The sequence below is a fragment of the Geodermatophilus amargosae genome (assembly GCF_041028265.1).
In the GTDB taxonomy this organism is placed as follows: domain Bacteria; phylum Actinomycetota; class Actinomycetes; order Mycobacteriales; family Geodermatophilaceae; genus Geodermatophilus; species Geodermatophilus amargosae_A.
This window is the reverse complement of sequence record NZ_JABGCW010000010.1, coordinates 1-112,218: the sequence shown is the minus strand read 5'-3', so window position 1 is coordinate 112,218 and position 112,218 is coordinate 1. Positions and strand designations below refer to the sequence as shown.

Annotated in this window: 111 protein-coding genes, 4 tRNA genes and 1 pseudogene (1 of these 116 only partly in view); 63 read left to right on the top strand and 53 right to left on the bottom strand. The window is 74.8% G+C overall.

Features of this window, described 5'->3' with window-relative positions:
- The 4 genes from HLV61_RS13590 to HLV61_RS13575 all read left to right on the top strand — a co-directional run.
- Positions 1-102 carry the end of a heat shock protein transcriptional repressor HspR gene (locus HLV61_RS13590; RefSeq protein WP_369256252.1) on the top strand. The gene continues 375 nt to the left of window position 1, outside the view, so only the last 102 of its 477 coding nucleotides appear in the window; its start codon lies off the left edge, out of view; its stop codon occupies positions 100-102.
- A gap of 38 nt (positions 103-140) precedes the next feature.
- On the top strand, positions 141-638 hold the full coding sequence (locus HLV61_RS13585) for a MarR family winged helix-turn-helix transcriptional regulator (RefSeq protein WP_369256250.1): 498 nt from the start codon (positions 141-143) through the stop codon (positions 636-638).
- A 146-nt stretch (positions 639-784) separates the two neighbouring features.
- Positions 785-1,267, top strand: a complete 483-nt coding sequence (locus HLV61_RS13580; RefSeq protein WP_369256248.1) for a MarR family winged helix-turn-helix transcriptional regulator — start codon at positions 785-787, stop codon at positions 1,265-1,267.
- Between the two features lie 59 nt (positions 1,268-1,326).
- On the top strand, positions 1,327-2,955 hold the full coding sequence (locus tag HLV61_RS13575; RefSeq protein WP_369256246.1) for a DHA2 family efflux MFS transporter permease subunit: 1,629 nt from the start codon (positions 1,327-1,329) through the stop codon (positions 2,953-2,955).
- 64 nt (positions 2,956-3,019) lie between these two features.
- Here HLV61_RS13575 and HLV61_RS13570 read toward each other — a convergent pair whose 3' ends face one another.
- Both HLV61_RS13570 and HLV61_RS13565 read right to left on the bottom strand, forming a co-directional pair.
- A complete protein-coding gene (locus tag HLV61_RS13570) occupies positions 3,020-3,463 on the bottom strand; it encodes an OsmC family protein (protein ID WP_369256244.1) in 444 nt (147 codons plus the stop codon).
- 100 nt (positions 3,464-3,563) lie between these two features.
- Entirely contained in the window at positions 3,564-4,034 is a 471-nt protein-coding gene (locus HLV61_RS13565) for a MarR family winged helix-turn-helix transcriptional regulator (protein WP_369256242.1), read from the bottom strand.
- Between the two features lie 201 nt (positions 4,035-4,235).
- On the opposite strand from HLV61_RS13565, the gene clpB reads away from it, so the two are divergent.
- The 8 genes from clpB (at position 4,236) to HLV61_RS13525 (ending at position 14,033) form a co-directional block, all read left to right on the top strand.
- Positions 4,236-6,830 carry an ATP-dependent chaperone ClpB gene (gene clpB, locus HLV61_RS13560; protein WP_369256240.1) on the top strand — a complete coding sequence of 865 codons (2,595 nt, stop codon included), beginning with the start codon at positions 4,236-4,238 and terminating at the stop codon, positions 6,828-6,830.
- Positions 6,831-6,952: 122 nt separating this feature from the next.
- Positions 6,953-7,666, top strand: coding sequence for a hypothetical protein (locus HLV61_RS13555; RefSeq protein ID WP_369256238.1), 714 nt, complete (start codon positions 6,953-6,955; stop codon positions 7,664-7,666).
- 118 nt (positions 7,667-7,784) lie between these two features.
- Complete coding sequence (locus HLV61_RS13550; RefSeq protein WP_369256236.1) at positions 7,785-9,476, top strand: molybdopterin-dependent oxidoreductase; 1,692 nt, start codon at positions 7,785-7,787, stop codon at positions 9,474-9,476.
- Positions 9,477-9,653: 177 nt separating this feature from the next.
- On the top strand, positions 9,654-10,334 hold the full coding sequence (locus tag HLV61_RS13545) for a fasciclin domain-containing protein (protein WP_369256234.1): 681 nt from the start codon (positions 9,654-9,656) through the stop codon (positions 10,332-10,334).
- Between the two features lie 65 nt (positions 10,335-10,399).
- Entirely contained in the window at positions 10,400-11,002 is a 603-nt protein-coding gene (pyrE, locus tag HLV61_RS13540) for an orotate phosphoribosyltransferase (RefSeq protein WP_369256232.1), read from the top strand.
- A gap of 113 nt (positions 11,003-11,115) precedes the next feature.
- Positions 11,116-12,510 (top strand): FAD-binding oxidoreductase, encoded by a 1,395-nt coding sequence (locus tag HLV61_RS13535; protein ID WP_369256230.1) that lies wholly within the window; start codon positions 11,116-11,118, stop codon positions 12,508-12,510.
- Positions 12,511-12,590: 80 nt separating this feature from the next.
- The gene (gene fbaA, locus HLV61_RS13530; RefSeq protein ID WP_369256228.1) at positions 12,591-13,625 is read left to right on the top strand and encodes a class II fructose-bisphosphate aldolase; all 1,035 of its coding nucleotides are present in this window, start codon (positions 12,591-12,593) and stop codon (positions 13,623-13,625) included.
- A gap of 3 nt (positions 13,626-13,628) precedes the next feature.
- A complete protein-coding gene (locus tag HLV61_RS13525) occupies positions 13,629-14,033 on the top strand; it encodes a DUF3151 domain-containing protein (protein WP_369256226.1) in 405 nt (134 codons plus the stop codon).
- A 101-nt stretch (positions 14,034-14,134) separates the two neighbouring features.
- Here HLV61_RS13525 and HLV61_RS13520 read toward each other — a convergent pair whose 3' ends face one another.
- From HLV61_RS13520 to HLV61_RS13510, 3 genes are all read right to left on the bottom strand, one after another.
- A complete protein-coding gene (locus HLV61_RS13520; protein WP_369256224.1) occupies positions 14,135-14,920 on the bottom strand; it encodes an ATP-binding cassette domain-containing protein in 786 nt (261 codons plus the stop codon).
- Between the two features lie 17 nt (positions 14,921-14,937).
- Positions 14,938-15,981: an ABC transporter permease gene (locus HLV61_RS13515; protein ID WP_369256222.1), complete on the bottom strand. Its 1,044-nt coding sequence runs from the start codon at positions 15,979-15,981 to the stop codon at positions 14,938-14,940.
- 77 nt (positions 15,982-16,058) lie between these two features.
- A complete protein-coding gene (locus HLV61_RS13510) occupies positions 16,059-16,673 on the bottom strand; it encodes a hypothetical protein (protein ID WP_369256220.1) in 615 nt (204 codons plus the stop codon).
- A gap of 66 nt (positions 16,674-16,739) precedes the next feature.
- On the opposite strand from HLV61_RS13510, the gene HLV61_RS13505 reads away from it, so the two are divergent.
- Complete coding sequence (locus HLV61_RS13505) at positions 16,740-18,029, top strand: adenylosuccinate synthase (RefSeq protein WP_369256218.1); 1,290 nt, start codon at positions 16,740-16,742, stop codon at positions 18,027-18,029.
- A 109-nt stretch (positions 18,030-18,138) separates the two neighbouring features.
- Here the strand turns inward: HLV61_RS13505 and HLV61_RS13500 are convergent, their stop codons facing one another.
- Positions 18,139-19,179, bottom strand: coding sequence for a glycerophosphodiester phosphodiesterase family protein (locus tag HLV61_RS13500; protein ID WP_369256216.1), 1,041 nt, complete (start codon positions 19,177-19,179; stop codon positions 18,139-18,141).
- Between the two features lie 105 nt (positions 19,180-19,284).
- Here HLV61_RS13500 and rsgA point away from each other — a divergent pair, with 105 nt between their 5' ends.
- Both rsgA and purD read left to right on the top strand, forming a co-directional pair.
- Positions 19,285-20,316: a ribosome small subunit-dependent GTPase A gene (rsgA, locus tag HLV61_RS13495; protein ID WP_369256214.1), complete on the top strand. Its 1,032-nt coding sequence runs from the start codon at positions 19,285-19,287 to the stop codon at positions 20,314-20,316.
- A 26-nt stretch (positions 20,317-20,342) separates the two neighbouring features.
- Positions 20,343-21,599: a phosphoribosylamine--glycine ligase gene (purD, locus tag HLV61_RS13490; RefSeq protein WP_369256212.1), complete on the top strand. Its 1,257-nt coding sequence runs from the start codon at positions 20,343-20,345 to the stop codon at positions 21,597-21,599.
- Here the strand turns inward: purD and HLV61_RS13485 are convergent.
- Entirely contained in the window at positions 21,596-23,011 is a 1,416-nt protein-coding gene (locus HLV61_RS13485) for an AI-2E family transporter (RefSeq protein WP_369256210.1), read from the bottom strand. The two genes, purD and HLV61_RS13485, sit on opposite strands and share 4 nt — an antisense overlap.
- Positions 23,012-23,129: 118 nt before the next feature.
- Here HLV61_RS13485 and purB point away from each other — a divergent pair, with 118 nt between their 5' ends.
- From purB to HLV61_RS13450, 7 genes are all read left to right on the top strand, one after another.
- Positions 23,130-24,437: an adenylosuccinate lyase gene (gene purB, locus HLV61_RS13480; protein WP_369256208.1), complete on the top strand. Its 1,308-nt coding sequence runs from the start codon at positions 23,130-23,132 to the stop codon at positions 24,435-24,437.
- Entirely contained in the window at positions 24,434-25,297 is an 864-nt protein-coding gene (locus tag HLV61_RS13475) for a phosphoribosylaminoimidazolesuccinocarboxamide synthase (protein ID WP_369256206.1), read from the top strand. The genes purB and HLV61_RS13475 overlap by 4 nt, the downstream gene beginning before the upstream one ends.
- A gap of 134 nt (positions 25,298-25,431) precedes the next feature.
- On the top strand, positions 25,432-26,304 hold the full coding sequence (locus tag HLV61_RS13470) for a DUF559 domain-containing protein (protein ID WP_369256204.1): 873 nt from the start codon (positions 25,432-25,434) through the stop codon (positions 26,302-26,304).
- A 116-nt stretch (positions 26,305-26,420) separates the two neighbouring features.
- Positions 26,421-26,660, top strand: a complete 240-nt coding sequence (purS, locus tag HLV61_RS13465; RefSeq protein ID WP_369256202.1) for a phosphoribosylformylglycinamidine synthase subunit PurS — start codon at positions 26,421-26,423, stop codon at positions 26,658-26,660.
- Between the two features lie 3 nt (positions 26,661-26,663).
- The gene (purQ, locus tag HLV61_RS13460; protein ID WP_369256200.1) at positions 26,664-27,335 is read left to right on the top strand and encodes a phosphoribosylformylglycinamidine synthase subunit PurQ; all 672 of its coding nucleotides are present in this window, start codon (positions 26,664-26,666) and stop codon (positions 27,333-27,335) included.
- Entirely contained in the window at positions 27,332-29,617 is a 2,286-nt protein-coding gene (gene purL, locus HLV61_RS13455; RefSeq protein ID WP_369256198.1) for a phosphoribosylformylglycinamidine synthase subunit PurL, read from the top strand. Before purQ ends, purL begins: the two co-directional genes overlap by 4 nt.
- Entirely contained in the window at positions 29,617-30,006 is a 390-nt protein-coding gene (locus tag HLV61_RS13450) for a sterol carrier family protein (protein WP_369256196.1), read from the top strand. Before purL ends, HLV61_RS13450 begins: the two co-directional genes overlap by 1 nt.
- A gap of 58 nt (positions 30,007-30,064) precedes the next feature.
- On the opposite strand, the gene HLV61_RS13445 is transcribed toward HLV61_RS13450, so the two are convergent.
- Entirely contained in the window at positions 30,065-30,223 is a 159-nt protein-coding gene (locus tag HLV61_RS13445; RefSeq protein ID WP_369256194.1) for an MFS transporter small subunit, read from the bottom strand.
- Entirely contained in the window at positions 30,220-31,638 is a 1,419-nt protein-coding gene (locus HLV61_RS13440) for an L-lactate MFS transporter (RefSeq protein WP_369256192.1), read from the bottom strand. Before HLV61_RS13440 ends, HLV61_RS13445 begins: the two co-directional genes overlap by 4 nt.
- 201 nt (positions 31,639-31,839) lie before the next feature.
- Here HLV61_RS13440 and HLV61_RS13435 point away from each other — a divergent pair, with 201 nt between their 5' ends.
- Positions 31,840-32,925: an S-(hydroxymethyl)mycothiol dehydrogenase gene (locus HLV61_RS13435; RefSeq protein ID WP_369256190.1), complete on the top strand. Its 1,086-nt coding sequence runs from the start codon at positions 31,840-31,842 to the stop codon at positions 32,923-32,925.
- Entirely contained in the window at positions 32,925-33,533 is a 609-nt protein-coding gene (locus HLV61_RS13430; protein ID WP_369256188.1) for an MBL fold metallo-hydrolase, read from the top strand. The genes HLV61_RS13435 and HLV61_RS13430 overlap by 1 nt, the downstream gene beginning before the upstream one ends.
- Positions 33,534-33,551: 18 nt before the next feature.
- Here HLV61_RS13430 and HLV61_RS13425 read toward each other — a convergent pair whose 3' ends face one another.
- Complete coding sequence (locus HLV61_RS13425) at positions 33,552-33,902, bottom strand: hypothetical protein (RefSeq protein WP_369256186.1); 351 nt, start codon at positions 33,900-33,902, stop codon at positions 33,552-33,554.
- 144 nt (positions 33,903-34,046) lie between these two features.
- Here HLV61_RS13425 and purF point away from each other — a divergent pair, with 144 nt between their 5' ends.
- Together purF and purM are read left to right on the top strand one after the other, a co-directional pair.
- Positions 34,047-35,630, top strand: a complete 1,584-nt coding sequence (purF, locus tag HLV61_RS13420) for an amidophosphoribosyltransferase (RefSeq protein WP_369256184.1) — start codon at positions 34,047-34,049, stop codon at positions 35,628-35,630.
- Positions 35,627-36,694: a phosphoribosylformylglycinamidine cyclo-ligase gene (gene purM / locus HLV61_RS13415; RefSeq protein WP_369256182.1), complete on the top strand. Its 1,068-nt coding sequence runs from the start codon at positions 35,627-35,629 to the stop codon at positions 36,692-36,694. The genes purF and purM overlap by 4 nt, the downstream gene beginning before the upstream one ends.
- Before the next feature lie 80 nt (positions 36,695-36,774).
- Here the strand turns inward: purM and HLV61_RS13410 are convergent, their stop codons facing one another.
- On the bottom strand, positions 36,775-36,993 hold the full coding sequence (locus HLV61_RS13410; RefSeq protein WP_093579136.1) for a DUF3073 domain-containing protein: 219 nt from the start codon (positions 36,991-36,993) through the stop codon (positions 36,775-36,777).
- A 186-nt stretch (positions 36,994-37,179) separates the two neighbouring features.
- Positions 37,180-38,244, bottom strand: a complete 1,065-nt coding sequence (locus HLV61_RS13405; protein ID WP_369256180.1) for a Glu/Leu/Phe/Val family dehydrogenase — start codon at positions 38,242-38,244, stop codon at positions 37,180-37,182.
- 226 nt (positions 38,245-38,470) lie between these two features.
- On the opposite strand from HLV61_RS13405, the gene HLV61_RS13400 reads away from it, so the two are divergent.
- Positions 38,471-39,790, top strand: a complete 1,320-nt coding sequence (locus tag HLV61_RS13400) for a M23 family metallopeptidase (protein WP_369256178.1) — start codon at positions 38,471-38,473, stop codon at positions 39,788-39,790.
- 115 nt (positions 39,791-39,905) lie between these two features.
- Here the strand turns inward: HLV61_RS13400 and HLV61_RS13395 are convergent, their stop codons facing one another.
- Positions 39,906-40,445, bottom strand: coding sequence for a hypothetical protein (locus HLV61_RS13395; RefSeq protein WP_369256176.1), 540 nt, complete (start codon positions 40,443-40,445; stop codon positions 39,906-39,908).
- A gap of 58 nt (positions 40,446-40,503) precedes the next feature.
- On the opposite strand from HLV61_RS13395, the gene HLV61_RS13390 reads away from it, so the two are divergent.
- From HLV61_RS13390 to HLV61_RS13370, 5 genes are all read left to right on the top strand, one after another.
- Entirely contained in the window at positions 40,504-41,370 is an 867-nt protein-coding gene (locus tag HLV61_RS13390) for an MBL fold metallo-hydrolase (protein WP_369256174.1), read from the top strand.
- Positions 41,367-42,677, top strand: coding sequence for a class I adenylate-forming enzyme family protein (locus tag HLV61_RS13385; RefSeq protein WP_369256172.1), 1,311 nt, complete (start codon positions 41,367-41,369; stop codon positions 42,675-42,677). Before HLV61_RS13390 ends, HLV61_RS13385 begins: the two co-directional genes overlap by 4 nt.
- Complete coding sequence (gene mftG, locus HLV61_RS13380) at positions 42,674-44,203, top strand: mycofactocin dehydrogenase MftG (protein ID WP_369256170.1); 1,530 nt, start codon at positions 42,674-42,676, stop codon at positions 44,201-44,203. Before HLV61_RS13385 ends, mftG begins: the two co-directional genes overlap by 4 nt.
- A 98-nt stretch (positions 44,204-44,301) precedes the next feature.
- Complete coding sequence (locus tag HLV61_RS13375) at positions 44,302-45,282, top strand: phosphotriesterase family protein (protein WP_369256168.1); 981 nt, start codon at positions 44,302-44,304, stop codon at positions 45,280-45,282.
- Positions 45,282-46,793, top strand: coding sequence for a class I adenylate-forming enzyme family protein (locus HLV61_RS13370; RefSeq protein WP_369256166.1), 1,512 nt, complete (start codon positions 45,282-45,284; stop codon positions 46,791-46,793). The genes HLV61_RS13375 and HLV61_RS13370 overlap by 1 nt, the downstream gene beginning before the upstream one ends.
- A 63-nt stretch (positions 46,794-46,856) precedes the next feature.
- Here HLV61_RS13370 and HLV61_RS13365 read toward each other — a convergent pair whose 3' ends face one another.
- A complete protein-coding gene (locus HLV61_RS13365) occupies positions 46,857-47,072 on the bottom strand; it encodes a hypothetical protein (protein ID WP_369256164.1) in 216 nt (71 codons plus the stop codon).
- Between the two features lie 131 nt (positions 47,073-47,203).
- Here HLV61_RS13365 and HLV61_RS13360 point away from each other — a divergent pair, with 131 nt between their 5' ends.
- Together HLV61_RS13360 and HLV61_RS13355 are read left to right on the top strand one after the other, a co-directional pair.
- Positions 47,204-47,884, top strand: a complete 681-nt coding sequence (locus HLV61_RS13360) for a phosphodiesterase (protein ID WP_369256162.1) — start codon at positions 47,204-47,206, stop codon at positions 47,882-47,884.
- 145 nt (positions 47,885-48,029) lie between these two features.
- On the top strand, positions 48,030-49,043 hold the full coding sequence (locus tag HLV61_RS13355) for a hypothetical protein (RefSeq protein ID WP_369256582.1): 1,014 nt from the start codon (positions 48,030-48,032) through the stop codon (positions 49,041-49,043).
- Between the two features lie 65 nt (positions 49,044-49,108).
- Here the strand turns inward: HLV61_RS13355 and HLV61_RS13350 are convergent.
- The 7 genes from HLV61_RS13350 to HLV61_RS13320 form a co-directional block, all read right to left on the bottom strand.
- Positions 49,109-49,182, bottom strand: a tRNA-Phe gene (locus HLV61_RS13350).
- A 24-nt stretch (positions 49,183-49,206) separates the two neighbouring features.
- A tRNA-Asp gene (locus tag HLV61_RS13345) sits at positions 49,207-49,280 on the bottom strand.
- 35 nt (positions 49,281-49,315) lie between these two features.
- Positions 49,316-49,388, bottom strand: a tRNA-Glu gene (locus HLV61_RS13340).
- 91 nt (positions 49,389-49,479) lie between these two features.
- Positions 49,480-49,803 (bottom strand): hypothetical protein, encoded by a 324-nt coding sequence (locus tag HLV61_RS13335; protein WP_369256160.1) that lies wholly within the window; start codon positions 49,801-49,803, stop codon positions 49,480-49,482.
- A gap of 23 nt (positions 49,804-49,826) precedes the next feature.
- Entirely contained in the window at positions 49,827-51,341 is a 1,515-nt protein-coding gene (locus HLV61_RS13330) for a metallophosphoesterase (RefSeq protein ID WP_369256158.1), read from the bottom strand.
- Positions 51,342-51,451: 110 nt separating this feature from the next.
- Entirely contained in the window at positions 51,452-52,054 is a 603-nt protein-coding gene (wrbA, locus tag HLV61_RS13325; RefSeq protein ID WP_369256156.1) for an NAD(P)H:quinone oxidoreductase, read from the bottom strand.
- Between the two features lie 118 nt (positions 52,055-52,172).
- Positions 52,173-52,643, bottom strand: coding sequence for a GtrA family protein (locus HLV61_RS13320; protein ID WP_369256154.1), 471 nt, complete (start codon positions 52,641-52,643; stop codon positions 52,173-52,175).
- A 180-nt stretch (positions 52,644-52,823) separates the two neighbouring features.
- Here HLV61_RS13320 and HLV61_RS13315 point away from each other — a divergent pair, with 180 nt between their 5' ends.
- The 4 genes from HLV61_RS13315 (at position 52,824) to HLV61_RS13300 (ending at position 55,465) form a co-directional block, all read left to right on the top strand.
- Entirely contained in the window at positions 52,824-53,261 is a 438-nt protein-coding gene (locus HLV61_RS13315) for a VanZ family protein (RefSeq protein ID WP_369256152.1), read from the top strand.
- A 10-nt stretch (positions 53,262-53,271) separates the two neighbouring features.
- The gene (locus HLV61_RS13310) at positions 53,272-54,153 is read left to right on the top strand and encodes a Rieske 2Fe-2S domain-containing protein (RefSeq protein WP_369256150.1); all 882 of its coding nucleotides are present in this window, start codon (positions 53,272-53,274) and stop codon (positions 54,151-54,153) included.
- A gap of 15 nt (positions 54,154-54,168) precedes the next feature.
- Positions 54,169-55,026: a hypothetical protein gene (locus tag HLV61_RS13305; protein WP_369256148.1), complete on the top strand. Its 858-nt coding sequence runs from the start codon at positions 54,169-54,171 to the stop codon at positions 55,024-55,026.
- A 366-nt stretch (positions 55,027-55,392) separates the two neighbouring features.
- Positions 55,393-55,465: transfer RNA gene (locus HLV61_RS13300), tRNA-Lys, on the top strand.
- Between the two features lie 35 nt (positions 55,466-55,500).
- Here the strand turns inward: HLV61_RS13300 and HLV61_RS13295 are convergent.
- The 5 genes from HLV61_RS13295 to HLV61_RS13275 all read right to left on the bottom strand — a co-directional run bounded on the left by HLV61_RS13295 (position 55,501) and on the right by HLV61_RS13275 (position 60,118).
- On the bottom strand, positions 55,501-55,728 hold the full coding sequence (locus tag HLV61_RS13295) for a hypothetical protein (protein WP_369256146.1): 228 nt from the start codon (positions 55,726-55,728) through the stop codon (positions 55,501-55,503).
- A 60-nt stretch (positions 55,729-55,788) separates the two neighbouring features.
- Complete coding sequence (locus tag HLV61_RS13290; RefSeq protein WP_369256144.1) at positions 55,789-56,253, bottom strand: hypothetical protein; 465 nt, start codon at positions 56,251-56,253, stop codon at positions 55,789-55,791.
- 1,166 nt (positions 56,254-57,419) lie between these two features.
- Positions 57,420-58,808 (bottom strand): outer membrane protein assembly factor BamB family protein, encoded by a 1,389-nt coding sequence (locus HLV61_RS13285; protein WP_369256142.1) that lies wholly within the window; start codon positions 58,806-58,808, stop codon positions 57,420-57,422.
- Between the two features lie 457 nt (positions 58,809-59,265).
- Positions 59,266-59,601, bottom strand: a complete 336-nt coding sequence (locus HLV61_RS13280; protein ID WP_369256140.1) for a YnfA family protein — start codon at positions 59,599-59,601, stop codon at positions 59,266-59,268.
- 61 nt (positions 59,602-59,662) lie between these two features.
- Positions 59,663-60,118 (bottom strand): M15 family metallopeptidase, encoded by a 456-nt coding sequence (locus HLV61_RS13275; RefSeq protein WP_369256138.1) that lies wholly within the window; start codon positions 60,116-60,118, stop codon positions 59,663-59,665.
- A gap of 304 nt (positions 60,119-60,422) precedes the next feature.
- On the opposite strand from HLV61_RS13275, the gene HLV61_RS13270 reads away from it, so the two are divergent.
- Both HLV61_RS13270 and HLV61_RS13265 read left to right on the top strand, forming a co-directional pair.
- Positions 60,423-61,118, top strand: a complete 696-nt coding sequence (locus HLV61_RS13270) for a response regulator transcription factor (protein WP_369256136.1) — start codon at positions 60,423-60,425, stop codon at positions 61,116-61,118.
- Positions 61,111-62,217, top strand: coding sequence for a sensor histidine kinase (locus HLV61_RS13265; protein ID WP_369256134.1), 1,107 nt, complete (start codon positions 61,111-61,113; stop codon positions 62,215-62,217). The genes HLV61_RS13270 and HLV61_RS13265 overlap by 8 nt, the downstream gene beginning before the upstream one ends.
- 535 nt (positions 62,218-62,752) lie before the next feature.
- On the opposite strand, the gene HLV61_RS13260 is transcribed toward HLV61_RS13265, so the two are convergent.
- Positions 62,753-63,154: a hypothetical protein gene (locus HLV61_RS13260; RefSeq protein ID WP_369256132.1), complete on the bottom strand. Its 402-nt coding sequence runs from the start codon at positions 63,152-63,154 to the stop codon at positions 62,753-62,755.
- 251 nt (positions 63,155-63,405) lie between these two features.
- Between HLV61_RS13260 and HLV61_RS13255 the strand changes: the two genes are divergently transcribed.
- Positions 63,406-63,609 carry a hypothetical protein gene (locus HLV61_RS13255; RefSeq protein ID WP_369256130.1) on the top strand — a complete coding sequence of 68 codons (204 nt, stop codon included), beginning with the start codon at positions 63,406-63,408 and terminating at the stop codon, positions 63,607-63,609.
- On the opposite strand, the gene HLV61_RS13250 is transcribed toward HLV61_RS13255, so the two are convergent.
- Both HLV61_RS13250 and HLV61_RS13245 read right to left on the bottom strand, forming a co-directional pair.
- A complete protein-coding gene (locus tag HLV61_RS13250) occupies positions 63,587-64,150 on the bottom strand; it encodes an ATP-binding cassette domain-containing protein (protein WP_369256128.1) in 564 nt (187 codons plus the stop codon). The genes HLV61_RS13255 and HLV61_RS13250 overlap by 23 nt on opposite strands.
- Positions 64,151-64,483: 333 nt before the next feature.
- Positions 64,484-64,909 (bottom strand): ATP-binding protein, encoded by a 426-nt coding sequence (locus tag HLV61_RS13245; protein ID WP_369256126.1) that lies wholly within the window; start codon positions 64,907-64,909, stop codon positions 64,484-64,486.
- 177 nt (positions 64,910-65,086) lie between these two features.
- On the opposite strand from HLV61_RS13245, the gene HLV61_RS13240 reads away from it, so the two are divergent.
- From HLV61_RS13240 to HLV61_RS13225, 4 genes are all read left to right on the top strand, one after another.
- Positions 65,087-65,581 (top strand): DUF2975 domain-containing protein, encoded by a 495-nt coding sequence (locus HLV61_RS13240; protein ID WP_369256124.1) that lies wholly within the window; start codon positions 65,087-65,089, stop codon positions 65,579-65,581.
- Positions 65,581-65,817: a helix-turn-helix domain-containing protein gene (locus tag HLV61_RS13235; protein ID WP_369256122.1), complete on the top strand. Its 237-nt coding sequence runs from the start codon at positions 65,581-65,583 to the stop codon at positions 65,815-65,817. Before HLV61_RS13240 ends, HLV61_RS13235 begins: the two co-directional genes overlap by 1 nt.
- Positions 65,814-66,950 (top strand): FAD-dependent oxidoreductase, encoded by a 1,137-nt coding sequence (locus HLV61_RS13230; protein ID WP_369256120.1) that lies wholly within the window; start codon positions 65,814-65,816, stop codon positions 66,948-66,950. Before HLV61_RS13235 ends, HLV61_RS13230 begins: the two co-directional genes overlap by 4 nt.
- Before the next feature lie 101 nt (positions 66,951-67,051).
- Complete coding sequence (locus tag HLV61_RS13225; protein ID WP_369256118.1) at positions 67,052-68,572, top strand: serine/threonine protein kinase; 1,521 nt, start codon at positions 67,052-67,054, stop codon at positions 68,570-68,572.
- A gap of 12 nt (positions 68,573-68,584) precedes the next feature.
- Here the strand turns inward: HLV61_RS13225 and HLV61_RS13220 are convergent, their stop codons facing one another.
- On the bottom strand, positions 68,585-69,094 hold the full coding sequence (locus HLV61_RS13220) for a VOC family protein (RefSeq protein WP_369256116.1): 510 nt from the start codon (positions 69,092-69,094) through the stop codon (positions 68,585-68,587).
- Complete coding sequence (locus tag HLV61_RS13215) at positions 69,091-69,453, bottom strand: GNAT family N-acetyltransferase (protein WP_369256115.1); 363 nt, start codon at positions 69,451-69,453, stop codon at positions 69,091-69,093. The genes HLV61_RS13220 and HLV61_RS13215 overlap by 4 nt, the downstream gene beginning before the upstream one ends.
- Positions 69,454-69,847: 394 nt before the next feature.
- On the opposite strand from HLV61_RS13215, the gene HLV61_RS13210 reads away from it, so the two are divergent.
- From HLV61_RS13210 to HLV61_RS13185, 6 genes are all read left to right on the top strand, one after another.
- Positions 69,848-70,462, top strand: coding sequence for a hypothetical protein (locus HLV61_RS13210; RefSeq protein WP_369256113.1), 615 nt, complete (start codon positions 69,848-69,850; stop codon positions 70,460-70,462).
- A 147-nt stretch (positions 70,463-70,609) separates the two neighbouring features.
- Positions 70,610-70,840 (top strand): hypothetical protein, encoded by a 231-nt coding sequence (locus HLV61_RS13205; RefSeq protein WP_369256111.1) that lies wholly within the window; start codon positions 70,610-70,612, stop codon positions 70,838-70,840.
- A 293-nt stretch (positions 70,841-71,133) separates the two neighbouring features.
- Positions 71,134-71,415 (top strand): hypothetical protein, encoded by a 282-nt coding sequence (locus tag HLV61_RS13200; RefSeq protein ID WP_369256109.1) that lies wholly within the window; start codon positions 71,134-71,136, stop codon positions 71,413-71,415.
- On the top strand, positions 71,376-72,335 hold the full coding sequence (locus tag HLV61_RS13195) for a hypothetical protein (protein WP_369256108.1): 960 nt from the start codon (positions 71,376-71,378) through the stop codon (positions 72,333-72,335). Before HLV61_RS13200 ends, HLV61_RS13195 begins: the two co-directional genes overlap by 40 nt.
- A 50-nt stretch (positions 72,336-72,385) precedes the next feature.
- The gene (locus HLV61_RS13190; RefSeq protein WP_369256106.1) at positions 72,386-75,085 is read left to right on the top strand and encodes a putative bifunctional diguanylate cyclase/phosphodiesterase; all 2,700 of its coding nucleotides are present in this window, start codon (positions 72,386-72,388) and stop codon (positions 75,083-75,085) included.
- Between the two features lie 55 nt (positions 75,086-75,140).
- Positions 75,141-76,526, top strand: a complete 1,386-nt coding sequence (locus HLV61_RS13185) for a hypothetical protein (RefSeq protein ID WP_369256104.1) — start codon at positions 75,141-75,143, stop codon at positions 76,524-76,526.
- A gap of 5 nt (positions 76,527-76,531) precedes the next feature.
- Here HLV61_RS13185 and phaZ read toward each other — a convergent pair whose 3' ends face one another.
- The 7 genes from phaZ to HLV61_RS13150 all read right to left on the bottom strand — a co-directional run bounded on the left by phaZ (position 76,532) and on the right by HLV61_RS13150 (position 83,987).
- Positions 76,532-77,383, bottom strand: coding sequence for a poly(3-hydroxyalkanoate) depolymerase (gene phaZ, locus HLV61_RS13180; protein ID WP_369256102.1), 852 nt, complete (start codon positions 77,381-77,383; stop codon positions 76,532-76,534).
- A complete protein-coding gene (locus HLV61_RS13175) occupies positions 77,367-79,127 on the bottom strand; it encodes a PHA/PHB synthase family protein (protein ID WP_369256100.1) in 1,761 nt (586 codons plus the stop codon). Before HLV61_RS13175 ends, phaZ begins: the two co-directional genes overlap by 17 nt.
- A gap of 85 nt (positions 79,128-79,212) precedes the next feature.
- The gene (locus HLV61_RS13170) at positions 79,213-79,908 is read right to left on the bottom strand and encodes a phosphatase PAP2 family protein (protein ID WP_369256098.1); all 696 of its coding nucleotides are present in this window, start codon (positions 79,906-79,908) and stop codon (positions 79,213-79,215) included.
- Entirely contained in the window at positions 79,908-80,531 is a 624-nt protein-coding gene (locus tag HLV61_RS13165; protein WP_369256096.1) for a phosphatase PAP2 family protein, read from the bottom strand. The genes HLV61_RS13170 and HLV61_RS13165 overlap by 1 nt, the downstream gene beginning before the upstream one ends.
- The gene (locus tag HLV61_RS13160; RefSeq protein ID WP_369256094.1) at positions 80,528-81,631 is read right to left on the bottom strand and encodes a lysylphosphatidylglycerol synthase transmembrane domain-containing protein; all 1,104 of its coding nucleotides are present in this window, start codon (positions 81,629-81,631) and stop codon (positions 80,528-80,530) included. Before HLV61_RS13160 ends, HLV61_RS13165 begins: the two co-directional genes overlap by 4 nt.
- Complete coding sequence (locus HLV61_RS13155) at positions 81,628-82,155, bottom strand: hypothetical protein (protein ID WP_369256093.1); 528 nt, start codon at positions 82,153-82,155, stop codon at positions 81,628-81,630. The genes HLV61_RS13160 and HLV61_RS13155 overlap by 4 nt, the downstream gene beginning before the upstream one ends.
- 95 nt (positions 82,156-82,250) lie before the next feature.
- The gene (locus tag HLV61_RS13150) at positions 82,251-83,987 is read right to left on the bottom strand and encodes a phosphatase PAP2 family protein (RefSeq protein ID WP_369256091.1); all 1,737 of its coding nucleotides are present in this window, start codon (positions 83,985-83,987) and stop codon (positions 82,251-82,253) included.
- Between the two features lie 123 nt (positions 83,988-84,110).
- Between HLV61_RS13150 and HLV61_RS13145 the strand changes: the two genes are divergently transcribed.
- Positions 84,111-85,010 carry an ABC transporter substrate-binding protein gene (locus tag HLV61_RS13145; RefSeq protein ID WP_369256089.1) on the top strand — a complete coding sequence of 300 codons (900 nt, stop codon included), beginning with the start codon at positions 84,111-84,113 and terminating at the stop codon, positions 85,008-85,010.
- Positions 85,011-85,050: 40 nt separating this feature from the next.
- Here the strand turns inward: HLV61_RS13145 and HLV61_RS13140 are convergent, their stop codons facing one another.
- Positions 85,051-86,232 (bottom strand): acyl-CoA dehydrogenase family protein, encoded by a 1,182-nt coding sequence (locus tag HLV61_RS13140; RefSeq protein ID WP_369256087.1) that lies wholly within the window; start codon positions 86,230-86,232, stop codon positions 85,051-85,053.
- Between the two features lie 148 nt (positions 86,233-86,380).
- On the opposite strand from HLV61_RS13140, the gene HLV61_RS13135 reads away from it, so the two are divergent.
- Positions 86,381-87,088 (top strand): hemerythrin domain-containing protein, encoded by a 708-nt coding sequence (locus HLV61_RS13135; protein ID WP_369256085.1) that lies wholly within the window; start codon positions 86,381-86,383, stop codon positions 87,086-87,088.
- Between the two features lie 64 nt (positions 87,089-87,152).
- On the opposite strand, the gene HLV61_RS13130 is transcribed toward HLV61_RS13135, so the two are convergent.
- Positions 87,153-88,193, bottom strand: coding sequence for a YihY/virulence factor BrkB family protein (locus tag HLV61_RS13130; RefSeq protein WP_369256083.1), 1,041 nt, complete (start codon positions 88,191-88,193; stop codon positions 87,153-87,155).
- A 99-nt stretch (positions 88,194-88,292) separates the two neighbouring features.
- Positions 88,293-89,807: an MFS transporter gene (locus tag HLV61_RS13125; RefSeq protein ID WP_369256081.1), complete on the bottom strand. Its 1,515-nt coding sequence runs from the start codon at positions 89,805-89,807 to the stop codon at positions 88,293-88,295.
- A 199-nt stretch (positions 89,808-90,006) separates the two neighbouring features.
- Between HLV61_RS13125 and HLV61_RS13120 the strand changes: the two genes are divergently transcribed.
- Positions 90,007-90,192: a hypothetical protein gene (locus HLV61_RS13120; RefSeq protein WP_369256079.1), complete on the top strand. Its 186-nt coding sequence runs from the start codon at positions 90,007-90,009 to the stop codon at positions 90,190-90,192.
- Between the two features lie 93 nt (positions 90,193-90,285).
- Here the strand turns inward: HLV61_RS13120 and HLV61_RS13115 are convergent, their stop codons facing one another.
- Complete coding sequence (locus tag HLV61_RS13115) at positions 90,286-92,079, bottom strand: acyl-CoA dehydrogenase (protein ID WP_369256077.1); 1,794 nt, start codon at positions 92,077-92,079, stop codon at positions 90,286-90,288.
- A gap of 92 nt (positions 92,080-92,171) precedes the next feature.
- Here HLV61_RS13115 and HLV61_RS13110 point away from each other — a divergent pair, with 92 nt between their 5' ends.
- Positions 92,172-92,645 carry a hypothetical protein gene (locus HLV61_RS13110; RefSeq protein ID WP_369256075.1) on the top strand — a complete coding sequence of 158 codons (474 nt, stop codon included), beginning with the start codon at positions 92,172-92,174 and terminating at the stop codon, positions 92,643-92,645.
- On the top strand, positions 92,642-93,817 hold the full coding sequence (locus HLV61_RS13105) for a zinc-dependent alcohol dehydrogenase (RefSeq protein WP_369256073.1): 1,176 nt from the start codon (positions 92,642-92,644) through the stop codon (positions 93,815-93,817). The genes HLV61_RS13110 and HLV61_RS13105 overlap by 4 nt, the downstream gene beginning before the upstream one ends.
- A 163-nt stretch (positions 93,818-93,980) precedes the next feature.
- Here HLV61_RS13105 and HLV61_RS13100 read toward each other — a convergent pair whose 3' ends face one another.
- Both HLV61_RS13100 and HLV61_RS13095 read right to left on the bottom strand, forming a co-directional pair.
- Positions 93,981-95,864, bottom strand: a complete 1,884-nt coding sequence (locus tag HLV61_RS13100; protein ID WP_369256071.1) for an MDR family MFS transporter — start codon at positions 95,862-95,864, stop codon at positions 93,981-93,983.
- Positions 95,861-96,382, bottom strand: coding sequence for a MarR family winged helix-turn-helix transcriptional regulator (locus HLV61_RS13095; protein WP_369256069.1), 522 nt, complete (start codon positions 96,380-96,382; stop codon positions 95,861-95,863). The genes HLV61_RS13100 and HLV61_RS13095 overlap by 4 nt, the downstream gene beginning before the upstream one ends.
- Positions 96,383-96,614: 232 nt before the next feature.
- On the opposite strand from HLV61_RS13095, the gene hrpA reads away from it, so the two are divergent.
- Positions 96,615-100,607 carry an ATP-dependent RNA helicase HrpA gene (gene hrpA / locus HLV61_RS13090; RefSeq protein WP_369256067.1) on the top strand — a complete coding sequence of 1,331 codons (3,993 nt, stop codon included), beginning with the start codon at positions 96,615-96,617 and terminating at the stop codon, positions 100,605-100,607.
- 30 nt (positions 100,608-100,637) lie between these two features.
- On the opposite strand, the gene HLV61_RS13085 is transcribed toward hrpA, so the two are convergent.
- On the bottom strand, positions 100,638-101,042 hold the full coding sequence (locus HLV61_RS13085) for a hypothetical protein (protein ID WP_369256065.1): 405 nt from the start codon (positions 101,040-101,042) through the stop codon (positions 100,638-100,640).
- Between the two features lie 211 nt (positions 101,043-101,253).
- Between HLV61_RS13085 and HLV61_RS13080 the strand changes: the two genes are divergently transcribed.
- The 3 genes from HLV61_RS13080 to HLV61_RS13070 all read left to right on the top strand — a co-directional run bounded on the left by HLV61_RS13080 (position 101,254) and on the right by HLV61_RS13070 (position 103,348).
- On the top strand, positions 101,254-101,652 hold the full coding sequence (locus HLV61_RS13080) for an ATP-binding protein (protein WP_369256063.1): 399 nt from the start codon (positions 101,254-101,256) through the stop codon (positions 101,650-101,652).
- A 59-nt stretch (positions 101,653-101,711) separates the two neighbouring features.
- The gene (locus HLV61_RS13075) at positions 101,712-101,885 is read left to right on the top strand and encodes a hypothetical protein (protein WP_369256061.1); all 174 of its coding nucleotides are present in this window, start codon (positions 101,712-101,714) and stop codon (positions 101,883-101,885) included.
- A gap of 101 nt (positions 101,886-101,986) precedes the next feature.
- Entirely contained in the window at positions 101,987-103,348 is a 1,362-nt protein-coding gene (locus HLV61_RS13070; RefSeq protein ID WP_369256059.1) for a cytochrome P450, read from the top strand.
- 13 nt (positions 103,349-103,361) lie between these two features.
- Here the strand turns inward: HLV61_RS13070 and HLV61_RS13065 are convergent, their stop codons facing one another.
- Entirely contained in the window at positions 103,362-104,675 is a 1,314-nt protein-coding gene (locus tag HLV61_RS13065) for a sulfate adenylyltransferase subunit 1 (RefSeq protein WP_369256057.1), read from the bottom strand.
- A gap of 100 nt (positions 104,676-104,775) precedes the next feature.
- Between HLV61_RS13065 and HLV61_RS13060 the strand changes: the two genes are divergently transcribed.
- Positions 104,776-105,018 carry a hypothetical protein gene (locus tag HLV61_RS13060; RefSeq protein ID WP_369256055.1) on the top strand — a complete coding sequence of 81 codons (243 nt, stop codon included), beginning with the start codon at positions 104,776-104,778 and terminating at the stop codon, positions 105,016-105,018.
- Here the strand turns inward: HLV61_RS13060 and cysD are convergent.
- The 6 genes from cysD to HLV61_RS13030 all read right to left on the bottom strand — a co-directional run bounded on the left by cysD (position 104,972) and on the right by HLV61_RS13030 (position 110,674).
- The gene (gene cysD, locus HLV61_RS13055) at positions 104,972-105,880 is read right to left on the bottom strand and encodes a sulfate adenylyltransferase subunit CysD (protein ID WP_369256053.1); all 909 of its coding nucleotides are present in this window, start codon (positions 105,878-105,880) and stop codon (positions 104,972-104,974) included. The two genes, HLV61_RS13060 and cysD, sit on opposite strands and share 47 nt — an antisense overlap.
- Before the next feature lie 23 nt (positions 105,881-105,903).
- Positions 105,904-106,629 (bottom strand): inositol monophosphatase family protein, encoded by a 726-nt coding sequence (locus HLV61_RS13050; protein WP_369256051.1) that lies wholly within the window; start codon positions 106,627-106,629, stop codon positions 105,904-105,906.
- On the bottom strand, positions 106,626-107,339 hold the full coding sequence (locus HLV61_RS13045; RefSeq protein WP_369256049.1) for a PaaI family thioesterase: 714 nt from the start codon (positions 107,337-107,339) through the stop codon (positions 106,626-106,628). The genes HLV61_RS13050 and HLV61_RS13045 overlap by 4 nt, the downstream gene beginning before the upstream one ends.
- On the bottom strand, positions 107,329-108,972 hold the full coding sequence (locus HLV61_RS13040) for a sensor histidine kinase (protein ID WP_369256047.1): 1,644 nt from the start codon (positions 108,970-108,972) through the stop codon (positions 107,329-107,331). Before HLV61_RS13040 ends, HLV61_RS13045 begins: the two co-directional genes overlap by 11 nt.
- A 29-nt stretch (positions 108,973-109,001) precedes the next feature.
- Complete coding sequence (locus tag HLV61_RS13035; RefSeq protein WP_369256045.1) at positions 109,002-109,730, bottom strand: response regulator transcription factor; 729 nt, start codon at positions 109,728-109,730, stop codon at positions 109,002-109,004.
- Between the two features lie 116 nt (positions 109,731-109,846).
- Positions 109,847-110,674 carry a siderophore-interacting protein gene (locus tag HLV61_RS13030; protein ID WP_369256043.1) on the bottom strand — a complete coding sequence of 276 codons (828 nt, stop codon included), beginning with the start codon at positions 110,672-110,674 and terminating at the stop codon, positions 109,847-109,849.
- A gap of 370 nt (positions 110,675-111,044) precedes the next feature.
- On the opposite strand from HLV61_RS13030, the gene HLV61_RS13025 reads away from it, so the two are divergent.
- Positions 111,045-111,254: a DUF2945 domain-containing protein gene (locus HLV61_RS13025; RefSeq protein ID WP_369256041.1), complete on the top strand. Its 210-nt coding sequence runs from the start codon at positions 111,045-111,047 to the stop codon at positions 111,252-111,254.
- Positions 111,255-111,262: 8 nt separating this feature from the next.
- Positions 111,263-111,694: a DUF2795 domain-containing protein gene (locus HLV61_RS13020; RefSeq protein ID WP_369256039.1), complete on the top strand. Its 432-nt coding sequence runs from the start codon at positions 111,263-111,265 to the stop codon at positions 111,692-111,694.
- A 21-nt stretch (positions 111,695-111,715) separates the two neighbouring features.
- Here HLV61_RS13020 and HLV61_RS13015 read toward each other — a convergent pair.
- Positions 111,716-112,218: pseudogene (locus HLV61_RS13015) on the bottom strand (hypothetical protein); the annotation flags it as partial.

Genomic DNA, 112,218 nt, shown 5'->3' with positions numbered 1-112,218 from the left:
GCCAGCGGCTACGGCCGCGACCTGGTGGGGACCGACCTCGTGCCGTTGCGGCAGGCCAGCGCCGCGCTGGTCGTCTGGCGTCCGCGGGAGTCGCAGCGGTGAGCGGGAACCCCGGCGGGGCCGCCGTCGTGGAGGGGGACGTGACCACCACGCCCGCGGACGCGCACGAGTCCTTCGTGCGGCTCGAGCGCGAGATCGGGCTGCTGCTGCGCCGGTCGCGGGCCATCTCCGCCCGGCTGGCCCGCGAGCTGCACCCCGATCTCGACGGCGCGGCCTACGGGCTGCTGGCGCTGCTGGCCGCCACCGGACCGCTGCGCGCCAGTGACCTGGTCGCTCGCCTGGGGCTGGACAAGAGCACGGTGAGCCGCCAGGTGTCCTCGTTGGTCGCTCTCGGCCTGGTCGACCGCGAGGCCGACCCCGCCGACGGCCGGGCCCAGGTGCTCACCCCGACGGCCGAGGGCGCGGCCCGGCTGGCCCGCATCCAGGACGCGCGCCGGGAACGCTGGGAGGCCGACCTGTCCGGATGGCCGGCCGAGGACGTGGCGGTGCTCGGTGAGCTGCTGGCCCGGCTCAACCGGCTGGGCGAGGCGCGCGAGGCGGGGACGACCCCACCACCCGAACCCCCCGACCCCGCCTGACCACCGCACACGACGACGGCGCCCGGACCTCCTCGGTCCGGGCGCCGTCGTCGTCCACGGGAACACGCCGGTGGGGTAGTCGGTTGTAGACGGCAACCAACCAAATGTATGGTTGTGGCCTGCAATCACCTCACCGCGAGGACCCCGTGCCCCTCACCTCCCAGACGCGCGAGCGGCTGACCGCCGGCATCGCCCGTCTCGTCCGGGCCGGCCGGCACGTGTCCAGCCGCGCCGCGGACTCCCTCTACGGCGAGCTGCCCTCCTTCGGCTGGGCGCTGCTCGTCCCGCTCGAGCGCGACGGCGAGCAGCGCTGCAGCGCGCTCGCGCTGCGGTCCGGCATCGACGTCTCCGTCGCCAGCCGCCAGGTGACCGCCCTCGAGCGCTCCGGTCTGGTCGAGCGCCGGCCCGACCCGCACGACGGGCGCGCCAGCCTCATCCGGCTCTCCGCCGCCGGCGCCGCCGCCCTGGCCCAGACCCGCGCCCTGCGCGCGGAGTGGGCCGGCGAGGCCCTCGCCGGCTGGGACGAGGACGACGCCCGCCTGCTCAGCGAGCTGATCGAGCGCCTGACCGACGACCTCGGCCGGGCCGCACCCCCCGCCGTCCGCAGCGCCCCCGTGACGGCGCCGTGACCACCACCCGGCCCTCCGGGCCACCGTCCCCTCCCCGTACCGAACCGTCCAGGAGCACCGTGACCACCACCCGCGAGCCGAGCGCGGCCGCACCGGCGACGCAGGCGCCCGCCGAGCAGCAGGGGCGCATGACGCACCGGCAGATCCTCGAGGCGCTCTCGGGGATGTTGCTGGCGATGTTCGTGGCGTTCCTGTCCTCGACCGTCGTCTCCAACGCCCTGCCGACGATCATCACCGACCTGCGCGGCAGCCAGAGCCAGTACACCTGGGTGGTCACGGCGACCCTGCTGGCCTCGACGGCCTCGACACCGATCTGGGGCAAGCTGTCGGACCTGTTCAGCAAGAAGCTGCTGATCCAGCTCGCGATCGTCATCTTCATCGTCGGCTCGATGCTGGCCGGCCTGTCCCAGTCGGTGGGCACGCTCATCGGCTGGCGCGTGCTCCAGGGCCTGGGCCTCGGCGGCCTGCAGGCGCTGGTCCAGATCGCGATGGCCGCGATGATCAGCCCCCGCGAGCGCGGCCGGTACTCCGGCCTGCTCGGCGGCGTGATGGCCGTGGCCACCGTCGGTGGCCCGCTGCTCGGCGGCCTGCTGGTCGACACCAGCTGGCTGGGCTGGCGCTGGTGCTTCTACGTCGGCGTCCCCTTCGCCGTCGTGGCGCTGGTGCTGCTGCAGCGCACGCTGAACCTCCCGGTCACGAAACGCCGGGTGCGCATCGACTACCTGGGTGCCGCGTTCCTCACCGCCGGCGTCTCGGCGCTGCTCATCTGGGTCACCCTGGCCGGCGACCAGTTCGAGTGGGCCTCGGTGGAGACGGCGCTGTTCCTCGCCGGCGGCGCGGTGGCCGTCGTGGCGTTCGTCGTCACCGAGCTCCGGGCGGCCGAGCCGATCGTCCCGCTGCGGCTGTTCCGCGACCGGACGACGACCCTCGCCATCGTGGCCAGCGTCGCCATCGGTGTCGCGATGTTCGGCTCGACGGTGTTCCTCGGCCAGTACCTGCAGATCTCCCGCGGCTACTCGCCGACGGCGGCCGGCCTGCTGACGATCCCGATGGTCGGCGGCCTGCTCGTGTCCTCCACCGTCTCGGGCATCCTCATCACCCGGCACGGCCGCTGGAAGCGGTTCCTCGTGGCCGGCTCGGTGCTGGTCACCGCCGGCTTCGCCCTGCTGGCGACGATCGACCACGAGACCGACATGGTGCTGCTCGGCGTCTTCCTGTTCGTCCTGGGCGTCGGCATCGGCATGACGATGCAGAACCTCGTGCTGGCGGTGCAGAACACCGTGGCCGCCGGCGACCTCGGTGCGGCGTCCTCCGCCGTGGCGTTCTTCCGCAGCCTGGGCGGCACCATCGGCGTCTCGGTGCTCGGCGCGGTGCTCAGCAACCGGGTCGGCACCCTGATCGCCGCCGGTCTCCCGCCGGAGCCGGCCGCGGCCGGCACCGGCTCGGGCGGTGTCGGGCTGGCCGACCTCGAGGACGCGCCGCCGGCCATCCAGGAGCTCATCCGGGTCTCCTACGGCGACGCGACCGGCCGGATCTTCCTCGTCTCGGCGATCGTGGCCGTGGTCGCCGTGGCGGCGATCCTGCTCATCCGCGAGGTGGCCCTGCGCACCGAGAGCGGCGAGGAGCGGCTGCAGCGCGAGTCGGGTCCGGCCCTCGCCGACGACGAGGCGGTCGGCACCGCCCGCTGACCGGCCCCGCACGCCACGACGGCCCGCTCCCCGGACGGGGAGCGGGCCGTCGTGGCGTGCGGGGTCAGGACTCGAGTGCGGCGTCCAGGGTGATGTCGACGCCGGCCAGGGCCTTGCTGACCGGGCAGCCGGCCTTGGCCTCCTGGGCGGCCTTCTCGAAACCGGCGGCGTCGAGGCCGTCGACCTCGGCGCGCACGGTGAGCGTGATGCCGGTGAGCTTGAAGCCGCCGTTCGCCTGGTCCGGGCCGAGGGAGACGTCGGCCTGCACGTCGAGGGACTGCGGCGTCCCGCCGGCCTGGGCGATGTTGGCCGACAGCTGCATCGCGAAGCACGCGGAGTGGGCCGCGGCGACGAGCTCCTCGGGGCTCGTCGTGCCGCCGGCCTCGTCGGCCGCGCGCTTGGGGAAGTTCACCTCGTACGTGCCGACCTTCGAGCTGGTCAGCTCGACCTGGCCGGAGCCCTGCTCGAGCGTGCCGTTCCAGGCGGTGCGTGCGGTGCGGGTGGGCATCTGGGCTGCCTTCCGATCGGGGGCGCGCCGCCGTGGTCTCGCCGGCGCGCAGGACCCCGTGGCCCTACCCCGATCGGTTGCGGGCAACCCGCCCGCCGGGTCAGGAGCGGGGTGCCTCGGTGACCCGCTGCGTCAGCACGTTGAGCGTCTGCTTGAGGTCGGCGAAGGACTCCACGTCCAGCTCCAGCGCGCAGATCATGTCCTGCGAGATGGCGAAGGCCTTGTCCCGGAGCGCCCGGCCGCTGTCGGTCAGCGCGATGGCCACCGACCGCTCGTCCTCGACGCGGCGGTGCCGCGTGACCAGGCCGGCGGCGGTGAGGCGCTTGAGGAGGGGGGAGAGCGTGCCGCTGTCGAGGGCCAGGCGGGCGCCGAGCTGGCCCACGGTCTGGTGGTCCTCTTCCCAGAGCAGCATCATGACCAGGTACTGGGGATAGGTCAGTCCCAGTTCCTCGAGCATCGGCCGGTACCGGGCGGTCATCGCGCGCGATGCCGCGTACAGCGCAAAGCAGAGCTGGTCGTCGAGGGCCACGCTCGGGGCGGGGAGGTGCGAGTCCCCGCTCGTCATCGTCATGCCCCGAGTGTAGGGACAACCAGGTGGCGCGGCATGCAGTTGTGTCGTTCGTCAACCCCTGGGGGTGGAGGGTCCTCTGGCGGGTCGGGCGTGTGCCGCAGGTTGAGTGGAACAGACTCAACCTGCCGGTCGTTGTACAGCCCGACACGAGCCCGCCGGGCTCCCCCGGCACCACGGACGAGAGGACCGAGCGCACCGACCATGGAGAGCAAGCTGACCACCCGATCGCAGGAGGCGTTCGCGGCCGCCCAGCGGCTGGCGGTCGACCGGGGGCAGGCCGCCCTCGAGCCCCTGCACCTGCTCGTCGCACTGCTGCAGCAGACCGACGGCATCGCCGGACCCCTGCTGACCGCCGTCGGCGCCGACCCCGCCGACGTCCGGGCCAAGGCCGAGGCCGCACTGCGCCGTCTGCCCAGCGTCAGCGGCGCCACCGTGCCCGCGCCGTCGGCCTCGCGCGAACTGCTGCGGGTGGTGAACGCCGCCGGCGAGCAGGCGAGCGCGCTGGGCGACGAGTACGTCTCCACCGAGCACCTGCTGGTCGGCCTGGCCGGCTCCGAGGGCGAGGCCGGTGCGGTGCTCACCAGCGCCGGCGCCACCCGCGACGCGCTGCTGGCCGCCTTCCGCACCGTGCGCGGCAACCGGAAGGTCACCACGGCCGACCCCGAGAACACCTTCCAGGCGCTGCAGAAGTACGCCGTCGACCTCACCGAGCGCGCCCGCGAGGGGAAGATCGACCCGGTCATCGGCCGGGACACCGAGATCCGCCGCGTCGTGCAGGTGCTCTCCCGCCGCACCAAGAACAACCCGGTGCTGATCGGCGAGCCCGGCGTCGGCAAGACCGCGATCGTCGAGGGCCTGGCCCAGCGGATCGTGGCCGGCGACGTCCCCGAGAGCCTCAAGGGCAAGCGGCTGATGGCGCTCGACCTCGGCGCGATGGTGGCCGGCGCCAAGTACCGAGGCGAGTTCGAGGAGCGGCTCAAGGCCGTGTTGCAGGAGATCACCGAGGCCGAGGGCCAGGTGGTCACCTTCATCGACGAGCTGCACACCATCGTCGGCGCCGGTGCCACCGGCGACTCGGCCATGGACGCCGGCAACATGATCAAGCCGATGCTCGCCCGCGGTGAGCTGCGCATGGTCGGCGCGACGACGCTCGACGAGTACCGCGAGCACATCGAGAAGGACGCCGCGCTCGAGCGCCGCTTCCAGCAGGTCCTCGTCGGCGAGCCCTCGGTCGAGGACACCATCGGGATCCTGCGCGGCCTCAAGGAGCGCTACGAGGTCCACCACGGCGTCCGGATCACCGACGCCGCGATCGTCGCCGCCGCCACGCTGTCGGACCGGTACGTCACGGCCCGCTTCCTCCCCGACAAGGCGATCGACCTGGTCGACGAGGCCGCCAGCCGGCTGCGGATGGAGATCGACAGCCGCCCGGTGGAGGTCGACGAGGTCGAGCGCGCCGTGCGCCGCATGGAGATCGAGGAGATGGCGCTGGCCAAGGAGGACGACCCCTCCTCCCTCGACCGGCTCGCCGCGCTGCGCAGCGACCTGGCCGACCGGCGGCAGGAGCTCGCCGAGCTGACCGCACGCTGGCAGCAGGACAAGAGCGCGATCACCCGCATCCAGCAGACCAAGGAGGAGCTGGAGCGCAAGCGCCTGGAGGCCGAGCGCGCCGAGCGCGAGGGGGACCTCGCCAGGGTCGCCGAGATCCGCTACGGCACGCTCCCGCAGCTGGAGAAGGAGCTGGCCGGCTTCGAGGAGGCCGCCGAGCACTCCTCGATGCTGAAGGAGGAGGTCGGCCCCGACGACATCGCCGACGTCGTCCAGGCCTGGACCGGCATCCCGGCCGGCCGGCTGCTCGAGGGCGAGACGCAGAAGCTGCTGCGGATGGAGGACGGGCTCGTCCGGCGGGTCGTCGGTCAGCCCGACGCCGTCCGCGCCGTCTCCGACGCCGTCCGCCGCGCGCGGTCGGGCATCGCCGACCCCGACCGGCCCACCGGCTCGTTCCTGTTCCTCGGCCCCACCGGCGTCGGCAAGACCGAGCTGGCCAAGGCGCTGGCGGAGTTCCTGTTCGACGACGAGCGGGCCATGGTCCGCATCGACATGAGCGAGTACTCCGAGAAGCACTCGGTGGCCCGGCTGGTCGGTGCCCCTCCGGGCTACGTCGGCTACGAGGCCGGCGGCCAGCTCACCGAGGCGGTCCGGCGGCGGCCCTACACCGTCGTGCTGCTGGACGAGGTGGAGAAGGCCCACCCCGACGTCTTCGACGTGCTGCTGCAGGTCCTCGACGACGGTCGGCTCACCGACGGGCAGGGCCGCACGGTCGACTTCCGCAACACGATCCTGATCCTGACGTCGAACCTGGGCTCGCAGCTCATCGCCGACCAGTCGGTCCCCGAGCAGCGGCGGCGCGACGCGGTCATGGACGTGGTCCGGTCGCACTTCAAGCCGGAGTTCCTCAACCGACTCGACGACGTCGTGGTGTTCCGGGCGCTGGGCAGCGAGGAGCTGGCCGGGATCGTCGACATCCAGGTGGGCGTGCTGGCCCGCCGGCTGGCCGCCCGCCGGCTGACGCTCACGGTCACCGACGCCGCCCGCGAGTGGTTGGCGCTCAACGGGTTCGACCCCGTGTACGGCGCCCGCCCGCTGCGCCGGCTGGTGCAGTCGGCCATCGGCGACCCGCTGGCCCGCGCGCTGCTGGGTGGTGAGATCCGCGACGGCGACGAGGTCGTCGTCGACTGGCCGGCCGACGTGGCCGGCAGCGACGCCGACGCCGGGCTGACCGTGCGCCGCGCGTAGCGGAGCTCTCCCACGGGCCCGTCGTCCCTCCGGGGGACGGCGGGCCCGTCCGCGCGTCGGAGGGTGGTCCGGGAGCCGGGTGGTCGACCATCATGCGGGCGATCGCACGGGAGAGGACGGACATGACCGCAGGACAGGGACCGCAGGGCGGGGACCAGCCCGGGCAGCAGCCCCACGGGCAGTCACCGCAGGGCCAGGGCCCGTACGGGCAGCCGCCGTACGGACAGGCCCCGTACGGACAGGCCCCGTACGGGCAGGCGCCGTACGGACAGGGCCCCTCCGGCCAGGCCCCGTACGGGCAGGACCCGTACGGCGGCTATGCGTCCGCGCCGGCGGCGCCTGACGCGTTCGGCGCCCCGCGGCCGGTCGAGCGGCCCTCGGCGGTGAAGCTGGGCATCGGCGCCTTCCTCGCGAGCACCGTGCTGGGGATCCTCGGGTCGATCGTCACGTTCGCCCAGTTCGACGAGATCGTCGACCGGGCCCTGGTCGACGCCGGCCTCGACCCGGCGGACTACAGCGACGTGTCCGACGCGGCGACCGCCGGCGTGGTCACCACCACCGTCGTCGTGGCGCTGCTGTTCGTCGGCCTGCAACTGCTGTTCATCTGGTTCGCCTGGCAGGGGCGCAACTGGGCGCGGATCGTGCTGTGGGTGCTCGGCGGCCTCGCCGTCGTCTCGGGGCTGTTCTCCCTCGCCGGGCCGTCGCTGTCGGGCCTGCTGACCACGCTGTCGCTGGTCCAGACGCTGCTCATCGTCGTCGGCATCGTCGCGCTGGCCCAGAAGCCGGCCACCGAGTGGTACCGCTACCGCGGCTGGCAGCGCGCCCGCGGCCTCTGACCGGCCCGCGGGCGCTCCCGCCGGCTCCCTCGCGGGGGAGCCGGCGGGACCGGTGGCCCGTTATCCCATCGTGACCAACCGGGATGAACCGCTGAGCGGGTCGTCCCGAACACAGGGTGTGACCACCACCGAGGAGGCCCCCGCGCCGGCCACCGGACCGGACGGGCCCCCGGCTGCCGTCCGCCGCGGGCCGCGGCGGCTGCTCGGCGCGCTCGCCGGCCTGGTCGCCGCGGCCGTCGCGCTCGGCGTGGCCGAGCCGGTCGCCGCGTTCGTCGGGCCGGCGTCCTCGCCCGTCGTCGCCGTCGGGGACACCGTCATCACGCTCGTCCCCGAGCCGGTCAAGCAGTTCGCCATCTCCACCTTCGGTGAGAACGACAAGATCGCCCTGGTCGCCGGCACGCTGGTCGTCGTCGCCCTGTACGCGCTGCTCATCGGGCTGCTGTCGCTGCGCTCGCGCCGCCTGGGGGTGGCCGGCATCGCGCTCTTCGGCGTCCTCGGGGCCCTGGCCGCGGCCACGCGGCCGGCCGGCGGGTTGCTCGACGCGCTGCCGTCGGTGGTGGGCGCCCTGGTCGGGATCCTCGCCCTCCTGCTGCTCGTCGACCCGCTGACGCTGCCGGCCCGCGCCACCGCACCCCCCACCGCCGCACCCCGCACCGCCGCACCCCGCACCGCCGACGAGGCGGTCATGGACCGGCTGCGGGACGCGCTGTCGATGGCCGACCGCACGGGCACCGGCATGGACCGCCGCCGCTTCTTCCTCACCGGCGGCGTCGCCCTCGGTGCGGCCGCGGTCACCGGCGGCGGCGGGCGCTTCCTGCAGCGCCGGTTCGACGTCAGCAACGCCCGCGGCGACCTGACCCTCCCGACGCCCTCGTCCCCGGCCGCGGCCCTGCCCCCGGGCGCCGACCTCGCCGAGCAGGTCGAGGGCCTGACGCCGCTGTTCACCCCCACCCGCGACTTCTACCGGGTCGACACCGCGATCACCGTCCCCCAGGTCCGCCCCGCCGACTACCGGCTCGAGCTGACCGGGATGTTCGACTCGCCGCGCAGCTACACGCTGGCGGAGCTGTTCGGCCGTGACGACGTCATCGAGCGCGACGTCACGCTCACCTGCGTCTCCAACGAGGTGGGCGGCCAGCTGGCCGGCACCGCCCGCTGGATCGGCGTCCCGCTGGGCGACCTCCTCCGCGAGAACGGTGTCTCCGGCCGCTCCGACCAGCTGGTCTGCCGCTCCGTCGACGGCATGACCATCGGCGCCCCGACCCGCTCCGCGCTCGAGGTCGAGGACGCCATGATCGTCTTCGGGATGAACGGCGAGCCGCTGCCGGTCGAGCACGGCTTCCCCGTCCGGATGCTCATCCCCGGCCTCTACGGCTACGTCTCCGCCTGCAAGTGGATGACCTCGATCGAGGCCACCACCTACGACGCCTTCGACGCCTACTGGGTCGAGCGCGACTGGGCGGCCGACGGCCCGATCAAGGTGGCCTCGCGGATCGACACCCCCGCCCCGCTGCGGCAGTTCCCCGCCGGGCGCCGCGCCATCGCCGGCGTCGCCTGGGCCCAGACCCGCGGCATCAGCCGCGTCGAGGTGCGGGTCGACGACGGCCGGTGGCAGGAGGCCCGGCTGGCCCCCGCCGTCGACGCCGACCTGTGGCGGCAGTGGCAGCTGCCCTTCGACTTCGCCCCCGGCTCCTACCAGCTCACCGTCCGGGCCACCGCGGCCGACGGTGAGGTGCAGACCGAGGAGCGCGCCCGGCCGTTCCCGAACGGAGCGAGCGGCCTGCACTCGATCCGGGTGATCGCGACCTAGCGGTCCCGCCCGGCCGACACCCAGCCGGCGGGGCAGCAGCACACCACCCCAGAGCCCGTCTCGGCCGCGCCGGCCGCAGACGCCTCTCCCGACCCCTCGAACGGGCCGGGAGGGACCACCGCGGGGACCACCCGGTCCCCGGATGCACCGCAACGACGACCGAGGAGCACATCGAACGTGAAGAACACCCTGACCCGCGGCCTCCTGCTGGCCTCCGCCTCCACCCTGGCCGTCACCCTGAGCGCCTGCGGCTCCGAGGACACCAGCGCCGCGAGCGACAGCTCGGCCCCCGACAGCAGCTCGTCGTCGGCCTCGGAGAGCTCGGGCTCGATGGACAGCAGCAGCCCGATGGCCGAGGCGGCGGGCGACGAGCCCTTCGGCTCCGGCTGCACCGCCGTCCCCGGCGACGGCGAAGGCAGCTTCTCCGGCATGACCGACGACCCGGTGGCCACCGCGGCGAGCAACAACCCGGTCCTGTCCACGCTGGTGCAGGCGGTCACCGCGGCCAACCTGGTCGACACGCTGAACACCACCGACGACATCACCGTCATCGCCCCGGCCAACCCGGCGTTCGAGGCCATCCCGGCCGACCAGCTGCAGGCCGTCCTCGCCGACCAGGCGACGCTGACCCAGATCCTGACCCACCACGTCATCCCGGGCCGGCTCTCGCCCGACCAGCTCGCCGGCACGCACACCACGGTCGCCGGCGACGAGGTCACCATCGAGGGGTCCGGGGAGGCCTTCACCGTCGCCCAGACCGTGACCGGCACCCCGGCGAGCGTGATCTGCGGCAACGTGCAGACCGCCAACGCCACCGTCTACATCGTGGACCAGGTGCTGGCTCCCGCCGCTGCCTGATCCCACCCCGCACCGGCCCGGCTCCCTCGCGGAGCCGGGCCGGTGCCGTGCGTAGGGTCGCTGCCATGGAGAAGGACCCCGTTCCCCCCCACCCCTCGTCCCTCGGGGCGGGTCCCTGGAACGGGGCCGCCCATCCCGACCGCGACCGCCTGCTGGAGCTGGTCGTCGACCTCGCCGTCGTGCACGGGCGGGTCACGCTGTCCTCCGGGCGCGAGGCCGACTGGTACGTCGACATGCGCCGGCTGACCCTCCACCACGAGGCCGCCCCGCTCGTCGGCCGCGTGATGCGCCAGCTGACCGGCGACCTGCGCTACGACGTCGTCGGCGGGCTCACCCTCGGCGCCGACCCGGTGGCCGCGGCCATGCTGCACGCGGCGGCCGCCGGCGAGGGCTTCCTCGACGCCTGCGTGGTCCGCAAGGCCGGCAAGGCGCACGGGCTGCAACGGCGCATCGAGGGCCCCGACGTCGCCGGGCGGGCGGTGCTCGTCGTCGACGACGTCTCCACCACCGGCAGCAGCCCGCTGGCCGCCGTGGAGGCGCTGCAGGAGGCCGGCGCCGAGGTGATCGGCGTGGCGGTGATCGTGGACCGCGGCGGGCGCGCCGCCGTCGAGGCCGCCGGGCTCGAGTACCGCGCCGCCTACGAGCTGTCCGACCTCGGCCTCGCGTAGCACGCACGATCAGGTGAGCTGATCGTGCGGTGTCCCGGCTCACCGTCGACGCTGAGCCAGGACACTCCACGGTGAGCTCACCTGATCATCCGGGGTCGCCGTACGGTGTGGCGGTGACCACACTCGCCACCACGTGGGTCGACGAGCTCGCCGCCGCGCTCGGTCCGGACGGCGTCCGCACCGATCCCGACGTCACCGCCTCCTACGCCCGCGACCAGGCGATGCTCGCCGAGGCCGGCACGCCCGCCGCGGTCGTCTTCCCCCGGGACACCGCCGAGGTCGTCGCGGTGATGCGGGTGGCCTCGCGGCACGGCGTCCCCGTGGTCCCGCGCGGCGCCGGCTCGGGGCTGGCCGGCGCCAGCAACGCCGTCGACGGCGCGATCACGATGGTCATGACCCGCATGGACGCCGTCCTGGAGGTCTCCCCGGCCGACCGGCTCGCCGTCGTCCAGCCCGGCGTGGTGAACAAGGCGCTGCGCGACGCCGTCGCCGGGTCGGGGCTGTTCTATCCGCCGGACCCCTCCAGCTACGACTGGTGCACGATCGGCGGTAACCTCTCGCAGAACTCCGGCGGGCTGTGCTGCGTGAAGTACGGCGTCACCACCGACTACGTGCTCGGCCTGGAGGTCGTGCTCGCCGACGGGCAGGTGCTGCGCACCGGTCGGCGCACGGTCAAGGGCGTGGCCGGTTACGACCTGGCCCGGCTGTTCGTGGGCTCGGAGGGCACCCTCGGCGTCATCACCGAGGCCACGCTGGCGCTGCGCCCGGCGCCGCAGCAGCCGGTGACCCTCGTGGCCACCTTCGCCACCACCGCGCAGACCGGGCAGGTGGTCGAGCGGGTCGTCACCACGGGGCTGGTGCCCAGCCTGCTGGAGGTCATGGACAACACCTGCATCCGCGCCGTCGACGACCTGCTGCACGCCGACCTCGACCGCGACGCCCGTGCACTGCTGGTCGCGCAGTCCGACGCCGGCGGAGAGGCCGCCCGCGCCGACGTCGAGGCCCTGGCCCAGCTGTGCCGGGAGGCCGGCGCGCAGCTCGTGCACACCACCGAGGACCCCGCCGAGGGCGACCTGCTGCTCGCCGCCCGCCGGATGGCGCTGCCCGCGCTCGAGCAGCTCGGCACCACGCTCATCGACGACGTCGCCGTGCCGCGCTCGCGGATCGCGGCCTTCCTCGACGGCTGCGACGGGATCGCCGTCCGCCGGGAGCTGACGATCGGCGTCGTCGGGCACGCCGGCGACGGCAACATGCACCCGACCATCTGCTTCGACCCCACCGACACCGACGAGCGGGCGCGCGCCTTCGCCGCCTTCGACGACATCCTCGAGCTCGGGCTGGCGCTGGGCGGCACGGTCACCGGCGAGCACGGCATCGGCTCGCTGAAGGTCGAGTGGCTCGAGCGCGAGATCGGCGCGGTGTCGCTGGAGGTGCACCGCCGGATCAAGGACGCCCTCGACCCGACCGGCCTGCTCAACCCCGGCAAGGTGCTGCGCCGCCGCGCCTGACCCACCCCGCCCGGTGTCGGCGCGCCCGGCCCAGGCGGGATACTGACCGCCGACCCGCGTCGATCGACAGGAGTGCCCCGATGCCCATCGCGACCCCCGAGGTCTACGCCGACATGATCAGCCGGGCGAAGGAGGGCGGCTTCGCCTACCCGGCCATCAACTGCACCTCGTCGGAGACGATCAACGCGGCCCTGCGCGGTTTCGCCGACGCCGGCAGCGACGGGATCATCCAGTTCTCCACCGGCGGCGCCGAGTTCGGCTCGGGCACCCGGGTCAAGGACATGGTCACCGGCGCGGTGGCGCTGGCGGAGTTCGCCCACGTCGTCTCCGAGCGCTACCCGGTCAACGTCGCGCTGCACACCGACCACTGCCCCGAGGACAAGCTGGACTCCTACGTCCGCCCGCTGATCGCCCTGTCGAAGGACCGTGTCGACGCCGGCCAGGCGCCGCTGTTCCAGTCGCACATGTGGGACGGCTCGGCGATCGATCTGGAGGAGAACCTCCAGATCGCCGAGGAGCTCATCGACAAGTGCGCGGCGGCCAAGATCGTGCTCGAGCTCGAGATCGGCGTCGTCGGCGGCGAGGAGGACGGCGTCGCGCACGACATCAACGAGAAGCTCTACACCGCCCCGGGCGACTTCGTGGCCACGGCCAAGCACCTCGGCCTCGGCGAGCGCGGCGTCTACCTGCTCGCGGCCACCTTCGGCAACGTCCACGGCGTCTACAAGCCGGGCAACGTGAAGCTGCGGCCGGAGATCCTCAAGGAGGGCCAGGAGGTCGTCACCGCCGAGCTGGACCTGCCCGAGGGCAGCAAGCCGTTCAACTTCGTCTTCCACGGTGGCTCGGGCTCGCTGCAGTCGGAGATCCGCGAGGCGCTGTCCTACGGCGTGGTGAAGATGAACGTCGACACCGACACCCAGTACGCCTTCACCCGGCCGATCGCCGGGCACATGTTCAGCAACTACGACGGCGTCCTGAAGGTCGACGGCGAGGTCGGCAACAAGAAGGCCTACGACCCGCGGCCGTACATGAAGCTGGCCGAGACCGGCATGGCCGCCCGCGTCCAGCAGGCCTGCGAGGACCTGCTGTCGGCCGGCCAGTCCCCGGGCGCCTGAGCCATGACGCACTCCCACAACCTGCTGGGCGAGCCGCCGGCCACCCTGCTGCCGGGCGACCCCGAGGCCGAGGCGGCGCTCGCCGCCGGCACCGACCCCGCCGAGGTCGCCGCCGGGCACCCGCGCGCCAGCGCGGCCTGGGCGGCCCTCGCCGAGGCGGCGCTCGAGGGCGGCCGCACGATCGAGGCCTACGCCTACGCCCGCACCGGCTACCACCGCGGCCTGGACGCGCTGCGCAAGAACGGCTGGAAGGGCTACGGCCCGGTGCCGTGGTCGCACGAGCCCAACCGGGGCTTCCTGCGCTGCGTGACCGTGCTGGCCCGCGCCGCCGAGGTGATCGGCGAGGTCGACGAGCAGGAGCGCTGCACCCAGCTGCTGCGCGACTGCGACCCGACCCTCGTGCCATGACTCCGTCGGACCACCGGCCGACCCTGCGGCCAGGTGCCGTCCCCGACCTGCGCTGAGCCCTCCCCGGTCCTCGTCGCGGAGGGCGGCTCGCCGCCCCGGACTCAGCGGTCCCCGAGCTCGGGGTGCAGCTCCTGCAGGCGCGTGGTCAGGGCGGTCAGCTCCTCCCCGCCGGCCATGAGCCGGGTGAGGTCGTCGGAGTCGACGTCGGCCCGGGTGAGGTCGCCGGCCACCTGGCCGCGCGCCAGCAGCAGGAAGCGGTCGCCGACCAGGTGCGCGTAGCGCGGGTTGTGGGTCACCAGGACGACGGCCAGCCCCTGCGCCCGCGCGCCCAGCACGGCCTGGCCGATCAGCGTGTGCTGGGCGATGGTCATCGGCTCGGTCGGCTCGTCGAGTACCAGCGCCCGCGCGCCGTAGTGCACCGCCCGGGCGATGGCCAGGCTCTGCCGCGCCCCCGGGCGGAGCGTGTTCACCGGCTGGTCGGGGTCGACGCCGGAGACGCCGATGCGCTCCAGCGCGCGGACGGTGGTCTCCCGCGCGGCGTCGACGTCGAGCCGGCGCAGCGGCCACGGACCGCGGGTCGGCTCGGCGCCCAGGCACAGGTTGCGCCACACCGACAGCAGCGGGGCGACGGCGAGGTCCTGCCAGACGGTGGCGATCCCGGCGGCCCGCGCGGCCCGCGGGCTGCCGAAGCGCACCGGGAGGCCGTCGAGGAGGAGCTCGCCCTCCTCGTGCCGGCGCAGCCCGGACAGCACCGACACCAGCGTGGACTTGCCCGAGCCGTTCTCCCCGAGCACGCAGGTGATCCGGCCGCCCTCGAGCGTGACGCCCACCCGGTCGAGCGCCGGCACGCCGCCGTGGCGGACGGTCAGGCCGCGCGTCTCGAGCACCGGCGGCACGGGACCGCTCACGACCGCGGCGCGGCCCGCAGCCGGCCGCGCACCACCCCTCCCACCAGCAGAGCGACCAGCAGCAGGACGCCGAGCGCCGCCTGCGACCAGCGCTGGTCCCACCCGGCGAGCTCCACGCCCTCGCGCGCGACGGCGTAGAGCAGCGCGCCGACCGCGGCGCCGGCCATCGAGCCGAAGCCGCCGGTGAGCAGGCAGCCGCCGATCACGGCGACCACCACGTAGTCGATGGCGGTGACCAGGGACGGGGTCGAGCCGACGCTCGCCGCCGGCACCAGCGCCAGCGTGCCGAGCAGCCAGCCCGCCGTGGCGGTGAGCGCGTAGAGCACCAGCGTGGTGCGGGGGACCGGCACGCCCAGCTCCCGGGCGGCGCGGCGGGAGCCGCCCATGGCCAGCACCTCGTTGCCGAACCGGGTGCGCCACAGCAGCCAGCCGGCGCCGGCGGTCACCGCCAGCCACCACAGCAGCGAGACGGAGAAGACGCCGCCGCCGACCTCGGCGGTCGCGCCGAACACCGCCGACGCCGACGACCAGCCCGGTGCGGCGTCCAGCCCGCTGATCCGCGGCGCCCCGGCGATCAGGGGCAGCGCCGAGAGCGTCGTGCCCTGCAGCACCAGTGCGGTCGCCAGGGTGACGAGGAAGCTCGGCAGCCCGGTGCGGACCACCAGCCAGCCGTTGGCCAGCCCCACGGCCAGCGACGCGGCCAGCGAGACGAGCAGGGCGGGCCAGATGCCCCACTCGCCGGAGTCGACGAGGACCGCGGTGAGCACGGCGCTGGCGAGGGTGACCGTGCCGATCGAGAGGTCGAAGTGGCCGCCGACGAGCAGCAGGCCCACCGCGACGCCGCCGATGCCCAGCAGTGCTGCGGAGTCGAGGACCAGGCCGAGGGCGGCCGGCGTGAGCAGGTCGGGGACCCTCAGCCCGAAGAGCAGGACGACGACGGCCAGTCCGAGCACCGCGGCCAGGCTGGGCCGGGCGAGCACCCGGTCGAGCAGCCGCCGGCGCGGCGGCGCGACCCGGGACGGCAGGCGGTCGACGGACACCGGGGCGGACGGGCGCAGGAGGACCTCCTCGGGCTGGAACGGCTCCAGTGTCCACGACCCGCCCGTCGCGGGCGCTCTCAGGGACGCAGGCGCCAGCGCACCCGGTCGTCGGCGTACCAGGTCCAGCGCGACACCGGCCGCGGGAAGACGACGCCGTCGCGGGTCACCTGCGCGGGGTCGCTGGCCAGCTGCAGGGCGCGGCCGGTGCTGCGCCGCGGCGGGCGCATGAGCTGCGGTGAGACGACGACCCGGATGGTGTCCACGGCGCGCCAGTCGGGCCGCACGTCGATGCGCGCGACCATCCCGTCGGCCACCTTCTCGTCGTCGTGGTGGGCCTGCACCCCGAGCCGCGCGGCCAGCGGGAGCCGGCCCCTCTCCGCGGCCTCGTAGCGGCCGTGCTGCAGCAGCACCCCGCCGTGGTCGTCGCGGACCAGCGTCAGCTCCCGCTCGTCGCCGGTGCCGATGCCGAGGTCGCGGGCCAGGCCGCGGGAGGAGGCGTCCCCGGCGGGCTCCCATGAGACGGGCACCTCCGCCGTCCGTCCGGCGGCGTGCAGCGCGGCCAGCACGCCCCCCAGTGCCGGCACGGGGCCGCGCACCAGCAGCGACCCGGCGTCGGCGACCCCGACGACGGCCGCACGGTCGGGTGCCTGCCCGGGCCCCAGACCGCGCAGGTCGAACTCGGCGAGGGACATGCCGATACCCTGCCACCTGCCAGCCGGTCGACCGCCGGTGACGAGTCCCAGGGGGATGACAGCGAGATGCCGGCAGTCGTGCTGATCGGCGCCCAGTGGGGCGACGAGGGCAAGGGCAAGGCCACCGACCTGCTCGGGGGCCGCGTGCCCTACGTCGTGCGCTACCAGGGCGGCAACAACGCCGGCCACACCGTCATCACGCCCGACGGCGAGCGCTACGCCCTGCACCTGATCCCCTCGGGCATCCTCACGCCCGGGTGCACGCCGGTCATCGGCAACGGCGTCGTCGTCGACCCGCAGGTGCTCATCGGCGAGCTGGCCGGGCTGGAGGAGCGCGGCGTCGACACCTCGAAGCTGGTCATCTCGGCCGACGCGCACCTGATCATGCCGCACCACCGCGCGCTGGACCGGGTCACCGAGCGGTTCCTCGGCAAGCGGAAGATCGGCACCACCGGCCGCGGCATCGGCCCGGCCTACGGCGACAAGGTGGCCCGCACCGGCATCCGGGTGGCCGACCTGCTCGACCTGTCGATCCTGCGGCAGAAGCTCGAGGGCACGCTGGCCGAGAAGAACCAGGTCCTGGTCAAGGTCTACAACCGCAAGGCCATCGACGTCGACGAGGTGGTCGAGGAGTACGCCGGCTACGCCGAGCAGCTCAGGGACCGCATCGCCGACACCCGGCTGCTGCTGGGCAACGCCCTCGACGCCGGCGAGTGGGTGCTGCTCGAGGGCTCCCAGGGCACCCTGCTCGACGTCGACCACGGCACCTATCCGTTCGTGACGTCGTCGAACCCGACGGCGGGCGGCGCGGCCACCGGCAGCGGGATCGGGCCGACCCGCATCTCCCGCGTCGTCGGGATCCTCAAGGCCTACACGACCCGTGTGGGCTCCGGCCCGTTCCCCACGGAGCTCTTCGACGCCAACGGCGAGTACCTGCGCACGCAGGGCGGCGAGGTCGGCGTCACCACCGGCCGGGACCGGCGCTGCGGCTGGTTCGACGCCGTCGTCGCCCGCTACGCCAGCCGGGTCAACGGGATCACCGACTTCTTCCTGACCAAGCTCGACGTGCTCTCCGGGCTGGAGACGGTGCCGATCTGCGTCGCCTACGACGTCGACGGCGTCCGGCACGACGAGATGCCGATGACGCAGACCGGCTTCCACCACGCCGAGCCGGTCTACGAGGACATGCCCGGCTGGTCCGAGGACATCCGGGGCTGCCGGACCTTCGACGAGCTGCCGGCCACCGCGCAGGCCTACGTCCGCCGACTCGAGCAGCTCTCCGGCGCGCGGATCAGCGTGATCGGCGTCGGTCCCGGCCGCGACGAGAACGTCGTCGTCCACGACCTGCTCGACTGACGTCCCGCGGCGCGGGGGCCGGAGGCCTCCCGACGCGGGACGTCGGGGGGGCTCCGTGCAGGCCGGGACGGCTCCTGGCCGCGGTGCGGTCCGGCAGGACCGCGAGGTGTCAGGCGGCGACGGCGCGCGTCGGAGCGCTCTGCAGCTCGGCGCGGGCGGCCACGACGACGTCGGGGTTGTCGGTGATGACCCCGTCGACGCCCAGCGCCAGGAGCAGCCGGGCCGCGCCGAGGGCGTCGCCGGGGGCCGACGGGTCCTCGCTGCTGCGCAGGTGCAGCGGGAGGAACGTGTTCTCGGCGGCCAGCGTCCACGGCACCACGGACAGCCCCGCCCGGTGCGCCCGGGTCACCAGGTCGGAGACGCCGGTCATCCGGTCCTCGGCGTCGCGCAGCAGGATGCGGTCCACGCTCGGCGCGATGCCCTGGGCGTAGGTGGAGACCGCGCGCAGTCCGGCGTGGGTCAGCAGGTGGTCGTCGGGGGCCGTCCGGTCGACCAGCTGGAACATCGTCGGGCCGTCGTCGCCGAGGTCGGCGCGCAGCCGGCGCAGGCCGGCGGTGTCGAAGGACTGCAGCACGACCGGACCGTCGGGCGCGGCCGCGTCGAGGCGACGCAGCTCGGCGGCCACCAGCTCGGTCATCGGCTGGCCGCGCTCGGCCGACCAGCTGGGCTTCTTCAACTCCGCCAGCACGCGGACCTGCCGCTGCGGCGTGGACCGGCGGCGGGCCACCTCGACGACCTCCTCGAGCGTGAGGACGCCGAAGTGGCCGTCGTAGGCGGTGTTGAGCGGGCGCAGGTCCGGGTGCCGCTCGACGGCGCGCAGGGTGCGCAGCTCGGCGAGCGTGAAGTCCTCGGCGAACCAGCCGGTGCGGCGCTTGCGGCCCACCCGGCGGGTGGTGCGCCGGTCGGCGAACTCCGGCCGGGTCGCGACGTCGGTCGTGCGCGAGAGCTCGTTCTCGTGCCGCGCGACCAGGGCGCCGTCGCTGGTGACGACGATGTCGGGCTCGATGAGGTCGGCGCCCATGTCGATCGCCAGCTCGTAGCTGGCGATCGTGTGCTCCGGGCGGTACGCACAGGCACCGCGGTGACCGACGACGAAGGGATCCGAGGAGCGGACCCGTGCGTGAGTCGCGAGCGACTCGGTCGCGTGCATGTCGCCCAGGACACCCGACCGAGGTGTCGGGATGGCGAACGCGGGCTGGCGAGTCGCCGAGAAATGGGAGGACGGAGCGCTGACCTGCGCGGCACCATCCGGTCCGTGACACATCTCTCGGAGATCGGCTGGTCGCCCGACCGACTCGAGCACCTCCCTCCCGGAACGGCCCCCGGACGGGTGGTGCGGGTCGACCGCGGCCGCCTCAGCGTGCTCACCGCCGACGGCGAACGGCGGGTGCACCCGGCCGCCGGGCTGTACGACCCCGACGGCGTCGCGGCCCCCGCGGTCGGTGACTGGGTGGCGCTGCGCGGGGAGCTGGCCGTCGCGCTGCTGCCGCGCACCTCGGCGTTCACCCGCACCGTGGCCGGCCGGACGTCGGCCGCGCAGGTCGTGGCCGCCAACCTCGACCTCGTGCTCGTCGTCGACGCGCTGGCCGGCCCGACGCGCGCGCGACGGGTCGAGCGGTACCTCGCCGTGGCGTGGGGGAGCGGGGCGACCCCGGTCGTCGTCCTCACCAAGGCCGACCTCTGCGACGACGTCGCCGCGGCCGTGGCCGAGGTGGCCGAGGACGCCCTCGGCGTCGAGGTGCTGGCCGTGAGCGCGCGCACCGGCGAGGGCCTGGACGCCGTGCGCGCGCTGCTCGGCCCGGGACGGACGGCGGCGATGGTCGGCCCCTCCGGCGTCGGGAAGTCCTCGCTGGCCAACGCGCTGGCCGGGCGGGAGGTGGCGCCCACCCAGGACGTCCGGGAGGCCGACGGGCGCGGGCGGCACACCACCACCTCGCGCGAGCTGCACCTGCTGCCCGGCGGGGGCCTGCTGGTGGACACCCCCGGGATGCGCGAGCTGGGTCTCTACGACGACGAGGGCGTGGACACCGCCTACGCCGACGTCGCCGAGCTGGCCACGGAGTGCCGGTTCCGCGACTGCGCGCACCGCACCGAGCCCGGCTGCGCCGTCGCGGCGGCGATCGACGACGGCCGGCTCGACCCCGCCCGCCTGCGGGGCTGGCGCAAGCTGCAGGCCGAGGCGCACCGCCAGCTGCTGCGGGCCGACGCGCGCGCCCGCGCCGCCGAGCACCAGCGGGCCAAGGCCGTGTTCCGCGCGTACCGCTCCCAGCCGAACCGGGTGCGGTAGTCGCCCGCTCGGTAGGGTCGCGCTCCGTGCGTGTGCTCGTGATCGGCTCCGGAGCCCGGGAGCACGCCCTGTGCGTCGCTCTGACGTCCGACCCCGCGGTGACCGCGCTGGCCTGCGCGCCGGGCAACGCCGGCACGCGGACGGTCGCCGAGCCGCACGCGGTCGACGTCGCCGACCCGGTGGCGATCGCCGCGCTGGCGACCGCCTGGGGCGCCGACCTCGTCGTCGTCGGGCCCGAGGTGCCCCTGGTCGCCGGAGCCGCCGACGCCGTCCGCGACGCCGGCATCGCCTGCTTCGGCCCCTCGGCGCAGGCCGCGCAGATCGAGGGCAGCAAGTCCTTCGCCAAGCACGTCATGGCCGCTGCGGGGGTGCCGACCGCGCGCGCCTGGCCGGTCGGGGGGCCCGCCGAGCTGGAGACGGCGCTCGACGAGGCGGGTGCGCCCCACGTCGTCAAGGACGACGGGCTGGCCGCCGGCAAGGGCGTCGTCGTCACGACCGACCGGGACGCCGCCGTCGCCCACGGCCACCGGGTGCTCGATGCCGGCGGGGCGGTGCTGGTCGAGGAGTTCCTCGACGGCCCGGAGGTCTCGCTGTTCGCCGTCACCGACGGGACGACGGTGCTGCCGCTGCTGCCCGCGCAGGACGCCAAGCGCCGCGACGACGGCGACGCCGGCCCCAACACCGGCGGGATGGGCGCCTACGCGCCCCTGCCCTGGGCGCCGCCCGGCCTGGTCGACGAGGTGCTCGCGACCGTGCTGCAGCCGACCGTCGACGAGATGCGCCGCCGCGGCGAGCCGTTCAGCGGGCTGCTCTACGCCGGTCTGGCGCTGACCTCCCGCGGGGTGCGGGTGGTCGAGTTCAACGCGCGCTTCGGCGACCCGGAGACCCAGGTCGTGCTCCCGCTGCTGGAGACGCCGCTGGCCGGGCTGCTGCACGCCGCGGCCACCGGGACGCTGGCCGACCACCCACCGCTGACCTGGCGCGACGGTGCCGCGGTGACCGTGGTCGTCGCGGCGTCCGGCTATCCGGAGGCGCCGCGCACCGGCGACCCGGTGACCGGTGCGGACGGGCCCGGCGTGCTGCACGCGGGCACCGCCGTGGGCGCGGACGGAACGGTCCGCTCCGCCGGGGGGAGGGTGCTCGCGGTCACCGCCACGGGCGACGACCTGGCCGCCGCCCGCCTGGCGGCCTACGAGCGGGTGGCCGCCGTCCGGGTGGCCGGCGCCCACTGGCGCAGCGACATCGCCCTGGCCGCCGTCGAGGGCCGCGTCGTCGCTCCCTAGGCGCGTACCCCGACCGCCGGGCGGGCCCGTTCGGGCCGCGGTTCGGGTGGTCGCGGGCCGTCGTGCCGCCGGGACAGGTAGGTGCCGGCCACGTTGGCGCAGGCCACCACCGGCACCGCGATGAGCGCGCCGAAGATCCCGGCGATGAGCAGGCCGGCGGCGATCGCCAGCACCACGGCGAGCGGGTGCACGTGCACCGCCTTGCCCAGCAGCAGCGGCTGCAGGACGTGCCCCTCGAGCTGCATGACCAGGACGACGATCGCCAGCGCGATGAGCGCGGTGATCGGGCCCTTGGTCACCAGCGCCACCAGCACGGCGACCGACCCGGCGAGGAACGACCCGATGATCGGGATGAACGCGCCGAGGAAGACCAGCGCGGCCAGCGGGATGACCAGCTGCACGCCGAGGATCGCCAGGCCCACGCCGATGCCGATCGCGTCGACCAGGGCGACCGCGACGGTGGCCCGCACGTAGGAGATCAGCGTGCGCCACGAGCGGCGGGCGGCCTCGTCGAGGTAGGCGCGGGCGTCGCGCGGGAACAGCCCGACCAGCCACAGCCAGATGGACCGGCCGTCCTTCAGGAAGAAGAACAGCGTGAACAGCGCCAGGACGATGCCGGTGAACACCTCGCCCACGGTGGTCGCGGTGGTGATCGCGCCGGACGCGAGCGTGTCCTGGTTGGCGACGAGCGCGTCCTGGGCGGCGGTGACCGCCTCGTCGATCTGCCGCTGGGTGACCGGGAAGGTGTCGACGGCGAAGTCGCGGATCTGGTCGAGGCCCTGGCTGACCTGGTCGGCGAGGTCGGAGAAGCCGGCGCTGATCTGCTGGATGACGAGCGTGATGATCCCGGCGACCACCGCCAGCCCGACCAGGAGCATCGCGAAGGCGGCCAGCGACCGGGGCCAGCCGTGCCGGATGAGGGCCGCCGCGCCCGGCTGCAGCAGGGCCGACAGCAGCAGCGCCACGAACACCGGGACGACGACGACGGCGACGTAGGCGGCCAGGTAGAGCAGCACGTAGAGGCCGGCGAGGACGGCGATGAGCCGCCACGAGTACGCCGCGGCCGTACGCAGCGCGCTCGGCACCGAGGAGTCGCCGTGCGGCGGCTCGCGGCCGGGACCGAGCAGCCGGCGGCCGCGCTCGACGGCCCGCTGCGGGCGCCCGCCCTCGGGTGGACCGCTCACCCCGCCGGGCCCGAGCGGCCCGTCGAGGTCGGGGGCGCCCGGCTCGGGGCTGCCGAGGGGCGGGTCGTCGTCGGCGGGCGTCTCGACCGGGTCGACGTCGGCCTCGTCGTCGTGCACGAGGATCGCGCGGTCGTCGTCACGCTCGGGCCAGGCGTGGGGGTCGCGCTCGCTCGCGGCCCGGATGCGCTCCCGCGCCCGGGCGACCAGGTGGTTGGCCTGCCGCAGCATCGCCGGTCCTCCCGCATCCGTAGGGGGCGTGTTCGATCACGCTAGCGCTGCGGGAGGATGACGCCGTGCTGCGACAATCTCCGCGGGGACGAGCTGACCAGGTGCGGGCGGTACCCGCGTGATCGACCGCTACACGCTCCCCGAGATGGGCCGGGTCTGGGGCGACGAGCACAAGTACGAGCTCTGGTGCCGGGTGGAGACCCTCGTGCTCGAGGCGCACGCCGCCGCCGGGCGGGTGCCCGCGGACGTCGTGGAGCCGGTGCGCGCCGCCCCGCCGCCGACCGCGGCCCGCGTCGCGGAGATCGAGGAGACGACGCAGCACGACGTCATCGCCTTCCTCACCGCCTGGGCCGACAACACCGAGCCCCGGTCGGCCGCGGCCTACGTGCACCACGGCATGACGTCGTCGGACCTGCTCGACACCGCGCTCGCCGTGCAGCTCACCGAGGCCACCGACGTGCTGCTGGCCAAGGCCGACCGCCTGGTGGCCGCGCTGCGCGACCACGGGCTGGCGCACCGCTCGACGCTGAAGGTGGGCCGCACGCACGGCGTGCACGCCGAGCCGGTCGTGTGGGGGCACAGGGTCGCCGACCTGGCCTTCGCGGCGGCCCGGTCCCGCGACCGGCTGCGGGCCGCGCGGGAGCGCGTCGGCGTCGTCGCCATCTCCGGCGCCGTCGGTACCTACTCGCTCATCGACCCCTCGGTGGAGGTCGCCGTCGCGCAGGCGCTGGACCTGCGGCCGGCCGAGGCGTCCACGCAGGTCGTGCTGCGCGACTCGATCAGCGAGTGGGTCGCGGCGCTGGCCGTCCTCGCCACCGTGTGCGAGGCGGTCGCCCTCGAGGTGCGGCACGGGCAGCGCACCGAGGTGCGGGAGCTGTCGGAGGCCTTCGGCTCCGGCCAGAAGGGCTCCAGCGCCATGCCGCACAAGAAGAACCCGATCCGCTCGGAGCGGATCGCCGGGCTCGCGCGGGTGGTGCGCGCCGCCGTCGTCCCGGTGATGGAGGGCATCCCGCTGTGGCACGAGCGGGACATCTCGCACTCGTCCACCGAGCGGGTGTTCCTCCCCGACGCCGCGATCACCACCGACTACCTGCTGCACCTCACCGCCGGCCTGGTGGAGAACCTGGTGGTCGACGTGGAGCGGATGCGCGCCAACCTCGACCTCACCGGCGGGCTGATCTACACCTCCGCCGTCCTGCTGGAGCTGGTCGAGTCCGGGCTCTCGCGGGAGGACGCCTACGCCCTCGTGCAGGGCGCGGCGATGGAGACCTGGAACTCCGGCACGCCGTTCCGGTCCACGCTGCGCTCCCGTGCCGCCGGCTCCGGGATCGCCCTCGACGAGGCGCGGCTGGACGAGATCTGCCGGCCCGAGGGCTACGTGCGCGCGCTGGGCCCGCTGTTCGACCGGCTGGCCGCGCTGTCGTGAACCCCGACCTGCCCCTCGTCGCGCGCGGCAAGGTGCGCGAGGTCTACGACGCCGGGGACGGCCGGCTGCTGCTCGTGGCCTCGGACCGCATCTCGGCCTACGACGCCGTGCTGCCGACACCGATCCCGGACAAGGGGCGGGTGCTCACCGCGCTGTCGGTGTGGTGGTTCGCCCAGCTGACGCCGGTGCTGGCCGCGTTCGGCGCCACCCACCACCTGGTGTCGGCCACGGAGGTGCCCGCTGCCGTGGCCGGGAGGGCCATGCTGGTGCGGCGGCTGGAGATGCTGCCGGTGGAGTGCGTGGCCCGCGGCTACCTCGCGGGCTCGGGGACGGCGGAGTACCGGCGGTCCGGCTCGATCCGCGACGTCGCGCTCCCCCCGGGGCTGGTCGAGGGGGCGCGGCTGCCGTCGCCGGTGTTCACGCCCTCGACCAAGGCCGCGGCCGGGGAGCACGACGAGGCGATCGACTTCGCGCGCGTGGAGGCGCTGGTGGGCGCTCCCCGGGCCGCCGAGCTCCGCGCGCTGACGCTGGCGCTCTACCGGCGGGGCGCGGAGGTCGCGGCGGAGGCGGGCATCCTGCTGGCCGACACCAAGGTCGAGTTCGGGCTGGCCCCCGACGGTGGGCTGGTGCTCGGCGACGAGGTGCTGACGCCCGACTCGTCGCGGTTCTGGCCGGCGTCGTCGTGGGCGCCGGGTGCGCCCCAGCCCTCGTTCGACAAGCAGTACGTCCGCGACTGGCTGACCTCCTCGGGCTGGGACCGCGTCTCGCCGCCGCCCGAGCTGCCCGACGACGTCGTCGCCGCCACCCGCGAGCGCTACGTCGCCGCCTACGAGCAGCTCACCGGCCACCCCTTCACCTGACCGCCCGCCCCGTTCCCGTCGAGATCACGTGATCTCGTACGCGCCGGGCGCCCTTGCCGTACGAGATCGCGCGATCTCGACCGAGCTGTGGACGGCGCGAGCGGGCGAGCACGTCCAGGCGGCAAGGTGCCGCGGTGCGCAGACGACGCCCGGGGCTCATCTCAGGACCGACGACGAGGGCCGGAGCCCGGGCCGCGGGGCTGAACGACCGCCACCTCCGCCATCCCGCCCTGCAGCGTCTGTCCCGGGACACGTACCTGCCGCGGGCGCTGGCCGACGACGTCGGCGCGCGACTCGCCGCCGTGCTGCTCACCGCACCGCCCACCGCGGTCGCGAGCCACCTGACCGCAGCTGCCACGTGGGGCCTCGAGGTCCCGCTGCAGGACCGCGACGACCGCCGGATCGACCTCACCGTGCCCGGCAGGACGCGGTCGGAGAGCCGCCGAGACCGCCGCATCCACCGACTGCCGCTCGAGGACGACGACGTGACGAACCGCTGGGCCCAGCCGGTCACCTCACCCGCCCGTACCTGGCGGGACCTCGCGGGGGTGCTCGAGCCGGCGGCGCTGCTCGCGGTCACCGACCAACTGGTGGCACGGCACTGCTCGCCCTCCGAGCTCGAGCGACAGCTGGGAGGGCGCCCGACGGGGCGTGGCTCAGCACGGGCGCGCGCCGTCCTGCCGCTGGCCGACCCGCGTGCGGAGTCACCGTTGGAGTCGGTCCTGCGTTGGCTCGTGCACCGAGCAGGGCTGCCGCGACCGGAACTGCAGGTCGACATCCGCGACGGCAGCGGGTTCGTGGGGCGAGCCGACATGGCGTGGCCGGACCGCAGGGTGCTGGTCGAGTTCGACGGTGACGGGCACAGGGATCGCGACGTCTTGGTGCAGGACCTGCGCAGGCAGAACCGGCTCGTCGCCGCCGGCTGGACGGTGCTCCGCTTCACCTCGGCAGACGTGCTCGGCCGTCCGGACGACGTCGTCGCGGCGATCAGCGCGGCCCTGCGCTGACGAGATCCCGTGATCTCGCACGCGAGCGGCGGCCTAGCCGTACGAGATCACGGGATCTCGACCGGTTCCGCGGACCGGGACGGGCGTGGAGCGGGGGACCGGTAGGCTCGGGAGCCGTGCCGCAGGTGGTCGTCGACGTCGTCCTCAAGCCGGAGATCTCCGACCCCCAGGGGCAGGCGGTGCTCGGCGCACTCGGCCGGCTGGGCCACACCCAGGTCACCGGCGTCCGCCAGGGCAAGCACTTCGTCCTCGACGTCGAGGGCACGCCGGACGAGGCAGCGCTCAAGGAGATCGCCGAGACGCTGCTGGCCAACCCGGTCATCGAGGACGTCGAGCTGCACCTCCCGGAGGCCTGAGCCGTGCGCATCGGGGTCATCACCTTCCCGGGCTCCCTGGACGACGTCGACGCCGCCCGCGCGGTGCGCCTCGCCGGAGCCGAGCCCGTCACCCTCTGGCACGCCGACCACGACCTGCGGGCCGTCGACGCCGTCGTCCTGCCCGGCGGCTTCTCCTACGGCGACTACCTGCGCGCCGGTGCCATCGCGGCGCGGGCGCCGATGATGCGCGACGTCGTCGACCGTGCGCGGCAGGGCATGCCGGTCCTCGGCATCTGCAACGGCTTCCAGGTGCTCTGCGAGGCCGGCCTGCTGCCCGGCGCGCTCACCCGCAACAGCCACCTGCACTTCCGCAACCGCGACCAGCGGCTGCGCATCGAGCGCGCGGACACCGCCTGGACCTCGGCGTACACGTCCGGCCAGGAGGTCGTCGTCCCGGTCAAGAACGGCGAGGGGCGCTACGTCGCCTCCCCGGCCGAGCTCGAGCGGCTCGAGGGCGAGGGCCGGGTGGCCGTGCGCTACGTGGGCGGCAACCCCAACGGCAGCCTGCGCGACGTCGCCGGCGTCACCAGCGAGGACGGCCGGGTCGTCGGGCTCATGCCGCACCCCGAGCACGCCGTCGAGGACCTCACCGGGCCTTCCACCGACGGGCTCGGCTTCTTCACCAGCGTCCTGACGGGGGTCGTCGCGGCATGAGCGTCGACACCGTCGAGCTCGCCGCGAGGACCCCCGACGACGCCCAGCCCTGGGCCGAGCTCGGCCTCAAGAGCGACGAGTACGCCCGGATCCGCGACATCCTCGGCCGCCGGCCCACCACCGCCGAGCTGGCCATGTACTCGGTCATGTGGAGCGAGCACTGCTCCTACAAGAGCTCGAAGGTGCACCTGCGCCGCTTCGGGGACCTCCCGCCCAGCGAGCACCTGCTGGTCGGCATCGGCGAGAACGCCGGCGTGGTCGACGTCGGCGACGGCTACGCGGTCACCTTCAAGGTCGAGAGCCACAACCACCCGAGCTACGTCGAGCCCTACCAGGGCGCGGCCACCGGCGTCGGCGGCATCGTCCGCGACATCCTCACGATGGGCGCCCGCCCGGTCGCCGTCATGGACTCGCTGCGCTTCGGCCGCGCCGACGCCGCCGACACCGCGCGCGTGCTGCCCGGCGTCGTGGCCGGCGTCGGCGGCTACGGCAACTGCCTGGGCCTGCCCAACATCGGCGGCGAGCTGCTGTTCGACGAGTGCTACGCCGGCAACCCGCTGGTCAACGCGCTGTGCGTCGGCGTGATGAGGCACGAGGACGTGCGGCTGGCCAAGGCCGAGGGCGTGGGCAACAAGGTCGTCCTGTTCGGCGCCCGCACCGGCGGCGACGGCATCGGCGGCGTGAGCGTCCTGGCCAGCGAGACCTTCGATGCCGAGGGCCCGGCCAAGCGCCCCAGCGTGCAGGTCGGCGACCCGTTCACCGAGAAGCTGCTGATCGAGGCGTGCCTGGAGATCTTCGCCCAGGACCTCGTCACCGGGATCCAGGACCTCGGCGGCGCCGGGCTGTCCTGCGCGACGTCGGAGCTGGCCAGCGCCGGCACCGGCGGCATGCACGTCGACCTCGACCGCGTCCCGCTGCGGGACAGCACCCTGACGCCGGCCGAGATCCTGATGAGCGAGTCGCAGGAGCGCATGTGCGCGATCGTCGAGCCGGGCAAGGTCGAGGCATTCCTCGCCGTCTGCCGCAGGTGGGACGTGCTGGCCACCGTCATCGGTGAGGTCACCGCCGGCGACCGGCTGACCGTCGACTGGCACGGCGAGCGGATCGTCGACGTCCCGCCGCGGACCGTGGCGCACGAGGGCCCGGTGTACGAGCGGCCGATGCGGCGCCCCGCCGACCTGGACGCCCTGCAGGCCGACGACCCGGCGGCGCTGCCCCGCCCGGCGACGCCGGAGCAGCTGACCGCGCAGTGGCTGGCCGTCCTCGCCAGCCCCGACGGCGCGGACAAGACCTGGGTGACCGAGCAGTACGACCGCTACGTGCGCGGCAACACCGTGCTCGCCCAGCCCGACGACGCCGGTGTGGTCCGCATCGACGAGGCCTCGCACCGCGGCATCGCCCTGGCCCTCGACGGCAACGCCCGCTTCGCCCGGCTCGACCCCTACGCCGGCGCGCAGCTCAACCTGGCCGAGGCGTACCGCAACGTCGCCGTCACCGGCGCCCGGCCGCTGGCGGTCACCAACTGCCTGAACTTCGGTTCCCCGGAGGAGCCCGAGGTCATGTGGCAGTTCGCCGAGGCCGTGCGCGGCCTGGCCGACGCCTGCCGCGACCTCGGCCTGCCGGTCACCGGCGGCAACGTGAGCCTCTACAACCAGACCGGCGACGTCGCGATCAACCCGACCCCGGTGATCGGCGTCCTCGGCGTGCACGACGACGTCCGCGACCGCGTGCCCACCGGCTGGCGAGCCGCGGGGGAGACGGTGCTGCTGCTCGGCGAGACGCGGCCGGAGTTCGGCGGGTCGGCCTGGGCGTCGGTCGTGCACGGCCACCTGGGCGGACGCCCGCCCGCCGTCGACCTGCAGGCCGAGCGCGCGCTGGGCGAGCTGCTCGGCGCGCTCGGCCGCGAGGGCCTGGTCACCTCCGCGCACGACCTCGCCGACGGCGGCCTGGCGCAGGCGCTGGCCGAGTCGGCGCTGCGCTACGGCACCGGCGCCACGCTGCGGCTCGCCGACGACCCGTTCCCCGCGCTGTTCAGCGAGTCCGGCGCCCGCGCCGTCGTCACCACGACCGACCCGGAGGCGGTGCGGACGACGGCCGAGTGGGCCGGCGTCGCGGTCACCGAGCTCGGCACCACCGGCGGCGACGTCCTCGCCGTCGCCGGCGTGGGGGAGCTGCCGCTGGCCGAGCTCCGGGCGGCCTGGACGGCCACCCTGCCGGCGCTGTTCGGCACGCCGGAGGCCACGGTCGGCAGCGTCCCGGCGGGCGCCGTCCCGACCAGCTGATGGCCGCGCAGCAGCCGATCCCCGCCGAGGAGCTGCGCGCCGCCGTCGACGCCGTCCGCTCCTGGCTGGCGGGCGACGCCGAGCAGCCCGCGCGGTCGGTGCTCGGCGCGGCGGTGAAGGCCAGCACGCGGTGGCTCGCGCAGCAGGTGCCCGGCCGGTCGGTGGAGCTGCGGGTGCCGCCGCACGTCGCCGTCCAGCTCGTGCCCGGCCCGCGGCACACCCGCGGCACGCCGCCGAACGTCGTCGAGACCGACGCCGCCACCTGGCTGCGGCTGGCGACGGGGGAGCTGACCTGGACCGAGGCCGTCGCCGCGGGCCGGGTCAGCGCGAGCGGCAGCCGCGCCGACCTCTCCGACCACCTGCCGCTGCGACCCCTGAGGAGCCCTTAGCGCTACCAGGGCCCCCCAGGGGGGCCATTAGCGCTACAAGGGCCCCCCAGGGCGGTGCTCAGCCGGTGAAGAGAGAGGTCGCGGTCTTGACCGTCTGGAACAGGCCGTAGGCCAGTGGGACGCCGACCAGCGTCCAGGCGAAGGCGATCAGCGCCGCGGGGGTGTGCACGGGCTGCTGCCCGTTCGGCGAGGAGTCCTGCGAGACGGACGTGCTCATCGGACGGCGCTCCGTTCGGGGGTCGAGGGGGCGGTGCCGGCGGCGTCGCGGTGCGGCTCGTGCCACTTGCTGGCGACCGGGCGCACGAGCAGGTTCGCGACGAACCCGACGGCGAGCAGGCCGACCATGATGAACAGCGCCGGCCGGTAGTTGGCCGCGACCAGCGACCCCGGCTCGCCCTGGGTGTCCAGGACGCTGTTGACGATCAGCGGCCCGGCGACGCCCGCCGCCGACCAGGCGGTGAGCAGCCGGCCGTGGATGGCGCCGACCTGGTAGGTGCCGAACAGGTCGCGCAGGTAGGCCGGGACGGTGGCGAACCCGCCGCCGTAGAACGAGATGATCACCGCGGCGAGCAGCACGAACAGCCAGGTGGCGGAGCTGCCGATGGTGGCCAGCGCGACGTAGAGGACCAGGCCCACGCCGAGGTAGACCATGTAGATCGGCTTGCGGCCGATGTAGTCCGACGTGGTGGACCAGACGAACCGGCCGGCCATGTTGAACAGCGACAGCACGCCGACGAAGCCGGCGGCGGCCGTCACGGCGACGGTCGAGGTCTCCCCGTTGCGGAAGAAGTCCTGGATCATCGGCGCGGCCTGCTCGAGGATCCCGATGCCGGCCGTGACGTTGCAGAAGAGCACCGTCCACAGCAGCCAGAACTGCGGCGTCTTGACGGCGTTCTTCGCCGAGACGCTCTCGGAGGTGACCAGCGCCTTCTGCTTGACCGTCGAGGGGTCGAAGCCCGCCGGCCGCCAGCCCTCGGCCGGCACGCGCACGATGAACGCGCCGAACATCATGAAGACCAGGTAGACCGCGGCCAGCGTGAAGAACAGCGCCGAGACGGCACCGCCGCTCGGGACCGTGCCGGCCACCGCGGGGTCGTACTCCGGGTCGTACCAGTTCATCAGCTGGCGGGACAGCGGCGAGGCGATGAGCGCGCCACCGCCGAAGCCCATGATCGCCATGCCGGTGGCCAGGCCCGGGCGGTCGGGGAACCACTTGATCAGCGTGGAGACCGGCGAGATGTAGCCGATGCCCAGGCCGATGCCGCCGATGACGCCGTAACCGAGGTAGAGCAGCCACAGCTGCCGGGTCTCGATCCCCACCCCGCCGACGACGAAGCCGGTGACCCAGAAGCAGGCCGCGGTGAACATCGCCGCGCGCGGGCCGTTGCGGTCCACCCACGTGCCGAACAGCGCTGCCGAGAGACCCAGCATGACGATGGCGATCGAGAAGACGATGCCGATCGCCGTCTGCGAGGTGCCGAAGTCCTCGACGAGAGCGGTCTTGTAGACGCTGGTGGCGTAGGCCTGCCCGATGCACAGGTGCACCGCCAGGGCGGCCGGCGGGATGAGCCACCGGTTGAAGCCGGGGCGGGCGACGATGCGCTCACGCCGCAGGAAGCCGGGTAGCGCCACGGGCGACCTCCGGGACGGGGACCGGGCGGACCGGTCGTCAGTGGGCTGAGTCACGGAGGAAGGTACGGGCGGGATGCCGTTCCCGCGCGGCGAACGTGACCGGATCGTTGCGCGGCATCCTGTCCCGCGCCATCGACGGGTTCCCGCTGAGCGGCAGCGCGACATCGGCCGGGTCCCGCTCGGAGCCATAGGCTCGGCGCCATGGCCTACGAGGTGAGGGGCGTCGTCGCCCGCAGCAAGGGAGCACCGGTCAGCGTCGAGACGATCCTGGTGCCCGACCCCGGCCCGGGTGAGGCCGTCGTCGACGTGGCGGCCTGCGGGGTCTGCCACACCGACCTGCACTACCGCGAGGGCGGCATCAACGACGAGTTCCCGTTCCTGCTCGGCCACGAGGCCGCCGGGACCGTGGCGGCCGTGGGTGAGGGCGTCACCAACGTGGCCGTCGGGGACTTCGTCGTCCTCAACTGGCGGGCGGTGTGCGGGCAGTGCCGCGCCTGCCTCAAGGGGCAGCCGCACTACTGCTTCGCCACCCACAACGCCGCGCAGAAGATGACCCTGGCCGACGGCACCGAGCTGTCCCCGGCGCTGGGCATCGGCGCGTTCGCCGAGAAGACGCTGGTCCACTCCGGCCAGTGCACCAAGGTCGACCCGGCCGCCCCGGCCACCGCCGCCGGGCTGCTCGGCTGCGGCGTCATGGCCGGCGTCGGCGCGGCGGTCAACACCGGCGCGGTGCAGCGCGGTGAGTCCGTCGCCGTCTTCGGCTGCGGCGGGGTCGGTGACGCCGCGATCGCCGGCGCCAGGCTCGCCGGTGCCACCACGATCGTCGCCGTCGACGTCGACGACCGGAAGCTGGAGTGGGCCAAGCAGTTCGGCGCCACCCACACCGTCAACAGCAGGGACGCCGACGCCGTCGAGGCCATCAAGGGCCACACGAACGGCTTCGGCGTCGACGTCGCCATCGACGCCGTCGGCCGCCCGGAGGTCTTCGAGCAGGCGTTCTACGCCCGCGACCTGGCCGGACGCGTGGTCCTCGTCGGCGTCCCGACGCCGGACATGCAGCTCACCCTGCCGATGATCGAGCTGTTCGGCCGCGGCGGTGCGCTGAAGTCCTCCTGGTACGGCGACTGCCTGCCCTCCCGCGACTTCCCGATGCTGGTCGACCTCTACCGGCAGGGCCGCTTCCCGCTCGAGGACTTCGTCAGCGAGACCGTCGGCCTGGACGACGTCGAGGCCGCGTTCGAGAAGATGCACGGGGGCGAGGTCCTGCGCTCCGTGGTCGTCCTCTGATGACCGCCCGCATCGAGAAGGCCGTCGTCTCCGGGGTGTTCAGCCTCGACGGGCAGGACTTCGACGTCGACAACAACGTCTGGCTCGTCGGCGACGACGACGAGGTGCTGGTCATCGACGCCCCGCACCGCGTGGACCCGATCGTCGAGGCGATCGGCGGGCGGACGGTGACGGCGATCGTGCTCACCCACGGGCACAACGACCACGTCACCGCCGCCGTCGACCTGCGCGAGGCCACCGGCGCGCCCGTGTGGATGCACCCGGCCGACCGGATGCTGTGGGAGATGGTCCATCCGGACGCCCTGCCGGACCAGGCGCTGGCCGGGGGCACCCGCTTCAGGGTCGCGGGGACGTCACTGACGGCGCTGCACACGCCCGGTCACTCGCCGGGCAGCACCTGCCTGCACGCGCCCGACCTGGCCGCCGTCTTCACCGGCGACACGCTGTTCCACGGCGGCCCCGGCGCCACCGGCCGCTCGTTCAGCGACAAGCCGACGATCCTGAACTCGATCCGCAGCAAGCTGCTGAGCCTGCACGGGGACACGGTCGTGCACACCGGTCACGGTGAGGACACCCGCATCTCCGCGGAGATCGGCTCCGTCAGCTGAGGGGCCGCCGGCCGGGGCTCACCCCCGGTCGGCGTCCTCCCCGGTCGCGTCCCCGGTCGCGTCCCCGGTCGAGTGCTCGGCGCGGGGGCGGGCCTCCGGCGTCGTCGTGCGCTCCAGGCGCTGACGGATGGCGGCGACGTTGAGCGCGAGGTCCTCGAGCGCCTCGACGGCACGCGTGGCGAGGGCGAACGTGAGGTTCTCGCGCCGCTCCTCGGGGCTGGGCTCGCGGCGGCGCTCGCGGGTGGCCGAACCCCGGTCGGTCGCCCCCGCCCAGGGCTCGTCGTCGCCCCGCGACGGGTCGAACAGCCCGCGCAGCATCTTCTGCGCCATCTCGATGAAGTCGTTCGGGTCGGGCCGGTCGGCAGACATGTCGGATCCTCTCGACGTACCGGGTGTCCAACGTGCCCTACCCCGGTCCGGGTTCCGGCAGGCACGGGCACCGTGCGGTGACGACTGGCCGGGGTGGCGGGCGCCACCCCGGCACGGATGCGGAGCGCCGGTACGCTCGGCGGTGTGCCTCGCGGTGACGGACGGCTGACGCACGCCCTCGACCCCTCTGCTCCCGGTCCCCAGGACGCCTGTGGCGTCTTCGGTGTCTGGGCGCCGGGGGAGGAGGTCGCCAAGCTGACCTACTTCGGCCTGTACGCCCTCCAGCACCGCGGTCAGGAGGCAGCGGGCATCGCGGTGTCCGACGGCTCGTCGGTCGTCGTCTACAAGGACCTCGGCCTGGTCAGCCAGGTGTTCGACGAGTCCACGCTGGGCAGCCTGCGCGGTCACCTCGCCGTCGGCCACACCCGGTACTCGACCACCGGCGCCTCCACCTGGGAGAACGCGCAGCCGACGTTCCGCACCACCGACGCCGGCACCGGCCTGGCGCTGTGCCACAACGGCAACCTGGTCAACACCCAGGAGCTGGCCAGCCGCGCCGCCGACGCCGGCGTGCCCGGGGCGTTCACCGCCACCACCGACTCCGACCTGGTGACGGCGCTCATCGCCGCGCGCCCCGACGTGAGCGTCGAGGCCGCCGCGATGGAGGTGCTGCCGCAGCTGCGCGGCGCCTTCAGCTTCACCTTCATGGACGAGAGCACCCTCTACGCGGCGCGCGACCCGCAGGGCGTCCGCCCGCTGGTGCTGGGCCGGCTCGAGCGCGGCTGGGTGGTCGCCAGCGAGACCGCGGCCCTCGACATCGTCGGCGCCTCCGTCGTCCGCGAGGTCGAGCCCGGCGAGCTGCTGGCCATCGACGAGAACGGCCTGCGCAGCCAGCACTTCGCTCCGGCCGAGCCGAAGGGCTGCGTCTTCGAGTACGTGTACCTCGCCCGCCCCGACACCACGATCGGCGGCCGCGGCGTGCACGCCGCCCGCGTCGAGATCGGGCGGCGGCTGGCGAAGGAGCACCCCGCCGACGCCGACCTGGTCATCCCGGTGCCGGAGTCCGGCACGCCGGCCGCCGTCGGGTACGCCGAGGCCTCCGGCATCCCCTACGGCCTGGGCCTGGTGAAGAACTCCTACGTCGGCCGCACCTTCATCCAGCCGTCGCAGACCATCCGCCAGCTGGGCATCCGGCTCAAGCTCAACCCGCTGCGCGACGTCATCCGCGGCAAGCGGCTCGTCGTCGTCGACGACTCGATCGTGCGCGGCAACACCCAGCGTGCGCTGATCCGCATGCTGCGCGAGGCCGGCGCCCTGGAGGTGCACGTCCGGATCTCCAGCCCGCCGGTGAAGTGGCCGTGCTTCTACGGCATCGACTTCGCCAGCCGCGCCGAGCTGGTCGCCAACGGCCTCGACGTCGACGGCGTGCGCGCCTCGATCAACGCCGACTCGCTGGGCTACGTCTCCGAGCAGGGCCTGATCGCCGCCACCGAGCAGCCGGCCACCCGGCTGTGCACCGCCTGCTTCACCGGCGAGTACCCGATCCCGCTCGGCGAGGTCGGGGTGCTCGGCAAGCACGTGCTCGAGGGCGGTCTCCCCACCGGCGTGGCGCGCACGCCCATGCCGCGCGTCGACGAGGGGGAGCGGGCCGTGAGCGGCTGGACCGGCCAGCAGGCCGGCAGCCCGGCCCTGCCCGGCGGCGCCGACGACGCGCTCCGGCGTCCGTGAGCCGGTCGTCGGGAGGCACGGGCGAGTTCACCTACGCCGCGTCCGGCGTCGACATCGACGCCGGTGAGCGCGCCGTCACCCTCATGCGGACGGCGGTCGAGCGCACCCGCCGGCCGGAGGTGGTCGGCGGCCTCGGTGGCTTCGCGGGGTTGTTCGCGCTCGACACCGCCCGCTACCGGCGCCCGCTGCTCGCCTCGTCCACCGACGGCGTCGGCACCAAGATCGCCCTCGCCCGTCAGCTCGACCGGCACGACACCGTGGGCGTCGACCTGGTCGCGATGGTCGTCGACGACCTGGTGGCCTGCGGCGCGGAGCCGCTGTTCCTGCAGGACTACGTGGCCGTCGGCAAGGTCGTGCCCGAGCGGGTCGCCGCGATCGTCACCGGCATCGCGGCCGGCTGCGAGCAGGCGGGAGCCGCCCTCGTCGGCGGGGAGACCGCCGAGCACGGCGACCTCATGGACGCCGACGAGTACGACCTGGCCGCCACCGCCGTCGGCGTCGTGGAGGCCGACGCGGTGCTCGGCCCGGAGCGCGTCCGCGACGGCGACGTCGTCGTGGCCATGGCCTCCAGCGGGTTCCACTCCAACGGCTACTCGCTGGTGCGCCGCGTGGTGTCCGCCGCCGGGCTGGACCTGGCCGCCACTCCTGCCGGGCTGGGCCGCCCGCTCGGCGAGGTGCTCCTCGAGCCGACCCGCATCTACGCGCTCGACTGCCTGGCGCTGGTGGCGGAGCACGGCGTCGACGGCGTGCACGCGTTCGCGCACATCACCGGCGGCGGCCTGGCGGGCAACACCGCACGGGTGCTCCCCGACGGGCTGCAGGCCGTGCTCGACCGCGGCACCTGGGCGCTCCCCGCGGCGGTGTCGCTGCTCGAGGAGCACGGCGTGCCCCGCGAGGAGTCCGAGCGCGCGTTCAACTGCGGCGTCGGCATGGTCGCCGTCGTCGCCCCCGAGGCCGCCGAGGCGGCGGTGCGCCTGCTGACCGGCCGCGGCGTGCCGGCCTGGGTGGCGGGCACCGTCGCGGGCGGGGACACCGGCGCACGGCTGGTGGGCACCTACCGCTGAGCACGCCGGGCACCGCCGCCCCTCGCGGGACGGCGGTGCCTTCCACTCGCGTGCTCAGAGGACCGGCGGTGAGCCGACCGTCAGCGACTGGCCGCCCAGTCGTCCTCGGCGTCGTCGTCCGCCCAACGGTCGGCGTACTCGTCGTCGTCCTCGTCGTCGTCCTTGGCCGCCGGAGCGGTGTAGGACGGAGTAGAACCCGCCAGCTCGCGCTGAAGCGCGGACAGGTCGGTGTTCGGTGAGCTGTACTTGAGCTCACGGGCCACGCGTGTCTGCTTGGCCTTCGCTCGGCCGCGCCCCATCGGCTCGACCCCCTCATAACGGAGAACGGGAGCCCAGCTCACGGGCTGGACGGCCCGCGTGGCGACCCCGACTGAGTGACTGTGTCTTGAGCAAGACTACGACACGGATGGACCACCGGCACGGGTCTCCCCCCGCCGTCCCCCGAGCGGGGTCGTGCTACGGGGCACACCAGGCCCCGTAGCGGGTCAGCGGGGCAGGCGGATGGTGGCCAGCCGGCCCACCGAGGCGATGCGCTCCTCGGCCAGCCGGTCGGCGGCCACGGCGGGGGAGACGCCCTCGGTCGCGGCGGTCTCGAACACCCGCAGGGCGACGTCGAAGATGCCGGCCGCCTTGGCCTCGGCGCGGGCGAAGGAGAAGCCGTGCCGCTCGTCCTCGACCTGGATGACGCCGCCGGCGTTCACCAGGTAGTCGGGGGCGTAGAGGATCCCGCGCGCGGTGAGCTGGTCGGTGACGCCCTCGTGGGCGAGCTGGTTGTTGGCGCCCCCGCAGACCACCTCGGCCTGCAGGACGGCGACCGTCGCGTCGTCGAGGGCCCCGCCGAGCGCGCAGGGTGCGTAGACGTCGGCCGGGCGGCGCACCAGCGCGGCGGTGTCGGCGACGGCCTCCACGCCGGGGTGACGGGCCCGGACCCGCTCGACGGCGGTGGGGTCGACGTCGGTGACGAGGACGTCGGCGCCGTCGGCCACCAGGCGGTCGACCAGCCAGCCGCCGACCTTCCCCACCCCGGCCACGGCCACGGTGCGGCCGGCGAGCGTCGGCTCGCCCCACCGGTGCTGGGCGGCGGCGCGCATGCCCTGGAAGACGCCGAACGCGGTGAGCACGGAGGAGTCCCCGCAGCCGCCGTACACCTCGGAGCGGCCGTGGGCGAAGCGGGTCTCCCGGGCGACGACGTCGAGGTCGGCGTTGGTGGTGCCCACGTCGCAGGCGGTCAGGTAGCGGCCGCCCAGGGCCTCGACGAAGCGCCCGTAGGCGCGCAGCCGCGCCTCGGTCTTGTCGGTGCGGGGGTCGCCGATCACCACGGCCTTGCCGCCGCCGAGGTCGAGCCCGGCCAGGCTGTTCTTGTAGGACATGGCCCGGGCCAGCCGGAGCGCGTCGGCGACGGCCTCGTCCTCGGTGGCGTAGGGGTGGAAGCGGGTGCCGCCCAGGGCCGGGCCCAGCGCCGTCGAGTGCACGGCGATGACCGCCCGCAGGCCCGAGGCCGGGTCGGAGCAGAAGACCACCTGTTCGGCACCGGATCCGAAGACGTCCACGGCTGCCGAGCCTAGAGCGCGCCGGAGTGGGCTCCGTCACCCCGGCAGAGCGGCGCCGGGGCTCAAGGAGGTGCAGCCTCGTGTCGACAAGTGGTGTGACGGATGTCGGTGACCGTGCCGCGGAGTCACGGTGTGACGTCCGTGCCGCGTGTTGCACGAGTGGCACGCGCCGACGGGGTGACGCTCTCTGCGTACCCCGCACCACCCTCTTCCCAGGGAGCGACCGATGCCGCAGTGCCGTCCCGCCCGGACCGGCCGTCGCCGGGGCGTGCGCGCCGTCCTGGCCGGCCTCCTCACCGGAGCGGTGCTGCTGGGCACCGCAGGGCCGGTACTGGCCGTGCCGGAGCCGCCGCCCAACCCGAGCGACGGCCAGATCGCCGACGCGCAGGCGACCCAGGAGGCCGCCGCGGCCGAGGTCGGCCGGCTGGCCGCCGAGGTGGCCGCCGCCGAGACCGAGCTCGAGCGGCTCGGCGTGCAGGCCGAGGCCGCCGGCACGGCCTTCCTCGCCGCTGAGGAGGCCCTCCTCCTGGCGCAGGCCGCCGCCGACCAGGCCGCCGCGGACCTGCAGGCCGCGGCCGACGCCGTCGACGCCGCGCTGCGCCGCATCGCCGGCTTCGCCCGCGAGAGCTACGTCGACGGCGCCGGCCTGAGCACCGCCGCCGCCCTGCTCGACTCCGCGGGTCCCGGCGAGCTGATCCAGCGGGCCGCGCTGCTGGAGTACGTCGGCGACACCCAGGTCGAGCTGCTCGAGGAGCTCGAGGTGGCCCGGGTCCGGCAGGCCAACGCCGAGTCCTCCGCGCGGGTCGCCCGTGACGCCGCCGCGGCGGCCGAGGACGAGGCGGCCGCCGCCAAGGCCGCGGCGGACGCCCAGGTGGCCGCCCAGCAGGGTGCCGTCGCCGCCGCGGAGGCGACCAAGGCCTCGCTCGACCAGCAGCTGCAGGCCGCGCAGATCCAGCTGTTGGAGCTGCAGGGCGCCCGCGACGCCTACCAGCAGTGGCAGGAGCAGAAGGCCGCCGAGGAGGCCGCTGCGGCCGCGGCCGCCGCCCGCGCCGCCGAGGAGGCCGCCGCCGCGGCTGCCGCCGCCCGCGCCGCGGCGTCGTCCGGGCGCGGTGCCGAGGGCGGGACCGCCGCCTCGGGCGGGTCGGGCTACGTCAAGCCGACCTCGGGGCGGACGTCGAGCTGCTTCGGCAACCGCTGGGGCCTCCTGCACGCCGGTGTGGACATCGCCGCGCCGATCGGGACGCCGATCTACGCCGCCACCTCCGGGGTCGTGGTGCGCACCGGCCCGGCCACCGGCTTCGGCACCGCCGTCTACATCCGCGGCAACGACGGCGCGATCACCGTCTACGGCCACGTCAACGCCGAGTACGTGAGCACGGGGGAGCGGGTCACCGCCGGCGAGCTGATCGCCGAGGTCGGCAACCGCGGTCAGTCCACCGGCCCGCACCTGCACTTCGAGGTGCACCCCGGCGGCGTCATGTACGGCGGTCAGGTCGACCCGGTGCCGTGGCTGCGCGCCCGCGGCGTCGCCATCAGCGGCTGCTGATGGAAGGACCCCCCTGCCCCCCACCGCTCGCACGCTCGCGGTGGGGCCCTGCAGGGGGGCCGAGTACGACGACGGCCCGCCCCCGACCGGGGAGCGGGCCGTCGTCGCGCGGAGCTCAGGTGGTGGGTGCCGCGGCGCCGCAGTTCTGCTCGGTGAACTGGGCGACGTTCGTGGCCTCGGGCCCCTGGGCGACCGTGAGGAACTGCTGGGCCGCGCCCTGCAGCTGCGTCTGACCGTCGGGGGTGGTCACGTCCACGGAGTTCGCCTGGTCGGAGAAGGCCTGGAGTGCGTCGCCCACGACCTGCCAGTCGCCGGCGATCTGTGCCGGCGGCTGGACGGTGTCGTAGGCGGCCGCCGCCTGCTGCAGCAGCCCGGGCAGCTGCTCCGGCGTGGCCGCGGTCAGCTGGTTGCCCAGTCCCTCGTACTGCGCGGCCTGGTCGCAGAACGCCGCCACGGCGGGGTCGTCATTCGCCGCCGACGACGAGCCGGACGAGGACGAGCCGGTGCTGGGCGCCGCCGAGCTGGAGGTGTCGGCGCTGGTGGACTCCGCGGTCTCCTCGCTGCCTGACCCGTTGCCGCCGCCGCAGGCCGTCAGGAGGACGGCGGCGGTCGCGGCCACGAGGGCGCAGCGGGACGGGGACGGGATGGATCGCATGCCGGGAGGCTAACCGCCGGGCGGGCGGCACGCGGCCGTGCGCGGCTACCGTGCGGACGTGCGCGCCCCCGCCGATCCTCGCGTCACCTGGGACCTCCCCGCTCCCGGCGGGCTGCCGCGGACGGCGGACCTCGAGCCGCTGGTGACCCGCGTGCTGGCGCCCAACCCGTCGGCGATGACCCTCGACGGGACCAACACCTACCTCGTCGGCGCGTCGGGCAGCGGGCAGGCCGTCGTCGTCGACCCCGGGCCCGACGACCCGGCCCACCTCGCCGCCGTCGAGGAGGCGCTGGCCGCCCGCGACGCGCGCTGCGTCGCCGTGCTGGTCACCCACCACCACGGCGACCACGCCGAGGCCGCCCAGCCCTGGGGTGCCCGCTTCGAGGCCCCCGTGGCCGCCGCCGACGCCGCCGTCGCCGGGCCCCGCGGCCGGGTGCTCGAGCCGGGTGAGCGGCTGCACCTCGCGGGCACGTCGCTGGGCGTCGTCGCCACCCCGGGGCACACCGCCGACCACCTGGCGTTCCGGCTGGAGTCCGGCGCGGTGCTGGTGGGCGACCACGTCCTCGGCCGCGGCACGTCGGTGGTCACCCACCCTGAGGGCGACGTCGTCGCCTACCTGGAGTCGCTGCGCCGGGTGCACGACCTCGGACCGAGCGCCCTCTACTGCGGCCACGGCCCCGAGCTGACCGAGGACCCGTCCGCCGTCCTCGACTTCTACCTCGCCCACCGCGCCCACCGGGAGTCGCAACTGCTGGCGGCGCTGGTCCGCGGCGCCGGCACGGTCGAACAGATGGTGGCCGACGTCTACGCGGAGGTGCCGCGGGAGCTGTGGCCGGCGGCCGCCCAGTCGACCCGCGCCACGCTGGCCAAGCTCGCCGCGGACGGGCACGTGGTGGTCGACGGCGACCGGGTGGGGCTGCCGTGACCGCGGACGTCGCGGTCGTCCGGGCCGCCGACAGCGAGCGCGACCAGCGGCGGGCCGCGGCGGCCCTGCGCGCGGCGGGGCTGCGGCCCGGCGACCGGCTGCTGGTCTCCGCCGCGTCGTCCCCGGCGCTGCTGGCCGCCGTCCTCGGCGCGCTGCGCAGCGGGATCGTCCCCGTCGTCCTCGACCCGGCGCTGCCCGCGGCCGAGCGGGCCGACCTCGCCGCGGACGCCGACCCTGCCCTCGACCTCGGCAGCGACCCCGCCCGGCTGCTCACCGGCACCCACGAGGCGCCCCTCGCCGACGTGCCGCTGGCCCGGCCCATGCACTACACGTCGGGCACCACCGGACGGCGCAAGGGCGTGTGGTCCGGCGTCCTCGACGACGGCGACGCCCGCGCGCTGGCCGCCGAGGAGATCGGGCTGTGGGGCTTCACTGCGGCCGACCGGCACCTGGTGCTCTCGCCGCTGCACCACTCGGCGCCGCTGCGCTTCGCGGTCCACACGCTCCTGGCCGGCGGCGAGGTGCTGCTGCCCGGCCCGTTCGACGCCGACCGCGCCGCCGCCACCATCACGCGGCGAGCCCCCACGACGACGTTCTGCGTCCCCACGCACCTGCGCCGGCTGGCCGCCCGCGACGACGTCGACTGGTCGTCGTTCCGGCGCCTGGTGCACGCCGGCGCGCCGTGTCCCGAGCCGCTCAAGCGGGCGGTGCTGGACGCGCTCCCGGCGGGCAGCGTGTGGGAGTTCTACGGCTCCACCGAGGCGCAGTTCACCGTGTGCTCGCCGGCGCACTGGCTCGCCTCCCCCGGCAGCGTCGGCCGTGCGCGTCCCGGCCGGCGGCTGGAGACCGACGCGCGCGGGCAGCTGTGGTGCGCGGTGCCGCCGTGGGCGCGCTTCGAGTACTGGCGCGCGCCGGACAAGACCGCGGCCGCCTGGCGCGGCGACCTGGTCACCGTGGGCGACCTCGGCCGGGTCGACGGCGACGGCACCGTCTGGCTCGACGGCCGCCGCGAGGACCTGGTGATCTCCGGCGGGGTGAACGTCTACCCGGCCGAGGTGGAGGCGGTCCTCGACACGCACCCCGGTGTGGTGGAGAGCGCGGTGGTCGGCGTCCCGGACGAGGAGTGGGGCCAGCGGGTGATCGCCGCCTACGTGGGTGCCGCCGACCCAGCCGACCTCGGCGACTGGGCGCGTGAGCGGCTCTCGCCGGCCAAGCGCCCCAAGAGCCTGCACCCGCTGGGCGAGCTGCCCCGCACCTCCACGGGCAAGGTGCGCCGCCTCGACCTGCCGGAGGTCCTGGGGTTGTGACCTCGGAGTGGGACGTCGTCGTGGTGGGGGCCGGGTCGTCGGGCTGCGCCCTGGCCGCCCGTCTCGCCGACGCCGGCCGCTGGGTCCTGCTGCTCGAGGCCGGCGCCGACCACGCCCGCCCCGCCGACTTCCCCGCCGACCTGCTCGACGCCGCCACGCTCGGCGCCACCGTCCCGGGGCACCCGGCGAACTGGTCGTTCACCACGGAGCTGCTCCCGGGCACGTCCGCGCCGCTGCCGCGCGGGCGGGTGGTCGGCGGGTCCAGCGCGGTCAACGGCGGCTACTTCGTCCGCGCCACCCCGGCCGACCACGCCGGCTGGGCCGCGGCGGGCAACGACCTGTGGAGCCTGGAGGCGACGCTGCCGGCCTGGCGCCGCCTCGAGGACGACCGGCAGTACGGCGACCGGCCCGTCCACGGCCGCGGCGGACCGGTGCCGGTCACCCGGCCGGCCGTCACCACCCCGCTGACCGAGGCCCTCGCCGACGCGGCCGCGGAGCTCGGGTTCCCCGACGAGCCGGACAAGAACGCCGGCGGCGAGCCCGGCTACGGGCCGGTGCCCCTCACCGTCGACGGCGGCGTGCGGGTCAACACCGCCATGGCCTACCTCGCGCCGCGGCGCGGCTCGCCGTCGCTGACCGTCCGCGGCGGCGTGCGGGTGCGGCGGGTGCTCGTCGAGCACGGCCGCGCCGTGGGCGTCGACACCGACGCCGGCCGCATCCGTGCGGCGGAGGTCGTGGTCTGCGCCGGCACCGTCGGCTCGGCCCACCTGCTGCTGCTGTCGGGCATCGGCCCCGCGGCCGGCCTGCGCGCCCACGGCCTCGACGTCGTCGCCGACCTCCCGGGCGTGGGTGCCGGGCTGTCGGACCACCCGCTCGTCTACCTGCCGTGGGTGCCGGTGCCGGGGCTCCCCGACGGCGACTGGCCGCTGCCGCTGCACGGGTCGCTCGACGCGACGTCGTCGGACTCCCCGGTGCCCGGCGACCTCGAGGTGCTGCCCTGGCTGCGGCCCTGGGGGCACGTGGTCCCCGGCAGCGGCGGGGACGACCGCACGCTCGCGCTGGCCGCCGGCCTGTTCCGCGAGGAGAGCCGCGGGCGCCTCACGCTGGCCTCCGCCGACCCCGCCGTCGCGCCGCGGGTGGCGCACGGCTACCTGTCCACCGCGACCGACCGGCGGCGGTTGCGCGAGGCCGTGCGCCTGGCCGCGGCGCTGCTGCGCACCCGCGCCCTGTCCCCGCTCGTGGCGGCCCGCCCCGGCCCCGGCGACGACGTCCTGGCCGACGACGCCGCCCTCGACGGCTGGATCCGCGCCTCCCTGGCGACCGCGCAGCACCTGACCGGCAGCGCCCCGATGGGCCCCGACGGCGACCCGGGCGCCGTCGTCGACCAGCACCTGCGGGTCCGCGGCGTCGAGGGGCTCCGGGTGGCCGACACCTCGGTGCTGCCCGAGGTGCCCACGAGGGGGCCCGCGGCGACGGCGGTCATGGTGGGCGAGCGGGCCGCGGAGCTGATGACCGGGCGCACCTGACCCGGGCGCCGGCCCGCTGTGATCGGTGTCACGTCCTCGGTAGCGTCCGGTGCCCCGCCCGGCACCGGCGCCGGGTGGACCACCCGCGAGGAGGACCCGTGCCGCAGGTCCAGACAGTCCAGGGCCCCGTCGACACCGCCGAGCTCGGCACGACCCTCATGCACGAGCACGTCTTCGTGCTGAGTGCCGACGTCCAGCAGAACCACCCCGAGGAGTGGGGCAGCGAGGACGACCGCGTCGCCGACGCCGTGGCCAAGCTGACGAAGCTGGCCGGGGTGGGCGTGCGGACGATCGTCGACCCGACCGTGATCGGCCTGGGCCGGTACGTCCCGCGGATCCAGCGCATCGCCGAGCAGGTCGACCTCAACATCGTCGTCGCCACCGGCTGCTACACGTACGACGACGTCCCCTTCTTCTTCCACCACCGCGGCCCGGCGCTGAACGAGGCGCTCGGCACCGAGGTGCCCGACCCGATGGTCGACATGTTCGTCGGCGACATCACCGACGGGATCGCGGGCACCGGTGTGCGGGCCGGGCTGCTGAAGTGCGCGATCGACCGCCAGGGCCTGACGGCCGGTGTGGAGCGGGTCATGCGCGCCGTGGCCGGGGCGCACCGCGCCACCGGCACCCCGATCACCGTGCACACCCACCCCGGCACCCGGCAGGGGCTGGCGGTCCAGCAGGTGCTCGCCGACGAGGGCGTGGACCCGCGGCGGGTGGTCCTCGGCCACAGCGGGGACACCACCGACGTCGACCACCTCAGCGAGCTGGCCGAGGCGGGCTTCGTCCTGGGCATGGACCGCTTCGGCATCAACCTGGAGACGACGTTCGAGGCGCGGGCCGACACCGTCGTGGAGATGTGCCGCCGCGGGCACGCCGGCCAGATGGTGCTCTCGCAGGACGCCTCCTGCTACATCGACTGGCTGGCGCCCGGCGTGATGGACCTGCTGCCCCAGTGGCACTACACGCACATCCACGAGGACGTGCTGCCCTACCTGCGCGAGCACGGGGTGACCGACGAGCAGATCACCACGATGCTGGTCGACGTCCCCCGCCGGTACTTCGAGGGAGCGCGCTGATGGTCGCCCACCCCTTCGACGAGAGCGGCGTCGAGCGCGACGCCGCCGGCGTGAAGCACTACACCGACCTGCCCGACTCCGTCGTCGCGATGCTGCGGGCCTCGGTCGACCGGGACCCCGGCGGCGAGGCCGTCGTCGAGGTCGACGGGCCCCGCCTGACGTTCCGGGAGCTCTGGGACGGCGCGGCGCGCGTGGCCGGCGGGCTGCGCGAGGCCGGCGTGGGCCGCGGCGACCGGGTGGCGATCCGGCTGGGCAACGGCGTGGACTGGGTGCTCGGCTTCCTCGGCACGCTGCTGGCCGGCGGCGTGGCGGTGCCGGTCAACACCCGGTTCACCGACGCCGAGGCGCAGTACGTCGTCGACGACAGCGGCGCTCGGGTGGTGCTCGCCTCCGGGTCCGCACTGCCCGACGGCGCGCCGTACGCCGAGGAGGGGCTGGCCCTCCCGGACCTCGCGGCGATCTTCTACACCTCGGGGACCACCGGCTTCCCCAAGGGCGCGATGACCAGCCACGAGAACTTCCTGACCAACACCGAGAACGCCCGGCGGGTGGTGGGGCTCGGCCGCGAGGACCCGTCGCTGCGCAACCTCATCAGCGTCCCGCTGTTCCACGTCACCGGCTGCAACAGTCAGCTGCTGCCGGCGTTGCAGAGCGGCGCGGCCGCGGTGGTGATGCCGGCCTTCGAGGTGGGCCGGTTCCTGCAGGTGGTCCCGGAGGAGCGCATCGCGGTCCTCACGTCGGTGCCCGCGGTCTTCTGGCTGGCGGTCAACCAGCCGGCCTTCGCCGACGTCGACGTCAGCAGGGTGCGGTTCGTCACCTACGGCGGGGCGCCGATCGCGCCGGAACTGGTCGCGCGGATCAAGCGGGCGTTCCCGGCCGCGGAGGTGGGCAACGGCTTCGGGCTGTCGGAGACCTCGTCGATCTCGACGTTCCTGCCCCACGAGTACGCCGGCACACACGCGGACTCGGTGGGCTTCCCCGCGCCGGTGGTCGACCTGCGGCTGGAGGGCGTCGACCCCTCGACCGGGGTGGGGGAGCTGCTCATCCGCGGCGCGAACGTGGTGCAGGGCTACTGGAACAAGCCGGAGGCGACCGCGCAGGCGTTCACCGACGGGTGGCTGCACTCCGGTGACCTCGCGCGGATCGACGACGCAGGCTTCACCTACGTCGTCGACCGGGCCAAGGACATGATCAACCGCGGCGGCGAGAACGTGTACTGCGTCGAGGTCGAGAACGCGCTGGCGGCCGCGCCGGGGGTCTTCGAGGTCGCCGTCGTCGGGGTGCCCGACCCGGTGATGGGGGAGAAGGTCGGCGCCGTCCTGGTGCCGGTCCCGGGCGCCGAGCTCGACGTCGAGGCGGTCATGGTCCACGCCCGCGCGCACCTGGCCGACTTCAAGGTGCCGCAGTTCGTGGCGGTGCGGTCGGCGGTGCTGCCGCGCAACCCCGGCGGCAAGGTGCTCAAGCCGGTGCTGCGCGCCGAGTCGCAGTGGGAGCCGGTCAGCCGTCGGTGAGCCGGGCGGGTCGTCCCGGCGGCGCGCCGTCGCAGCCGCCGGGACGCCGGTCCAGGGGCCCGGTCAGCGGACCGGGCGGATCTCCGACGTCGTGGTGCTGGTCAGCGGCGACCAGACGTCGGGGTGCGGGCGGCCGGCGTCGGCCACCCAGCCGGCGGTCCGCTCGCCGGGCCGGGGGGCGGTGCGGGGAGCGGGCCGGGAGCTCAGGGCGACGATCAGGGCGAGCAGCAGCATCAGACCGGCGAGGACCCCGCCGGTGACCAGGAACGTCGTGAGCACTCACTGAACGTATGCGGCGGACCGCTCCGTGTCACAGGCAAGGAACGACGGACATCGCGACCGACACCGGCAGGTCCTGCCGGTTGACGCACCGGGCGTGCGTGTCCCCGCGCGGCGGGTAGGGGCCGGACATGGCGGATCTCCCGACGCTGGCCGGCCGACTGGCCGCGGTACCCCTCGGCGGCCTGGCGCGGTGGCGCGACGGCAAGCCGATGCACCCGCGGGGCGCCGTCCTCTCCGCCGCCGTGGAGCGCACCGGCGCGCCCGGGGACTGGGGCGTCCGGTGGCTGGAGGAGCGGGCCCGCGAGAGCGCCGTCGTCCGGCTGTCCCGCGGCGCGGGCCTGCCCGCGCCGCTGCCCGACCTCCTCGGGCTCGCCGTCCGGCTGCCCGACGGTGACCGGCCGGTGGACCTGCTGCTGTCCACCACCGGCGGTGGCCGCTGGACCCGCTTCCTGCCGGTGCCGCGCGTCGGTGCCGCGGTGCCCTACTCCTCGATCATGGGCTACCGGTCGGCCGCCGGGACCCTGCGGCTGGCCGCCGTCCCCGACGGTCCGCGGTCCCTGCCGTCGGACCCGGGACCGGTCGCCGCGGCAGCCCCGGGGGCGGCGTTCCGGCTGCTCGTGGCCCGCGGCGTGGGGGAGTGGGTGCCCTTCGGGCGGCTCGTCCTCGGGGACCCGGGCCCCGACCTCGACCCGGACCTGCGCTTCGACGCCGTGCGCAACCCGCCGCCGGGGCTGCTGGCCGACGGCCCGATGGCGAGGTTCCGGGCACCGGCCTACGCCGCCGCGCAGGAGGCGCGCAGCACCGGCTGAGCCTCCGGGTGAGGCGGTCGATCGAGTGAGTCCCACACGGTTGTGCGGCACGATCCTCGGGTATCGGAACCCACCGGAGTTCATCGAGGAGCACCGACTCTGCTGTCGCAGTGCTCGACCGCAGGAGGAGTGCGCCCACCTCGTGATGCACGCCCTGCCGCCGTCGGCGTCCCCGGCGCGGATCCGGATCGCGACGGTGCCGCACGCCGACGCCTACGTCGACGCCGTGCTGCCCGCCTCCGCGGTGCGGGTGGGTCCCCGGCACGACCCGAGCCCGTGGCTGGACCCGGCCTACCTCACCGCGCACGCCGGGCTGGTCGACGTCGTCCACGTGCACGCCGGCTACGGCCACCTGCCCCAGGACGAGGTGGTCAGCTGGACCGAGGCGATGCGCCGCACCGGCGTGCCGCTGGTCGTCACCGTCCACCAGCTGCGCGACCCCGCCCAGCCGGGCCGGCACCGGCACGACGCCCACCTGGCCGCGCTGCTGGCCACCGCCGAGGTGGTCTTCACCCTGACCCCCGGTGCGGCCGACGAGATCGCCGAGCGCTTCGGGCGGACGGCGATCGTCGTGGCGCACCCGTCGGTCGCCGTCGCCGACCCCGACACCGGCGCCGAACGGGGCCTGGTGGGCCTCTCGCTCGGCACCGCGGGGACGGCGGTGCCCGATCCCGCGGCGATGGTGCGCGCGACGCTGTCGGGAGCGGTCTCCGGGGGCGGGCGCCTGCGGGTCTTCCTCGAGCCCGGTCAGGAGCTGCCGGGCGCGCCGGAGCTCGTCCGCGCCGAGGGGCTCGAGGTGGTCACGCGGGACCCGGCGCGCTGGGCCGGGCAGCTGCAGGAGCTGCACGTGGCGGTGCTGCCGGAGCGCTGGGGCACCCACTCGCGCGACCTGGAGGTCTGCCGCGACGTCGGCACCCGGGTCGTGGCGCCCAGTTGTGGCTGGTTCGCCGACCAGTGGTCCGACGTCGTCGTCTACGGCAACGACGAGGAGCGCGGGTTCGACCCGGTGTCGCTCGGAGCGGCGGTCGGCGCGGCGCTGGCCCGCCCGATGCCGCGGCCGGCCGACCGGGTGTGGCGGTGCGAGCAGCGGGCGGCGGTGCAGGGCGTGCACGAGCAGGTCTACGACCAGGTGGTGGCCGACCGCGTCGTCGGCGTGTGAGGAAGGGCGCCGCGCGGGGTCCCGCCGACCTCGGGGACCGCCGGGATCCGCCGGGGGAGAGTGTGTGGGCAGGGGCGGGGTCGAACCGCCGACCTCTCGCTTTTCAGGCGAGCGCTCGTACCGACTGAGCTACCTGCCCCTCCCGGTGACTCGCACCGGAGAGCGACCCTGACGGGACTCGAACCCGCGACCTCCGCCGTGACAGGGCGGCGCGCTAACCAACTGCGCTACAGGGCCTTGCTGTGTCCTGCGTGGTGGTGCTGTGTGGTGCGTGCCCCCAACGGGGTTCGAACCCGTGCTACCGCCTTGAAAGGGCGGCGTCCTGGACCGCTAGACGATGGGGGCTCGTTCTCGCCGGGGGCAGGGAGAACGATACATGCCCCCCGGGGGGACCCCGACACCACCCTCCTGCCGGGGCGTGGCGGCGGGTGCCCGCTCAGGTGAGGCTGGCCGTGAGCTCGACGGAGTCGCCGGTCACGCTGGTGCACTCCAGCGACAGCGGGCCGGCCGCCACGGTCTCGCCCTCGCCGCAGGACACGCTGGCCCCGGCGACGGTGATCGACGCCCGGCCGTCCTGCACGCTGCCCAGCGTCACCGTGGTGCCCAGGACGTCGACCTCGCTGCCCTCGCCGTCCAAGGTGACCGAGCAGGACGAGCCGGAGCAGGAGAAGCCGTTCGAGGTGAACGAGCAGCCCGCGACGGGCACGAGGACGAGCGCTCCGGCGAGGAGACCGGCGGCCAGGCGGGGAGTCGTTGCCATGCCGCGAGCCTAGGGCGGACGGTTCAGTCCGTCGGGGAGGCGGGGGTCCCGGTGCCGTCCCCCTCCCTGCCGCCCTCCCCGCCGCCGTCGCCGCCGTCGGCCGGGGAGCCGTCTGTCGCCGCCTCCGGCACGACGGTGCGCACGATGGTCGCCTCGGTCTCGCCCAGGCCGCCGAGGGTGATGTCGTCGTAGGCCACCAGCGCCCCGGTGTCGGGGTCGAGGTAGAGGACCGTGCAGGTCAGCGGCTCCGGGTACTCGCCCTGCAGGCCGCGCAGGCCCGCGCCGCCGGTCGAGCCCTGCACCATGAGCAGCGTCCCGTCGTCGAGGGTCTCGACCTCCCGCTCGTGCGTGTGCCCGGCGAGCACCAGCGGGACGACGCCGTCGAGGGGAGCGGCCTGCTCCGGGTCGTGGACCATCGCGATGGCCGGCGGATCGGGCTGCTCCTCCGCGAGCTCGGCGAGGTCCTCGCCGCTCTGCTCGAGCGACTCGACCCCGTCGGTGGCGTCCTTGTCGGGGGTGAAGCGGGGGTCGCGCGCGCCGACGACGACGAGGCCGGCGACCGTCGTCGCCGAGTCGTCGAGCACGGTGGCGTTGGGCTGGGAGGCGACCAGCCCGGCGGTGACCGCGGAGTCGTGGTTGCCGCGGACGTAGACGTAGGGCACGCCGAGTGCGCCGATGGAGCCGATGACCTGGTTCTCCGGCTCGCTGCCCCAGTCGGTGATGTCGCCGGTGTCGAGCACGGCGTCCACGTCGAACTGGTCGGCCACCTGCGCCACGAGGTCGAAGCCGGCCGGGTTCAGGTGCAGGTCGGAGACGTGCAGCAGCGCCACGGTGTCGGTGGGGCCACCGGGCGCCGGCAGGGCCGACAGCGCCGAGTACAGCGTGCCGACGTTGGCGACGAGGTCCTCGAGCGACGCCCGGTAGGCGCTGAACCGGGCGACGATGTCCTCGGCGCTGCCGATGAGGCTCGTCGCGTTGACCAGCAGGCCGGTGTAGGTGGGCTGCGACAGGGCCTCGGGGCGCCAGGTGGCCGCGCCCAGCCCGGCGGTGCCCGCGAGCAGCACCACGGCGACGCCGCCGGCGACCAGCGGCTCGCGCCAGCGGCGGTAGGTGACGAGCGAGGCGAGGACGGCGCCGCCGAGCCCGGCGGCGGCCGTCGTCCAGGCCAGCCGGACGACGGCGTCCTGCAGGTCGGCGCTGACGCGGTCGACGATGCTGTCGAGCCGGGCCGGATCGGCGACCAGCGCCTGGATGCGGGTCTCGTCGACGCGCCGCAGTTGGACGTCGAGCCCCAGCGGGCCGTCGTAGGCGTCGACCTCGAGCGCGCCGAGCGGCGGGACCTCGACCGTCGCGCCGCCGCCGGTGGGGGTGAAGGCCAGGCTCGCGTCGAACGGGCCGATCGGCGACTCGATGCGGCCGAGCAGCAGGATCCCGATCAGTGCCCCCGCGGCCGCGACCAGGACCCGCAGCGTCCAGCGCCCGGCGGCCCGGCGACGCCGCGCCCAGGGGCCGGCTGCCGGCGGCGTGGGGTCGCTCATCCCGCCGAGGCTAGCGACGGTCACCGTCCCGGCTCACCGCACAGCGCCCTGGCTCACCGTTGGTGGTGAGCCAGGGCGCAGTACGACGGCGGACCCGGTCGTGCGGGACGTCAGGCGGCGAGCTTCGCCGTCACCTCGGCCAGCCGGCGACCCTGGTAGCGGGCGGCGGCCAGCTCGGCCTCGGAGGCGGTGGCGGACTTGCCGCCGGAGGCGGTGGAGACGCCGTAGGGGTTGCCGCCGGCCTCGAACAGCAGCGGGTCGGTGTAGCCGGGCGGCACGATGACGGCGCCGAAGTGCGAGAAGACGTTGAAGAAGGTCAGGATCGTCGTCTCGTTGCCGCCGTGGACGTTCTGCGCGCTGGTGAAGGCGGTCGCGCCCTTGTTCGCGAGCTTGCCGGTGAACCACAGGCCGCCGAGGGTGTCGATGAACTGCTTCATCTGCGCGGCGGGCGTGCCGAAGCGGGTCGGGCTGCCGAGGGCGTACCCGTCGGCCCACTCCAGGTCTGCCGGGGTGGCCTCCTGGACCTCGCCGGCGGTGGCATCGACGTGCGCGCGCCACATCGGGTTGGAGTCGATGGCCTCCTCGGGGGCGAGCTCGGGCACCCGGCGCAGGCGCACCTCGGCGCCGGCCTCCTGGGCACCCTCGGCCAGCGCGGCGGCCAGCTGGTGCACGTTCCCGGTGGACGAGTAGTAGATGACGGCGATCTTCGCCACGGTTTCCCTCGGTTCTCGTGTCTCTGGTGATCATGTGATTGCACGTTCAACCACTGGGATCCACTGTGCTCGGGACGTGCGTGCACCAAACACGCGGAGCGCCCCTGGTTCGGGGAGCTCAGACGTGCTGCGGCCGGAAGACCCAGCGCAGCGCCAGGAAGCGCAGGGTGCCGATGGTCGCGGTGACCAGCGCGATGACGGCGAACTCCGCGACGACGGCGGGGTCGGTGACCGTGGCGGTGAACCAGCTCAGCGCCAGGCTCGTGGCGATCATCCCGGCGACGGCCAGCGCGCCGCCCTCCCACTGGGCGGTGAACCAGCCGACGCGCTCACCGGCGTGGAAGGTCAGCCGCCGGTGCAGCTCGTTGGCCAGCATCGAGGACAGCGCCGACCCGATGACGTTCGCCTGGACCCCGCCCAGGTCGTGCAGCAGCCAGAACAGCAGCGCGTAGACGGCGCTGGAGAACCCGCCGACCATGACGAACCGGGCGAACTGGCCCAGGGTGCGATCGGACCGGGCCAGGGCCACCGCGCCGCCGGCGAGGTCGGCGACCGCGGCCGGCCGGCTCAGCAGGGAGGGACAGGTCACGGCGTCCCTCCTCGGTCGTCACGGCGTCGTCCGGTGCAGTCTCCAGCCTCCTCCTGACACTTCCCGGTGACCATCAGGTAAATCCCTGAGGGTCACCCCTGCAGGTGTGCGCCCGCTCACTCCCCGCAGTCGTCGGTGGCTCCCAGCCGCCGTCCAGGGACCCGCGCCACCCTCGGGGGCATGAGGTCCCTGCTGTCCGCCGCCCTGGCCGCCGCGCTGGCCCTCGTCGCCGCCCTGACGCTGCTGCCCGCCGGGGGCGGCGGCTGGGCGTGGGGGTCGCCGGCCGTCGAGGCGCACTGGTACCTCTCCGGCCTCGACTCCCGCGCCACCGTGCTGCAGCTGCTGGGCAACCTCCTCCTGCTGGCGCCGGCCGCCGCCCTCGCCGTCGTCCGCCTCCCCGCGCTGCGGTCCCCGGCCGTGCTCGCGGTCGCGGCCGGCACCGCCGGCGCGGCGATCGAGGTGCTGCAGTGGCTGCTGCCGCTGGGGCGGGTCGTGTCGCCCCTGGACGCGTTCCTCAACGCGGTCGGCGCGCTCGCCGCCGGCCTGCTGGTCACCGCGCTGGTCGGCCCCGGTGCCCCGCGGCCGTACGGCGGTATCACGGCGGCCCGCCGGGGGTAGGGAGCCGCGCATGAGCCTGACGGGTTTCCTCGACCGGATCGCGGACGTGAGCACCTTCGACAAGGCCATCGAGCCGGCCCGCAAGGCGGTCCAGGCGGTGCTGAGGCCCGGAGCGCTCAAGGACGCGCTGCACGGCACGTGGCTCGGCCATCCGCTGCACCCGGTGCTCGTGCAGGTGCCCGTCGGCAGCTGGACCTCGGCCGGCCTGCTCGACGCCGTCCCGCCGCTGCGGCCGGCGGCCACCGTGCTCATCGCGACCGGGGTGGCGGTGTCGGTGCCCGCCGCGATGTCGGGGGCGGCCGACTGGTCGGAGCAGGAGATCGGCGTCCGGCGGCTCGGGGCGTTGCACGCGGTGTCCAACGTGGCCGCGCTCGGGCTCTACGTCGGCTCCCTCGTCGCCCGCGCGAAGGGCCGCGGCACCCTCGGCCGAGTGCTCTCCTACACCGGACTGGGCATCGCCACCGGCTCCGCGGCGATCGGCGGGCACATGTCCTACGCGCAGTCCTCGGGCGCCTCGCACGCGGCGACGGCGGCCCGCGCGCTGACCACCGACTGGATCGACCTCGGTCCGCTCGACGACCTGCCGGAGGGGCGCCCGGCGCTGCGCACCGGCGACGGGAGCGGGGTGTCCGTGCCGCTGGCCGCCGTCCGCCGGGGCGCGCGGGTCGACGTCTTCGTCGGCTCCTGCTCCCACCTGGCCGGGCCGCTGCACGAGGGCAGCGTCGAGGAGGTGCGGGGGCACGCCTGCCTGGTCTGCCCGTGGCACGACTCGGCGTTCGACCTGGAGAACGGCGAGCCGCGGCGCGGTCCGGCCGCGAACCCGCAGGAGAAGCTCGAGGTGCGGATGGAGGCCGGCCGGGTGATGGCGCGACTGCCCGCCCGTCACGAGTAGTCCTACGCTCGCCGCATGCGGCGGACGGCGGCGTGGCTCGCCGTCCTGCTGTGTGCCGCGTGCGGCTCGGCCGAGTCGTCGTCGTCCCCGTCGTCGTCCCCGTCGTCCACCTCCTCCGCGCCCGCTGCCGGGCCGGCGGTCCCCCCGGTGCCCGGCATCGGGGCCGAGGCGGTGGAGCTGCGCACCGACGAGGCCCTCGGCGGGCAGGTGCAGGTGCGGGTCACCGACAGCGGGACCGAGCCGTTCACCGTCACCTCCGTCGCGATCGACTCGCCGGGCTTCGCGCCGCTGCCCGACCGTGCGGTGACCGCGGCGTTCGCGCCCGGGCGCACGATCGACCTGCCGGCCCCGTACGGCGAGGCGGTGTGCGAGCGGACGGCCGAGCCGGCGGTGGCGCGGCTGACCGTCGTCCGGCCCGACGGGCGCACCGAGGCGCTGCGGGTGCCGCTGGCCGCCGAGGTGCTGGGGCGCATCCACGAGGAGCGGTGCGCGGTGCGCGCGGTCCTCGCCGTCGCGGACGTGTCCGTCGGCGCGCTGTCCGCGGACGGCGACGCGGTGACCGGCACCCTGGTGCTCTCGCGCGCCGGGGACGACGACCGGCCGGTGACGGTGACCCGACTGGAGGGCAACGTCCTCTACGGCACGACGGCCGACCTGCCGCGGACGCTGGAGGCGGGGGAGTCGAGGCTCGAGGTGGGGCTGGAGTTCACGATGGCCCGCTGCGACCCGCACGCGCTCGCCGAGGTCAAGCAGCCCTACCTGTTCCTGCTGGGCCTGCAGGTGGCCGGCGACGACGAGGCGGCCGCCGACCTGCCGCTCGACGAGGCGCAGCGGGACGTGCTCGCGGCGCTGGTCGACCGCGCCTGCCGGTGACCGGGACCCCTCCGGACACAGGACCGGCCCGGCCGTCCGGGGGGAACGGACAGCCGGGCCGGGGTCTGCGCGCGGGCTCCGTGGCCCGCACTGGTGATGACCGTAGGTAAGGGCAGCCGGTGCCACAGTCCCCTGAACGGGTGCAGGTCCCCGACCGGGTGGTGCTCCTCGTCACGCGGGGTTGCGGTCGTGCGGCGACGGGCACCACGAGCGGGTGTTCTTCCTCTTCTCCAGCCGGCTGGGGTGCCTGGGCTCCCTGCTGGTGTCGGCGGTCCTGACGCTCATCGTGCTGCTGGTCCTCGACGTGCTGTGACCCGTCCCGGCGTCCGGTGACCGCCGTCCCGGTCTGGGAGACTCGACGGCGCCGGGCCTCTAGCTCAACTGGCAGAGCAGCGGACTTTTAATCCGCGGGTTGTGGGTTCGATCCCCACGGGGCCCACGGTGCTGACCAGCACCTTCACGTCCCGGCGGCTGTCAGGATGAGGGGCGCGCCCACACCGCGCCCACACGCGCGGACGCCGCCTCCCGCGCTGCGGCGTCCATCCGGGCGGCCAGATCGCTCAGGTCGTCGTCGAACAGGCCGGAGTAGACGTCGAGCGTCATGGCCGCTGAGGCGTGCCCGAGCATCCGTTGGACGGCCTTCACGGTGGCGCCGCTCGCCACGGCCAGCGATGCGGTACGAGCCCCCGAGCTGTACTCCACAGATGACAGTGCCCCCGAGTCGAGGGAGCAACCCGGGGGCACTGCTGCGTCTATCGGCGGTCAGCCGAGTTGGTCCTCGATCGTGATCTTCCATCCGTCGGGGGTCTCGCGGACGGCGGTGCCCTGCTTGATGAGGTAGTCCTCGATCCCGTCGTTGTAGAGCTCGGGGTCGTCGCCGTCCCGGGCGATGAGGACGGGGGTGCCGTCGAACCTCACGAGGTGGTCGCTCTCGGCGATGAGCCTGTCGGTGACGACCTGGTAGTCGCGGTTGTCGCGCACCTGCTCGGCGTCCCATGAGTGTGCCAACGCGTCCTGGCACGACGACGACTCGTCCACGTTCGCGTAGACCTGCGCGAAGGTCTCGTCGAGGTAGCCACACGCCGCCTCGAAGTCGCCCGCAAGGGCGGCATCGAGGTACCCCGTGATCGCCGCCTCGGGGGTGTCGGCACCGCTGCCGCCACAGGCCGTCAGCGTGAACGTCGCCGCCGCCGTCGTGATCAGTGCCGCGGTGTAGCGGATCCGCATGTCCTATGACTCCTCGTCCTCTTGGTCCCGTGTGCCGGTAGCTCCGTCGCCTCGCCAGGATCACCATGAGTGATCCGGGACGTACGGAGAGTCGACAACAGGAACGGCAAGATCCAGTTGCACGACCGCGGAGTCACTCCGTCGAGGTAGACGCCCGGTCCGGGCGAGAGCGCCAACGGCGCTGTGTCATTCGGAGAGGCGCACCTGCTCGGGCGGCGCACACGTCAGCTGCCGGCCCGTCCACAGTCGTGCGACTGTCGTGCGGTGACCGCGGCGCGACAGCCGAACCCGTCGTCGCACAGCCGCCAGGCGATCTGCCTCCCGGGCCACCACTGGCCGTCGCTGAAGATCAGGACGTCGCGCCCGCGGCGTTCGGCAGGGGCGTGGAGGGCCGGCTCGACATCTCGCGGTCCCGCCGGCGAGGGCCAGAGCGCCCTCGCCACCTCGCTCACGTCCGATAGCGGGGGTTCGCCGCACTGCGCCTGCCGCGCCCACACCGCACCCACACGACGCCCACAGAGAGGCTCGAAGCCGATGACGGTCGCTCGCAACCAATCACGAACACGTAGCTCAGAGGTCGAGTGAGTACTGACTTCGGTGGTCAGAGGAGTGTCTCGGACGGGCTTCGATCCGCGGGTTGGGGGTTCGATCCCCACGGGGCCCACCGTGCCGACCTGTAGGTCCCCGCTGGCCGACCGGGGTGGCAGCACGAGCAGCAGCAGTGGTCGCACCGTGGTCGCCCGCTGCCGCGGCAATGGTCTCGGAACCTGCTCGAGGACGGCCGCTCATCTGGCAGATGGAGTGGCAAGGGGTCTGGCCGGCCATGACCGCGCTGCAGTGGCGCTGCCGGCCGGCAGCAGCGTCACACCCGATGCGATCGCCACTCGGGTCGATCCCTGCTTCCGCGACCGCAGAGGCGCCTCTGGCGCCAGGGGTCAGCGTCCTCGGTCGACTGGCGCCTTTGCGTTCGGGCTGGCCGGCCGGCAGGTCTGCCGCTGCACTGTTCGATCGTCGTGCGTCGATGGCGCAGGCACCACTGCCCCGAGGCGGCCGCGATCTGGACGCTGCAGGACGCAGCCTCACGAGACACCCGTAGCCGCCGCGGAGGACGTCGACTGCTGTCGTCCGAGGCGGCTGCGGGTGTCCTCTGGCGGGGTCCGAGCAGATCAGGAGTCGGCGTACTGCCCGCTGAGCGTGTTGTCCTGCGTGCCGGTGAAGATCTCCCAGTCCCCGACCGTGAACTGGTACTCCCCGGGCCGGGAGCCCAGGACCGGCTCAGAGACGCCGGGGTCGGTGGTGACGGTGCCGACCTGCTGGCCGGTCTGCGCGTCCACGGTGACCAGGCCGTTGCTGGAGACGATGATGTTGCCGTCGGCGTCGAAGCCGCGAACGCCCTGCTCCCCGCTCGGGGGCAGCGGAATGGTCCAGCCGCTGGCGGCGCTGAGCGCCCGCAACTCCTCACCTGGCGTGATCAGGTAGGCAGCGTCGCCTGAGGGGGCGATGCGTCCGGTGCTCGACAGCGGTCCGACCGCAGCGGGTGCGCCGACGACCTGTCCGGTCGTGGCGTTCAGCAGGAACGCCTCGTAGACGGTGTCGGAGGTCAGCCGCTCGTTCGTGGCGCGGCGCGCGAGGACCGCACCGTCACGCACGTCGACGATGTACCAGTTGAACTGGTAGGTCTCGCCGGCCGGCGCCGGCGCCTGCCAGGTGACCGCGCCGGTGTTCCGGTCGAGGCCGGTCAGCCAGGTGCTGTTGCCGCGCGGTGCGGCCTCCTCGGCGACGAGGACGTCACCGGTCCACCACTGGATCTCACCGGCGCCCTGGTACTGCCACAGACTCTGGCCGGTGGTCGCGTCCACACCGGTTGCGCGCAGCGCGACCTCCCCGTCGTCGGGCTCGACCATGTCGAGGGTCGGGATGAAGACGATGACCGGGTGGGCGGCTGCGGGGATGTCGGCGATCTGTGCGTTGCCCTCGTCGAGCATGAAGTCGTACATCAGCTCCCCAGGTGCCTCGATGTCCCAGAGCAGCTCGCCGGTGCCGGCGTCGAACGCGGCCGCGCGCAGGGCCGATCCCCCGGCGTCCAGTCCGCTGGCGGAGCGGGATGCCTCGTAGCTGAGGATCACGGCCGTCCCCTCTGCCGCGCTGCCGAGGGACAGGCCGTGGACGTCGGCGTCGGTGGCGTTGTCCGGCAGGGGCACGTCGACCTGCCAGACCACCTCACCGCTGTCCGGCGCCACGGCGGCGAGGTCGAAGGCCGTCCCCCCGGCGTCGCGGACCGGGACGACGATCCGGTCCTCAACCGCCAGGGGGGATCCCGCCAAGAGCAGGTCCGACGTCCAAGGCGTCGTCGACGGAGTGGACGAGGCGTCTGCGACGGCGCCGTCCATGGTGCCGGACCGGCGCGGTCCGTCGCCGGCACCCTCGGCGGCGGACACCTGGCCGGCCACGTCGCTGCCACAGCCGGTCAGCGCGAGGAGCAGGGCCGCAGCGGTGGCGGCGGTCGCGTAGCGGCGGGTGCACGCCTCGCGGGAGGGCGGTGTGAGCGTCGTCATGGTCGCGGCTTCGGCCGGTCGGGTGTGCTGCTGCACGTCAGCAGCCGGTTCCTCCCCCGGATGAGGGAGAGTGCCACGGGGCGGTCCGCATGCTGTGCGCGTCGTGAGTCTCAAGTTCGCGCGATGGAGCCCTCCCGTCGTCCGGCCGGCCATGATCGGTTCCGCCGGATGGAAGTCGACGCACCACGCGTGGGGACTCATCCCGGCGGCTGCGGAGGCCGTGTCCGCGGTGGTCGGCGCACCGCGCCCTCCCCGTGCGACACGGCTCGGCGCGCCCGCGTAGCAGGTCGCCGGGTCGCTGCCTGGGGTGGCTGCGGTGGCCGAGCGCGGTTCCGCCTGCGGATCACCCATCCGCGGGCGCCTGTATCGGCGCTGGTCAAGGCCGTCACGGTCCGTCCCCCACTGTGGTGACGCCCTCTGACGAGGACTGGGGCGGCGGTCGCCTTGGCCGAGGCTGCTAGGCCGAGCGTGGGGCGTACATGATCACGGCGACGCCCAGGAGACAGATGAGCGCACCGATGACGTCGTACCGGTCGGGGCGGAAGCCGTCGGCGACCATGCCCCACGCCAGGCTGCCCGCCACGAAGACCCCGCCGTAGGCGGCGAGGATCCGCCCGAAGTTCGCATCCGGCTGCAGGGTCGCGACGAATCCGTACGCGCCGAGGGCCACCACACCCAGGCCGATCCACAGCCAGCCCCGGTGCTCGCGCACGCCCTGCCAGACCAGCCAGGCCCCGCCGATCTCAGCGATCGCGGCCAGTACGAACAGCGAGATGGACCGGGCGACCGTCACGGGTGCAGCGTCCCAGGGCCGGCGTGACGCCGGCAGCCCCGCGTCAACGCCGAGGCCATCGTCACTGCTGCATCCGCGGATCGTGCGTGGGGTCGGCGTACGGGACGGGGCAACCGTGGTCGACGGCCCCCGGACGCAGCTCGAAGTGCCAGGGCTCGTTGCCGTAGACCTGACACAGCCCGTGTTCGGCGCCGTGCTCGGACAGCCACGCCGTGGCGTCGGAGTGCCCGATGTCGACCGCGTCCCCCGACACGTGCAGGGACGTCTCTGCCGTGGCGACCCACCGGGCGGCTTCGGCCTCCGAGCCGTACTCGGAGACGGCTTCACGGAGCAGCTGGTCCTGGTACGCCGGGGAACGCCAGCCGCTGGTGAGGACGAACCCGACCCCGTCGTCCGCAGCAGCCGTCGCGGCCCGGCGGACGGCGCGCAGGAGATCGGGATCGAGGTTGGCCACGGCCGGGAAGCCGCCGTCGAAGACGGTCACGCCGGCAGGGACCACGCCGTCGTCCACCGTCACGCCGTCGAGGGAGGCGGGTCCGCTCGGTCCAGGGGGACGGGCCTCACCGTCGCCCTGCGTGGTGACGCCGGGCGGAGCTGCGGAAGGAGACGGGGCGACCACCGCCAGGCACCCGAGGACGGCTCCGAGGACCGCTGCGAGGACCAGGGTCAGGACGACGGCGGTCGTCGACCGTGCACGGTGGGCCGTCGGTCGTGCCTGGGCGCTGGAGGACATGCCCGCAGTCAAGGCAGCGGGCTGTTGCCGGCACGTATGCGTTCTCCGATACGCCGGCGATACGTGCAGGCTCCCTAGCCTCGTGGGCATGCGCGTGCTGGTCGTCGAGGACGAACCCCTGCTGGGCGAGGCGATCCGCGCCGGGCTGCGCCTCGAGGCGATCGCGGCCGACCTCGCCGGCGACGGGGACACCGCCCTGGAGTTGCTGGGCACCAACGCCTACGACATCGCCGTGCTCGACCGCGACGTCCCCGGCCCCTCCGGCGACGAGATCGCCGAGCACATCGTCGCGTCCGGCAGCGGCATGCCGATCCTGATGCTCACCGCTGCCGACCGACTCGACGACAAGGCATCCGGATTCGAGCTCGGTGCCGACGACTACCTCACCAAGCCGTTCGCACTGCGCGAGCTCGTGCTCCGCCTCCGGGCACTCGACCGCAGGCGTGCCCACGCCCGGCCCCCGGTGCGGGAGATCGCGGGTCTGCGTCTCGACCCGTTCCGCCGCGAGGTCCACCGCGACGGCCGCTACGTCGCGCTCACCCGGAAGCAGTTCGCCGTGCTCGAGGTCCTCGTCGCCGCCGAGGGCGGTGTCGTCAGCGCCGAGGAGCTGCTGGAAAGCGCCTGGGACGAGAACGCCGACCCCTTCACCAACGCCGTGCGCATCACCGTCTCGGCCCTGCGCAAGCGCCTCGGCGAACCCTGGGTCATCGCCACCGTGGCCGGCGTCGGATACCGGATCGACCCGGCACCAGGCACCGGGCCCGGGGACGGACACCGTGGCTAGGGCCCGTGGTCCGAGCGTCCGCCTCCGACTCACCCTCAGCTACGCCGGCTTCCTCCTGCTCGCCGGCGCCCTGCTCCTGGCGGTCGTGTGGGTCTTCCTGCTGCGCTACGTGCCCGACGCCGTGCTCGTCACCTCCGACCCCACCGGGCGCCGCCCCGGGCTCTTCGTCCCCAACCGGTCCGACCTCCTGCGGGCCTTCGTCCCGAGGGCGGCCGCGGCGTCGGCGTTCCTCCTGGTGTTCGGTCTCGTGGGAGGGTGGTTCCTCGCCGGCCGGATGCTCGCCCCGCTGACCCGCATCACGGACGCCACGCGCCTGGCCGCGGCCGGGTCGCTCTCCCACCGGATCCGGCTGCCGGGCCGCGAGGACGAGTTCCGCGAGCTGGCCGACGCCTTCGACGGCATGCTCACGCGGCTGGAGGCGCACGTCGCCGAGCAGCGGCGGTTCGCGGCCAACGCCTCCCACGAGCTGCGCACCCCGCTGACGATCACGCAGGCGCTGCTCGACGTGGCCCGCGAGGACCCGGACCGGGACGCCGGCGAGCTCGTCGACCGTCTGCACGCCGTCAACACCCGGGCGATCGACCTCACCGAAGCGCTGCTGGTGCTCACCCGCGCCGACCAGCGGTCCTTCCCGCGTGAGCACGTCGACCTGTCCCTCGTTGCGGAGGAGGCGACCGAGACGCTCCTCCCCCTCGCGGAGCGGCGCGGTCTCACCGTCGAGACCTCCGGTGACGTCGCCTCCACCGTCGGCTCGCACCCGCTCCTGCTGCAGATGACGACGAACCTGCTGCACAACGCGATAGTCCACAACGTCCCTGGTCAGGGCGCCGTGTGGGTGAGGACGAGCACGGGACGCCGGGGTGTGACGCTCACCGTCGAGAACACCGGCGAGCAACTCGCCCCCCACCTGGTCGCCACGCTCGCCGAGCCGTTCCAGCGCGGCACCGAACGCAGGTACACCGACCACGTCGGCGCCGGCCTCGGCCTGGCGATCGTCAGGAGCATCGCCGAGGCGCACGACGGGACCCTCACGCTCACCCCCCGGGCCGCCGGCGGCCTCCGCGCCACGGTGGACCTGCCCGCGGCACCCCCGGACTGACCGGCTCCATCGCGGGGACCGGGCCTCGGCCCGGGCCGGGGGATGGGTGAGGTCGTAGGCGGCGGAGACCTTCCTGGGGACGACCATGCGCCAGGCGTCGACGACGAGCTCGCGCGCCTCGGTCGGGTCCAGGGCAGCGAGATCGGCGTGGACCCAGTGGAAGCGCACGCCCGACGCCGCGCGCATCCGGAACGTGTCGGGCGCGCTCAGGACGAGCGCCTCCCGCTCCTCGGGGAACGCGAAGCCCATTCCGGTCCCGGTCAGGGAGAACGCCACGTGGACGATGCGCCCGACGCGGAACTCCGGCCTGCCGCGCACGTACAGCCGGGACGAGCGCTCCAGCTCCGCGCCCAGCGGCCGGACGTCGTCGATCCCTGCCATGGTCGGAAACGTTCGTCGGGGTCCGCTCCTCCTGCGGCGCGCACACGGGATCGACCGGGACGGCGGGCCGGAGTCATCGGTCGTCAGACGCAGGTCCCGGGTCCGAGCACCGCTGCTCGGCCACCTGCTGCAGACCGTTCCTGATCAGCTGCCCCTACGCGTCGTCGCCCAGCGCGCCGATCGTGGCCTGCGCCTGCCGGAGGTGCTCACGGGCGCGGTCGGGGTCGCCCAGCCTGCGGTGGCACCCGCTCAGGTCCAGGTGCAACGACGGGTACAGGCCGGCCGCCGGGAGCGTCACTCCCGCCTGCGCCAGCCGGTCGTCGGTCAGCCGGTCGGCGGCCGCCAGCGCGCGCTCGTCCCAGACCAGCTCCTCGTGGACGTCGTCCTGCACGTCGGCCATCGCGTGCGCGAGCGTGCAGACGTGCAGGGGATCTCCCTGCTCGCCGCCGACCTCCTCCCAGATGTCCGTGGCGAGCACACGGGCGGCGTCCCGCTCGCCCTGGGAGCCCAGCTGCACCGCCTGCCCGATGCGGATGAGCGTCCCGTCCGTGGTCACCGGTGGTCCCTCCCGACTCGTCCCGGGGAGTACGCGCCCGTCCCGGGACGCCTACCGTCCCGCCGTGCGACGGAGCATCGCCCGGCCCGCGGACCTCGACGTCGTCCGGGCCTCCTACGACCGGGTGCCCGGGAGCCACGTGGCGATGGGGCGGTGGCCCAGGCCCGCCGGCTGCACCCGGAGCTGCGGTTCGACGTCGCCTCGGCCACCGACCTGGCGCTGGCGGACGCCTCCCTCGGCGGCGTGCGGGGGTGGTGGTCGCTGTTCGCCTCCCGCGCTCCGGCCTGCCCGAGGTGCTGCGGTCCTCCGCCGACGCGCTGGTGCCCGTGCGGCTCCCCGAGCAGCTCGCCGCGGTGCTCGCCGACGCGGGTCTGGAGCCCGTGTCCGAGCTGAGGCTGCCGGCGGGCGTGTTCGGGCACCCGCAGGTGCTGCTCACCGCCCGACGACCGGACTGACCGCGGCGTCGACGCGCCCGGCCGCGAGGGCCAGGAGGCGGTCGGCGCTCTCGACCGCCGCGGGCTCGTGGGTGGCGTGCACGACGACGGCACCCCGGATGGCCTCGGCCGCCAGTGCCTCGAGCACCGCGGCCTGGGTGCCGGCGTCGACCCCGGCGGTGGGCTCGTCCACGAGCAGGACGTCGGCCCGGGCCGCCAGTCCCTGGGCGACGAGCGCGCGCTGCCGCTGACCGCCGGAGACCGCCGACAGCGGGGTTCCGAGCAGACCGGTCAGCCCCAGTCGCCCGGCGCTCGACGCGATCAGCGCCCGGTCGGCCGCGCGCAGGCGCCGCCACGGGCCGCGCTCGCGCCAGCGCCCCATCGCGACGGTGTCGCCGACGGTGAGCGGCAGGTCGTCGGGGACGGCGCTGCGCTGCGGGACGTAGGCGACGGTCAGCCCGTCGAGGCCGTGCACGCGGCCCGCGGTCGGCCGCCGCACGCCGGCCAGGACGTCGAGCAGCGTCGACTTCCCGGCCCCGTTCGCGCCGACGAGCGCGGTCACGGCGCCCGCCGGCGGCTGACCGGCGCACCGACAGCACGGACGGGGCTCCCCACGGATCTGGCCGAGGGGGCCCCGTCCCGCGTCCCGCAGGGTCCACGACGGCACGGAGGCGGCCTGGATCGAGCCCGCGGTCGACGGTCAGGAGGAGCTGCGGTACCCGGCCCCGGTCCTCGCGCTCGCCGGTGCGGGCGCCACGGCCGCTCGGGCCGGCGACGTGGAGGAGGGCCGACGGCAGGACGGTGTCCGGGGCGCGCTCCGGACCGACATCGCGGCCACCGTCGAGGACCCCGGCAGCTCCGGACCGGCCGTGACCGCTGCGGCGGGCGGGCTCGGTCAGTGGGCCGGGAGGCACGCCCAGACGTGCTTGCGGCCGTCGAGCACCTCCCACCCCCGCGCGGTGGTCAGGTGGGCGACCAGGTGCAGGCCCATGCCGCCGAGGGCGGGATCGCGGCCCACGGCGGGTTCCGGGCCGCGCTCGGGGGCGCCGTCGCTGACGTCGATCAGCACCCCCTCGGCCGTCCGGGCGGCGTGGACGCGGACCGGCCCGCCACCGTGCCGCAGGCCGTTGGCGGCCAGTTCGTCCACCGCGAGCAGCAGCCCGTCGAGGAGGTCGTCGTCCGCGTCCGGCGCGTTCGCGGGCAGCCAGGACCGCAGCCGGGCCCGGACCGTCCGCAGCTGCCGCGGGTCGGTGATCTCGGCTTCGTAAGGGGGTCCCGTCGTCTCGGGACGGGACCGTCGCGGCCAGCTGTCCTGGGGCATGTGCTCGTCTCGGTCGGTGGCGTCCGCCGGTGGGTGCCCATCCGGCGGGGACGCCAACCGGAACGGCGTCGGGACGCCGTCCGGCCGGTGCGGCGACCGGTCCTGACAGGGCGACGGCCTCTCGTTCGTCGACACCTGTCGATTGACTCTCGATAGATCCCGCGCGAGAGTCGGTGCATGTCACGTGTGCACCGTGTGGTGCTGCCCCTCCGGGTCCTGCTCGTGGTGGTGTTCTCGGCGCTGGCTGCCGCCGAGATCTGGGCCGTGCCCGGTCTGGTGCCGGACGTCGCCGAGCCGTCGCTCGAGCAGTCGGTGATGCGGTGGACCATGCTGGCGGTCCTGGTGCTGGCGCTCGGGTGCGTCCAGGTGGTCATCGTCTGCACCTGGCAGCTGCTGACCCTCGTCACGACCGACCGGATCTTCAGCACGAGCGCGTTCCCGTGGGTCGACGCGATCGTCTCGGCGATGGCGGCCGGGTGGCTGATGCTGCTGGGCGCCTTCGTCTGCTCCTACTACTTCGTCATCGACGAGGTCAGCGACGACCCCGTGCTCCCCGGGCTGCTGCTCGTGCTGCTGCTGGTCGGCGCCGTGGCGGGGCTGCTCATGGTGGTCATGCGGGCGCTGCTGCGGCAGGCCACGACGCTGCGCACCGACATGGAAGCGGTCATCTGATGCCGATCGTCGTGCGCATCGACGTCGAGCTGGCCCGCCGCAAGATGAGCGTCGGCGAGTTCGCCGAACGGGTCGGACTGACGCCGGCCAACGTGGCGGTCCTCAAGAACGGCCGCGCCAAGGCGGTCCGGTTCAGCACGCTGGAGGCCATGTGCCGGGTGCTCGGCTGCCAGCCCGGTGACCTGCTCGAGTACGTCGAGGACGACGTCGACGCGCCGCAGGCCGCCCGCCGGTGAGCGGCACCGCGGGCGCCGACGTCCTGGTGGTGGGCGCCGGGCTGGCCGGCCTGCACACCGCCACGCTGCTCGCCCGGCGCGGCCACGACGTGCTGCTGGCCGACCGGCGCCGGCGCCTGGACGGGGCCGTCCGCACCACGGGGATCTTCGTCCGCAAGACCCTCGACGACTTCGCGCTGCCGCCGGAGTGCCTCGGGCCGCCGATCCGCCGGGTGGTCCTCTACCCGCCGGGCCTGCGCCGACCGGTGACCCTGGACAGCGACCGGGACGAGTACCGGGTGGGCGACATGGGGCCGCTGTACCTCGCCGCGGCCCGGGAGGCGGCCGGCGCCGGCGTGCGGCTCGCGCTCGGCACGCGCTACGCCGGCCGGGCGGGCGGCGTCTCGCTGCTGACCGGCCCGGACGGCGCGACGCGGGTGCGGGCGCGGTTCGTCGTCGGTGCCGACGGCGCGCGCTCGGCCGTCGCCCGCGACCTCGGGCTGGACCGCAACACCGCCCTGCTGGTCGGCGCCGAGGAGGTCTCCGCCGTCGGCCCGGGGGAGGGGCCGCCGACGTTCCACTGCGTCCTGGACCCCTCGCTCGCCCCGGGTTACCTGGCCTGGGTGGTCGACGACGGGCGGCACGCCCACGTCGGCGTCGCCGGCTACGCCTCCCGCTACCCCGACGGGATGCGCGCGGCGCTGCGGCGGTTCGCCGCCTCGGCACCGGGGCTGCGCGGGGACGCCCGCCCCGGCGAGGTCGAGCGGCGCGGCGGCCCGATCCCGGTGGGCGGCCTGCTGCGGCGGATCAGCTGCCCCGACGGGCTGCTCGTGGGGGACGCGGCGGGCGCCGTCTCGCCCCTGACCGCCGGTGGCCTCGACCCGTGCCTGCGGCTGTCGCAACACGCCGCCGACGTCCTCGACGACGCCCTGCGGACCTCCTGCCCCGACGCGCTGCGCCACCACGACGGCGCCGCGCTGCGCCGGCAGTTCCGCGGGCGGCTGCTGCTGCGCGCCGGGCTGGCCCAGGTGCGCACGCCCGCCGTGGCGACGGCGGCCTTCGCCCTGCTGCGCACACCGCCCGGCCGGGCCGCTGCCCGCCGCGTGCTCTTCGGCGACCGTTCGTTCCCCGACCCCGGCCCCGCCGTCTCCTGATGCGGCCGTGCCGGTGCGGGCCTCGGTGGCGGGCGCTTGGTTTCCTGTAGACGCGGACGGCCATCCGGGCCGGCCGCCGGAGGCCCTGGGGAGGGGGACCGGTGGACCCGACGAGCGACCTGCTGGGCGGCCGCTACCGGCTGGAGTCCGTCCTCGCCAGCGGCGGCATGGGCCGGGTCTGGCGGGCGACCGACACGCTGCTGCAGCGCGCCGTCGCGGTGAAGGTCCTGCGCAGCGAGTACACCGGTGACCCCTCCTTCCTGCAGCGGTTCCGCGCCGAGGCGCGGCACGCGGCGCTGCTCAACGACCCCCACATCGCCGCCGTCCACGACTACGGCGAGACCGTCGGCCCCGGCGGCGAGCCGCTGGCCTACCTCGTCATGGAGCTGGTGGCGGGGGAGTCGCTGTCGGACCTGCTGGCCCGAGTCGGCCGCCTCGACATGCCGACCACGCTCGACCTGCTGCGCCAGACCGCGTCCGCCCTCGCCGCCGCGCACGCCGCCGGGGTGGTCCACCGCGACGTCAAGCCCGGCAACGTCCTGGTCGCCCCCGACGGCGTCGTCAAGATCACCGACTTCGGGATCGCCTGGTCGGCCTCGAGCGTCCCGCTGACCGGCACCGGCCAGGTGATCGGCACCGCCCACTACCTCTCACCCGAGCAGGCGAAGGGCGCCAAGGCCTCCCCGGCCAGCGACGTCTACGCCCTGGGCGTCGTCGCCTACGAGTGCCTGTCGGGGCGGCGGCCCTTCGACGGCGAGAGCTCCGTCCAGGTGGCCCTCATGCAGATCCAGGACGAGCCACCGCCGTTGCCGCCGGACGTGCCGGCCGACGTCCGCATGCTGGTGGAGCGGGCCATGGTCAAGGACCCGGCGGTCCGGTACCCCGACGGCGGCGCGCTCCGCGACGCCGTCGACGGGGTCCTGCGGCACCGGTCGACGGCGCCGGCCGCCCGGCACGACACCGTCGTCCTCCCCGCGGCCGCGCCGGCGCACACCGCCGTCCTGCCCGCGCCGGTGCCGGTGCCGGTGCCGGTGCCGGACACTCCCGCGCCCGGAGCCCCCGGGCGGAGCCGGCGCGGAGCCGTGCTCGCCGGGGTCCTCGCCCTGCTCGCCCTCGCGGTGGTCGGCGTGGTGCTCGCGCTGACGAACGGGGACCCGGAGGGCACCGCGGCGTCCCCGGCGACGACGTCGTCCTCGGCCACGACGGCCCCGACCGCGGCCCCGACCACGGCTCCGACCACGGCCCCGGCCCCGTCGTCGGCCCCCACACCGACGGGGCCGGGGCCGGTGGACGTCGTGGCGGCCGACCTGGTGGGGCGCCCGCTCGCCGACGTCCGGGCCGCGCTGACCGCCCTGGGCCTGTCGGTGCAGCCCCAGCCCGTCGTCACGGGCGAGGTCCCCGCGGACCAGGTGACCGCCGTCGCGCCCGAGGGACCCGTGCTCCCGGGGCAGACGGTGACCGTCACCTACGCGGTCGCGCCCCCGGCCGACGACGACCCGGGCGGGGACGACGGCGACGGCGAGGGCGACCAGGGCAACGGGAACGGCAACGGGAACGGGAACGGCGGCGGGAACGGCAACCGCGGCAACGGGAACGGCAACGGGCGCGGCGGCGACGACTGACCGCCCTCGGCCTCAGAGCACCGTGGAGCCGTACATCTCGCCGAGCGGGTCGGCGATGAGCTCGATGCGGGCGCCGTCGGGGTCGCGGAAGTAGACCGAGACGCCGCTGTGCACCACGTGCTCCACCCCGGCGTCGGCGAGCCGCTGCACCAGTTCGTCCCAGCGCCCGGGCTCGACGCTGATGGCCATGTGGTGCAGGCCGCCCAGCACCTCGGCGTAGGGGCCGACGTCCAGGCCGGGGAAGTCGAAGTACGCCAGCAGGTTGCCGTTGCCGATGTCGAAGAAGAAGTGCGAGGAGCCGGGGTAGTCGCGGTTCTCGATCAGCTCGGTCAGCGGGAAGCCGAGCAGGTCCTGGACGAAGCGGATCGTGCGCTCGACGTCGCTGCTGATCAGGGCGGTGTGGTGCAGGCCCCGGGCGGTCGAGGGCGGGCGCTCCCCGGCCGGCTTCAGGTACGCGGCGCGCAGGCGCGCACGCTCGGCCTCCAGGGCTTCCAGGGCTGCGGTGTCCCGGGTCTCGGTCATCTGCGGAGCTCCCTCGGGTCGGGGGTCGGCTGGTCGGCGGCGGGCGCGAGCCCGAACTGGGCCCGGCGCCTCGCGGGCACCAGGTCGAGGTACCCGGGGTGCCGCTGGACGTAGCTCCGGATGAACGGGCAGAACGGCAGGACGGCCAGCCCCGCCTCGCGGGCGGCGTCCAGGGCGCCCCGCGCGAGCACGGAGCCCAGGCCGCGTCCCTCGAACGCGGGGTCGACGACGGTGTGCGTGAACGACACCGACGACGACGTCCGCCGGTACTCCGCGAACCCGGCCACCCGGCCGTCCACGAGGACCTCGAAGCGGTTCGCCGCCGGGTCGTCGACGACCACCGGTGCACTGCCGTTCACGGGCCTCCTCCGATCGTCCCGCGGAGATGGTCCCGCATCCCGCCCGGGCGCGGACCCCGTCCCGGCACGGCGGAGGCGGGTGCCGGACGGCCCGCGCGGACACGCCGGCGGAGTTGAGCCGAACCGGCGTCATCGTGCGGTTTCGGCAGATCCACACGCTCCCGTGAGCGCGGAACGGTCGACATGTGGGCGGTTGGGAGTGCAGGTCACCGACCCGGTCGGCGGGCTTCGCAACGATCCGAACACGCGGTGTCCCGTGGGCGATCCGCGGCGGCGTCCGGCGCGTCCCGCGGCCCTACGTTTCCCCTTGTCCGCACCGCCCTTCCCCGGCGGGTACGGACGCCGTCGCACTTCCCCGGCGACGGCCCCATGGACGGGACGAGACGGTGGACCAGTGGCACTCCGCAGCAGCAGTGAGATCAGGGTCGGCAACCAGGCGTGCCTGGGCTGGTGGCTCGTCGTCGACGACGGGCAGGGCCGCGACCGGCTCGTCGACGGGCCGTTCCCCGACCGGTCGGAGGCCGCCTGGGCGGCCGTCGCGCACATCGAGGAGGCGCGCCCCGTCTACGGTGTCCGCCGGCCCGACGGCGGCCTGCACCGCCGGCCCTCGCCGCAGGAGCTGGCCTGGCTCGGCCACCTCGGCGACCAGCTCGACCGGCTGCCCGCGGACTGGGACGCCGGGCTGACCGACGAGGACCCGCTGACCACCCTCGTCGTGGAGGTCACCGCCGCGCTCACCGAGGCCGGCCTGCCCCTGTGGGACGCCGCCGGCGACGGCGCCGCGCTCGGGGGCGCCTGCGTGACGGCCGAGCCCGGCCTCGACGGCGTGGTCGTGGGCTGGCGCCAGCACGACCGGATGAGCGTCGAGCAGGTCCACGGCCTGGTCGCCGACATCTCCGTGCAGGCCGTCATGAACCGCGCCGTGGCCGACGTGCTCTGGCTGCGCGGCCTGGACGTCACACCCCTCGGCGAGGAGGCCGGCGGCCACGTCGTCCGCTACGCCGACTGACACCACCGACAACCCGGCCCGCCACGGGCCACCCTCCCGGGACGCCGTCGACACCGACGGCGTCCCGGTGTCGTCTCCGCGGGACTCCCCGGACGTCGGACCCCGTGCCAGGCTCGACGCCGACCCGACCCGGGGACGGGGGCGGACGTGCCACAGGCGGAGTCCCCCGCGGCGGGACTGCACGAGGAGCGCCACCGCGACGGGTCGCTGCGCGCCCGCGGGTGCGTCGTCGGCGGGCGACCCGACGGCTACCGGGAGTGGTTCCGCCTCGACGGGACCATGCTGCGCTCCGGATGGTTCGACCGCGGCCGCGAGACCGGCGAGTGGACCACCTGCGACCGGAGCGGCGCGCCGTACAGGACGACGATCCCGGGCTGAACCGCCGCCAGGCCGCCGGCAGGCCCCTGCCGGGCCGCCGACACGCCACCGACACGCCGCCGTCCGGGACGACCGTGCGGCGGCGGGCGGGCTCCACGCGGGGGAACGCACCGCGAGTCGACAAGACGGTGCCCGTTGAGCCGCGTCACGAGCCCCTGACCAGGGCGGACACAACGATCGCGTGACGCCGCCGCCCAGGGTGCCGCGACGGGGGCCTCCGCGAGGGGTGCCGGCCCGATGCTCTGCGTGTCCCCGGCACCTCCCCCGCCGGGACGACGTCCTGGAGGAACCCCGTGAGCGCCCCCACCCTGCCGGCTCCCCGCCGGCCGTTCCCGTCCACACCGGCCCGGGCCGGAGCCCCGGAGGCAGCCGGGGACGGGCTCGGCATCGCCGACCTGGTCGACCTGCTCGGTCTCGACCTCGACCGCCTGCTCCTCGACACGGCCGAGGAGGACGCCGCGGCCGCGGCCGCTGCCGCCCGCGAGCCCGTCGACCCGGTGGCGGTCGTCCGTGGCTGGGTGCGACGGGCAGCCGCGTGGGGCTCCGGTCCGCAGCGGTCCTGGTGCGCCTGGTGATGGCCGCGCTCCTGCTCTGGCCGGCGGTCGCCGTCGCGGGTTTCCTCGCGGTGGCCGGGCTGGTCGTCGTCCTCGGCCGCAGCTCCACGGCCCGCTACGAGTTCGAGCGCAACGCCGCGCGCCCGCCGCAGCCGCCCGCTGCGCCGGCGCCGGCCGCGGCCGACGCCCGCGACGCCGCTCCCGCCCGCGTCGACGCCCCGGTGCCGGCCGGCCCGGCGGGCACCGGGACCGCGGAGGGCGCCGTCGCGACGGCGACCCCGGCGCGCACCGCCGTCGGGCTGGCCACGCACCCCGCGGGACGGCGCCTGCCCGGCGCCGGGGCACCGACGGCGTGGTGGCTGGTCGACGGGACCGGGGACGAGGCGGAGGCGCTGGCCGGGCCCTTCGCCGACCGGGTGGAGGCCGACTGGGCCGCGGTGTCCTGCGACCTCGACGGCGCGGTCCGCACCGTCCACGGCGTGCTGCGCGAGGACGGCACGGTCGCCCGGCGCCCCTCGCCGCAGGACCGGGCGTGGCTGGCCCAGCTCGGCGCCCAGCTCGACCGGCTCCCCGAGGACTGGGACGAGCTGCTCACCGACGAGGACGCCCTCACCACGCTGGTCGTGGAGGTCGCCGCCGCGCTGGTCGAGTCCGGCCTGACGCTGCACGACTGCTCGGGCGCCGACCCGGAGGCCGCGGCGGCCGGCGGGGCGTGCCTGACGCCGGAGACCTCGTACGGCGGGGTCCTGGTGAGCTGGCGCCAGCACGACCGGATGAGCCTGCAGCAGGTGCGCGGCGCCGCACTGGACACGTCGGTGCAGCGGACCATGAACGCGCTGCTCGCCGACCTGCTCACGCAGTTCGGGTTCGTCGTCGACCCGTTCGGCGAGGACGGCTGCTCCCTGGTCACCGCGATCCGGACCCACCCGCTCGGGGGGTAGCGGGGGCCTCGCGGGTCGAGCCCGTCCGCGGTCGTGCCGACTCCCGGTGCATGGCAGAGTCGACGACGACCCGGGCCCGCCGCCGCGGGATCGCCCTGTGGTGCTACCTCACCGCGCTGGTGACGGTGCCGCTCATCGGTGTCGGTGTGCTGACCACCCTGATCGCGGGCGCCCGCTCCGCCGAGGTGGACAGCGCGGCGCGCGCCGAGCAGGGGGTCCGGGCGGTGGCCGGCCTCGACGCGCTGCGGGCGGCCACGGAGCAGGAGATCCTCCCGGCGCTGGCGCTGACCGTCATCGACGACCCGGCGGCCGCCCAGCAGCTGGGCGTGCAGCCGTGGCTGCTGGGCACCGTGCGCAGCACCGCCGAGCAGGCCCTCGCCGAGCGCCGGGCGCTCACCGACCAGGTCCTGGCCGCGGTGCCCGAGGGCTCCCTCGGGTCCGCGGTCGCCGGCCGGGTGGACGAGGCGCTGGCCTGGCTGCGGGCGCGCAGCGACGCCGGCGACGTGCGGCTGGAGCAGATCTACCTCGGCTACCTCGACATCTCGAACGAGGTCATGACCGCCGAGCGCGCCGCGGCCGCGGCCGCCGTCTCCGAGGGCGTGCCGGCGCGCACCGTGCGCGCCGTCCAGGACGTCCAGACCGTCGCCCAGCTCGCCCAGGACGCCAGCCGGCAGATGCCGCTGTACCTCGGCTCGCTGTTCGCCCCCGACGACGCCCTCATCGGTTCCCGCCTGGCGTGGGAGACCGGCTGGCTGTCCTACACCGACGCCAAGCGGCAGATGGACGAGCTGTCCTCGGGCTCCCTGCGGACGGCGTGGCAGGAGGTCCGCCAGTCCGACCTCATGACCGGGATGGACACCCTGCTCACCCCGTCGGACGCTCCCGACGAGTTCGTCACTGACATCACCCGCATGACCGATCTGCTGTTCCGCAGCGGGGACCGCGACATGCAGCTCGCGGGGCTGGTCGACACCGCGGTCGACACCGCCGTGACGCTGGCCGCGGGCGACCGCGAGGAGGCCGCCGCGGACCTGCGCACCACGCTCCGGGTCGGGGTGGGCCTGCTGCTGCTGTCCGTGGTGGGCGCGGTCTGGATGGGCCGCACCGTCTCGCGCAAGCTCGGCGTGCTGGCCGGCCAGGCCACCCAGATCAGTCAGGGCGAGCTCGTGGAGGTGGAGGTCGCCGGCCCGCGCGAGGTGCGCACCGTCTCGGCCGCCCTCGGGGACGCCGTCGCCGGGCTGCGCCGGATCCAGGACCAGGCGCAGGCCGTGGCCCGCGGCGACCTCGACGACGCGCTGCTCGACCAGCCGCTGCCCGGCCCGCTCGGCGAGGTCGTGCACGCCTCCATCCAGCAGATCGTCTCCTCGGTGCGCCAGCGCGAGGAGCTGCAGTTCGCCCTCGCCCACCGCGCCACCCACGACCCGCTCACCGAGCTGCCCAACCGGGCGCAGGCGCTGACGCTGGTCACCTCGGCGCTGCACCGCGCCCGCCGGTCCAGCGAGACGACCGGACTGCTCTTCGTCGACCTCGACGGCTTCAAGGGGGTCAACGACGCCCACGGCCACGCAGCCGGTGACACGGTGCTGCGCGAGGTCGCCGCCCGGATGCGGGCCCTGGTCCGCGCCGGCGACGTCGTCTGCCGCCTCGGCGGGGACGAGTTCGTCGTCCTGGTCGAGCCGGTCGAGACCGTGCGCGACCTGCAGGAGCTCGCCGAGCGGCTGATCGCCGCCGTCAGCGCGCCGATCGAGCTCGCGGGCGCCACGGTGCGGGTGGGCGCGAGCATCGGCATCGCGGTCAGCCGCGACGGCGGTGCCGACGCCGACGTCCTGTTCGCCGAGGCCGACACCGCCGCCTACCGCGCCAAGCAGCACGGCCGCGGCCGCGCGGAGGTGTTCGACGAGGCGCTGCGCAGCGCCCTGGCCCTGCGCGCGGAGACCGAGGCGGCGATCACCGCCGCGCTCGGCAACGGCGAGATGCGGCTGCACTACCAGCCGGTGGTCGACGTCGCCGGCCGGCGGCTGCACGGCTACGAGGCGCTCGTCCGCTGGCAGCGGGACGGGGTCCCCGTCCCGCCGGACGACTTCATCCCGGTGGCCGAGAGCTCCGGCCTGATCTGCGACCTGGACCGGTGGGTGCTCGGCGAGGCCACCCGCCAGCTGGCCGCCTGGCGCGCCGAGCACCCGCCGGCGCCGGGCGGACCCGAGCCGACGATGGCGGTCAACGTCTCCGGCCGGCACCTGACCGACCCGCGCGTGGTCACCGACGTCGCCGAGGCGCTGGCCGCCTCGGGGCTGCCCCCGCACCTGCTCGTCCTGGAGGTCACCGAGACCGTCCTCGTCGACGACCCGGTCGCCATGACCCACCTCTCCCGGCTGCGGGACACGGGCGTGGCCATCGCCATCGACGACTTCGGCACCGGCTACACCTCGATCGGGCAGCTGCGGCACATGCCGGTGGACACGCTGAAGATCGACCGCAGCTTCGTGACCTCGCCCGACCCGGGGCAGCGCGAGCTGGTGGCTCTGATCATCCGCGCCGCGCACACCTTCGGCCTCAGCGTCGTCGCCGAGGGCGTGGAGGAGCCCGAGCAGCTGCAGCGGCTGCGCGAGCAGGCCTGCGACCACGCGCAGGGCTACCTGCTGCACCGCCCGCTGCCGGCCGAGGCCGCCGGGGCGCTGCTGCGGCCGCTGCCGGCCGGGGTGCCCGCGCCGCGGACCGACGGCACGCCGGAGCCGGTCCCCGCGTCCTGACGCCGGCGCGTGTCCCGTTGACCGCGGGACGGCGGCGGGGGAGCCTCCAGCGGCCATGCCGACTCCCGCCGCCGTCCGCGCCGCCGCAGGGCTGCTCGCCGTCGGCCTGCTGGCCGGTGGCTGCACCACCGTCGTCGCCGGGGCGGCCTCGCCCGCCGGCACGATGCCGACCGACGCCACGGACGCCGAGGTCGGGATCCACCTCGCCGAGGAGGGTGGCCCCACCGACCGGATCGCCCGCAACGCGCTGGCCGACGTCCTCGCCTACTGGGGGGAGACCTACCCGCAGGTGTTCGGCGGGACGTTCCGGCCGCTCAGCGGCGGTGTCTGGTCGATCGACCCGGACGAGACCGACCCCGCCGACCTGCCCGGGGGAGCCTGCTTCGCCGACGACGTCGACGAGCTCGCCGGCAACACCTACTACTGCGGCGAGGACGACGCCGTGGTCTACGACCGCGCGTGGCTGGCCGACCTGGTGGGGGACCACGGGCCGTTCATCGTCGCCGAGATCATGGCCCACGAGGTCGGCCACGCCGTCCAGGCGCGGGCCGGCCTCGACGACCCCTCGATCGTCTCCGAGACCCAGGCCGAGTGCTTCGCCGGTGCGTGGACGAAGTGGGTCGTCACCGGCCGGTCCGAGCACGTCGCCGTGCGGCCCAAGGAGCTCGACCCCTACCTGCTGGGCTACCTGTACTTCGCCGACGCCGTCGGGTCCTCGCCCGACGCCGAGGACGCGCACGGCTCGCTGTTCGACCAGCTCTCGGCGTTCCAGGAGGGCTACGCCGACGGCCCGCCGGCCTGCGCCGCCTTCGACACGTCGCGGGTCTACACCGCGCAGGAGGCCGGACGGGCTCCCGGCAGGGGTGGCGGGTCCTACGGCGCCGTCGTGGACGCCGCCGACGACGTGCTGGCCGGCTTCTGGGACCAGGCCCTCACCCGCGGCTTCCCCGGCACCGGCCCGCTGGGCGGGGCGCTCGCCGCGCCCGACGTCCGCGCCGCCGACGGCTCCGGGACGGTGTGCAGCGGCCAGGGCGCCGAGCTGGACCTGCAGTACTGCCCCGAGGACGGCTCGGTGCGCTACGACGCCGCGGACCTGCTCGAGCCCGTGTACGACGACGTCGGCGACTTCGCCGTGACGACGCTGCTCGGCCTGCCCTACGCGATGGCCGTCCGGGAGCAGCGCGGGCTGTCGGTCGACGACCCCGAGGCGGTCACCAGCGCGGTCTGCGCCACCGGCTGGCTGGCCCGCGAGGCGCACCTCGGCGAGCTCGACGGCGCACGGCTGCGCATCTCCCCGGGCGACGTCGACGAGGCCGCCGTGGTGCTGCTGCAGTACGCCACCGAGCCGACCGTCGTCCCGGAGTCGGGGCTGTCGGGCTTCGAGCTCGTCGACAGCTTCCGGCAGGGCTTCGTCGAGGGCGGGAGCGCCTGCGGCCTCTGAGGCCGTCAGCCCTCCGCGGGCTCGTCGAGGAACGCGTCGACCACCGGCGCCAGCTGCTCGGCCTCGGTGACCAGCGCCAGGTGCCCGCCGGGGTAGAGGTGCAGCCGGGCGCGCGGGATGCCGCGGGTCAGGATGCGGGCGTTGACCGTCGGGATGATCGGGTCGTCGTCGCCGGAGAGGACCAGCGTCGGCTGCCGGATCAGCGACAGGAACGGCAGGCTGCTCCAGCCCGTGCTCGCGGCCAGCTGGTAGTAGTACCCGCGCCGCGGGCCCAGCCGGGTCTCCGCGTGCAGCGCCCGGGCCGCCCGCGCCGGGTCGGTGCGCACGCTGCCGCCGTAGATCGTGCCGGCGATCCGCGAGGCGTACTCCGGGTCGCGGTGCCGCCGCGGCGTGAGCATGTGGGAGAGCACCCGCGGCGAGGCCGGCACCATCAGCGACCCGGTGCCGGTGGCGGCGAGCACCAGCCGGCGGCACCGGCGGCGGTGCTGGACGGCGAAGTGCTGCGCCAGTCCGCCGCCCCAGGACAGCCCGAGGACGTCGACCTGCCCGTCGTGGCCCAGCCGGCGCAGCACCGCCGACACCACCGGCGTGAGCGTCGCCAGCACGTACGGGACGACCGGCGGCGGCGACCCGCCGACCCCGGGCACGTCGAAGCGGACGACGGTGCGGCGCGGGTCGACGGCGTCGACGAAGGGCTGCAGCACCTCGAGGCTGGCGCCGATGCCGTTCATCAGCACCAGCGGCGGACGCGACCCGTCCCCGCGCCGCTCGCTCACCCGCAGCGTGCGGCCCCCGGCCGTCAGCGTCCGGACGGTCTCCCCGCCGGGGCGGGGCCGCTGCTCACTTGTCGAAGACATACGTCCCCGGTGCGTCGCCCAGGACCGGCAGCTCGGCGCTCCCCAGCGTCTGCGGTGCCGGCACCTCCTCGCCCGCCCGCTCGCCCAGCCACTCCATGAAGTCGGGCCACCAGGAGCCCTTCTCCTTGCGGGCCGAGGCCAGCCACTCCTCGGGGTCCTCCGGCGTCTCGGGTGCGACCTGGAAGGTCGACTTCGGGTTCCCGGGCGGGTTGACCAGCGAGGCGATGTGGCCGTTGGTGGACAGCACGAACCGGGTGTCGCCACCGAGCATCTGGGTGGTGCGGTAGCAGGCCTGCCACGGGCAGAGGTGGTCGGCGATCCCGGCGGTGACGTAGGCGTCGACGTCGACGGCGGAGAGGTCCACCGGCGTCCCGAGCATGGTCGCCCCGCCCGGCTCGGTGAGGGAGTTCCCGACCGCCACCTCGATGAAGTCCCGGTGGAGGCCCGCGGTCATCCGGGTCGTGTCGGCGTTCCAGTACAGGATGTCGAAGGCGGCCGGCGGCTTGCCCTGCAGGTAGTTGTTGACCCAGTAGTTCCACACCAGGTCGTTGGGGCGCAGCCAGGCGAAGACCTCGGCGAGCATCGCGCCGTCGAGGTAGCCCTTCTTCCGGGACTTCTCCGTGGCCTCCTGCACCGCCTCGGGGTCCATGAGCGCCGACACCGTGCCCGCCCGCGCCCAGTCGAGCACCGTGACGGCGAAGCTCGCGGCGGCGACCTGGCCGAGCCCGCCGGTGGCGGCGAGGTGGGCCAGCACCATCGCGGTGATGATCCCGCCGGAGCAGAAGGCCTGCAGCGCCACCTGCTCGCTGCCGGTGATCTGCTCGGCGGCCGCCATCGCGTCGAGGACCGCCTGGCCGTAGGTGTCCAGGCCCCAGTCGGCGTGCCGCTCGTCGGGGTTGCGCCAGCTGATCATGAACACCTGCTGGCCGGCGGCCACGTAGTGCTCCACGATGCTGCGCCCGGGCGCGAGGTCGGTGATGTAGTACTTGTTGATCGTCGGCGGCACCATCACCAGCGGGACGCTGCGCACCGTCTCCGTCGTCGGCCGGTACTGGATCAGCTCGAACACGTCGGTGCGCAGGACGACGGCGCCCGGGGTGACCGCGAGGTCCTCGCCCACGGTGAAGGCGTCGGGCTCGACCATCGAGGGCACCCGCGGCGGGGACAGGACGTCCGACACCAGCCGGCGCAGGCCCGAGACGGCGTTGCGGCCACCGGTGTCGATGACCGCCTTGAGGGCCAGCGGGTTGAGGAACGGGACGTTGCTGGGCGCCAGTGCGTCGACCACGTTGGTCAGCGCGAAGCGGATCCGCTCGTCGTCCTGCCAGTCGAGGTCGGCGTCGTCGACCAGGCCGGCGGCGGTCCGCGCCGCGGCGATGTGGGCCTGCATCGTGCGCTTGAGCAGCGGGTTGCCGCTCCACGCCGGGTCGGCGAAGCGCCGGTCCTTGGGCGAGGGTGCGATGTCCGAGCGGCCGACGGCGATCCGCCCGACCTCCTCGGCCAGCTCCTTGAGGCGCCCCCCGACCGCGTCGGGCTGGCGCGCCAGCGAGGTGCCGAGGGCGGCGAGCGTGCGCACCGGCGGGACCATGCGGCGCAGCGGCCCGCGGGCGGCGTCGACGAGCACCATGTCCAGGCCCATCACGGCCTCGCCGGCCTGCTCCTCGGCGGTGCCGTCCCCGGCCGCGGCCGGGCGGGGGTGGGGGCGCGCGGGATCGTGCGCCGGTCGTTCTGCGGTGGTCGTCATGCCGGACTCCTGACAGCTGGTTCGGCCCCTGTGACCCGGTCCACTCAAGCACAGGTCCCCGCGTCCGGCAGGGGGAGGCGGCGGCCTACGGGGACGTCGCGGGGGAGGCCGCGTCGTCCCGTCCGTCCCCGTCGCGGGGACCGGTGGGTGGCGGGCCGCGCCGGTCGCGCAGCGCCAGCACCACGGCGGGCCAGCCCAGGGCCAGCCCGGCGCCCAGCAGCGCCCCCGCGACCGTGTCGGAGAGCCAGTGCGCGCGCAGGTAGACCCGCGACAGCGCCATCACCGTCGCGAAGACCACCGCCCACACCTCCCAGCGCCAGCGGGCCCGGCCCGGCGGGGCGAGCACCAGCACCAGCCCGACCGCGGTCACGGCACCGGCGATGGCGTGACCGGACGGGAAGGAGGCCGCCGACGTCTCGAGCAGGGCGCCCGGGGGGCGCGCCCGGTCGTAGGCGGCCTTGACCGGCCCGATCGCGGCCTCGCTGGTGACCACCGCCAGGGCGAAGGCGGCCAGCCGCGACCAGTGCCGGCGCCAGGCCAGCAGGAGGACCGCCAGTGCTCGCAGCGGCCAGTTGACCCACACGCCGCCCAGCCAGGACATCCCCACCGCGAGCACGGTGGCCGGCCCGTTCTCCAGACCGCCGGCCCAGCGCCAGACCGCGTCGTCGACCTCCTGGACCGCCGGGCGGGTGGCGGGCAGCGCCACCAGCACCCCGACGGCGACCGCACCGGCCAGCAGGACACCGCTGACCCGCAGCCCCCGGCGGGTGTCGACCAGCATCAGCGTGGTCGCCCGACGAGGAGACGGACCACGCCGCCCACCAGCAGTCCCAGCCCCACCCCGCCGACGACGTCCAGGGGCAGGTGCGCCGCGGTCCACACGCGGGCCAGGCACACCACGGCCGCGAGTCCGACACCGGCGATCCGGCCCCGGCGCCCCAGCCAGGGCCAGGCGACCGTCAGCAGGGTGACGACGACGGCGGCGTGCCCGGACAGGAAGCCGCGGCCCTGGGCGGCGGCTCCGCGGACGACGACGTCGGCGAGCAGCCCGTCGGGCCGGCCGCGCACCACGAGGTCCTTGACCACCTTGGCGGAGTAGTAGGTGCCGGCGCCGGCCAGCAGCAGGCCCGCCGCCAGCCGCCAGCGCCGGAACGCGGCGGCCACCAGCGCACTGGCGGGCACGACCAGGACGTTCCCGAGTTGCATGGCCGGCCAGACGAGGAGGAACGGGACGACGTCGACGCCGTTGACCGCCCGGAACACGGCCGCCTCGGCCCCGGGCACCGACGTCCGCTCCACCGGCAGCGCGGCGAGCACCAGCACGAGCGCGCCCGCGGCCACCAGGACGGCGTCGCGGGCGGAGCGCGTGCTCGCGCGGGGGCGCGTGACCGACGGTCCCCTCACGCCGCCTCCGGCACCAGGTCCGTCCGCGGTGCGGTGTTCGGCTCCCGCCGCCACGAGCGGTTGTGCCGCCAGAACAGGTACGTGCCGACGCCCAGCGGGATGGGCAGCACGTAGGTCAGCCCGCGGAAGACGAGGACCGCCGCCGCCACGAGCGGCCGGTCGCCACCGGCCGCGGCCAGGCCGGTGATGAGGGCGAGCTCGATGACGCCCAGCCCGCCCGGGGTGAAGGGGACGGCGGTCAGCAGCCGGGCGAAGGCGAAGACGGCCAGCGCCTCGAGCGCGCTGACCTGCCCGGAGGTCACGCCCACCGCGCGCAGCGCGATGAGCAGGACGAGGAACAGCGAGACCTGGCTGACCAGGGTCGTCAGCGTCAGCCAGTGCCAGCGGGCGCGTAACAGCAGCGCCGTCCGGTCGCGGAACTTCGTCGTCGCCCGGTCCCAGCCCTGCACGGGCGGCCGGCCGAAGGGCCGCAGGACGGCCGAGGCCACCCGGCCCGCGCCCGTGCCGATCCGGGCCGCGCTCTCCCGGCTGCGCAGCAGCAGCCCGAGCAGGACCACGGCGGCGGCCAGCCCGCCGACACCGGCCAGCCCGGCCACGAGCCGGCCGGTGGTCGGCGTCGAGGTGAGGGCCAGCAGCGACAGCGCGAGGACGGGGAGCGCCAGCTTGGCGAAGTTGTTCCAGAGCCCCGACAGCAGCAGGGACACCGACGTCCGGGAGCGGGAGAAGCCCCACGAGGAGTTCATCCCGTAGGTCAGCCCGAGGGAGATGGCCGCGCCGCCGAGGACGGTGTTGGACACCGCGGTGGTGGTCAGCGTCGAGACCGTGGCCTCCCGCAGCCGCAGCCCCGGCATGGTCACGACCATGACGAACTGGTAGGTGGCCAGGTTCCACAGCGTGGCGGCCGCCAGCAGGCCCAGCTCCGCCCAGGACATGCCCCGCACCGCGGACCAGACGTCGGACAGGCTGGTGAACTGCGGCAGGAACCAGAAGAAGACGGCGGCCAGCAGGACCAGGGACAGCAGCGGTGCCACGAGGCGGCGCCAGAGGGACTTGTGCCTCGGCGGGCCGGCGGGCGGCGCCTGGGGTGCGACGGCGGTCACGGCGGGTCCCCCTCGCCCTCGGTCCCGGCGGGCGGGTCGAGGTGCAGCCGCCCGCCGCTCGCGTCGTGCACCTGCGTGGCCAGGTCCTCCCGGCTCACCACGCCGAGGCTCTGCGTGGCCAGCGCGAGCGGCTCGCCGCGGTTGTCCCCGGAGAGCGTGAAGACGAGGGTCAGGCAGCCGCCGTCGAAGACGTAGTACCGGCGGCCGAGGTACTGCGGGCTCACCTGGGTCACCCGCTCGTACCGGCGCAGGTCGTCGAGCTCGCTCGGGATCTCGGTCGCGCCGCGGGTGTCGCACCCGCCGCTCAGCCGCACCTCGATGGCGCGCGCGCCGTCCCGGTCGGAGTCCAGCCAGAACCGGGCCGAGCCGTCGCGGGCGTCGAGGCCGGCGAAGGTCCAGCCGACCGGGACGTTCTCCACGCAGGGCACCCAGGCCGCCGTCGGCACCGACTGGGCCATGAGGACCACGCCGTTCGCCGCGGTGGCGTCGTCCCCGGCCGCGCAGGCCGGGATCTCGGCGCTCACGCTCGCGCCGTCCCTGGTGCAGCCGGTCGCCAGCAGGGCGGTCGCGAGGAGGACGGGCAGCGCCTTCGCTGCGGCCGTGCGACGGGGCCCGGGCGTCACAGCGGGGAACCCAGCAGGTCGACGACGACGCCCACGGTGACGAGGAGGGCGACGACGGTGACGAGGCTGAGACCGACCCGGCGCCAGGTCCAGCGCTGGATGCGCACCGGCGGCAGCCGGTAGGGCAGCAGGTCGAGGAACTCCTTGTGCAGGTCCCGGCCCTGTGCCCGCAGCATGCGGCGCAGCTGGGAGGGCATCGTCAGGCCGCGGGTGGCGGCGAAGGCCTCGGCGATCTCCTCGTCGGAGAACTGCAGGCGCGCCCGGGCGTAGACCGTCGGGGCGTCGGTGCGCAGCGCGAGGACCAGCATCATGTTGGCCAGGTCGACGGCCTGCCGCCACGGGCTGGGGCGGATCTCGGCGAACGCGGAGTCGATGAGGAACAGCGTGCCGTCGCGGACCATCACGTTGGCCGGCTTGATGTCGCGGTGGGCCATGCCGATCTCCCACATCCGCCGCACGACCGCCAGGCCCTGGTCGATCACCGCCTCGTCGACGACGACGTCGTCCTCGCCGATCTCCCGCGCGCCCACCATGAACTCGGCGACCAGCAGGTACTCGCGCTCCGGCGTGATCTCCACGATCCCGAGCGGGTGCGGCACCGGCAGCCCGGCGTCCGACAGCAGCCGCAGGACGTAGTCCTCGTACTGCACCAGCCGGCGGACGGAGTGGTACGGCTTCTCGTCCTCGAGCCGGCCGTAGAGCAGCGTGCGGCCGAGCTTGAACCAGCGGTCCGAGCGCAGGTGCGTGGCGGCGTAGAGCTTGCCGAAGATGCAGCTCTCCTCGTCCCCCTCGGCCTTGACGGTGATCTTCAGCGGCGTCGACCCGCCCGAGCCGGCCAGGCCGAACGGCGTCACGGAGGTGGCCACGACGCCGAGCTGGTCCTGCAGCGCCCGGGTGATCGCCTCGCCGCGGGCCCCCGTGACGTCGAGGTGGGCGGGGCTGCCCCGCCGGTAGCGGACCGGGTACACCTCGTTGGGCGTGAGCATCCGGAAGGCGGCCAGCGGTACGGCGACCCCGAGGACGACCCCGGCGACGACGTCGGTGGGGTGGTCCTGGGCCAGGTAGAGCCGCGACGCGGCGGTGACCAGCAGCAGGGCGCCGACCAGCCACTTGGCGGCGTTGCGGCGGCGGCCGGCGGGGACCAGCGAGTAGAGGCTGCTGACCAGGAACGTGGCGAGCACGGTCATCGGCAGGGAGGGCATCGAGTAGCCCAGCCACGGGCCGAGCACCTCGACCTCGTAGGGCCGCGGACGCTGCAGCGTGGCCGCCGCCGTGGCGGCGACGTTGACCACCAGGAGGCCGACTCCGACCCAGATGAACAGGTGCCGCCACCGCCGGAAGACGGCGAGGACGGCGATGTTGAGCAGCCACAGCACGTGGATGGCGCGGCTGGTCCCGAGCACCCCGGCCACCTCGGCCACCTGGGTCAGGCCCGGCGAGCGGATCGAGGCGATCCCCTGGAGGACCCGTGTGTCCACCAGGTCGACGAACGCCACGCTGCGCGTCACCAACACGGCGACCACGCTGACCAGGACGACGCCGCTGAGGGCCAGCCACCACTTGCCCGAGGCGTTCAGGTGGCGCGGCAGCGGCGGCGGCTCACCGGAGGGGCGGCGCCGGCGGTGGACGCGCTGGATCGGCGGGGGGTCCGGGCGCCGGACCCGGCCCCCCGCGAGGTGCTGCGCCGCCGTCGACGGTGCCGGTGTCGTCGGGGCCCGCGTCGTGGCCGCCATGCCCGCTCATGCTGCTCCGGCCGCGTCCCCGGGACCATCGACCTTGGTCCCTGTCGGGGCTAGCGTCTGCCGTGCTCCCGCAGGTCACCCGCGGGGGTGCCGCCTCCTCCTGGAGGGCCCGCGATGCGTCGTCGACCGGTTGCCGCCCTGCTCCTGCTGGCCGCCCTGCTCTGCGCGTGCGGGAGCCCCGTCGCGGAGCCCGGCCCGCCGCCCGAGGGCGTCGTCCGGATCGCCTCCTACGACTTCGCGGAGAACCAGACGCTCGCCGAGGTCTACGCCGAGGGGCTGCGGCGGGCGGGGTTCGAGGTCGCGGTGCAGCACGGCATCGGCACCCGCGAGGTGGTGTTCCCGGCGCTCGAGCAGGGCGTCGTCGACGTCGTCGTCGACTACCTGGGCGCCGCCTCGGAGTTCCTGCAGGCGGGGGCGGGGACGTCGTCCCACGACCCGGCCGTCCTGCGGGACGGGCTCGCGGCCACCCTCGCGCCGCGGGGGCTCACCGTCCTGGCCGCCGCCGAGGCCGAGGACCAGAACGGGTTCGTCGTGCTCACCGACCTCGCCGTCCGGCACGGCATGACGACCCTCAGCCAGCTCGCCGGGCTCGCGCCGCAGCTCGTGTTCGGCGGCCCGCCGGAGTGCACCGAGCGGCGGTTCTGCCTGCCCGGCCTGCGCGAGGTGTACGGGATGGAGTTCGCCGCGGTCCGCAGCATGCCGTCCCGGTCGGCGACGGTGGAGGCGCTGCTCACCGGGCAGGTCGACGTCGGCATGCTGGAGACGACCGACGCCCGGCTGACCGACGCCTCGCTGTACCTGCTGCGTGACGACCGGTCGCTGCAGCCGCGCGAGAACGTGGTGCCGCTGGTGCGGACCGAGCTGGCCGACGACGGCGGCGAGCCGCTGCGCGCGGCGCTGGACGCGGTCAGCGCCCAGCTGACGACGATCGACCTGATCGGCCTCAACCGTTCCGTGGCGGTGGACGGGCGCACGCCGGCGGAGGCCGCCGCGCGCTGGTGGGACGGCCGGTGACGTGAGCTCCCTCCGCTGAGCCGGCCCCTGCAGAGGGGCCTCAGACGATGGCGCTGGTGCCGGTGATCGCCCGGCCGACGATGAGGCTGTTGACCTCGCGGGTGCCCTCGTAGGAGTAGATGGCCTCGGCGTCGGCCACGAACCGGCCCACGTGGTTCTCCAGCAGGATCCCGTTGCCGCCCATGAGCTCGCGGGCCCAGCCGACGGTCTCGCGCATGCGCATCGTGGACCAGCCCTTGGCCATCGAGGCGTGCTCGTCGCGCAGCATGCCGCAGTCCTGCAGCTGGGAGGCGCGGGCACACAGGGCGGCCGAGGCGGTGATGTTGCCGAGCATCCGGAACAGCAGGTCCTGCACCAGCTGGAAGGAGGCGATCGGCTTGCCGAACTGCTCGCGCTGCGTGGCGTAGCGCAGCGCGTGCTCGTACGCGCCGCGCGAGCACCCGACCGCCGACCACGCCACGCTCACCCGCGTCGCCCGCAGGACGTTGGCGGTGTCGCGGAAGCTGTTGGCGTTCTGCAGCCGGTTCTCCTCCGGCACGCGGACGCCGTCGAGTGTGATGTGCGCGTTCTGCACGGCGCGCAGCGCGATCTTGTCCTCCAGGTCGACGGCGCTGAAGCCGGGCGCCGGCGTCTCGACGACGAACCCGAGCACCCGGTCGGTCTCCACGTCGCGCGCCCAGACGACCACCAGGTCGGCGAAGCTGCCGTTGCCGATCCACTTCTTCTCACCGTCGAGGACCCACTCGTCGCCGTCGCGGCGGGCCGTCGTCTGCAGCCCCCGGGCGACGTCGGAGCCGTGCTCGGGCTCCGTCAGCCCGAACGCGCCGATGAGCTCCATCCGGCTCATGGCCGGCAGCCAGCGCTCCTTCTGCTCCTCGGAGGCGCACAGGTGCATCGTGCCCATGGCCAGGCCGCCGTGGACGCCCATGAAGGTGGCCACCGAGGGGTCGCCGCGGCCGAGCTCCATCGAGACCATGCCGTCGAACAGCGACGAGCGGCCGGGGGAGCCGTGCCCCGAGTACTGCGCGCCGGCGATGCCGAGCTCGGCGAGGCCGGGGATGATCTGGCGGGGGAACTGGGCCCGTGTCCACCACTCGTTGATGATCGGCTCGACCTGCTCGTCCATGAACGTGCGGACGCGGTGCAGGGTGGCGCGGTCCTGCTCGTCCAGGAGGGCCTCGAGCTCGTAGAAGTCCGACGTGACGGTGGGCCGGTCGGCCATGGGAGTGCCTCCTCAGGGGGCGGGACCCCGCTGTCCCGTGGATCCGCCCTACCCCACGCCCCGCCGCACAACCCGGACCCGGCATGGCGCCGGCCGGATGAGGGCAGGGACGGGCGGCCCCGACCGCACACGTCCCGAGGAGGGCCCCGTGCCCCGATCCATCGCCGACCAGACCGAGGACGAGCTCGGCGGGCCCGGCAGCGTCCTGGTGCGTCAGCGCGCGGACCACGTCGAGCTCGACCGGCTGCTGCACGAGCTCGACGGCACCACCGGCCGCGCGCAGGAGGAGGTGCTCACCCGCATCGACCGGCTGGTGTTCAGCCACGCCTTCGCCGAGGAGACGGTGCTCTGGCCGGTGATCCGCCGGGTGCTGCCCGAGGGCGACGAGCTGACCCGCCGGATCGAGACCGAGCACCAGGAGGTCAACGAGCTGGTGGCCGCGCTCGAGGAGGGCGGGCCCGACTCCCCGGAGCGGCCGGCCCGGCTGGCCCGGCTGGTCGAGGTGCTGCGCGAGGACGTCCGTGACGAGGAGGACGTCCTGTTCCCGCGGCTGCAGGAGCGCCTCGACCCGGCCGAGCTGCGCCGGCTGGGCCGCCGGTGGGAGCTGATGCGCCGCATCTCGCCCACCCGGGCGCACCCGACGGTGTCCCGCCGTCCGCCGGGCAACGCGCTGTCCGGGCTGCCGCTGTCGCTGCTGGACCGCAGCCGCGACGTCGTCGACTCCCTCGTCCGCCGGGTCCCCGCGCCGCTGGCCCCGGCCGGGGAGGCGCTCAGCCGGGGGCTGGCCTCGGTGGCCGCCGCGGTCGAGCGCACCCCGGCGGCCCGCCGCGGCGACGGCCCGCCCACCGCGCGCTGAGCGAACGGCAGAGGCCCCCTCCCGATCCCGGGAGGGGGCCTCTGCCGTCGTGCGGGGTCCCTGCTCAGTTCGTGTTGCGGTCCTTGGGCTCGGCGCGGGCGTCGAGCTGGATCTCCTTCTCGGCCGCCGGCACGCCCTCCTTCATCTCCTTGGTCCGTTCCATCTCGGCATCGAACTCGATGCCGAACAGCAGGGCCAGGTTGATGAGCCAGAACCAGATCAGGAAGATCACGACGCCGGCCAGCGTGCCGTACGTCTTGTTGTAGCTGCCGAAGTTGGCCACGTAGAAGGCGAACGCGGCGGAGGCGACGACGGCCACGAGGATCGCGACGCCGGCACCCGGGCTGACCCACTTGAAGCCGCGCAGCTTCACGTTCGGCGTCGAGTAGTACAGGACGGCGATCATCAGCGCGAGGATCACGAGGATGACCGGCCACTTGGCCACGTTCCAGACGGTCAGCGCGGTGTCGCCCAGGCCGATGGCCGAGCCGACGGCCTCCACGACCGGACCGCTGAGCACCAGCATCAGCACGATGACGGCGGCGAACAGGATGCCGATCAGGGTGACCAGCAGCTGCAGCGGCTTGAGCTTCCACACCTTGCGGCCCTCGGGCGTCTCGTAGACGACGTTGGCCGCGCGGGTGAACGCGCCGACGTAGCCCGAGGCCGACCAGATCGCACCGGCGAGACCGACGACCAGGCCGATCCCCGCGGTGCTGGTGTTGCCGGCGATCTGCTCGATGACCGGGCCGAGCGTCTCCGCCGCGTCCCCGGGGACCGCGGTGGTCAGCGCGGTGGTCAGCTGCTCCGGAGTGGTCAGCAGGCCGACGATGGACACCAGTGCGATGAGCGCGGGGAACAGCGCCAGGACGCCGTAGTAGGTGAGCGACGCGGCCCAGTCGGTGAGGTTGTCCTCGCTGAACTCCTTGAGCGTCCGCTTGATCGTGCCCATCGTCGTGGGCGTGCGGTCGTGGCCCTGGGGGGCGTTGTCGAACCGCGTCGAGTTGACGAGGTCGTCGTGGGGAGCGGGGTCGCCGGTCTTGTTGCCGTCGAACCTGGTGTTCGCTCCCGTGTTGCCGGCACGGGAGCCGGTGGTTCGGGCCATGGAGTTCCTCCGGGGCTGGGGCACAGTCGCCCGGTGGATGCCCCGGACGGGACCGTTCCATGCGCTCCGGTGATCATCCTGGCGCGCCGCGGGGTGGGGTCAGCGGATGCCGGAGACCGGCGACCACTCGCCGGCGCCGGCGGTCGCCCGCTCGACGTCGTGCAGGTCGTCGGTGTCACCTCGCACGCTGCGCCGCGCCTGCACCATCCCGGCCAGGCTCACCAGCGCGACCGCGGCCGCGGCACCGGCACCGAGCAGGGCCACGAGGGTGAACCCCGAGGCCCGCGGCAGGCCGGTGGCCGGGTCGGTGGCGGCGCCGAGCAGGGCGACGGTCAGCGTGCTGCCCACCGCCTGGCCCAGCGACCGGGCGATCGAGTTCACCGCGTTGGCCACGCCGGTCTCGGTCCGCCGCACCGCCCGGACCACCAGCGTGGGCAGCGCGGCGTAGGCGACGGTCACCCACGCCTGGGACAGCAGCCCCGCCGTGACGACCAGCCACGGCTCGGACCGGCCCAGGGCGAAGACGACGAAGCCGGCCACGCCGCTGAGCGCGCCGGTGAGCAGGGTGGGCAGCGCGCCGATCCGGTCGACGACCTTCCCGGCCAGGGGCGCGAGCAGGATGCCGACCACGCCGCCGGGCAGGAGGTAGACGACGGCGGCGTCGAGGACCGGCGCGCCGAACCCGTAGCCGGCCACGCCGGGCGGCGTCTGCACGTACTGCATGACGGCGAGGAACGAGACGAACAGGCCGATGCCGGTCATGAGGCCGGCGATGTTGGGCACGAGCATCCGTGGGTCGGTCAGCAGCGCGGGGCGCACCAGCGGCTGGGCGCGGCGGCCCTGCAGCAGGACCCAGCCGGCGAGGACGGCCAGCGCCCCGGCCGCGCAGCCGAGGGTCAGCGGGGAGGTCCAGCCCCAGGTGTTGCCCTGCGACACGGGCAGGAGGAGCAGCACCAGGCCGATCCCGAGGACGACGGCGCCGAGCCAGTCGACCCGGCCGGCGGCCGTGGGCGCGCGGCGCGGCAGCAGGACCGCCGCGAGGACCAGCGTGAGGAGGGTGACGCCCAGGCCGATCCAGAACGGCCGGTGGTAGTCGCCGCCGTCGCCCGTGAGCAGGCCCGCGGCGACCAGGCCGACGACGCCACCGACGCCCAGGGTGCTGCTGACGATCGACATCGCGACGCTGAGCCGCTCCGGCGGGAGCTCGCGGCGCAGGACGCTGATCGACAACGGGAACAGCCCGTACGACGAGCCCTGCAGCACCCGGGCGACGATCAGCAGCGGGAGCGAGCGGGTGACGATCGCCAGCAGGGTGCCGATCGCGACGGCGACCAGGATGCCCAGGATCACCGGCCGCTCGCCGCGGGTGTCCCCGAGCCGGCCGAGCACGGGGGTCAGCACGGCGGCGGCCAGCAGGTTGGCGGTGAGCACCCACCCGGCGGCGGCCGGCGAGACGCCGAGCTGCTCGCCGATGGGACCGAGCACCGGGACCACGAGGCTCTGCAGCAGCGAGAGCGTGGTCACACCCAGGGACAGGGTCAGGACCAGGAGCGCCGGCCGCGTCGGAGCGGTCAGGGAGCCGGTGCGGGTCGCGACCTGGGCACCGGAGGACATCTGTCGATGACACCACGCGCTCGCCCTGGACGACGCAAGGGTTGTTGCAGGACACAACGGTGAGTCCGGTCACAGTCGGTCAGGTGAACAGTACGTTGCGACGATTGAGAAGGCGATCCCCTGGGAAAACAGTCTCCAGACGACGAGCCGCCGGGCCTGCTGCCGGGCGGCGCACGAGACGAGCAAGGGGACGTTCGAGATGTTGCTGTGGCCTGCTGTCACCCTGGTCGGGTTCCTGGTGCTGACCGCCCTGGTGATCGCGATGGGCACCTCGACGACGGCGCGGTACGAGCGCGAGCGGGCGGCGGCGGGCACCGTGGCCCGCCGCGAGACCGCTCCCTCCGGCGTCGCCGTCGAGCCCGTGGGGATGGCCCAGGTGGCGTGACCCCCGTCTGACGCGCCCGTCCCGAGACGACCCGCGCCCCGCCGCTCCCTCCCGGGAGCTGCGGGGCGCGCGCGCGTCCGGAGGTCCTCCGGCCTACAGGTGGGCCTCGGGGGTGTCGAGCACCGTCCGGTCCAGCGACTCCAGCAGGTCCAGCCAGGCGTGCACCTTGGGCAGCTCCCACCTCTGGAAGAACCGCGCCGCGGCGCGCTTGCCCTCGTGGAAGTCGCTGGTCTCGTCCCGGGTGGCCAGCGCCTGCTCCAGCCACAGCCAGCCGACGACGGTGTGGCCGGCCGCGTCGAGGTAGGCGGTGGCGTTGGCCAGGGCCAGCGCCGGGTCGCCGGTGCTCCAGAGCGTGCCGGTCACCTCGACCAGTCGGGCGACGGCGGCGTCGACGTCGGCGGCGAGGTCGGCGAACGGCGTCCCGGCGGCGCGGGCCGTCGTCGCGGCGATGGTCTCGGCCAGCAGCCGCAGCCCGGCGCCGCCGTGCATCGTCACCTTGCGGCCCAGCAGGTCGAGGGCCTGGATGCCGTTGGTGCCCTCGTGGATCGGGTTGAGCCGGTTGTCCCGGTAGAACTGCTCGACCGGGTAGTCGCGCGTGTAGCCGTAGCCGCCGTGCACCTGGATGGCGAGGTCGTCGGCGACCGGGCCCCACTGGGAGGGCCACGCCTTGGCGATCGGCGTCAGCGTGTCCAGCAGCAGGTGGGCGCGGCTGCGGTCCTCCTCGGTCTCGCCGGTCCGCTCCTCGTCGACCAGGCGGGCGCAGTACAGGCCCAGCGCCAGCCCGCCCTGGGCGTAGCTCTTGGCGGCCAGCAGCATGCGGCGCACGTCGGGGTGGTCGACCAGGCGCACCATCGGCGAGGACGGGTCCTTGCTGCTGGCCGAGCGTCCCTGGGTGCGGGTGCGGGCGTACTCCAGCGCGTGCAGGTAGCCGGTGTAGCCGAGGACGGTCGCGCCCATCCCGACGCCGATCCGGGCCTCGTTCATCATGTGGAACATGTAGGAGAGCCCCTTGTGCGGCTCGCCGACCAGGTACCCGACCGCGCCGGCCCGGCCACCCGGCCGGTGCACGCCCTCCCCGAAGTTGAGCAGCGTGTTCGTCGTCCCGCGGTAGCCCATCTTGTGGTTGAGCCCGGCCAGGACGACGTCGTTGCGCTCACCGAGCGAGCCGTCGTCGGCCACCAGGACCTTGGGCACCACGAACAGCGAGATGCCCTTCACCCCGGCCGGGCCGCCGGGGATCTTGGCCAGGACCAGGTGGACGATGTTCTCGGTGAGCTCGTGGTCGCCGGCCGAGATCCACATCTTGTTGCCGGTGAGCCGGTAGGAGCCGTCGTCCTGCGGCTCGGCGCGCGTGCTGATGTCGGCCAGCGAGGACCCGGCCTGCGGCTCCGACAGCGCCATCGTGCCGAACCAGCGGCCCTCGAGCATCGGGCGGACGTAGGTGTCCTTCTGCTCCTGCGAGCCGTGCGCGAGCAGCAGGCGGGCGTTGCCCATGGTCAGGAACGGATAGCTCGACGTCCCGACGTTGGCCGCCTTGAACCAGGCGAACGCCGCCTGGCCGACGGTCTGCGGCAGCTGCATGCCGCCGTACTCCTCGTCGAAGGTCCCGGACATGATCCCGGACTCGCGGAAGACGGCCAGCGCCTGCGCGACCTCGGGGATCATCTCGACCCTGCCGTCGACGAACCGGGGCTCGTTCTCGTCGGCCGTGCGGTTGTGCGGCGCGAAGTGCTCCGTGGCGATCTGCTGGGCGAGCTCCATCACCGCGTCGAAGGTCTCGCGCGAGTGCTCGGCGTAGCGCGGGCGCTTGGTGAGCGTCTCGACCTCCAGCCACTCGTGCAGCAGGAAGTCCAGGTCGCGCGGCGACAGGATGAGGTTGGGGGACACGGGGCCTCCACGGACGACGGCGGCGGGAGAGCGGGCGCGCTGCCCGACCGGCCCACGATAGGCCGGGTCCGGCTGGGGGTAGCAGCTCCCTCATGGACATCGACCACCTGATCGGCCGGGCGACCGCCCTGGCCGGCGATGCGGGTACGGCGCTGCTCAAGCAGCTGCAGCACGTCCGCGTGCCCGGGGCCGGGCAGGCCTCGGCCACCGACCCCCCCGAGGTCGCCGCGCGCCGCTGGCGGGCGGTGACGGTGCTGCGCGAGCCGGCTGACGTCGACGCCGCGGGCCTACCCGCGCCCCTGGCCGCGCTCGGCGACCGGATCGAGGTGCGCACGACCCCGGCACCCGGCGACCGCGGCACCGAGCTCGCGGCGCGCTACCGCGGGACGCCCGGCGAGGACGAGATCGGCGACCTGCGCGCCGCGCTCCGCGAGGCCAAGGCGCTGCTGGAGGTCGGCGAGGTGCTGCGGGTGGACCCGCAGCCGCACGGGACCCGCGCCGCCACCCCGCAGGGTGCCGCGCTGGAGGGGGCCGCGAAGGCGGCGCCGAGGGCGGGTGTGCTGTGAGGGCCGCGACCTGGGCCGGGGTCGACGAGGTGTCGGTGGAGACCGTCCCCGACCCCGCGATCCTCAACGACCGCGACGTCATCCTGAAGGTGTCCCGGACGACGACCTGCGGCTCGGACCTGCACCTGCTCGGCGGCTACGTCCCCGCGATGCGCGCCGGCGACGTGCTGGGCCACGAGTTCATGGGCGAGGTCGTCGAGGTCGGCCCGGGCGTGCGGGACCGCCGCGTCGGCGACCGCGTCGTCGTCAACTCCTTCATCGCCTGCGGGAACTGCTGGTACTGCCGGCAGGAGCTGTACTCCCTCTGCGACAACGGCAACCCGAACCCGGGCATCACCGAGGGGCTGTGGGGCCAGAGCCCGGGGGGCTGCTTCGGCTACTCGCACGCGATGGGCGGGTTCGCCGGGTCGCACGCCGAGTACGTCCGGGTGCCCTACGCCGACGTCGGCAGCTTCGTCGTCCCCGAGGAGGTCGGCGACGACCGGGCGCTGTTCGCCTCCGACGCCGTCTCCACCGGCTGGATGGGCGCGGACCTGGCCGGCACGAAGCCCGGGGACACGGTGGCCGTGTGGGGCGCCGGCGGGGTCGGGCAGATGGCCGCGCGGGCGGCGATGCTGCTGGGCGCCGAGCAGGTGGTGGTCATCGACCGGCTGACCGAGCGGCTCGAGCAGGTGCGGCGGCACGTGGGCGCGGAGGTGGTCGACTACTCGACCACCGACGTCATGGCCGAGCTGCGCGAGCGCACCGGCGGCCGCGGGCCGGACGTCTGCATCGAGGCGGTCGGCATGGAGGCGCACAGCACCGGCGTCCAGGGCGTGTACGACCAGGTCAAGCAGCAGTTGCGGCTGCAGACCGACCGGCCCTCCGCCGTCCGCGAGGCGATCATGGCCTGCCGCAAGGGCGGGAGCGTGTTCGTGCTCGGCGTCTTCGCGGGGCCGGTGGACAAGTTCCCGCTGGGCGCGGCCATGAACAAGGGGCTGACGCTGCGGGGGGCGCAGGTGCACGGGCAGCGCTACATGCCGCGGATCCTCGGGCACATGGCCCGCGGCGAGCTGACCACCGAGCACCTGGCCACCCACGTGATGCCGCTGGAGGACGCGCCGCGCGGCTACCGCATGTTCAAGGACAAGGAGGACGGCTGCGTCCGCGCCGTCTTCCTCCCCCACGGCTGACGACCGGCAGGAATGGCCGTTCCTGCCGCCCGGCCGGGTCGATCACGACCGGATCGGACCGAGGACCGGCAGAGATGGCCGTTCCTGCTGCCCACGGATCGACGACGGCGGACGACGGAGGCCCCTCCCGCGGGTCCGGGAGGGGCCTCCGTCGTGCGCGGGGTCAGTCGCGGCGACGGCCGGCGACGTCCCGCAGGTGGTCGGCGGGGACGGACGCCAGCCCGCTCGGCTGGCCGTGCGCCTCGTGCCGGCCGGCGTGCCGCCGCCGGTGTCCCTCGCCCTTCGTGACGGCGGCGTCCCCGGGCCGGCCCGCGGGCGGCGGGGTGGACGTCGGGGCTGCGGCACCCACGGCCTGGGTGGCCTGCTCCCCGGCGTCCTCGGCGTCCGGGTCGCCGGCGGTCTGGCTGGCCGCCTGGCGCGCCTGGATGCCCGACTTGTCACTCAGCGCCAGCTGCGGCAGGAACAGGAAGACGAGGAAGCCGAGCGCCGCCGCGCACGCGGCGATCAGGAACACCAGGTCGATCGAGTTCGAGAAGCCGGTCTTGAACGGCAGCGCCAGGAACGAGGGGAGGTCCTGGACGAACGAGGTGTCCGACAGGTCGCCGCCGGCCGGGAGCTGACCGCTCTGCAGGGCCTCGGCGACCCGGGGGTCCGACGCGGCGGCCGTCGCCACCGACTCCTCGATGTCCACCGGCAGGCGGCTGAACAGCACGGAGAGGAACGCGGCGGTCCCGATCGTGGCGCCCATCTGGCGGAAGAAGGTCACCGAGGAGGTGGCCACGCCCATCTCGCTCGGCGGGACGGCGTTCTGCACCGCGAGGACCGCCGGCTGGAAGTTGAAACCGAGCCCCACACCGAGCAGCACCATGAAGGGCACCAGCGCCCAGATCGACGTCTCGGCGCCGACGACGAAGGACAGTGAGACGAGGGCCCCGGTCATCAGCACGGTGCCGGCGAGCGGGAAGACCCGGTACTTGCCGGTCTTCGAGATCGTGATGCCGGAGCTCATCGCGCCGATCATGATGCCGAGGACCAGCGGGATCATCTGCAGGCCGGCGACGGTGGCACTCGAGCCGTGGACGATCTGCAGGTACTGGGGGAGCAGCAGCAGGCCACCGAACATGCCGGCGCCCACCACGACGCTGCCGGCGGTCGCGATGCTGAAGCTGCGGTTGCGGAAGAGCCGCAGCGGCAGCAGCGCCTCGTCGCCGTAGGCCCGCTCGGCGAGCAGGAAGAGGACCAGACCGACGGCGCCGATGGCGTAGCAGACCAGGGCGCGGGTCGACGTCCACCCCCAGATGCGGCCCTGCTCGGCGATGACCAGCAGCGGCACGATGGAGGTGACCAGGGTCAGCGCGCCGGGCCAGTCGATGCGGTGGTCGCGGCGCTCGTGCGGCAGGTGCAGCACCCGGAAGACGGCGGCGAACGCCAGGGCGCCGAGCGGCACGTTGACCATGAAGATCCAGCGCCAGCCGTCGAGACCGAGCAGGGTGTCCTGGCCGGCGAAGAACCCGCCGATGACCGGGCCGAGGACGCTCGAGGTGCCGAAGACGGCCATGAAGTAGCCCTGGTACCGGGAGCGCTCCCGCGGCGGCACGATGTCGCCGATGATCGCCAGGGCCAGCGACATGAGGCCACCGGCGCCGATGCCCTGGACCGCCCGGTAGGCGGCGAGCTGGTACATCGAGTCGGCGAGGCCGCAGAGCACCGAGCCGACGACGAAGGCGCCGATGGCGAACAGGTAGAAGGGCCGCCGGCCGTAGATGTCGGAGAGCTTGCCGTAGAGCGGGGTGCTGATCGTCGAGGTGATCAGGAACGCCGTCGTCGCCCACGCCTGCAGGTCGTAGCCCTGCAGGTCGTCGGCGATGGTGCGGATCGCCGTGGCCACGACCGTCTGGTCGAGGGCCGCGAGGAACATCGCGACCATCAGACCGGCGATGATCGTGAGGATCTGCCGGTGGGTGAAGCCGCCGTCCTCGGCCGGGGCCGAGGCCGCCACACGGGCGTCCCGGCGCTCGGCCGCGCTGGTGCGGGAGGTCTGGGTCATGGGCTCTCTCTCGGGGACGGGGCGGCCGGCACGGCGGTGGGCTCGGTGGGGAGGGACGCGGCGAGGTCGTCGACGAAGCGGGCGAACAGCGAGGTGAGCGTGCGGAGGTCCTCCGGGGACCAGTCCGCCGTCACCCGGGCCAGATGGGCCTCGCGCTCGGCACGGAGCTGCTCGAGGGCCTCGCGTCCGGCGTCGGTGACGACGAGGAGGTTGGCCCGGCCGTCGGTCGCGTCAGCGACGCGCCGCACCAGCCCCTGCTCGATGAGGACGGCGACGTGGCGGCTCACGGTGGACGGGTCGGCGTGCACCAGGTCGGCGAGGGCGCCCTGCCGGAGGGGACCCACCCGGACCAGCGGGAACATCAGGACCAGTGCGGCGCGGTCACGGCCCTCGGTGGCCTGCGCCTTGACCGCGTGGACCACGCGCATGAGACGCGGGAGCTGCTCGCCGAGGGTGCGCAGTTCACACTCCCGGTCGCCGGCGTCCGCGGTCGGACCCGGAGCGGCAGGAGAGGGCACGGGTCCTCCGGGGCGGACGAGGCGGGACAGGAACACGTGCACCGTACAACCTGTTGTCGGGAGCAAGCAAATAGTTGCAGGCCGCATGCAAGTGAGGCGGCGCACGTCCGGCCGGGGGACCACGGTGGGACCCTGGGCGGGGGCGACCGCCGGGCAGGCCGGTCGTCCCCATGGCGTCCCCGTGCCGGTGCGCCGTGCGGCCGGTCCACTGGCGAACGAGGAGGAGACGCGCGTGAGCACCCCGCTCGACGACCTGCGCGCGCGCGTGGCCGGACTCACCCTCGACGACGAGCACCGGCTCGGCCGGCGGCTCGAGGGTCTGCGGCGCACCCGGGACGACGCCGCCCGGGGGCGCGCGCTCGAGAAGATCGAGGCCGACGTCGCCGCCGCCGAGCAGCGCATCGCGCGCCGGCGGGCCGCCCTCCCGGTGATCACCTATCCCGAGCAGCTGCCGGTCAGCGCCCGCCGCGACGACATCGCCGCCGCCCTGCGCGAGCACCAGGTCGTCGTCGTCGCGGGCGAGACCGGTTCGGGCAAGACGACGCAGCTTCCCAAGATCGCCCTCGAGCTCGGCCGGGGCGTGCGGGGCCGGATCGGGCACACCCAGCCGCGCCGCATCGCCGCGCGCACCGTGGCCGAGCGGATCGCCGAGGAGCTCGACACGCCCCTGGGCGGCGCGGTGGGCTGGAAGGTCCGCTTCACCGACCAGGTGGGCGACGGCACGCTGGTCAAGCTCATGACCGACGGCGTCCTGCTGGCCGAGATCGCCCGCGACCGGCTGCTGCGCCAGTACGACACGATCATCGTCGACGAGGCGCACGAGCGGAGCCTCAACATCGACTTCCTGCTGGGCTACCTCGCCCAGCTGCTGCCGCGCCGGCCCGACCTCAAGGTCGTCATCACCTCGGCCACGATCGACGTCGACCGGATCGCCAAGCACTTCACAGGACTCGGTGACGGTGGGCGGGGCTCCGTCGACGGCGCCGACGTGCCCGTCGTCGAGGTCAGCGGCCGCACGTACCCGGTGGAGGTCCGCTACCGCCCCGTCGTCGACCCCGACGCCCCCGAGGGCGACCCGGCCGCCGATCCCGACCGCGACCAGGTCACCGCCATCGGCGACGCCGTCGAGGAGCTGGCGCACGAGGGCCCGGGGGACGTGCTGGTCTTCCTCGCCGGCGAGCGCGAGATCCGCGACACCGCGGACGCCCTCACCGACCGCTTCCCCGGCCTCGAGGTGCTGCCGCTCTACTCGCGCCTGTCGGCTGCCGACCAGCACCGGGTGTTCCAGCCGCACACGGGCCGCCGGGTGGTGCTGGCCACGAACGTCGCCGAGACCTCGCTGACCGTGCCCGGCATCCGCTACGTCGTCGACCCCGGTACCGCGCGCATCTCCCGCTACAGCGCGCGGACGAAGGTGCAGCGGCTGCCCATCGAGCCGATCAGCCAGGCGTCGGCGCGGCAGCGCTCGGGCCGCTGCGGCCGCGTGGCCGAGGGCATCGCGATCCGCCTCTACACCGAGGAGGACTTCGAGGGCCGGCCCGAGTACACCGACCCGGAGATCCTCCGCACCAGCCTGGCCTCGGTGCTGCTGCAGATGGCCGCGCTCGACCTCGGCGCGGTCGAGGACTTCCCGTTCGTCGACCCGCCGGACCGGCGGGCGATCGCCGACGGGCGCGCCCTGCTCGAGGAGCTCGGCGCCCTGGACGCCGACGCGCGGCTCACCGACACCGGGCGCGCCCTCGCCCAGCTCCCGCTCGACCCCCGGCTCGGCCGCATGGTGGTCGAGGCCGACCGGCGCGGCGTCCTCGAGGAGGTGCTCGTCGTCGCCGCGGGCCTGACGATCCAGGACCCCCGCGAGCGGCCCGCCGAGCACCAGCAGGCCGCCGACGAGGTGCACGGCCGGTTCGCCGACGAGCACTCCGACTTCCTCACGCTGCTCAACCTCTGGCGGTACCTGACCGAGCAGCAGGAGGCGCTGTCGGGCAGTGCGTTCCGCCGCACGGTCAAGCGCGAGTTCCTCCACTACCTGCGCATCCGCGAGTGGCAGGACCTGCACGGGCAGCTGCGCAGCACCGCCCGTCGCCTGGGCATGACCCCCGGCTCCCTGGCCGCGGAGCCCGACGAGCGCGGGATCTCCGTCGCCCTGCTCGCCGGGCTGCTGTCCCAGGTCGGCCTGCAGGTGGAGGACCCCCGCGGCGGCGGCAAGGAGGCGCCCCGGCGCCGGGGCGGGCGTGAGTACCTGGGCGCCCGCGGTGCCCGGTTCGTCATCGCCCCGGGCACCCCGCTGGCCAGGAAGCCGCCGCGCTGGGTGGTGGCCGCCGAGCTCGTGGAGACCAGCCGGCTGTTCGCCCGCACGGTCGCGCGCGTGGACCCCGACGACGTCGAGCGGCTCGCCGCACACCTGGTGAAACGCGAGTACTCCGAGCCGCGGTGGGACGCCAAGCGCGGCTCCGTGGTCGCCACGGAGCGCGTCACGCTGTACGGCATCCCGCTGGTCGTCGGCCGGCGCGTGCAGTACGGCTCGATCGACCCCGTCGTCTCCCGGGAGCTGTTCGTCCGGCACGCGCTCGTGCAGGGCGAGTGGACGACGCACCACCGGTTCTGGGCCGACAACCAGCACGCGATCGAGCGGGTCGCCGAGTTGGAGGAGCGCGCCCGCCGCCGCGACATCCGGGTCGACGACGAGACGCTGTTCGAGCTCTACGACGCGCGGATCCCGGCCGACGTCGTCTCCACCCGGCACTTCGACCGGTGGTGGAAGTCCGCGCGGCGCGCGACGCCGGACCTGCTCACCTTCACCCCGGAGATGCTCACCAACGCGGCCGCGGCCGGGCAGGTGCGCGTCGAGGACTTCCCGGACGAGGTGCCGCTGACGCAGGGGCTGACCCTGCCGCTGTCCTACGCCTTCGCGCCCGGCACCCCGCAGGACGGCGTCACCGTCGACGTCCCGCTCGCGGTGCTCGACACCGTCGCCGAGCGGACGTCGGGGGAGTCGCTGGCCTTCACCGTCCCCGGGCTGCGGGAGGAGCTGGTGACGGCGCTGCTCCGGACGCTGCCCAAGCAGCTGCGCCGGGCACTGGTGCCGATCCCCGACCGCGTGCGCGAGGTCCTGCCGCGGATCGAGCCGGCCGAGCCGCTGCTCCCGGCGCTGGAGCGCGAGCTGCGGCGGTCCGCGGCCGTCGTCGTCCCGCCGGACGCCTGGGCGCCCGCGGAGGTGCCCGCGCACCTGCGGGCGACGTTCCGCGTGCTCGACGACGGCGGGCGGGAGCTCGCCCGGGGCAAGGAGCTCGGCTCGCTGCGCGCCCAGGTGGCCCCGGCCAGCCGCGCGAGCCTGGCTCGCGCCGCCTCCGACCTCGAGCGCACCGGGCTCACCGCCTGGACGATCGGCGAGCTGCCGCGCACCGTCGAGGTGCGTCGCGGCGGTCACGTGGTCACCGCGTACCCGGCGCTGGTCGACGAGGGGGCGACGGCCGGCGTGCGGGTGGTGGCCACCGAGACCGAGGCCACCCGGCTGTCCTGGCGCGGCGCCCGCCGGCTGCTCGTGCTCGCCACGGGCTCGCCGGCCCGGCAGGTGGTCAAGGGCCTCGGCCCCAGGAGCCGCCTGGCGCTGCAGTTCAACCCCGACGGCGAGATCCCCGCGCTGGTCGACGACTGCGTCGACGCCGCGGCCGACGAGCTCCTCGCCGCCGCCGGTGGACCGCCGCGCGACGAGGCCGCCTTCACCGCACTCGTGGCGACGGCGAAGCAGCAGCTGCTGCCGATCACGCAGGACGCCGTGCGGCGGGTCGAGGCGGTGCTGACCCAGGCGCGGGAGGTCGCCGTCGCCATCGGTGCCGCGCCGGGCCGGCGGGTCCCCGAGGCCGCGGTCGCCGACCTGCGCCGGCAGATGGCCGGCCTGCTGCACCGCGGCTTCGTCGCCGACGCCGGCCGCCGGCGGCTCCCCGACCTCGTCCGCTACCTCCGGGGGATGGCGCTGCGGCTGGAGAAGCTCCCCGCCAACGCCGTGCGCGACGCGCTGTGGACCGAGCAGGTCGCCGCGGCCACGGCCGAGTACGAGCAGCTGCGGCGCCAGGTGCCGCCCACGGGGGCGCCGGACGACCCGGTCGTCCGCATCCGCTGGATGCTCGAGGAACTGCGCGTGGGCCTGTTCGCCCAGCAGCTCGGCACGCCGCGGCCCATCTCGGAGCAGCGCGTCTACAAGGCCATCGACGCCCTGACGGCCTAGCACTGACCGCCTGGTCGGCTCCCGGCCGGCTCAGGCGGGCGGGTCCTCGAGCGTGTCGCCCACGGGCCCCGGCCGGTCGCGGAGCAGGGCCGAGATCCGCTGGCGGGTGACGCCGAACATCGCGGCGATCCGGTTGATGCTGACCTCTTCCGCCTGCAGGGCGCGCGCCTGGGCGCGGCGCCAGGACGACCCGGCGCCGGCCAGTGCGGACAGCACCGTGGAGATGCGCTCGACGACGAGAGGGCGCGTCTCGCCGGAGACGATGTCGAGCCAGCTCTCCCCGGAGCGGCGCCGGGCGAGCAGCTGCTCGGCGCGCGTCCGGGCCTCCTCGAGCTCGTCCGCGCACCGGTCGATCTCGCGCACGAGACGCTCCAGTGCCGCGACCGCGGTGTCGCCGGGCGTGGTGGGGGAGGTGCGTGTCGGACCTGCGGGCACCGGGACTCCCTCCTGCGGTGCCGGCGGGTCGGTCCGCCGACGGAGATCGGTTGTGCACCATCATACTGAACGGGCGTTGCATGCAACAGCTGTGACGTGCAACGGCGACATGCCTGCAACGGGCGTTGCGTTCGCGACCCGATGCTGGAAGGGTCGTCCTCGATCGAATTGGACACGACCAACCTGCCGCCGGCCGGTTGCAGGAGGGACGATGTCGACACTCACCGCGCGCGTGGACCTGCCTCCGTCGGCGCGCAGCGTCCCGGTGGCCCGCCACCTCGTCCGCGAGGTGCTGCGGGCCTGGCGCGCTCCCCAGGACACCGGCGACGTCGCGCTCCTGGTCACCGAGGTCGTCGCCAACGTCGTCGACCACGCCGGCGGGGACGGGCCGCTGGCGCTGGAGCTCGAGTACTCCGACGGCTGGCTGCGCATCGCCGTGTCCGACGGTTCGGCCATCCGCCCCGTGGTGGGGGAGCTGCGCGGCGACCAGCCGCGGGGCCGGGGGATGCAGATCGTGGACGCGATCGCCGACCACTGGGGCGTCGAGGACGCCGACGGCGGCAAGCGCGTGTGGTTCGTGCTCTCGTCCGGGCCGGGCTCCGGAGTTTGACCGCCGGGCCGTCCGGGGAGGGCTGGGGAGACCGACGCCGTTCGACGGATGGAGACAGGATGAGCGAGCCCACCAGCCAGACCGAGGCAGCCGGCGAGGGCCTGTCCGACGAGGAGATGGTCGAGACCGTCGCCGGCCAGACCGACAGCGCCTCGGGTCACGCCTACAAGGCCGGCAAGGACTGGGACGGCGACGCGAGCCAGACGCCCGCGCCGCCGGACAGCGACGCCTAGGAGACCGACCGTCGGCCCCGGCCCGGGGCTCACCCGAGCGTGCGAGGGGTGAGGGGCCGGGGTCCTTCCACCGCCCGGCACCGGCCCGGCGGGAGGTGCCCGTGACGACGACGTCCCCGCGCCCGGCCCGGGCCGCCGGCTCCCCGGCCGGACCCGCGCCGCTGCGCCTGCTGCGGCCGGTGCGAACGGCCGCCCGCTACGCCGTGCGCCACGGGCTCCCGGCCGTCTACCTCGCCCGCGCCGCGCGCCGGGGCGACCCCGTCGGCCGCCTGCTGCGCGACCCGGCGTCCCGCGAGGATCCCCACGACCTCTACGAGCAGCTGCGCGCCCGCGGGCCGCTCCCCCGCAGCGCCCTCGGCCCGGTGACCACCTCGCACGCCGTCGCCACCGAGGTGCTGCGCTCGGACGCCGCCGGGGTGGGCTGGGACCGCTCGCAGGCGCCCGCGCTGATCCGGTGGGCCCTGCGCTTCGGCGACGACCTGGACGCCACCGGGGTGGCCGAGCCGCCGTCGATGCTGGTCACCGACCCGCCGGACCACACCCGCTTCCGCCGGCTCGTGAGCCGGGCCTTCACGCCGCGCGCCACGCTGGCCTCCGAGCCGATGGTGCAGCGCACCGCCGAGACCCTGCTCGACCGGCTGGCCGGCCGCGACGACGTCGTCGACCTGGTCGACGCCTACGCCGCGCAGCTGCCGGTGCTCGTCATCGCCGACCTGCTCGCCGTCCCTGCGGAGCGGCGCGAGGACTTCCTGCGCTGGGGTGCCGCGGCGGCCGCCACACTCGACCCCGGGCTGCCGCTGCGCCGCTACCTGGCCGCCGAGCGCGGGCTGCGCGCCATGCACGCCTTCCTCCGCGGGCACTTCGCCCGGCTGCGCCGCGACCCCGGCGAGGACCTGGTCAGCCGACTGGTCACCCTCCCCGACGACGAGGCGCTGACCGAGCGCGAACTGCACGCCACGGTCATGCTGCTGCTCGGCGCGGGCTTCGAGACCACTGTCAACCTGCTCGGCAACGCCGTCGTCCTGCTCGACGCCCACCGCGACCAGTGGGACGCCCTGCGCGCCGACCCGGCGGGCTGGGACGGCGCGGTCGAGGAGGTGCTGCGCCACGACAGTCCGGTGCAGCTGACCGGCCGCAGCACCACCCGCGACACCGAGGTCGCGGGGACGCCGCTGCCGGCCGGGACCCGGATCACGCTGCTGCTGGGCGCGGCGAACCGGGACCCGGCGGTGTTCGACGACCCGGCCCGCTTCGACGTCACCCGCGCCAACGCCCGCGACCACCTGGCCTTCTCCGGGGGCATCCACTACTGCCTGGGTGCCGGTCTCGCCCGGCTCGAGGGCGTCGTCGGCCTGCGGGTGCTCGGCGAGCGCTTCCCGCGGCTGCGGGTGGCCGGCCGCCCGGTCCGCCGCGACCTGCAGACCCTCCGCGGCTTCGAGACCCTCCCCGTCCGCCTGGACTGAGGGGGCCCGGACGTCAGCGGTGCGGCGGGAGCATCCCGGCGCCGACCGTGGCGTTGGTGGCCTCGTCGACGAGGATGAACCGGCCGGTCACCCGGTTGCGGTCGTAGTCGTCGACGAACAGCGGCTGGGTGGTCCGCAGCTTCACGCGCCCGATGTCGTTGAGGCCGAGCACGTCCGCCTCCAGGTCGCGGTGCAGCGTGTTGACGTCGAGGCGGTAGGTCAGCTCCTTGACCACCGCGCGCACCGTGCGGGTCGTGTGCTTGACCGCCAGCCGCTGGCGCGGGCGCAGCGGCTCGTCGGCCATCCAGCAGACGAGGGCGTCGAGGTCCTGGGTCACCCGCGGCACGTTGCCCGGGCGGCACAGCAGGTCGCCGCGGGAGACGTCGAGGTCGTCGGCCAGGCGCACCGTCACGGCCATCGGGGCGAAGGCCTCGTCGACCGGGCCGCGCGGGCCGTCGATGCCGGCGACCGTCGTCGTCAGGCCGCTGGGCAGGACCTGCACCTCGTCGCCGCGGCGGAGCACGCCGCTGGCCACGGTCCCGGCGTAGCCGCGGTAGTCGTGGAACGCGTCGGACTGCGGCCGGACGACGTACTGCACCGGGAAGCGGACGTCGACGAGGTTGCGGTCGCAGGCCACGTGCACGTGCTCGAGGTGGTGCAGCAGCGAGGGCCCCTGGTACCAGGGCGCCCTGTCCGACCGGGTGACCACGTTGTCGCCGTGCAGCGCCGAGATGGGGACGACGGTCAGGTCGGGGACGTCGAGCCGCGCGGCGAAGGCGCTGAACTCGTCGCTGATGGCCTCGAAGGTCTCCTGCGACCAGTCGACGAGGTCCATCTTGTTCACCGCGACCACCAGGTGCGGCACCCGCAGCAGCGAGGCGAGGAAGGCGTGCCGCCGGCTCTGCTCGAGCATGCCCTTGCGGGCGTCGACCAGCACGATCGCCAGGTCGGCCGTGGAGGCGCCGGTGACCATGTTGCGCGTGTACTGCACGTGGCCGGGGGTGTCGGCCAGGACGAACGTCCGCCGCGGGGTGCTGAAGTAGCGGTAGGCGACGTCGATGGTGATGCCCTGCTCGCGCTCGGCGCGCAGGCCGTCGGTGAGCAGCGCCAGGTCGACGAAGTCGCCCTTGCTGGCCCGCTCGATCGCCGCGTACTGGTCCTCGTAGACGGCCTTGCTGTCGTAGAGCAGCCGGCCGATCAGCGTGCTCTTGCCGTCGTCGACCGACCCGGCCGTGGCGATGCGGATGATGTCCTTGCGCGCCGTCGCCAACTCGGCCGCCTGCTCGGCGGCGGGGGAGTGGACGTCGACGGCGGACTGCTCGGACATGGCCTCCATCCTCCCCCGCCGGTCAGGGGCGCGGCGGCCGGGGCCGGAACGGGGGACGCTGGTGTGAGCGGCGCCACCGGGCCTGCGGGGAGGAGCGGGCGTGGGCGGGCTGGTCTTCCTCGTGCCGGTGCTGCTGGTCGTCGTCGCCGGGTACGCGGTCGCCTACGTCGTCGCGGAGGCGCTGGGGATCGCCGCGCCCGAGGCGGTGGCCTGGCCGGCCGGGTTCCTGCTGCTCGCCGTCACCGTCGTCGTGCTGCTCCGCTGGTACCGCCGGCGGCGCGCGCGAGCGCGTCCGCTCAGAAGTAGCCCTCCTTCTTCCGGTCCTCCATCGCGGCGTCGCTGACCTTGTCGTCGCCGCGGGTGGCGCCGCGCTCGGTCATCCGCGTCACCGCGATCTCGGCGATGACGTCGGCGACCGTCGTCGCCTGCGAGCGCACCGCGGCGGTGAGGTTGGCGTCGCCCACGGTGCGGTAGCGGACGGTCTCCCGGAAGACCTGCTCGCCGTCGCTCGGGCGGACGAACTCGTTGACGGCGTACAGCATCCCCTGCCGCTCGACGACCTCCCGCTCCTGGGCGAGGTACAGCGCGGGGATCTCGATGCCCTCGCGCGCGATGTACTGCCAGATGTCGAGCTCGGTCCAGTTCGACAGCGGGAAGACGCGGATCGACTCACCCAGGTGGATCCGGCCGTTGTAGAGGTCCCACAGCTCCGGGCGCTGGTTCTTCGGGTCCCACTGGCCGAACTCGTCGCGGAAGGAGAACACCCGCTCCTTGGCCCGGGCCTTGTCCTCGTCGCGGCGGGCGCCGCCGAACAGCGCGGTGAAACCGTGCTCCTCGACCGCCTCGAGCAGCACCGGCGTCTGGATCCGGTTGCGCGAGCCGTTGGGCTCCTCCCTGACCAGGCCGCGGGCCATCGCCTCGGGCACCGAGGCGACGACCAGCTCGACGCCGAGCTCGGCGACCCGCTCGTCACGGAACTCCAGGACGTCGGGGAAGTTCAGCCCGGTGTCCACGTGCATCACCGGGAACGGGATGCGCGCCGGCGCGAACGCCTTGCGCGCCAGCTCCAGCATGACGATCGAGTCCTTGCCGCCGGAGAACAGCAGCACCGGGCGCTCGAGCTCGGCGGCCACCTCGCGGATGACGTGGATCGACTCGGCCTCGAGCGTCTCCAGCTGGGTGAGCCGGTAGTCGGGGGTCGTCACCCGCCCAGTGTCCGTCACGCCGATCAGCGCACGGCGGCCAGGAGGCCGGCGGCCAGCTCGGGACGGCACACCAGCAGGTCCGGCAGCCACGGGTCGGGCTCGTTGTAGCGCAGCGGCGACCCGTCGAGCCGCAGCGCGGTGAGCCCCGCGGCCAGGGCGACGGCGACCGGCGCGGCGGAGTCCCACTGGTACATCCCGCCGGCGTGCACGTAGGCGTCCACCTCGCCGCGCACCACCGCGGTCACCTTGAACCCGGCCGAGCCCAGTGGCACCAGCTCGCCGCCCACCGCGCCGGCGGCGGCGTCGGCCTGCGCGGGCGGGCGGGTGCGGCTGACCGCGATGCGCGGCGCCCGGACGACCGCGGGCGGCAGCGCCGGGGCGGGGTCGGTCACGAGCACCTCCCCGACGCCGGGCAGCGCCACGGCGGCGGCCGTCAGCGTCCCGCCGGCCCACAGCGCCACGTGCACGGCGAAGTCGGACCGGTCCGTCTCGCCGTACTCGCGGGTGCCGTCGAGCGGGTCGACGATCCACACCCGCCCGGCCTCCAGGCGGCTGCGGTCGTCGGCCGCCTCCTCGCTGAAGACGACGTCGTCGGGACGCTCGGCGGCGAGGACGGCGGTGATCGCCTCCTGCGCCGCGGCGTCGCCGGCGTCGCCGAGCGCCCGCCCGGTCAGCCCGCCCGCGCGCAGCCGCACGAGCACGTCCGCGGCCGCCCGCGCGGCGGCGGCGGCGACCTCGACGTCCCTCACTCCCCGCTCCCGGGGGCGGTGGCGTCCGTGGGTCGCGACGGCGGCGCGTGCCGGCCGGAGGCGTCGGTGACCTGCGCGAAGTACTCGGCGCGCAGCTCCTCGCGGGGCAGGACGAAGACCGCGCGCGCCTCCACCAGCGGCCGGTCCGGCTCGTCGGGCAACGCGATCGTGCCGCTGACGACGGACTTGCGGCCGCCGGCCTCGGTCACCCGGGCGCGGCAGACGACGGGGGTGTCCAGCGGGACCGGGCGGCGGTAGTCCAGCTCCAGCCGGGCGGTCATGCCCCACAGGCCGGCGCGGATCGTCGCGGCGCCCAGCACCTGGTCCATCACCAGGCCGCTCATCCCGCCGTGCAGGTACCCGGGCGGTCCCTCGTAGGCCAGGCCGAAGACCGCCTCACCGACGACGCCGCCGGGCTCCTCGCGCAGCCGCAGCGGCGGGGCGAAGGCGCTGCCCACCCCGGTCACCGGGTTGTAGACGCGGCGGAACCGCACCGGGTCGTCGAGCTCGGACAGCCGGCCGGGCGGGCGGACCGCGGCGGTGAGCCGGCCGGTCACCTCGCGCACCACCGCGGCGACGTCGGCCAGCTCGGCGGCCGGCACCGACGTGCGCACCGAGGCGTCGACCAGGCCGCGCAGCGCCCCGCCGAGGTCGGCGACCGCGTCCATCAGGACGGCGTCGTACGGGGCTCCTCCGGGATCAGTGCTCACCCGCGGACGGTAGCCCCGCAGGGGTGGCCGGCCGGCCGGGGGCACCGCCGGGCTGGCCCCATCCGCCGGTCGCCGGCGCACTGCCCGGGGCACCACCGGGAGCACCGCCCGGGACCCCGTCGGGCAGCTCGGGGCCGGAGCGGGGCAGTCGCACGGTGAAGGTCGCGCCGCGTCCGGGCGCGGTGTCGAGGTGCACGTCGCCGCCGTGTGCGGCCACCAGCGAGGCGACGATCGACAGCCCGAGCCCCGACCCCCCGGCCACCCGGCTGCGCGAGGAGTCGGCGCGGTAGAAGCGCTCGAACACCCGGGCGGCGTCCCCGGGCGCCAGGCCGGGACCCTCGTCGGCCACCCGGAGCACCACCCGGTCGCCGCCGTCGCTGGTGTCCTCGCCGATCGACACGGTCACCCGGGCGGTCTCGGGGGTGTGCACCAGCGCGTTGGTCACCAGGTTGCCCACCACCTGGCGCAGCCGGGCCTCGTCGCCGAGGACGACCGGGATCTCGGTGAGGGAGTCGTCGACGTGCAGCGCGACGGGCCGGTCGGGCTGCAGGACGTGCGCGTCGTGGACGGCGTCGCCGGCGACCTCGGCGAGGTCGACGGGAGCGATGCTCAGCGGCCGCTGCAGGTCGAGCCGGGCCAGTTGCAGCAGGTCCTCGACCAGTACACCCATCCGGCCGCCCTCGCTCTCGATGCGCTGCATGAGGCGGGCGACCTCCTCGGAGCTGGTGACGGCGCCCTGGCGGTACAGCTCGGCGAACCCACGGATCGAGGTCAGCGGGGTGCGCAGCTCGTGGCTGGCGTCGGCGACGAACCGGCGCATCCGCTCCTCCGACGCCCGGGCCTGCTCCTCGGACGCCTGTTGGGACCGGAACGCGCTCTCGATCCGGGAGAGCATCCCGTTGAGGGCCTGCGCCAGCCGGCCGACCTCCGTGCGGTCGTCGCCGGCGGGCACCCGCTGGGAGAGGTCACCGGCGGCGATCGCCTGGGCGGTGCGTTCCACCCCGGCCAGCGGTCGCAGGCTGCTGCGCACCAGCCAGTACCCGGTCACGCCCAGCGCGCCCAGCACGACCAGCCCGACGACGAGCTCGATGCGCACGAGCTGGGTGATCACCCGGTCGTCGCGGTCGAGGTCCACGCCGACGACGACGGTCGTCCCGTCGGGCAGCCGTACGGCCGCGACCCGCCAGTAGGTGTCGCCGTCGCCCGAGGCCACGGTCTGCGCCGTCGGGCCGCCGGGGCCGCCGCGCCCGCCACGCGGACCGCCGGCACTCGCGGTGAGGGCGGCGATGTCGGCCGCCTCGTCGGCGTCGAGGTCGGGCAGCTCATCGACACGGAGCGGACCGGAGACCACGATGGGGTCCTGGTTGCCGGGGACGACGCAGGCCAGGTACTCGTCGGGGTCCACGAGCCGCTGACCCGCACCGCGGTAGCAGATCGCCCGGACGGCCTCGGAGTTCCGCATCCCGCGGACCGAGTCCTCGAGCTGCTGGTCGAGCTGGGCGACCAGGTAGCGCTTGAGCAGGGAGGTCGCCGTCACCCCGGTGGCGACGAGCGCCAGCGTCACGAGGACCAGCAGCACCGCGACCAGCGTGATGCGCAGCGGCACCCGCGGGAGGCGGGGACCGCTGCGCACGACTGCTCCTGAGCGCCCGGCGCGTGCGCTCACGCGCCGCGGGGCAGCCGCAGGGTGTAGCCCACCCCGCGGATGGTGTGCAGCAGGCGCGGCTCGGTGGTGTCCACCTTGCGCCGCAGGTAGGAGATGTAGGACTCGACGACGTTGGCCTCGCCGTTGAAGTCGTAGTTCCACACGTGGTCGAGGATCTGTGCCTTCGACAGCACCCGCCCGGAGTTGGCCATGAGGTAGCGCAGCAGTTTGAACTCCGTGGGGGACAGGCTCACGACCTGGCCGGCCTTCACCACCTCGTGCGACTCCTCGTCGAGCTCGATGTCGGCGAAGGTGAGCCGGCTGGTCCCGACGGCGCGCTGCTGTCCGGTGCTGCGGCGCAGCACCGCCCGGATGCGGGCGAGGACCTCGTCGAGGCTGAACGGCTTGGTCACGTAGTCGTCGCCGCCGAGGGTGAGTCCGGAGACCTTGTCCTCGGCCGCGTCGCGCGCGGTGAGGAACAGCACCGGCATGTGCCGGCCGCTCTCGCGCAGGCGGCGGACGACGCCGAAGCCGTCCAGGCCCGGCATCATGACGTCGAGCACCAGCAGGTCGGGGCGGAAGGTCGAGGCCAGGGCGAGCGCCTGCTGCCCGTCGCCCGCCGTCGCCACCTCGAACCCGGCGTAGCGCAGGCTCGCCGAGAGCAGCTCGCGGATGTTGGGCTCGTCGTCGACGACCAGCAGCCGCGCCTCCGGCGCGGTGGGTCGAGCGCTGCGGGCTCCCGTCACGACAACTCCCGTCGGACGCCTGGCTGCTGCCGTCATGTCCCGAGGGTCCGCGCCCGGGCTGCGGTCGCACTGGACGTTACCTGTGGGTTCCCTGTGGGTGGCCGTCCCCGCGGACGTCACCCGGACGGTGCCATGGCGCGGCCGCGCCGCCAGTAGCCGATCGCGTGGTGCTGGGCGCGCGTGAGTCCCCAGCGGCCGCGCAGGTCGGCGCGCACCGCGCGCACGGCGGCGGACTCGGCGGCCACCCAGGCGAACACGTCGTCGCCGGCCGGTCGCTCCAGCGCGGCGACGGCGTCGGCGAGCAGCGTGCCCTCGCCCGGGGGCGTGCCGCCGCGGTGCAGCCAGCGCACCTCGACCCCCGGCGGTGCGGCCAGGGACTGCTCCTCCTCCGGGCCGGCCACCTCGACCAGGGCGACGCCGCGGGCGGCTGGGTCGGCCGCGGCCAGGATGCGGCTGATCGCGGGCAGCGCCGTCTCGTCCCCGGCGAGGAGCAGCGTGCCGGCCGGGCGGTCGCCGAGCGCACCGCTCCCGGCGACCCCGAGGAGTGCGCCGGGAGCCGCAGCGCCGGCCCACGCGGCGGCCGGTCCGTCACCGTGCAGGACGAAGTCCACGGCCACCTCGCCGCGGCCGGGGTCCTGCCGGCGGGCGGTGTAGCTGCGCAGGCTGATGCCGTGCGACCCGGCCGGCCACACGATGCGCCCGTCGCGCGCCACGGCGGGCCAGCGCGGGTCCGGGTCGTCCACCCGCGGCACCAGGAGGTTGACGGTGGGCCCGGCCGCGGCGACGGCGTCCGGCGTCCCGGAGAGCACGACGCGGCGCACCGACGGCGTGACGTCGGTGACCGAGACGACGGTGAGGACGTCGACGGGCCGGGGGCTGCCCGGGAGGTGGTCCCCGCTCGCGGGAGGACCGCCCGAGGGCCGACTGCCGGCGGGTTCTGTCACGGCGGCGAGCGTAGGGACCGGCGATGGAACGGGCCGACCCGGCCGACCCCGGGGGAATGGGGTCGACCGGGCCGGCGATCGAGGACGGGTCGTGTCACTTAACGTGACCGCTGCTCGACTCTCAGCAGCAGGTTCGCCGGATCGCTCCCCGTCGTCGGCCACGCTACGTGATGGGAGCGGTCCTGCCACCGCACGAGCGGGTGATCCCCCCTCCGGTGCGGGTGATCTCCGTCGCCCGGCGGCCCGAGGGTCACCCGGTGGCTCCACGTGTGTGCGCCATGTGTGTGTGCCATGTGTGTGTGCCATGGACGCCGGGCACCGGGGAGGCACCACTCGATGCTCGTGCCGGACGACCACGGAGGTCCGACAGATGGCCGACGACTTCGCGAAGGGTGACCACGTCACCTGGAACAGCCACGGCAACACGGTGGAGGGGACCGTCACCAAGAAGATCACCGAGGAGACGGAGGCGGGCGGCCGGAAGGTGAAGGCCAGCTCCGACGACCCCCAGTACGAGGTGAAGAGCGACAAGAGCGGCAAGACGGCGGTGCACAAGCCCTCCGCGCTCGACGAGAAGTAGGAGGAACCATGAGCGAGATGGACGACCGCTTCGCCGGAGTGTCTTCCCGCAGTGACAAGCACAGCCCCCGGGTCGACGAGGAGCTCGAGCACGAGATCCAGGGGATGCTCAAGTCCGGCCACGCCACGCGGTCCGAGGAGTTCCGCGAGGTCGAGCCGGTCGCAGAAGGTGAGCCGGACACCGCGACGAGTCCGAACAGCACGCTGATCGGTGGTGTGCCGGTCGGCATGACCGAGGACGCCGTGGTGGCCCGTGCCGAGCTGGCCCGCTGGCTGGTGCGCGCCGACTTCCCCGCTGACGGACCCGGTCTGGTGGAGGCCGCACTCGACCACCGGGCGCCCGACGCGATCGTCGAGGAGCTCCAGCGGCTGCCGGAGGGCGAGACCTACGAGCGGATCGGCGACGTCGCCCGCGCGCTGGGGTACCCGACCGAGACCTGACCGGCAGGACCCGCAGGGGGCTCAGGAGCCGGTGCGCTCCTGGGCCTCCTCGCCGTTCCCGTCCTCGGCGATCTCCTCACGGCCGCGCCGGCGGAACAGCTTGGAGCCGGGGAAGCCCTTCACCACCTCGCGGATGTCCTGCATCGTGTCGACCAGGTCGTGCACGTCGGTGCCGACGTCGCCGAGGGACTCGAGCACCGGCAGCATGCTCTCGTCCAGGTGGGTGACCAGGCTGGGCAGCCGGTCGACGAGGGTGACCAGCGCCTCGACCTCGTGCGGCTCGAGCGTCTCGGCCAGCCGGCGCACCGACGGCACCAGGCGGGACAGCGGCTCCTCGTAGGCGGCGAGCAGCGGGTCGATCCGCCCGACCAGCCCCTCGGCTCCGCCGACCGCGCCCTCCGCCCGCTCCACCGTCCCCTGTGCGCGGTCGGTGATGGCCGCGACAGCCCCGATCGTGGCGTCGGCCTTCTGCTGGGTGGCCTGGACGGCGCCGATGGCGGCGTCGGCCTTCTGCTGGGTGGCCT

What these genes read in the sequence shown, in the direction of transcription:
- HLV61_RS13435 (WP_369256190.1), top strand. Translation starts at nt 31,840, where the DNA reads ATGGCCTACGAGGTGAGGGGCGTCGTCGCCCGCAGCAAGGGAGCACCG.
- purL (WP_369256198.1), top strand. Translation starts at nt 27,332, where the DNA reads ATGAGCGTCGACACCGTCGAGCTCGCCGCGAGGACCCCCGACGACGCC.
- HLV61_RS13175 (WP_369256100.1), bottom strand. Translation starts at nt 79,127, where the DNA reads ATGACGACCACCGCAGAACGACCGGCGCACGATCCCGCGCGCCCCCAC.
- HLV61_RS13130 (WP_369256083.1), bottom strand. Translation starts at nt 88,193, where the DNA reads ATGGCCCGAACCACCGGCTCCCGTGCCGGCAACACGGGAGCGAACACC.
- HLV61_RS13145 (WP_369256089.1), top strand. Translation starts at nt 84,111, where the DNA reads ATGCGTCGTCGACCGGTTGCCGCCCTGCTCCTGCTGGCCGCCCTGCTC.
- HLV61_RS13310 (WP_369256150.1), top strand. Translation starts at nt 53,272, where the DNA reads ATGAGCCTGACGGGTTTCCTCGACCGGATCGCGGACGTGAGCACCTTC.
- HLV61_RS13555 (WP_369256238.1), top strand. Translation starts at nt 6,953, where the DNA reads ATGACCGCAGGACAGGGACCGCAGGGCGGGGACCAGCCCGGGCAGCAG.
- HLV61_RS13125 (WP_369256081.1), bottom strand. Translation starts at nt 89,807, where the DNA reads ATGTCCTCCGGTGCCCAGGTCGCGACCCGCACCGGCTCCCTGACCGCT.
- HLV61_RS13335 (WP_369256160.1), bottom strand. Translation starts at nt 49,803, where the DNA reads ATGGCAACGACTCCCCGCCTGGCCGCCGGTCTCCTCGCCGGAGCGCTC.
- HLV61_RS13290 (WP_369256144.1), bottom strand. Translation starts at nt 56,253, where the DNA reads ATGCGGATCCGCTACACCGCGGCACTGATCACGACGGCGGCGGCGACG.
- HLV61_RS13120 (WP_369256079.1), top strand. Translation starts at nt 90,007, where the DNA reads ATGTTGCTGTGGCCTGCTGTCACCCTGGTCGGGTTCCTGGTGCTGACC.
- HLV61_RS13170 (WP_369256098.1), bottom strand. Translation starts at nt 79,908, where the DNA reads ATGCTGGTCGACACCCGCCGGGGGCTGCGGGTCAGCGGTGTCCTGCTG.
- HLV61_RS13305 (WP_369256148.1), top strand. Translation starts at nt 54,169, where the DNA reads ATGCGGCGGACGGCGGCGTGGCTCGCCGTCCTGCTGTGTGCCGCGTGC.
- HLV61_RS13410 (WP_093579136.1), bottom strand. Translation starts at nt 36,993, where the DNA reads ATGGGGCGCGGCCGAGCGAAGGCCAAGCAGACACGCGTGGCCCGTGAG.
- HLV61_RS13430 (WP_369256188.1), top strand. Translation starts at nt 32,925, where the DNA reads ATGACCGCCCGCATCGAGAAGGCCGTCGTCTCCGGGGTGTTCAGCCTC.
- HLV61_RS13245 (WP_369256126.1), bottom strand. Translation starts at nt 64,909, where the DNA reads ATGCCCCAGGACAGCTGGCCGCGACGGTCCCGTCCCGAGACGACGGGA.
- HLV61_RS13510 (WP_369256220.1), bottom strand. Translation starts at nt 16,673, where the DNA reads ATGTCCCTCGCCGAGTTCGACCTGCGCGGTCTGGGGCCCGGGCAGGCA.
- HLV61_RS13450 (WP_369256196.1), top strand. Translation starts at nt 29,617, where the DNA reads ATGGCCGCGCAGCAGCCGATCCCCGCCGAGGAGCTGCGCGCCGCCGTC.
- HLV61_RS13065 (WP_369256057.1), bottom strand. Translation starts at nt 104,675, where the DNA reads ATGTCCGAGCAGTCCGCCGTCGACGTCCACTCCCCCGCCGCCGAGCAG.
- HLV61_RS13370 (WP_369256166.1), top strand. Translation starts at nt 45,282, where the DNA reads ATGGTCGCCCACCCCTTCGACGAGAGCGGCGTCGAGCGCGACGCCGCC.
- HLV61_RS13190 (WP_369256106.1), top strand. Translation starts at nt 72,386, where the DNA reads ATGGCAGAGTCGACGACGACCCGGGCCCGCCGCCGCGGGATCGCCCTG.
- HLV61_RS13315 (WP_369256152.1), top strand. Translation starts at nt 52,824, where the DNA reads ATGAGGTCCCTGCTGTCCGCCGCCCTGGCCGCCGCGCTGGCCCTCGTC.
- HLV61_RS13505 (WP_369256218.1), top strand. Translation starts at nt 16,740, where the DNA reads ATGCCGGCAGTCGTGCTGATCGGCGCCCAGTGGGGCGACGAGGGCAAG.
- HLV61_RS13025 (WP_369256041.1), top strand. Translation starts at nt 111,045, where the DNA reads ATGGCCGACGACTTCGCGAAGGGTGACCACGTCACCTGGAACAGCCAC.
- HLV61_RS13395 (WP_369256176.1), bottom strand. Translation starts at nt 40,445, where the DNA reads ATGCGATCCATCCCGTCCCCGTCCCGCTGCGCCCTCGTGGCCGCGACC.
- HLV61_RS13445 (WP_369256194.1), bottom strand. Translation starts at nt 30,223, where the DNA reads ATGAGCACGTCCGTCTCGCAGGACTCCTCGCCGAACGGGCAGCAGCCC.
- HLV61_RS13080 (WP_369256063.1), top strand. Translation starts at nt 101,254, where the DNA reads ATGTCGACACTCACCGCGCGCGTGGACCTGCCTCCGTCGGCGCGCAGC.
- phaZ (WP_369256102.1), bottom strand. Translation starts at nt 77,383, where the DNA reads ATGTCTTCGACAAGTGAGCAGCGGCCCCGCCCCGGCGGGGAGACCGTC.
- pyrE (WP_369256232.1), top strand. Translation starts at nt 10,400, where the DNA reads ATGGAGAAGGACCCCGTTCCCCCCCACCCCTCGTCCCTCGGGGCGGGT.
- HLV61_RS13220 (WP_369256116.1), bottom strand. Translation starts at nt 69,094, where the DNA reads ATGACCGAGACCCGGGACACCGCAGCCCTGGAAGCCCTGGAGGCCGAG.
- HLV61_RS13330 (WP_369256158.1), bottom strand. Translation starts at nt 51,341, where the DNA reads ATGAGCGACCCCACGCCGCCGGCAGCCGGCCCCTGGGCGCGGCGTCGC.
- HLV61_RS13075 (WP_369256061.1), top strand. Translation starts at nt 101,712, where the DNA reads ATGAGCGAGCCCACCAGCCAGACCGAGGCAGCCGGCGAGGGCCTGTCC.
- clpB (WP_369256240.1), top strand. Translation starts at nt 4,236, where the DNA reads ATGGAGAGCAAGCTGACCACCCGATCGCAGGAGGCGTTCGCGGCCGCC.
- HLV61_RS13360 (WP_369256162.1), top strand. Translation starts at nt 47,204, where the DNA reads ATGGCGGATCTCCCGACGCTGGCCGGCCGACTGGCCGCGGTACCCCTC.
- HLV61_RS13240 (WP_369256124.1), top strand. Translation starts at nt 65,087, where the DNA reads ATGTCACGTGTGCACCGTGTGGTGCTGCCCCTCCGGGTCCTGCTCGTG.
- HLV61_RS13565 (WP_369256242.1), bottom strand. Translation starts at nt 4,034, where the DNA reads ATGACGATGACGAGCGGGGACTCGCACCTCCCCGCCCCGAGCGTGGCC.
- HLV61_RS13185 (WP_369256104.1), top strand. Translation starts at nt 75,141, where the DNA reads ATGCCGACTCCCGCCGCCGTCCGCGCCGCCGCAGGGCTGCTCGCCGTC.
- HLV61_RS13400 (WP_369256178.1), top strand. Translation starts at nt 38,471, where the DNA reads ATGCCGCAGTGCCGTCCCGCCCGGACCGGCCGTCGCCGGGGCGTGCGC.
- HLV61_RS13020 (WP_369256039.1), top strand. Translation starts at nt 111,263, where the DNA reads ATGAGCGAGATGGACGACCGCTTCGCCGGAGTGTCTTCCCGCAGTGAC.
- HLV61_RS13110 (WP_369256075.1), top strand. Translation starts at nt 92,172, where the DNA reads ATGGACATCGACCACCTGATCGGCCGGGCGACCGCCCTGGCCGGCGAT.
- HLV61_RS13140 (WP_369256087.1), bottom strand. Translation starts at nt 86,232, where the DNA reads ATGGCCGACCGGCCCACCGTCACGTCGGACTTCTACGAGCTCGAGGCC.
- HLV61_RS13525 (WP_369256226.1), top strand. Translation starts at nt 13,629, where the DNA reads ATGACGCACTCCCACAACCTGCTGGGCGAGCCGCCGGCCACCCTGCTG.
- HLV61_RS13270 (WP_369256136.1), top strand. Translation starts at nt 60,423, where the DNA reads ATGCGCGTGCTGGTCGTCGAGGACGAACCCCTGCTGGGCGAGGCGATC.
- HLV61_RS13570 (WP_369256244.1), bottom strand. Translation starts at nt 3,463, where the DNA reads ATGCCCACCCGCACCGCACGCACCGCCTGGAACGGCACGCTCGAGCAG.
- HLV61_RS13355 (WP_369256582.1), top strand. Translation starts at nt 48,030, where the DNA reads ATGCACGCCCTGCCGCCGTCGGCGTCCCCGGCGCGGATCCGGATCGCG.
- HLV61_RS13485 (WP_369256210.1), bottom strand. Translation starts at nt 23,011, where the DNA reads ATGCTGCGGCAGGCCAACCACCTGGTCGCCCGGGCGCGGGAGCGCATC.
- HLV61_RS13285 (WP_369256142.1), bottom strand. Translation starts at nt 58,808, where the DNA reads ATGACGACGCTCACACCGCCCTCCCGCGAGGCGTGCACCCGCCGCTAC.
- HLV61_RS13500 (WP_369256216.1), bottom strand. Translation starts at nt 19,179, where the DNA reads ATGCACGCGACCGAGTCGCTCGCGACTCACGCACGGGTCCGCTCCTCG.
- fbaA (WP_369256228.1), top strand. Translation starts at nt 12,591, where the DNA reads ATGCCCATCGCGACCCCCGAGGTCTACGCCGACATGATCAGCCGGGCG.
- HLV61_RS13425 (WP_369256186.1), bottom strand. Translation starts at nt 33,902, where the DNA reads ATGTCTGCCGACCGGCCCGACCCGAACGACTTCATCGAGATGGCGCAG.
- HLV61_RS13150 (WP_369256091.1), bottom strand. Translation starts at nt 83,987, where the DNA reads ATGGCGGCCACGACGCGGGCCCCGACGACACCGGCACCGTCGACGGCG.
- HLV61_RS13235 (WP_369256122.1), top strand. Translation starts at nt 65,581, where the DNA reads ATGCCGATCGTCGTGCGCATCGACGTCGAGCTGGCCCGCCGCAAGATG.
- HLV61_RS13100 (WP_369256071.1), bottom strand. Translation starts at nt 95,864, where the DNA reads ATGACCCAGACCTCCCGCACCAGCGCGGCCGAGCGCCGGGACGCCCGT.